109 protein-coding genes and 1 pseudogene (2 of these 110 only partly in view) are annotated in these 112,704 nt (G+C 61.0%); 48 read left to right on the top strand and 62 right to left on the bottom strand.

Annotation, left to right across the window (positions count from 1 at the left end):
• The 6 genes from GQX66_RS16180 to GQX66_RS16155 form a co-directional block, all read left to right on the top strand.
• A protein-coding gene (locus tag GQX66_RS16180; RefSeq protein WP_129972993.1) for an MBOAT family protein crosses the window boundary here: on the top strand, positions 1-1,460 show its 3' portion. Its footprint begins 106 nt before the window's first position; 1,460 of the gene's 1,566 nt are visible here — the last part of the coding sequence; the start codon falls outside the window, past its left edge; the stop codon is at positions 1,458-1,460.
• A 10-nt stretch (positions 1,461-1,470) separates the two neighbouring features.
• On the top strand, positions 1,471-2,643 hold the full coding sequence (locus GQX66_RS16175; protein ID WP_085746987.1) for an alginate O-acetyltransferase: 1,173 nt from the start codon (positions 1,471-1,473) through the stop codon (positions 2,641-2,643).
• A 15-nt stretch (positions 2,644-2,658) separates the two neighbouring features.
• Complete coding sequence (locus GQX66_RS16170) at positions 2,659-3,315, top strand: alginate O-acetyltransferase AlgF (protein WP_064593524.1); 657 nt, start codon at positions 2,659-2,661, stop codon at positions 3,313-3,315.
• A 102-nt stretch (positions 3,316-3,417) separates the two neighbouring features.
• The gene (locus GQX66_RS16165) at positions 3,418-4,869 is read left to right on the top strand and encodes a mannose-1-phosphate guanylyltransferase/mannose-6-phosphate isomerase (protein ID WP_011332549.1); all 1,452 of its coding nucleotides are present in this window, start codon (positions 3,418-3,420) and stop codon (positions 4,867-4,869) included.
• Between the two features lie 137 nt (positions 4,870-5,006).
• Positions 5,007-5,471 carry a hypothetical protein gene (locus GQX66_RS16160; RefSeq protein ID WP_007957299.1) on the top strand — a complete coding sequence of 155 codons (465 nt, stop codon included), beginning with the start codon at positions 5,007-5,009 and terminating at the stop codon, positions 5,469-5,471.
• A gap of 36 nt (positions 5,472-5,507) precedes the next feature.
• Positions 5,508-6,332 carry an SDR family oxidoreductase gene (locus GQX66_RS16155; protein WP_085746986.1) on the top strand — a complete coding sequence of 275 codons (825 nt, stop codon included), beginning with the start codon at positions 5,508-5,510 and terminating at the stop codon, positions 6,330-6,332.
• Between the two features lie 132 nt (positions 6,333-6,464).
• On the opposite strand, the gene GQX66_RS16150 is transcribed toward GQX66_RS16155, so the two are convergent.
• On the bottom strand, positions 6,465-7,346 hold the full coding sequence (locus GQX66_RS16150; protein ID WP_085746985.1) for a LysR family transcriptional regulator: 882 nt from the start codon (positions 7,344-7,346) through the stop codon (positions 6,465-6,467).
• A 109-nt stretch (positions 7,347-7,455) separates the two neighbouring features.
• On the opposite strand from GQX66_RS16150, the gene GQX66_RS16145 reads away from it, so the two are divergent.
• Together GQX66_RS16145 and GQX66_RS16140 are read left to right on the top strand one after the other, a co-directional pair.
• Positions 7,456-8,826: an MFS transporter gene (locus GQX66_RS16145; RefSeq protein ID WP_085746984.1), complete on the top strand. Its 1,371-nt coding sequence runs from the start codon at positions 7,456-7,458 to the stop codon at positions 8,824-8,826.
• Entirely contained in the window at positions 8,823-9,221 is a 399-nt protein-coding gene (locus GQX66_RS16140) for a DUF4440 domain-containing protein (protein ID WP_085746983.1), read from the top strand. Before GQX66_RS16145 ends, GQX66_RS16140 begins: the two co-directional genes overlap by 4 nt.
• 44 nt (positions 9,222-9,265) lie before the next feature.
• Here the strand turns inward: GQX66_RS16140 and GQX66_RS16135 are convergent, their stop codons facing one another.
• From GQX66_RS16135 to GQX66_RS16120, 4 genes are read right to left on the bottom strand one after another with little or no spacing between them, the layout of a single operon-like run.
• Complete coding sequence (locus GQX66_RS16135) at positions 9,266-10,129, bottom strand: HlyD family secretion protein (RefSeq protein ID WP_134825548.1); 864 nt, start codon at positions 10,127-10,129, stop codon at positions 9,266-9,268.
• Positions 10,130-10,146: 17 nt separating this feature from the next.
• Positions 10,147-10,347, bottom strand: coding sequence for a DUF1656 domain-containing protein (locus GQX66_RS16130; protein ID WP_003221811.1), 201 nt, complete (start codon positions 10,345-10,347; stop codon positions 10,147-10,149).
• Positions 10,337-12,529, bottom strand: coding sequence for an FUSC family protein (locus GQX66_RS16125; protein WP_102686902.1), 2,193 nt, complete (start codon positions 12,527-12,529; stop codon positions 10,337-10,339). Before GQX66_RS16125 ends, GQX66_RS16130 begins: the two co-directional genes overlap by 11 nt.
• A gap of 10 nt (positions 12,530-12,539) precedes the next feature.
• Complete coding sequence (locus GQX66_RS16120; protein ID WP_085746980.1) at positions 12,540-14,051, bottom strand: efflux transporter outer membrane subunit; 1,512 nt, start codon at positions 14,049-14,051, stop codon at positions 12,540-12,542.
• Positions 14,052-14,233: 182 nt separating this feature from the next.
• On the opposite strand from GQX66_RS16120, the gene GQX66_RS16115 reads away from it, so the two are divergent.
• Both GQX66_RS16115 and GQX66_RS16110 read left to right on the top strand, forming a co-directional pair.
• Positions 14,234-15,202, top strand: coding sequence for a LysR family transcriptional regulator (locus GQX66_RS16115; RefSeq protein WP_134023404.1), 969 nt, complete (start codon positions 14,234-14,236; stop codon positions 15,200-15,202).
• Between the two features lie 613 nt (positions 15,203-15,815).
• Entirely contained in the window at positions 15,816-16,790 is a 975-nt protein-coding gene (locus GQX66_RS16110; protein WP_129972985.1) for a D-glycerate dehydrogenase, read from the top strand.
• Between the two features lie 53 nt (positions 16,791-16,843).
• Here the strand turns inward: GQX66_RS16110 and GQX66_RS16105 are convergent, their stop codons facing one another.
• Complete coding sequence (locus GQX66_RS16105) at positions 16,844-17,746, bottom strand: DMT family transporter (RefSeq protein WP_240870021.1); 903 nt, start codon at positions 17,744-17,746, stop codon at positions 16,844-16,846.
• Positions 17,747-17,885: 139 nt separating this feature from the next.
• Between GQX66_RS16105 and GQX66_RS16100 the strand changes: the two genes are divergently transcribed.
• Complete coding sequence (locus tag GQX66_RS16100; RefSeq protein WP_102686897.1) at positions 17,886-18,761, top strand: AraC family transcriptional regulator; 876 nt, start codon at positions 17,886-17,888, stop codon at positions 18,759-18,761.
• Here the strand turns inward: GQX66_RS16100 and GQX66_RS16095 are convergent, their stop codons facing one another.
• The 6 genes from GQX66_RS16095 to GQX66_RS16070 form a co-directional block, all read right to left on the bottom strand.
• Positions 18,762-21,191, bottom strand: coding sequence for a TonB-dependent receptor (locus GQX66_RS16095; RefSeq protein ID WP_240870019.1), 2,430 nt, complete (start codon positions 21,189-21,191; stop codon positions 18,762-18,764).
• A 104-nt stretch (positions 21,192-21,295) separates the two neighbouring features.
• Positions 21,296-22,285, bottom strand: coding sequence for a FecR family protein (locus tag GQX66_RS16090; protein WP_240870017.1), 990 nt, complete (start codon positions 22,283-22,285; stop codon positions 21,296-21,298).
• A complete protein-coding gene (locus tag GQX66_RS16085; RefSeq protein ID WP_085746974.1) occupies positions 22,282-22,848 on the bottom strand; it encodes an RNA polymerase sigma factor in 567 nt (188 codons plus the stop codon). Before GQX66_RS16085 ends, GQX66_RS16090 begins: the two co-directional genes overlap by 4 nt.
• Position 22,849: 1 nt before the next feature.
• Positions 22,850-23,176, bottom strand: coding sequence for a DUF3325 domain-containing protein (locus GQX66_RS16080; RefSeq protein ID WP_085746973.1), 327 nt, complete (start codon positions 23,174-23,176; stop codon positions 22,850-22,852).
• Complete coding sequence (locus GQX66_RS16075) at positions 23,177-24,766, bottom strand: PepSY-associated TM helix domain-containing protein (RefSeq protein ID WP_240870015.1); 1,590 nt, start codon at positions 24,764-24,766, stop codon at positions 23,177-23,179.
• Positions 24,763-25,068 carry a DUF3649 domain-containing protein gene (locus GQX66_RS16070; protein ID WP_240870012.1) on the bottom strand — a complete coding sequence of 102 codons (306 nt, stop codon included), beginning with the start codon at positions 25,066-25,068 and terminating at the stop codon, positions 24,763-24,765. The genes GQX66_RS16075 and GQX66_RS16070 overlap by 4 nt, the downstream gene beginning before the upstream one ends.
• A gap of 176 nt (positions 25,069-25,244) precedes the next feature.
• Between GQX66_RS16070 and GQX66_RS16065 the strand changes: the two genes are divergently transcribed.
• The 3 genes from GQX66_RS16065 to fecA all read left to right on the top strand — a co-directional run bounded on the left by GQX66_RS16065 (position 25,245) and on the right by fecA (position 29,129).
• A complete protein-coding gene (locus GQX66_RS16065; RefSeq protein ID WP_240870084.1) occupies positions 25,245-25,733 on the top strand; it encodes a sigma-70 family RNA polymerase sigma factor in 489 nt (162 codons plus the stop codon).
• Positions 25,730-26,659, top strand: coding sequence for a DUF4880 domain-containing protein (locus GQX66_RS16060; RefSeq protein ID WP_240870010.1), 930 nt, complete (start codon positions 25,730-25,732; stop codon positions 26,657-26,659). The genes GQX66_RS16065 and GQX66_RS16060 overlap by 4 nt, the downstream gene beginning before the upstream one ends.
• A 136-nt stretch (positions 26,660-26,795) precedes the next feature.
• The gene (gene fecA / locus GQX66_RS16055; RefSeq protein ID WP_102717141.1) at positions 26,796-29,129 is read left to right on the top strand and encodes a TonB-dependent Fe(3+) dicitrate receptor FecA; all 2,334 of its coding nucleotides are present in this window, start codon (positions 26,796-26,798) and stop codon (positions 29,127-29,129) included.
• A 71-nt stretch (positions 29,130-29,200) separates the two neighbouring features.
• On the opposite strand, the gene GQX66_RS16050 is transcribed toward fecA, so the two are convergent.
• Both GQX66_RS16050 and GQX66_RS16045 read right to left on the bottom strand, forming a co-directional pair.
• Positions 29,201-29,608, bottom strand: a complete 408-nt coding sequence (locus GQX66_RS16050; RefSeq protein ID WP_007957262.1) for an HPF/RaiA family ribosome-associated protein — start codon at positions 29,606-29,608, stop codon at positions 29,201-29,203.
• 200 nt (positions 29,609-29,808) lie between these two features.
• Positions 29,809-30,756 carry a LysR substrate-binding domain-containing protein gene (locus GQX66_RS16045; RefSeq protein ID WP_011332523.1) on the bottom strand — a complete coding sequence of 316 codons (948 nt, stop codon included), beginning with the start codon at positions 30,754-30,756 and terminating at the stop codon, positions 29,809-29,811.
• A 135-nt stretch (positions 30,757-30,891) separates the two neighbouring features.
• Here GQX66_RS16045 and GQX66_RS16040 point away from each other — a divergent pair, with 135 nt between their 5' ends.
• From GQX66_RS16040 to GQX66_RS16030, 3 genes are all read left to right on the top strand, one after another.
• Positions 30,892-32,268: an L-serine ammonia-lyase gene (locus tag GQX66_RS16040; RefSeq protein WP_240870008.1), complete on the top strand. Its 1,377-nt coding sequence runs from the start codon at positions 30,892-30,894 to the stop codon at positions 32,266-32,268.
• 63 nt (positions 32,269-32,331) lie between these two features.
• Entirely contained in the window at positions 32,332-33,633 is a 1,302-nt protein-coding gene (locus GQX66_RS16035) for an HAAAP family serine/threonine permease (RefSeq protein WP_240869993.1), read from the top strand.
• Between the two features lie 199 nt (positions 33,634-33,832).
• On the top strand, positions 33,833-34,150 hold the full coding sequence (locus GQX66_RS16030) for a DUF3509 domain-containing protein (RefSeq protein ID WP_011332520.1): 318 nt from the start codon (positions 33,833-33,835) through the stop codon (positions 34,148-34,150).
• On the opposite strand, the gene GQX66_RS16025 is transcribed toward GQX66_RS16030, so the two are convergent.
• A complete protein-coding gene (locus GQX66_RS16025; protein ID WP_007957255.1) occupies positions 34,147-34,647 on the bottom strand; it encodes a phosphate-starvation-inducible PsiE family protein in 501 nt (166 codons plus the stop codon). The two genes, GQX66_RS16030 and GQX66_RS16025, sit on opposite strands and share 4 nt — an antisense overlap.
• 293 nt (positions 34,648-34,940) lie before the next feature.
• Here GQX66_RS16025 and GQX66_RS16020 point away from each other — a divergent pair.
• Positions 34,941-35,180: pseudogene (locus GQX66_RS16020) on the top strand (YebG family protein); the annotation flags it as partial.
• A gap of 185 nt (positions 35,181-35,365) precedes the next feature.
• Here the strand turns inward: GQX66_RS16020 and GQX66_RS16015 are convergent.
• A complete protein-coding gene (locus GQX66_RS16015; protein ID WP_085608113.1) occupies positions 35,366-36,385 on the bottom strand; it encodes a Glu/Leu/Phe/Val dehydrogenase dimerization domain-containing protein in 1,020 nt (339 codons plus the stop codon).
• A gap of 184 nt (positions 36,386-36,569) precedes the next feature.
• Here GQX66_RS16015 and GQX66_RS16010 point away from each other — a divergent pair, with 184 nt between their 5' ends.
• Positions 36,570-37,373, top strand: coding sequence for a transglutaminase family protein (locus GQX66_RS16010; RefSeq protein WP_085746965.1), 804 nt, complete (start codon positions 36,570-36,572; stop codon positions 37,371-37,373).
• 50 nt (positions 37,374-37,423) lie between these two features.
• On the opposite strand, the gene GQX66_RS16005 is transcribed toward GQX66_RS16010, so the two are convergent.
• From GQX66_RS16005 to hmgA, 4 genes are all read right to left on the bottom strand, one after another.
• Positions 37,424-38,794 (bottom strand): aromatic acid/H+ symport family MFS transporter, encoded by a 1,371-nt coding sequence (locus tag GQX66_RS16005; RefSeq protein ID WP_240869991.1) that lies wholly within the window; start codon positions 38,792-38,794, stop codon positions 37,424-37,426.
• 81 nt (positions 38,795-38,875) lie between these two features.
• Complete coding sequence (gene maiA, locus GQX66_RS16000) at positions 38,876-39,514, bottom strand: maleylacetoacetate isomerase (RefSeq protein ID WP_102686889.1); 639 nt, start codon at positions 39,512-39,514, stop codon at positions 38,876-38,878.
• A gap of 12 nt (positions 39,515-39,526) precedes the next feature.
• On the bottom strand, positions 39,527-40,831 hold the full coding sequence (gene fahA, locus GQX66_RS15995; RefSeq protein ID WP_240869989.1) for a fumarylacetoacetase: 1,305 nt from the start codon (positions 40,829-40,831) through the stop codon (positions 39,527-39,529).
• 3 nt (positions 40,832-40,834) lie between these two features.
• Positions 40,835-42,130 carry a homogentisate 1,2-dioxygenase gene (gene hmgA, locus GQX66_RS15990; RefSeq protein WP_085746961.1) on the bottom strand — a complete coding sequence of 432 codons (1,296 nt, stop codon included), beginning with the start codon at positions 42,128-42,130 and terminating at the stop codon, positions 40,835-40,837.
• Between the two features lie 163 nt (positions 42,131-42,293).
• Here hmgA and GQX66_RS15985 point away from each other — a divergent pair, with 163 nt between their 5' ends.
• Complete coding sequence (locus GQX66_RS15985; RefSeq protein ID WP_085746960.1) at positions 42,294-43,076, top strand: IclR family transcriptional regulator; 783 nt, start codon at positions 42,294-42,296, stop codon at positions 43,074-43,076.
• Between the two features lie 12 nt (positions 43,077-43,088).
• On the opposite strand, the gene GQX66_RS15980 is transcribed toward GQX66_RS15985, so the two are convergent.
• The 4 genes from GQX66_RS15980 to GQX66_RS15965 form a co-directional block, all read right to left on the bottom strand.
• Complete coding sequence (locus GQX66_RS15980; protein WP_240869988.1) at positions 43,089-46,538, bottom strand: DUF6543 domain-containing protein; 3,450 nt, start codon at positions 46,536-46,538, stop codon at positions 43,089-43,091.
• Between the two features lie 161 nt (positions 46,539-46,699).
• Positions 46,700-49,246: a LuxR C-terminal-related transcriptional regulator gene (locus tag GQX66_RS15975; protein ID WP_240869987.1), complete on the bottom strand. Its 2,547-nt coding sequence runs from the start codon at positions 49,244-49,246 to the stop codon at positions 46,700-46,702.
• Between the two features lie 139 nt (positions 49,247-49,385).
• Positions 49,386-50,753, bottom strand: a complete 1,368-nt coding sequence (locus GQX66_RS15970; protein WP_085746957.1) for a DUF1329 domain-containing protein — start codon at positions 50,751-50,753, stop codon at positions 49,386-49,388.
• 23 nt (positions 50,754-50,776) lie between these two features.
• Positions 50,777-52,570, bottom strand: coding sequence for a DUF1302 domain-containing protein (locus tag GQX66_RS15965; RefSeq protein WP_085746956.1), 1,794 nt, complete (start codon positions 52,568-52,570; stop codon positions 50,777-50,779).
• A gap of 709 nt (positions 52,571-53,279) precedes the next feature.
• Between GQX66_RS15965 and GQX66_RS15960 the strand changes: the two genes are divergently transcribed.
• Both GQX66_RS15960 and GQX66_RS15955 read left to right on the top strand, forming a co-directional pair.
• Positions 53,280-55,451 (top strand): S-type pyocin domain-containing protein, encoded by a 2,172-nt coding sequence (locus GQX66_RS15960; RefSeq protein WP_240869985.1) that lies wholly within the window; start codon positions 53,280-53,282, stop codon positions 55,449-55,451.
• Complete coding sequence (locus GQX66_RS15955) at positions 55,448-55,708, top strand: hypothetical protein (RefSeq protein ID WP_007957240.1); 261 nt, start codon at positions 55,448-55,450, stop codon at positions 55,706-55,708. Before GQX66_RS15960 ends, GQX66_RS15955 begins: the two co-directional genes overlap by 4 nt.
• 44 nt (positions 55,709-55,752) lie before the next feature.
• On the opposite strand, the gene GQX66_RS15950 is transcribed toward GQX66_RS15955, so the two are convergent.
• From GQX66_RS15950 to GQX66_RS15930, 5 genes are all read right to left on the bottom strand, one after another.
• Complete coding sequence (locus tag GQX66_RS15950) at positions 55,753-56,664, bottom strand: SDR family oxidoreductase (RefSeq protein WP_011332507.1); 912 nt, start codon at positions 56,662-56,664, stop codon at positions 55,753-55,755.
• Between the two features lie 152 nt (positions 56,665-56,816).
• Positions 56,817-57,719: an alpha/beta hydrolase gene (locus GQX66_RS15945; protein ID WP_102717153.1), complete on the bottom strand. Its 903-nt coding sequence runs from the start codon at positions 57,717-57,719 to the stop codon at positions 56,817-56,819.
• The gene (locus GQX66_RS15940; RefSeq protein WP_085746952.1) at positions 57,719-58,501 is read right to left on the bottom strand and encodes a class II aldolase/adducin family protein; all 783 of its coding nucleotides are present in this window, start codon (positions 58,499-58,501) and stop codon (positions 57,719-57,721) included. The genes GQX66_RS15945 and GQX66_RS15940 overlap by 1 nt, the downstream gene beginning before the upstream one ends.
• A gap of 132 nt (positions 58,502-58,633) precedes the next feature.
• The gene (locus tag GQX66_RS15935; protein ID WP_085746951.1) at positions 58,634-59,320 is read right to left on the bottom strand and encodes an LrgB family protein; all 687 of its coding nucleotides are present in this window, start codon (positions 59,318-59,320) and stop codon (positions 58,634-58,636) included.
• Entirely contained in the window at positions 59,310-59,696 is a 387-nt protein-coding gene (locus tag GQX66_RS15930) for a CidA/LrgA family protein (RefSeq protein ID WP_085746950.1), read from the bottom strand. The genes GQX66_RS15935 and GQX66_RS15930 overlap by 11 nt, the downstream gene beginning before the upstream one ends.
• A gap of 95 nt (positions 59,697-59,791) precedes the next feature.
• On the opposite strand from GQX66_RS15930, the gene GQX66_RS15925 reads away from it, so the two are divergent.
• Entirely contained in the window at positions 59,792-60,679 is an 888-nt protein-coding gene (locus GQX66_RS15925; protein ID WP_085746949.1) for a LysR family transcriptional regulator, read from the top strand.
• Here GQX66_RS15925 and GQX66_RS15920 read toward each other — a convergent pair.
• Positions 60,669-61,124 carry a flavodoxin gene (locus GQX66_RS15920; protein WP_102717155.1) on the bottom strand — a complete coding sequence of 152 codons (456 nt, stop codon included), beginning with the start codon at positions 61,122-61,124 and terminating at the stop codon, positions 60,669-60,671. The two genes, GQX66_RS15925 and GQX66_RS15920, sit on opposite strands and share 11 nt — an antisense overlap.
• Positions 61,125-61,277: 153 nt before the next feature.
• On the opposite strand from GQX66_RS15920, the gene GQX66_RS15915 reads away from it, so the two are divergent.
• A complete protein-coding gene (locus GQX66_RS15915; protein WP_085746947.1) occupies positions 61,278-61,754 on the top strand; it encodes a PAS domain-containing protein in 477 nt (158 codons plus the stop codon).
• Positions 61,755-61,808: 54 nt separating this feature from the next.
• Complete coding sequence (locus tag GQX66_RS15910) at positions 61,809-62,414, top strand: hypothetical protein (RefSeq protein WP_085608095.1); 606 nt, start codon at positions 61,809-61,811, stop codon at positions 62,412-62,414.
• Positions 62,415-62,417: 3 nt separating this feature from the next.
• Here the strand turns inward: GQX66_RS15910 and GQX66_RS15905 are convergent, their stop codons facing one another.
• Positions 62,418-63,377, bottom strand: coding sequence for a MerR family transcriptional regulator (locus GQX66_RS15905; protein WP_134023597.1), 960 nt, complete (start codon positions 63,375-63,377; stop codon positions 62,418-62,420).
• A gap of 213 nt (positions 63,378-63,590) precedes the next feature.
• On the opposite strand from GQX66_RS15905, the gene GQX66_RS15900 reads away from it, so the two are divergent.
• From GQX66_RS15900 to GQX66_RS15875, 6 genes are all read left to right on the top strand, one after another.
• Positions 63,591-64,160: an antibiotic biosynthesis monooxygenase gene (locus GQX66_RS15900; protein WP_085746946.1), complete on the top strand. Its 570-nt coding sequence runs from the start codon at positions 63,591-63,593 to the stop codon at positions 64,158-64,160.
• Between the two features lie 56 nt (positions 64,161-64,216).
• Complete coding sequence (folM, locus tag GQX66_RS15895; RefSeq protein WP_134023599.1) at positions 64,217-64,927, top strand: dihydromonapterin reductase; 711 nt, start codon at positions 64,217-64,219, stop codon at positions 64,925-64,927.
• Between the two features lie 22 nt (positions 64,928-64,949).
• Complete coding sequence (gene folE / locus GQX66_RS15890; protein ID WP_085746944.1) at positions 64,950-65,510, top strand: GTP cyclohydrolase I FolE; 561 nt, start codon at positions 64,950-64,952, stop codon at positions 65,508-65,510.
• Positions 65,511-65,882: a dihydroneopterin triphosphate 2'-epimerase gene (folX, locus tag GQX66_RS15885; protein ID WP_007957207.1), complete on the top strand. Its 372-nt coding sequence runs from the start codon at positions 65,511-65,513 to the stop codon at positions 65,880-65,882. It abuts the gene before it with no gap.
• Between the two features lie 68 nt (positions 65,883-65,950).
• The gene (locus GQX66_RS15880; RefSeq protein WP_007957206.1) at positions 65,951-66,247 is read left to right on the top strand and encodes a DUF1244 domain-containing protein; all 297 of its coding nucleotides are present in this window, start codon (positions 65,951-65,953) and stop codon (positions 66,245-66,247) included.
• Positions 66,240-66,578: a HopJ type III effector protein gene (locus GQX66_RS15875; protein ID WP_011332495.1), complete on the top strand. Its 339-nt coding sequence runs from the start codon at positions 66,240-66,242 to the stop codon at positions 66,576-66,578. Before GQX66_RS15880 ends, GQX66_RS15875 begins: the two co-directional genes overlap by 8 nt.
• A gap of 201 nt (positions 66,579-66,779) precedes the next feature.
• Here GQX66_RS15875 and trxB read toward each other — a convergent pair whose 3' ends face one another.
• Positions 66,780-67,742: a thioredoxin-disulfide reductase gene (gene trxB / locus GQX66_RS15870; RefSeq protein WP_007957204.1), complete on the bottom strand. Its 963-nt coding sequence runs from the start codon at positions 67,740-67,742 to the stop codon at positions 66,780-66,782.
• A 310-nt stretch (positions 67,743-68,052) separates the two neighbouring features.
• Here trxB and cysZ point away from each other — a divergent pair, with 310 nt between their 5' ends.
• Both cysZ and GQX66_RS15860 read left to right on the top strand, forming a co-directional pair.
• Positions 68,053-68,805, top strand: a complete 753-nt coding sequence (gene cysZ, locus GQX66_RS15865; protein ID WP_011332493.1) for a sulfate transporter CysZ — start codon at positions 68,053-68,055, stop codon at positions 68,803-68,805.
• Between the two features lie 42 nt (positions 68,806-68,847).
• Positions 68,848-70,068, top strand: a complete 1,221-nt coding sequence (locus GQX66_RS15860) for a glycosyltransferase family 1 protein (RefSeq protein WP_240869984.1) — start codon at positions 68,848-68,850, stop codon at positions 70,066-70,068.
• Here GQX66_RS15860 and GQX66_RS15855 read toward each other — a convergent pair.
• The 3 genes from GQX66_RS15855 to GQX66_RS15845 all read right to left on the bottom strand — a co-directional run bounded on the left by GQX66_RS15855 (position 70,037) and on the right by GQX66_RS15845 (position 72,388).
• On the bottom strand, positions 70,037-71,140 hold the full coding sequence (locus GQX66_RS15855; protein WP_064600676.1) for an NADH:flavin oxidoreductase: 1,104 nt from the start codon (positions 71,138-71,140) through the stop codon (positions 70,037-70,039). The genes GQX66_RS15860 and GQX66_RS15855 overlap by 32 nt on opposite strands.
• A 157-nt stretch (positions 71,141-71,297) precedes the next feature.
• On the bottom strand, positions 71,298-71,780 hold the full coding sequence (locus GQX66_RS15850; protein WP_007959082.1) for a glutathione peroxidase: 483 nt from the start codon (positions 71,778-71,780) through the stop codon (positions 71,298-71,300).
• A gap of 122 nt (positions 71,781-71,902) precedes the next feature.
• Positions 71,903-72,388, bottom strand: a complete 486-nt coding sequence (locus GQX66_RS15845; RefSeq protein ID WP_011332490.1) for a peptidylprolyl isomerase — start codon at positions 72,386-72,388, stop codon at positions 71,903-71,905.
• On the opposite strand from GQX66_RS15845, the gene GQX66_RS15840 reads away from it, so the two are divergent.
• The 3 genes from GQX66_RS15840 to GQX66_RS15830 are packed head-to-tail and all read left to right on the top strand — an operon-like array spanning position 72,357 to position 75,765.
• On the top strand, positions 72,357-72,695 hold the full coding sequence (locus tag GQX66_RS15840) for a DUF3565 domain-containing protein (RefSeq protein WP_085746941.1): 339 nt from the start codon (positions 72,357-72,359) through the stop codon (positions 72,693-72,695). The genes GQX66_RS15845 and GQX66_RS15840 overlap by 32 nt on opposite strands.
• A gap of 60 nt (positions 72,696-72,755) precedes the next feature.
• Positions 72,756-74,855 carry a phosphate acetyltransferase gene (gene pta, locus GQX66_RS15835; protein WP_011332488.1) on the top strand — a complete coding sequence of 700 codons (2,100 nt, stop codon included), beginning with the start codon at positions 72,756-72,758 and terminating at the stop codon, positions 74,853-74,855.
• A gap of 4 nt (positions 74,856-74,859) precedes the next feature.
• Positions 74,860-75,765, top strand: coding sequence for an acyltransferase (locus GQX66_RS15830; RefSeq protein WP_102686875.1), 906 nt, complete (start codon positions 74,860-74,862; stop codon positions 75,763-75,765).
• Between the two features lie 497 nt (positions 75,766-76,262).
• Here the strand turns inward: GQX66_RS15830 and cysN are convergent, their stop codons facing one another.
• The 4 genes from cysN to GQX66_RS15810 form a co-directional block, all read right to left on the bottom strand.
• Positions 76,263-78,161, bottom strand: a complete 1,899-nt coding sequence (gene cysN / locus GQX66_RS15825) for a sulfate adenylyltransferase subunit CysN (RefSeq protein ID WP_085666894.1) — start codon at positions 78,159-78,161, stop codon at positions 76,263-76,265.
• Positions 78,162-78,214: 53 nt separating this feature from the next.
• The gene (locus tag GQX66_RS15820; RefSeq protein WP_039769318.1) at positions 78,215-78,556 is read right to left on the bottom strand and encodes a four helix bundle protein; all 342 of its coding nucleotides are present in this window, start codon (positions 78,554-78,556) and stop codon (positions 78,215-78,217) included.
• 104 nt (positions 78,557-78,660) lie between these two features.
• Entirely contained in the window at positions 78,661-79,578 is a 918-nt protein-coding gene (gene cysD, locus GQX66_RS15815) for a sulfate adenylyltransferase subunit CysD (protein WP_007912374.1), read from the bottom strand.
• Positions 79,579-79,726: 148 nt separating this feature from the next.
• On the bottom strand, positions 79,727-80,485 hold the full coding sequence (locus GQX66_RS15810) for a Nif3-like dinuclear metal center hexameric protein (protein ID WP_085746939.1): 759 nt from the start codon (positions 80,483-80,485) through the stop codon (positions 79,727-79,729).
• Positions 80,486-80,588: 103 nt separating this feature from the next.
• Between GQX66_RS15810 and algW the strand changes: the two genes are divergently transcribed.
• Entirely contained in the window at positions 80,589-81,749 is a 1,161-nt protein-coding gene (gene algW / locus GQX66_RS15805) for a Do family serine endopeptidase AlgW (RefSeq protein WP_236189806.1), read from the top strand.
• 47 nt (positions 81,750-81,796) lie between these two features.
• Here algW and hisC read toward each other — a convergent pair whose 3' ends face one another.
• The 10 genes from hisC to GQX66_RS15755 form a co-directional block, all read right to left on the bottom strand.
• Positions 81,797-82,849 carry a histidinol-phosphate transaminase gene (hisC, locus tag GQX66_RS15800; protein WP_240869982.1) on the bottom strand — a complete coding sequence of 351 codons (1,053 nt, stop codon included), beginning with the start codon at positions 82,847-82,849 and terminating at the stop codon, positions 81,797-81,799.
• Positions 82,850-82,851: 2 nt separating this feature from the next.
• A complete protein-coding gene (hisD, locus tag GQX66_RS15795) occupies positions 82,852-84,177 on the bottom strand; it encodes a histidinol dehydrogenase (protein WP_007953552.1) in 1,326 nt (441 codons plus the stop codon).
• A gap of 125 nt (positions 84,178-84,302) precedes the next feature.
• Complete coding sequence (gene hisG / locus GQX66_RS15790) at positions 84,303-84,938, bottom strand: ATP phosphoribosyltransferase (RefSeq protein WP_085746934.1); 636 nt, start codon at positions 84,936-84,938, stop codon at positions 84,303-84,305.
• Between the two features lie 127 nt (positions 84,939-85,065).
• On the bottom strand, positions 85,066-86,331 hold the full coding sequence (murA, locus tag GQX66_RS15785) for a UDP-N-acetylglucosamine 1-carboxyvinyltransferase (protein WP_085746933.1): 1,266 nt from the start codon (positions 86,329-86,331) through the stop codon (positions 85,066-85,068).
• Between the two features lie 22 nt (positions 86,332-86,353).
• The gene (locus GQX66_RS15780; protein WP_039769303.1) at positions 86,354-86,593 is read right to left on the bottom strand and encodes a BolA family protein; all 240 of its coding nucleotides are present in this window, start codon (positions 86,591-86,593) and stop codon (positions 86,354-86,356) included.
• Positions 86,594-86,708: 115 nt separating this feature from the next.
• A complete protein-coding gene (locus tag GQX66_RS15775) occupies positions 86,709-87,014 on the bottom strand; it encodes an STAS domain-containing protein (RefSeq protein ID WP_085698468.1) in 306 nt (101 codons plus the stop codon).
• A complete protein-coding gene (locus GQX66_RS15770) occupies positions 87,011-87,661 on the bottom strand; it encodes an ABC transporter substrate-binding protein (RefSeq protein WP_085746932.1) in 651 nt (216 codons plus the stop codon). Before GQX66_RS15770 ends, GQX66_RS15775 begins: the two co-directional genes overlap by 4 nt.
• An 11-nt stretch (positions 87,662-87,672) precedes the next feature.
• Positions 87,673-88,140, bottom strand: coding sequence for an outer membrane lipid asymmetry maintenance protein MlaD (mlaD, locus tag GQX66_RS15765; RefSeq protein ID WP_085746931.1), 468 nt, complete (start codon positions 88,138-88,140; stop codon positions 87,673-87,675).
• Entirely contained in the window at positions 88,140-88,937 is a 798-nt protein-coding gene (gene mlaE, locus GQX66_RS15760; protein ID WP_007953561.1) for a lipid asymmetry maintenance ABC transporter permease subunit MlaE, read from the bottom strand. Before mlaE ends, mlaD begins: the two co-directional genes overlap by 1 nt.
• Positions 88,937-89,749, bottom strand: coding sequence for an ATP-binding cassette domain-containing protein (locus GQX66_RS15755; RefSeq protein ID WP_085746930.1), 813 nt, complete (start codon positions 89,747-89,749; stop codon positions 88,937-88,939). Before GQX66_RS15755 ends, mlaE begins: the two co-directional genes overlap by 1 nt.
• 276 nt (positions 89,750-90,025) lie before the next feature.
• Between GQX66_RS15755 and GQX66_RS15750 the strand changes: the two genes are divergently transcribed.
• The 10 genes from GQX66_RS15750 (at position 90,026) to GQX66_RS15705 (ending at position 97,052) form a co-directional block, all read left to right on the top strand.
• Positions 90,026-91,000 carry a KpsF/GutQ family sugar-phosphate isomerase gene (locus tag GQX66_RS15750; RefSeq protein ID WP_064593399.1) on the top strand — a complete coding sequence of 325 codons (975 nt, stop codon included), beginning with the start codon at positions 90,026-90,028 and terminating at the stop codon, positions 90,998-91,000.
• Entirely contained in the window at positions 91,001-91,525 is a 525-nt protein-coding gene (locus GQX66_RS15745; RefSeq protein ID WP_039769294.1) for an HAD family hydrolase, read from the top strand. It begins immediately after the preceding gene.
• An 8-nt stretch (positions 91,526-91,533) separates the two neighbouring features.
• Entirely contained in the window at positions 91,534-92,106 is a 573-nt protein-coding gene (gene lptC / locus GQX66_RS15740) for an LPS export ABC transporter periplasmic protein LptC (RefSeq protein WP_007953568.1), read from the top strand.
• The gene (lptA, locus tag GQX66_RS15735) at positions 92,093-92,638 is read left to right on the top strand and encodes a lipopolysaccharide transport periplasmic protein LptA (RefSeq protein WP_074691817.1); all 546 of its coding nucleotides are present in this window, start codon (positions 92,093-92,095) and stop codon (positions 92,636-92,638) included. The genes lptC and lptA overlap by 14 nt, the downstream gene beginning before the upstream one ends.
• Positions 92,638-93,363 (top strand): LPS export ABC transporter ATP-binding protein, encoded by a 726-nt coding sequence (gene lptB / locus GQX66_RS15730; RefSeq protein ID WP_007953572.1) that lies wholly within the window; start codon positions 92,638-92,640, stop codon positions 93,361-93,363. The genes lptA and lptB overlap by 1 nt, the downstream gene beginning before the upstream one ends.
• Before the next feature lie 186 nt (positions 93,364-93,549).
• A complete protein-coding gene (locus tag GQX66_RS15725; protein WP_085746929.1) occupies positions 93,550-95,043 on the top strand; it encodes an RNA polymerase factor sigma-54 in 1,494 nt (497 codons plus the stop codon).
• 73 nt (positions 95,044-95,116) lie between these two features.
• A complete protein-coding gene (raiA, locus tag GQX66_RS15720) occupies positions 95,117-95,425 on the top strand; it encodes a ribosome-associated translation inhibitor RaiA (protein ID WP_011332471.1) in 309 nt (102 codons plus the stop codon).
• A gap of 11 nt (positions 95,426-95,436) precedes the next feature.
• The gene (gene ptsN, locus GQX66_RS15715; protein WP_007953580.1) at positions 95,437-95,901 is read left to right on the top strand and encodes a PTS IIA-like nitrogen regulatory protein PtsN; all 465 of its coding nucleotides are present in this window, start codon (positions 95,437-95,439) and stop codon (positions 95,899-95,901) included.
• 2 nt (positions 95,902-95,903) lie between these two features.
• Positions 95,904-96,761 (top strand): RNase adapter RapZ, encoded by an 858-nt coding sequence (gene rapZ / locus GQX66_RS15710; RefSeq protein WP_085746928.1) that lies wholly within the window; start codon positions 95,904-95,906, stop codon positions 96,759-96,761.
• A gap of 15 nt (positions 96,762-96,776) precedes the next feature.
• Entirely contained in the window at positions 96,777-97,052 is a 276-nt protein-coding gene (locus GQX66_RS15705) for an HPr family phosphocarrier protein (RefSeq protein ID WP_085711786.1), read from the top strand.
• Positions 97,053-97,089: 37 nt separating this feature from the next.
• Here GQX66_RS15705 and GQX66_RS15700 read toward each other — a convergent pair whose 3' ends face one another.
• The 6 genes from GQX66_RS15700 to pmbA form a co-directional block, all read right to left on the bottom strand.
• On the bottom strand, positions 97,090-97,983 hold the full coding sequence (locus tag GQX66_RS15700; RefSeq protein ID WP_240869981.1) for a ZIP family metal transporter: 894 nt from the start codon (positions 97,981-97,983) through the stop codon (positions 97,090-97,092).
• Positions 97,984-98,013: 30 nt separating this feature from the next.
• Positions 98,014-98,625 (bottom strand): superoxide dismutase, encoded by a 612-nt coding sequence (locus tag GQX66_RS15695; protein ID WP_236188213.1) that lies wholly within the window; start codon positions 98,623-98,625, stop codon positions 98,014-98,016.
• A gap of 1 nt (position 98,626) precedes the next feature.
• The gene (locus GQX66_RS15690; RefSeq protein WP_085711789.1) at positions 98,627-99,067 is read right to left on the bottom strand and encodes a hypothetical protein; all 441 of its coding nucleotides are present in this window, start codon (positions 99,065-99,067) and stop codon (positions 98,627-98,629) included.
• Positions 99,068-99,094: 27 nt separating this feature from the next.
• A complete protein-coding gene (locus tag GQX66_RS15685) occupies positions 99,095-100,471 on the bottom strand; it encodes a class II fumarate hydratase (RefSeq protein WP_085746924.1) in 1,377 nt (458 codons plus the stop codon).
• Positions 100,452-100,859 (bottom strand): FagA protein, encoded by a 408-nt coding sequence (locus GQX66_RS15680; RefSeq protein ID WP_085711791.1) that lies wholly within the window; start codon positions 100,857-100,859, stop codon positions 100,452-100,454. The genes GQX66_RS15685 and GQX66_RS15680 overlap by 20 nt, the downstream gene beginning before the upstream one ends.
• 162 nt (positions 100,860-101,021) lie before the next feature.
• Positions 101,022-102,374, bottom strand: a complete 1,353-nt coding sequence (pmbA, locus tag GQX66_RS15675; protein WP_170844891.1) for a metalloprotease PmbA — start codon at positions 102,372-102,374, stop codon at positions 101,022-101,024.
• Positions 102,375-102,476: 102 nt separating this feature from the next.
• Between pmbA and yjgA the strand changes: the two genes are divergently transcribed.
• The gene (yjgA, locus tag GQX66_RS15670) at positions 102,477-103,001 is read left to right on the top strand and encodes a ribosome biogenesis factor YjgA (RefSeq protein ID WP_007953598.1); all 525 of its coding nucleotides are present in this window, start codon (positions 102,477-102,479) and stop codon (positions 102,999-103,001) included.
• A gap of 51 nt (positions 103,002-103,052) precedes the next feature.
• Here the strand turns inward: yjgA and tldD are convergent, their stop codons facing one another.
• The 7 genes from tldD to mreC form a co-directional block, all read right to left on the bottom strand.
• Positions 103,053-104,495, bottom strand: coding sequence for a metalloprotease TldD (gene tldD / locus GQX66_RS15665; RefSeq protein WP_007953601.1), 1,443 nt, complete (start codon positions 104,493-104,495; stop codon positions 103,053-103,055).
• 5 nt (positions 104,496-104,500) lie between these two features.
• The gene (locus GQX66_RS15660) at positions 104,501-105,361 is read right to left on the bottom strand and encodes a carbon-nitrogen hydrolase family protein (RefSeq protein ID WP_102686868.1); all 861 of its coding nucleotides are present in this window, start codon (positions 105,359-105,361) and stop codon (positions 104,501-104,503) included.
• Positions 105,362-105,419: 58 nt separating this feature from the next.
• Positions 105,420-109,223: a YhdP family protein gene (locus GQX66_RS15655; RefSeq protein WP_240869977.1), complete on the bottom strand. Its 3,804-nt coding sequence runs from the start codon at positions 109,221-109,223 to the stop codon at positions 105,420-105,422.
• 75 nt (positions 109,224-109,298) lie between these two features.
• Positions 109,299-110,756, bottom strand: a complete 1,458-nt coding sequence (rng, locus tag GQX66_RS15650) for a ribonuclease G (protein ID WP_007953605.1) — start codon at positions 110,754-110,756, stop codon at positions 109,299-109,301.
• Positions 110,757-110,813: 57 nt separating this feature from the next.
• Entirely contained in the window at positions 110,814-111,410 is a 597-nt protein-coding gene (locus tag GQX66_RS15645; RefSeq protein WP_240869969.1) for a nucleoside triphosphate pyrophosphatase, read from the bottom strand.
• A gap of 63 nt (positions 111,411-111,473) precedes the next feature.
• Complete coding sequence (mreD, locus tag GQX66_RS15640; RefSeq protein ID WP_064593386.1) at positions 111,474-111,965, bottom strand: rod shape-determining protein MreD; 492 nt, start codon at positions 111,963-111,965, stop codon at positions 111,474-111,476.
• Positions 111,965-112,704 carry the 3' portion of a rod shape-determining protein MreC gene (mreC, locus tag GQX66_RS15635; RefSeq protein ID WP_346769680.1) on the bottom strand. Its footprint extends 391 nt past the window's final position, so the window shows 740 of its 1,131 coding nt (coding positions 392-1,131); its start codon lies beyond the right edge, outside the window; its stop codon occupies positions 111,965-111,967. The genes mreD and mreC overlap by 1 nt, the downstream gene beginning before the upstream one ends.

Raw genomic sequence — 112,704 nt, 5'->3', positions numbered from 1 at the left:
GCTACGTGTTCTACGCGTGGTGGCGGGTGGACTTCCTGGCGCTGTTCGCCGGCGTCACCCTGTGGAACTACTGGATCGGCCTGAAAGTCGGCGCCGCCGGCGTGCGCACCAAACCGGCCCAGCGCTGGCTGTTGCTCGGTGTGGCGGTGGACCTGTGCATCCTCGGCTACTTCAAGTACGCCAACTTCGGCGTCGAGAGCATCAACGCGATCATGACCTCGATGGGGCTTGAGCCGTTCATCCTCACCCACGTACTGTTGCCGATCGGTATCTCGTTCTACATCTTCGAGTCGATCAGCTACATCATCGACGTCTACCGCGGCGACACTCCGGCCACCCGCAACCTGATCGACTTTGCAGCGTTCGTGGCGATCTTCCCGCACCTGATCGCCGGCCCCGTGCTGCGTTTCCGTGACCTGGCCGATCAGTTCAACAACCGCACCCACACCCTCGACAAGTTCTCCGAGGGCTGCACGCGGTTCATGCAGGGTTTCATCAAGAAGGTGTTCATCGCCGACACCCTCGCCGTGGTGGCCGACCATTGCTTCGCCCTGCAAAACCCGACCACGGGCGATGCCTGGCTCGGCGCGCTGGCCTACACCGCACAGCTGTATTTCGACTTCTCCGGTTACAGCGACATGGCCATCGGCCTGGGCCTGATGATGGGGTTCCGCTTCATGGAAAACTTCAAGCAGCCGTACATCAGCCAGTCGATCACCGAGTTCTGGCGCCGCTGGCACATCAGCCTGTCGACCTGGCTGCGCGACTACCTCTACATCACCCTCGGCGGCAACCGTAAAGGCACGCTGATGACCTATCGCAACCTGTTCCTGACCATGCTGCTCGGTGGTCTGTGGCACGGCGCGAACATCACCTACATCGTCTGGGGTGCGTGGCACGGCATGTGGCTGGCGATCGAAAAAATGCTCGGCCTCAACACCGCGCCGCGCAGCCTCAATCCGATCCGCTGGGCGCTGACCTTCCTGCTGGTGGTCATGGGCTGGGTGATCTTCCGTGCCGAAAACCTGCACGTTGCCGGCCGCATGTACGGCGCGATGTTCAGCTTCGGCGACTGGTCGCTGTCGGAACTCAATCAGGCCAGCCTCACCGGTCTGCAAGTCGCGACCCTGGTTGTGGCTTACGTGACTCTGGCGTTTTTCGGCCTGCGCGATCTGTACACCAATCAGCCGCCTGCCAAGAGCAAACCTGAGGTCAACGTCGAGGCCAATGGCCCGGCCACAGCGACTCCGGGAATGATCAAGGCAGCCCCGGGCGAAAACCCGGCGAGCATCCACGAGCCTGGCTACACCGTCGGCGTCGAAGCCCAGGTGCAACCGGCCTACTGGACCGCGGACTGGTCGCGCTACGTAATGCGCGGGCTGATCCTGCTGCTGTTCATCGCCTCGATTCTCAAACTCTCGGCGCAAAGCTTCTCGCCGTTCCTTTACTTCCAGTTCTGAGGGATCTGACATGACCCGCTCATTACGCATTTTCTACATCGCGCTGTTTCTGGTGACCCTGCTGGTGCTCGGTCTGTGGTCGGTGCGCAGCTTCTTCGGCTTCAGCACCAACGCCGATGCGACGGTGCTCAACGGTCGCTGGACCAAAGCCGTGGAAACCCACTACGACGACGAATTCCCGATCAAGCGTCTGGGCACCAACCTCTGGGCCGCGCTGGATTTCAAACTGTTCAACGAAGGTCGTCCGGGCGTGGTGCTCGGCCGCGATCAGTGGTTGTACAGCGATGAGGAATTCAACCCGATCGTCAACGAAGAGCTGAACCTGCAAGGCAACTATGCGCTGGTCGAAGGTGTGCGCCAGACCCTGAAAGAGAAAGGCGTAAAACTGGTGATGGCGATCGTGCCGGCCAAGGCTCGCCTGTACCCGGAACACCTGGGTGAAGTGAAACCGGCAAGCATCCACGCCAACCTTTATCAGGACTTCCACGCCCGTGTCGCGGCGGACAAGATCCTCGCCCCCGACCTGCTCGGCCCGCTGCAAGCGGCCAAGCAGAACGGTCAGCAAGTGTTCCTGCGCACTGACACCCACTGGACCCCGGAAGGCGCGGAAATCGCCGCCAACACCCTGGCCAGGACCATCGCCGACAAGTTCCCGCTCAGCGGCGAGCCGCAGCGTTTCGTCACCACCCCGGCGGAGAAGGTCACACACAAGGGCGACCTGCGTCTGTTCCTGCCGCTGGATCCGCTGTTCGAAAACCTGATGCCGGCCAAGGAACCGCTGCAAAAGCGCAACACCGTGGCCGTCGAGCAACCTGCCGGGGACGACGCCCTGTTCGCCAACAGCGAAGTGCCGGTGGCCCTGATCGGCACCAGCTACAGCGCAAACCCGAACTGGAACTTCGTCGGTGCGCTCAAGCAAGCGCTGCACAGCGACGTGGTCAATTACGCCGAAGATGGCCACGGCCCGATCCTGCCGATGCTCAGCTACCTGAAAAGCGATGACTTCAAGAACAGCCCGCCACAGGTGCTGATCTGGGAGTTTCCTGAACGATATCTGCCTGTGAACAACGAAATCGGCGACGCCGACCCGCAGTGGGTCGCAGAGCTCAAACAAGCCGGCGCGCGCCAACAAAACGTAGCCATCAACACTAAATCCGAGACGCCCGATCGGGCGCAAAACTGAAAGAGAGGTAACACCATGACTTTCACTACAACTCCTCGTCGTCTCGCCAAACGCTTCGCTCTGGTTGCCGGTCTGAGCGTGCTGTCGGTCCAGGCCTTCGCCGGTGGCGACGCTGCGCTGTACGGCCCGACTGCACCGAAAGGCTCGACCTTCGTGCGCGTCTACAACGCCAGCAACGCTGAAGTCAGCGCCACCGTCGGCAGCACCAATCTGAGCGACGTCGCGCCGCTGGCCAGCAGCGACTTCAGCTTCATGCCGGGCGGCGACTACAGCGCCAAGGTCGGCAGCCAGACCCTGCCGGTGAAACTCGCCGGTGACCATTACTACACCTTGGTCAACAACGCCTCCGGCGCGCCGCAACTGATCGAAGAACCACCGTTCAAGAACAAGCAGAAATCCCTGGTGCGCGTGCAGAACCTCAGCGACAAGTCGCTGACCCTGAAGACCGCCGACGGCAAGACCGACGTGGTGCCGAACGTCGCCGCCAAGGGCCGTGGCGAGCGTGAAATCAACCCGGTGAAAGTCAGCCTGGCGCTGTACGAAGGTGACAAGAAAGTCGGCGACGTGAAACCGGTCGCCCTGGAGCGCGGTGAAGCAGCCGTGCTGTACGTCACCGGCAACGGCAGCAACCTGTCGCCAGTCTGGGTGAAACGCCCGGTGTCGACTCGCTAATCGCTCGAGCTATCAGCTACAAGCCTCAAGCTGCAAGTGAAGTGCTTCTAACTCGCCGCTTGCAGCTTGCAGCTCCCAACTGCATTTTTAGGAGTAAACAATATGATTCCGGTGATCTTGTCAGGTGGTAGCGGCTCACGTCTTTGGCCGCTTTCGCGCAAGCAGTTTCCCAAGCAGTTCCTCGCCCTGACCGGCGAACACACACTGTTCCAGCAAACCCTCGAGCGTCTGGTGTTCGAAGGCATGGACACCCCGATCGTGGTCTGCAACAAGGATCACCGCTTCATCGTCAACGAGCAGTTGGCCAGCCGCAATCTGGAATGCCAGCGGATCCTGATGGAACCGTTCGGTCGCAACACCGCGCCGGCCGTGGCGCTGACCGCGATGATGCTGGTCAATGAAGGTCGCGACGAACTGATGCTGGTACTGCCGGCCGACCACGTTCTGGAAGACCAGAAAGCCCTGCAACGCGCCCTGGCCCTGGCCACCGTCGCCGCCGAAAACGGCGAGATGGTGCTGTTCGGCGTACCGGCCACCAAACCGGAAACCGGTTACGGCTACATCAAGTCCACCGGCGATTCGCTGCTGCCGGAAGGCGTCAGCCGCGTCTCGCACTTCGTGGAAAAACCCGACGTCAAACGCGCCACCGAGTACGTCGAATCCGGCGGTTACTACTGGAACAGCGGCATGTTCCTGTTCCGCGCCAGCCGCTTTCTCGAAGAGCTGAAAAAGCACGATCCGGACATCTACGACACCTGCCTGCTGACCCTCGAACGCAGCCAGCAGGATGCCGACACCGTCACCCTGGACGAAGCCACCTTCGCCTGCTGCCCGGACAACTCCATCGACTATTCCGTGATGGAAAAAACCCAGCGCGCCTGCGTGGTGCCGCTGACTGCCGGCTGGAGCGATGTTGGCTGCTGGTCGTCGCTGTGGGAGGTCAACGAAAAGGACGCCAACGGCAACGTCAGCAAGGGCGACGTGGTGATCCAGGACAGCAAGAACTGCATGATCCACGGCAACGGCAAACTGGTGTCGGTGATCGGTCTGGAAAACATCGTCGTCGTCGAAACAAAGGACGCCATGATGATCGCCCACAAGGACAAGGTTCAGGGCGTCAAGCAGATGGTCAACACCCTCAACGCCCAAGGCCGCAGCGAAACCCAGAACCACTGCGAGGTGTACCGTCCGTGGGGCTCGTACGACTCGGTGGACATGGGTGGCCGCTTCCAGGTCAAGCACATCTCGGTCAAGCCGGGCGCGTGCCTGTCGCTGCAGATGCACCACCACCGCGCCGAACACTGGATCGTGGTCAGCGGCACCGCCGAAGTGACCTGCGACGAGAACGTGTTTCTGCTCACTGAAAACCAGTCGACCTACATCCCGATCGCCTCGGTGCATCGCCTGCGCAACCCGGGCAAGATCCCGCTGGAAATCATCGAAGTGCAGTCGGGCTCGTACCTGGGCGAAGACGATATCGAGCGCTTCGAAGATATCTACGGTCGCTCTACCCCGATCGAACGCGGCGTGTCGGTGAAAACCATCGCGCAGTAAGCGTTCCGTAAAACAAGAAGTCCCCGTCCAGCCCGCTGCGTCCCCTATCCGCAGCGGGTTCGGCGGGGGCTTTTTTTTCGCCAACCGCCTCCAGGCTTAGGTAGGATGAACCTTCCCTGCCCACGAGGTTTCGCGACATGTTCATCGGCGTCTTGCTGGTCATCACCTGGCTGATCCTGCTGTTGCGCTACCCGGCCAAGGCCTTGCCGGTGTCCATGGCCGCCGCCGTTGGCCTCGGGTTGGTGGCGATGTGGGTGGTGTGGCTGGACAACCGCGAGGTCAAGCAACTGGCGCGCCTGGAACTGCGCATCGTCTATGCCCCCGAACACTGCCCCGCCGACCGCCCGCTGCTGCTCAAGATGAACAACGGCAACGACGTGCCGCTGACCGAACTGCGCTGGCGCATCGCGGCGTACGCGCCGGGCGACACCGTGAACCTGGCCGACAATCAATACGCCGCCCCGCGCTATCGCGGCCCCGGCGAATTGCAGCCCGGCGGCAACTGGGAAGACTGTCTGCCGATGCCGCCGTTGCGTCCCGGTTATCGCCCGCAGACCCTGGAGTTTCGCGCCGAGCGATTGCAGGGTAGTTTCTCCGACTGATCCCCTCTCCCACTCTTTTTGCACAAGGAAAGCGCCATGCCCGTTGCGTTGATTACCGGTTGTTCCAGCGGCATCGGCCGCGCCCTCGCCGATGCCTTCAAAAGCGCCGGTTACGAGGTCTGGGCCAGTGCGCGCAAGGCTGAAGATGTCGCGACACTCGGTGCGGCCGGGTTCACGGCGGTGCAGCTCGACGTCAATGACAGCGCAGCGCTGGAACAACTCGCCGAACGGATCAACCAGCAACATGGCGGCCTCGATGTGCTGATCAACAACGCCGGTTACGGCGCCATGGGGCCGCTGCTCGACGGCGGCGTTCCGGCCATGCAGCGCCAGTTCGAAACCAACGTGTTTTCGATTGTCGGCGTGACCCGTGCGCTGTTCCCGGTACTGCGCCGGGCCAAGGGCCTGGTGGTGAATATCGGCAGTGTTTCCGGGGTGCTGGTAACGCCATTTGCCGGCGCCTATTGCGCGTCGAAAGCGGCGGTGCACGCGTTGAGCGATGCGTTGCGCATGGAGCTGGCGCCGTTCGGGATTCGCGTGATGGAAGTGCAGCCGGGGGCAATTCAATCGAGCTTCGCCAAGAATGCCGGGCATGAAGCCGAACAACTGATCAACGAACAATCGCCGTGGTTTCCGTTGCGTGAAGGCATTCGGGCGCGGGCCAAGGCCTCGCAGGACAAACCGACCCCGGCCAGCGAATTTGCTGCCGAGCTGCTCAAGGCTGTGCAGCAGAGCAAGCCGCCACGCCTGATCCGCATCGGCAATGGCAGCCGGGCGTTGCCGTTGCTGGCGACGTTGCTGCCGAAAGGGTTGCTGGAATTAACGTTGATGAAGCGCTTCGGCTTGCGCGGGCAACTCTGAAACCGCGTCAGCCCCATCGCGGGCAAGCCCGCTCCCACAGGTTTTTGTGTCGTACTGGATATCTGAATGCCACGCTAAACCTGTGGGAGCGTGGCTTGCCCGCGATGGCGCCAGTGCAGACACCGCAGAGCTTCACCCCCAGCCTTTCATGAAATCAATGAACGCCCGCACCTTCAACGGCAGGTGCCGGGTGTCCGGGTACAACGCGTATACCCCTTGCTGGGCGAAGCGGTAATCCGGCAGCAAACGCTGTAACCGACCGGCGTCGAGGTCTTCCTGAATCAGCCACTGCGGCAGAATCGCGACGCCTTGCCCGGTCAATGCAAAGGCACGCAGGGTCGCAGAGTTGTCGGCAACAATGGCAGTGGTTCCCGGTTTTGGCTGGTAGACATGCTCGGTGCCGGCCGGGTCGCTGACCGTCATTTCCGGCACTCGCCCATGCCCGAGCGTCGGCATCGACTCCAGCACCGCCAGCGTATCGACCGGCACAAATCGCTCGATCAAACCCGGCGCCGCCACTGCAAACACCTCGAACGTCGACAACTGCACCGCCCGCAGATTGGAGTCGTGCATGCGGCCCAGACGAATTGCCATGTCAAAGCGTTCGGAGATCAGATCGGCATGGGTCGAGGACGTGGACAGGTGAATGTTCAGTTGCGGTTGCTGCTGTCGAAACACCTCCAGCGCCGGCACCACCTGAGCCAGCGCGAACTCCACGGTCGTGGTGATGCGCAGGGTGCCCTTGAGTTGCGAGTGCTCCGAACGCGCTTCCTCGATGGCCAACCGTGCTTCGTCCAGCGTGCGCAGACAGCGTCGGTAAAAACGTTCGCCGGCATCGGTCAGGGCCAGTTGCCGGGTGTTGCGGGTGAGCAAGGTGACGCCCAACTCTTCTTCCAGCCGTTTGAGGTTGAAGCTCACCACCGCCCGCGTTTGTCCCAGCGTATCGGCGGCTGCGGTCAGCGAGCCGGCCTCGACCACGGCTTTGAAGGTATCGAATCGATCCAGGCTGACCATGTTCGCAGCGCTCCCCGTCAAAATAATTTTGACAAACTAGCAGCCAAACCAGCGTATTTCTATTGCCGCCAGCGCCCTACCCTGCACGCCTCATCACAGGGAAGCTGCAATGGCCTATCGCTCGAAAGTCGCGCTGGTGTATCTGTTGGGGTTCGCCCTCGACCTGCTGAACATGTTCGCCGCGAGCATCGCCTACCCGGACATCGCGGCGCAGTTGCACGCCTCGGTGACGCAACTGGCCTGGATCACCAACGCCTACATGCTCGGGCTGACGCTGATCATTCCGATGAGCGTGTGGCTGGCTGCACGGGTGGGCGAGCGGCGGCTGATCCTTGGTTCGTTGCTGGTGTTCGGGATTGCCTCCGGGCTTATCGCTCAGGCGGGGTCGATTGAAAGCCTGATCGGCTGGCGACTGCTGCAAGGGCTGGGTGGCGGGTTACTGCTGCCGGTCGGTCAGGCCTTGGCCTATCGGGAGTTTCCGGCGACACAACGCGCGCACTTCACCGGTGTGGTTTTGCTGGTGGCGCTGATGGTGCCGGCCCTGTCGCCGGCGGCTGGAGGCTTGATCGTTGAGGCATTGTCGTGGCGCTGGATTTTCCTTCTGAACATGCCGGTGGCGCTTTTCGCTTTCGGCCTGGGCCTGCTCTGGTTGAAAGCGGATCAGGCAGCGAGTGAGCGCCCGACACTGGACGCCCGCGGCCTGCTGCTGGCGGTGGCAGCGCTGAGTCTGTTGCTGATGGCCGTCAGTCTGGCGAGTGCCCCCGCAACCCGACATCTCGCGGGCGGTGTCCTGCTGCTCAGCGTCATCACCTTGTGGATCTACCAGCGCGATGGCTGGAACAAACCGGGTGCAGTCCTTGATCTTCAACTGATCAAGAACCCGTCATTGCGCCTGGCGATGCTGATCTATCTGTTCGTGCCCGGCATCTTTACCGGCACCAACATGATTGCCGTGTTGTACCTGCACGATCTCGGTTTCGGCGCAGCACAGACCGGGGCGCTGATGCTGGCCTGGGCGGCGGCCTCGGGCGTGGCGATCATGCTGGGTAAACGCAGCTTCAACCGGATCGGTCCCAAGCCGTTGCTGATTGTCGGCATGCTGCTGCAATGCCTCGGCATCGTCGTGCTGATGCAGATCGATCAACCCGCCAGCGGCCCGTTGATCCTCGCCTATGCCCTGATGGGACTGGGCGGCAGTCTGTGCAGTGTCACCGCGCAGACTCTGGCATTTGTCGGCATCACGCCGGAGAAAATGGGCCACTCCAGCGCTCTGTGGAATATCAACCGCCAGCTCGGCTTCTGCCTCGGCGCGGCACTGCTCAGTTCATTGCTTGGCGCCTTGGGAGCCAGCGGATTCAAATACTGCTTTCTCGCCGCTGCACTGCTCACGCTGTTGCCGATAGCCGCCGTGCTGCGTTTCGACTCGACAAAATTACTCGCCCTTCTGCGCTCACCTCACCTTCAGGAAAAATCCACATGACTGACTACGCCGACTATTTTGACGAAGTGATCCAGGCCCATGAGGCCATCGAACGATGGTTTGCCGTGGAGGAAGAAGAGGCCGCACTGGAGCGATTGCTGACGCGGTTTTCGCCCCGGTTTTCCATGATGACGCCACTGGGGCGAGTGCTGGATTTCGAGGCCTTGCGTGCGCTGTTTCAAATGGCGGGCGGCAAGAAGAGCGGGTTCAGGATCGAGCTCGACGAGCTTCGCGGGATTGCCTTGCATGAAGGCGGCGCGACGGTGAGTTATCGCGAACAGCAGACCGATGCGAGCGGGTTGCACACGGATCGACGTTCAACCGTGGTGTTTGAAAAAACCGAATCCGGGCGGGTGATCTGGCGGCATCTGCACGAGACGTTTTGCCAGGGCTGACACCGTCCGGTTATGGCGAGGGAGCCTGCTCCCTCGCCAACGAATCATTCGACAGTGTCCTGCTTCACAACAACGGTGCAGGTAATCCCCGCCGCCAGCAACACACCTTCCGGCACTTCATCGATGTGTATCCGCACCGGCACCCGTTGGGCCAGACGCACCCAGTTGAAGGTCGGGTTCACATCGGCGATCAGTTCACGGCTTTCCGGGTTGTCGCGGTCGTAGATGCCGCGGGAAATGCTCTCCACGTGGCCCTTGAGGACTTCGCCGCTCATCAGTTGCATGTCGGCCTTATCGCCGACCCGCACGTGGGGCAACTTGGTTTCTTCGAAGAAGCCATAGACCCAGAACGAGTTCATGTCGACCACGGCCATTTTCGCTTCGCCGATGCGCGCGTAGTCGCCGCGATGGACGTTGAGGTTGGTCACGTAGCCGTCCACCGCCGCCCGCACTTCGGTACGTTTGAGGTTGAGTTCGGCGGCTTCCAGTTGCGCCTGGGCCTGTTGGTAATCGGCGAGTGCGGAATCGGCGATGTTGCTGGCGTCGTCGCGGTTTTCCTTGGAGATCACCAGCGCGTCCATGTCGGCGCGGCGATGGGCGTTGACCCTGCGCATCTCCCAGGTGGCCTTGCGCGAAGCGACCAGCGACTGCGCCTGTTTCACCGCGAGGCGGTAGTGCTCGGGGTCGATCTGCATCAGCAGATCACCCTTCTTCACCAACTGGTTGTCACGGACCGGCACGTCGACCACTTCACCGGTGACGTCGGCCGCGACGTTGATGATGTCGGCGCGCACCCGGCCGTCGCGGGTCCACGGGGTGTTCATGTAGTGCTCCCACAACGTGCGGCCGATCCACAACGCCAGGGCCAGCACCAGCAGGGTCGCGAGCAGGCTGAAAAACTTTTTCATCGGGACAATTCTCAGACTCAACGGTAGACAGTCAGCGCCATGGCGCCGAACAGACAGGTAAACAGGCTCAGGCGCAGCAGCGCCGGGTGCCAGAAGAAGCGGTACAGATCGAACCCCGAAAGGAACCGGTCCAGCGCCCAGGCCAATGCCGCAGCGACGAAAAACATCAGGGTCATGGTCGGCATGTACACACCGTGGAAGGCGATTTCACGAGGCATGGGCAAGTCCTTCGGGCTTGGCGATGGCGTAGGCAGCGAGTGGCGATTGCGGGTCGAGCAGCGAGGTGCGGATGAAGTGCAAATAACTCTTCACCCGCCGCAGGGCCGAGGTATCGAAGTGCGGTGCGAACGGCTCGTCAGTGGCGGCGACACGGCTGATCGCGTGATCGACGGCGACCAGTGCGCGTTCCAGATTGCTCGAATTCGGTTGCAGGAACAGTCGCACCAGCGAACGCCCCATGACCCGGATCGCCTGACGCCATGGCTGCGATTCGGCATACGCCGGGTGCACTGGCAGGATCGCCTGTTCCTTGCGCAGCTCGATGATCGCGTGGCCGACTTCCAGCACCACGAACATCCAGCGCAGCAGGTTTTTCTGCACCAGCGGCTGACCGGCCGCCAGGCCATAAGCCTGATGCATCAGGTCTCGGGTACGGCTTTCGAAGCTAGACGCCAGGCCCTTGAGTTTGCCGCTGATCGCGTACACCACTTGCCCGCGCAGGTCCTGCTCGAGACGCTGCCACAACCAGCGGCTGTTCGGCGGCAGAATGATCGCCCCCGCTGCCGCGCAGACCAGCATGCCCATGACCATGGCGATGTAGTCGTTGATGAAGGTGTAGGGGTTGTAGATCGTCAGGTTGTCCGGCACCGAACCGGTGCTGAAAAAGATCAACAGGCCAAGACCGACACCAGCGTATTGCGGCCGCGAAGCGAGGAACGAGCCGAGCACGATCACCGGTGCGAGCATCACGCACAACAGTGGGAAACCGTCGATCCACGGGAAGATGAAAAACATCTCGACGAAGCCGATCAGCGCCCCGAGGAACGTGCCGCACGCCATCTGGAACGCCATGCGTTTCGGGTTCGGCGTGGCGGCCGACAGGCCCACGGTGGCGGCGGCGATCAGAGTCATGGTCGCGCCGCTCGGCCACGCGGTGGCGACCCAGTAACTGCCGAGCACGACCAGAATGAACGCGGCACGAATCCCCGAAGCCGCCGCCGCCCACCAACTGGTTTGCGGGGTGAACGGCTCGTCCCAGCGCTCGCGTTCGTGGCTGTGATCGGCCAGCGAGGCGTGGGTCTGTGCATAACTGTGCAGGTCATCGACGAAGCGATAAAGCAGCTCGTATGCGGTGTGGAAATCCAGTTGTTCGGCGTCGCTTGGCTCGCTCTCCTGGAAGATCGCCCGCAGGCTGCGCACCCGCGCCGGCAAGCCTTCCTTGTAGGCCGCGAGCGCCAGCACCAGACGCGCCGCATCCGGACTGGTCAGGGCGCGGCCGCTGAAGCCGTCGAGCACTTCGGCCAAATCCTGCAGGCCCGGTTTGATCGCTGCTTCCACATGGTCGGCGCCGTTGCGGCGCAGGCGTTCGAGCAACTGGTGCAAGGCGTTGAACCGGGTGGTAATGCCCATGAACTCGCTGTTCAGGCGACTGAGCCGACCGTTGCGCCGACGCATGTGCGGGTCTTCGAACACGGTCACACTGCGCAGCCCTTCCAGCCCCACTGCTTCGGCGATGAAGCGCACGTTGCTGGCCTCGAACGACTCCGGCTTGCTGCGCCCGCGCAAGCCATCGGTGACGAACAGGGCGAACACACCGAAGCGCTGATACAAGGCGTTGCGCATCGCCGCGCTGGCGGTCTGCGGCAGGATCGCGGCGCTGACCAGGGTCGAGCAGAGAATCCCCAGCGAGATTTCCAGCACTCGCCACACCGCCGCCATGAACGCGCCGTCAGGATGGGCCAGCGCCGGCAGGCCGACCATCGCAGCGGTGTAACCGGCCAGCACAAAACCGTAGGCGCGGAAGTTGCGGCAGCGGGCGGCGCCGGCCGAGCAGATGCCGACCCAGATCGCCAGCGAACCGAGGAACAGTTCGGTGTTCTGGGCGAACAGCGAAATCAGCGTGACCATCATCGCCGACCCGGCCAGAGTGCCGAGGAAGCGATAGAAACTCTTGGCGAACACCTGACCGCTTTGCGGCTGCATGACGATGAACACGGTGATCATCGCCGTGCGCGGTTGCGGCAATTCCAGGCGCATCGCCAGCCACAGGGTCAGGAACGCGGCAATCAACACCTTGAAGATGTAGACCCAGGTCACGCCATCGCTGCGCGCCCAGTCGAAGAAACCCCGGCGCCATTCCAGGGAGTAGAGCCAGCGCAAAGGTGCGGGCAAGGGAGTCATTAAGTCTTGCTCAGTGGTCGAGGGCTTGAAGAAGGGCCGGGGTTTTCGGTGCAGCGGTCTGTTCGGCTGTCGGCACGTCTTTACCCGCACCAAGGCCACCGCCCAATGCCGTCACCAGTTCCGCATGGGCGCTCAAGCGCGCCGCCTGCACCTGCTGCTCGACCTGCTGCTGTTTGAACAGCAGGGTCTGGGCGTTAAGCACGTTGAGGTAATCGGTGAGGCCGCGCTGGTAAGCGATCATCGCGATGTCGTAAGTCTTCTGCGCGGTGGCCACCGATTCGGCGGCGAACGTCTGCTGCTTGTCCATCGACTCGCGGCGGATCAACTGGTCCGAGATGTTCTTCAGCGCATTGACCAGGGTCTGGTTGTAATGCGCGACGGCGATGTCATAACCCGCCGAGGCTTCGCCCAGTTCGGCACGCAGTCGCCCGCCGTCGAAGATCGGCAGCGAGATCGCCGGCCCGACGTTGTAGTTGAGCTTCTTGCCGGTCAGGAACTCCAGCGCCCCGCCGCCGGTGGCCATGTAGCCGAGACTGCCGACCAGATCGACGTTGGGGTAGAACCCGGCATGCGCGACCTCGATCCCGCGCGCCTGCGCCGCCACTTGCCAGCGACTGGCGACCACGTCGGGACGCTGGCCGAGCAGTTCAGCAGGCAATGCCGACGGCAGTTTCAACGCCGCGCCGAGGGACAGGGTCGGACGCTGCAACTGCGCACCGGCGCCCGGGCCTTTGCCGGCCAATGCCGCGATCTGGTTGCGGCTCAGGGCGATCTCTTCGTCCAGTGCATCCAGTTGCCGATGGGTTTCCGGCAGCGGGGTTTCGGCCTGGCTGACTTCAAAGTGCGTACCAATTCCGCCGTTCAGGCGTTTCTGCGCCAGCTCGAGAATCTGCTGTTGCTGCTTGAGCGTCGCCGCCACGATGTCGCGCTGGGCGTAATGCAGCGACAGCTCGATGTAGGCGCGCACGATGTTGTTCTGCAATTCGAGCTGCGCCTGACGCGCCTCGGCCGCGCTCATGTGCGCCAGATCGACGGCCCGCTCGGTGCTGTTGCTTTCACGCCCCCAGAGGTCGAGGGCATAACTGAAACCCAGCGCCGCGTTGTTGTCCCAGGTGGTGCTGTTGGCCAGCTCACCGGGACCGTAGAACTGGTCGGTCGGCCAGTTGTGGCGCTTGAGGGTCGACTCGCCATTGATCTGCAACGACTCGGCGGCTTCGGCGACACCGGCCAGTGACCGGGCCTGACGCACGCGCGCGGCGGCCATGGCCAGGGTCGGGCTGCCTTGCACGGCAAGGTCGATCCAGCGATTGAGTTGCGGGTCACCGTAGACTTGCCACCATTGGGCGGTGGGCCAGTTTGCGTCACGGGCGGCGTGGGCGATGGCCTCGTCGGTGGCCAGTTCATTGGCCTCCAGAGCCTTGCCCTGCGGGGCAATTCCTCCGGTTCCAATGCAGCCGCCGAGACCTAACGAAAGAGCCAGAACACTGAGCGGCAAAAGCGCTCTGTTGATGCGACGCGGCACTGCTGCGAATTCCTGAGGTGGGAGATGTTTCGAGGTGGGCGCAATTCTAGGGGGGTGCCATGACGGCGATAAGCTGGGAATCCTGTGAATCTTTGTTACCGTTAACGAGATAATCCCTTGGTCGGGGGTCTCAGCCCCTGAAACTTCGTGTCACAATTTGCCATCTCCCTTGAGAGCACCCCATGGACACTTTGCAAAACATGCGCGCCTTCAGTTGTGTAGCCGAAGCCGGCAGCTTCACCGCCGCCGCCGTGCAACTCGACACCACCACCGCCAACGTCTCGCGCGCGGTCTCCAACCTTGAGGCCCACCTGCAAACCCGCTTGCTCAACCGCACGACCCGCCGGATCGCCCTCACCGAAGCCGGCAAGCGCTACCTGCTGCGCTGCGAGCAGATCCTCGCCTACGTCGAAGAGGCCGAAGCCGAAGCCAGCGAAGCCCACGCCCGCCCGGCCGGACAGTTGAAAGTGCACACCATGACCGGTATCGGCCAGCACTTCGTGATCGACGCCATTGCCCGCTACCGCAAGACCCACCCCGACGTGACCTTCGACCTGACCATGGCCAACCGCGTGCCGGACCTGCTCGACGAAGGCTACGACGTGTCCATCGTCCTCGCTCGCGAGTTGCCGGACTCGGGCTTCGTCTCGCAACGCCTGGGCATCACCTACAGCATCGTCTGCGCCTCCCCGGCCTACGTAAAAGCCAACGGCTGTGCACAAAAACCCAGCGACCTGCTGAACCACGCCTGCCTGCGCCTGGTGAGCCCGGTGATCCCCCTGGAAAAATGGGCCTTCGACGGCCCTGACGGCCAGGAAATGGTCACCATCAACAGCTCCCCCTTCCTGGTGAACTCCGCCGACGCGATGAAAAGCGCGATCACCAGTGGCATGGGTGTCGGTGTTTTGCCGGTGTACGCCGCGATTGAAGGCTTGCGCAATGGCTCGCTGGTGCGGGTCATGCCCAACTACCGCTCGCAGGAACTGAACCTGTACGCGATCTACCCGTCGCGGCAGTATCTGGATGCGAAGATCAAGACCTGGGTTGAATACCTGCGTGGATCGTTGCCAGAGATATTGGCGGGGCATCAGGCGGAGTTGGCGGCTTATGAGATGAGTGGGAGTCTGGCGGGGGGGCGGATGGCGAATTGATTTGGCCGGCCTGAAAAATGGGGGAATACGGAGGGCGCCAACCCCTCACCCTAGCCCTCTCCCAAGGGAGAGGGGACCGACCGAGTTGTTTGGGAGAAGTACGCCGATATGACACACCGAGGTGAATTCGGGTTTTAAAAAAGCACACATTCCGTCTCTGCTTTGGCTTCCCACCACTCAACACGATGAGCGTTAGCTCGAGTACCGCTTTTGACGTGCCGGCCCCTTCGGCAGGCTGAGTGGAGGGATTTATCCGGGGGTGGGAGCGCAGCGACCGTGCGGCGCAGCCGCATGCATCGAGAGGAGGTGCAGCGAAGCAAACCGTAGGCGATGCCCCCGGATGAATCCCGGAACGAAGGAACACCGAGCCAAAGCGAGGTGCCGAACGCCGGGGCCCAGCGTTTTTGGTTACTTTTTTCTGGGCCGGCATTCCGGGCGTTTGAAAAAAGTGACTCGCCGTAAGGGCGAAACCCTAAGAAGCCGTTACCGCAGCAACGGATATTCACCCAAAACCCCAAGAACCTGGTCGGCCCAAAGGCCGCCAAGACAACCCAAAACAGAAATGTTAGCTTGCTTGGCATCACACCAGCCGCCAAGCCCGAGCCCAATGCCAATGAAAAAAACAGTCCTGGCCTTCAGCCGCATCACCCCCCCCATGATCGAACGCCTGCAACAGGACTTCGACGTCATCGTCCCCAACCCGAAAAACGGCGACATCAACGCCCAGTTCAACGAAGCCCTGCCCCACGCCCACGGCCTGATCGGCGTCGGTCGCAAACTCGGCAAGGCCCAACTGGAAAACGCCGCCAAACTCGAGGTGGTCTCCAGCGTCTCCGTCGGCTACGACAACTACGACCTCGCCTACTTCAACGAACGCGGGATCATGCTCACCAACACCCCGGACGTCCTCACCGAAAGCACCGCTGACCTCGCCTTCGCCCTCATCATGAGCAGCGCCCGCCGCGTTGCCGAACTGGACGCCTGGACCAAGGCCGGCCAATGGCAGGCCAGCGTCGGCGCACCACTGTTCGGTTGCGACGTACACGGCAAGACCCTGGGCATTGTCGGCATGGGCAACATCGGCGCCGCCGTCGCCCGTCGCGGACGCTTCGGCTTCAACATGCCGATCCTCTACAGCGGCAACAGCCGCAAGACCGAACTGGAACAGGAACTCGGCGCGCAATTTCGCAGCCTTGACCAACTGCTGGCCGAAGCCGATTTCGTCTGCCTGGTGGTGCCGCTCAGCGACAAGACCCGCCACCTGATCAGCCATCGTGAACTGGCACTGATGAAGCCGGACGCGATTCTGGTGAACATCTCCCGTGGCCCGGTGGTCGACGAGCCGGCACTGATCGAAGCCCTGCAAAACAACCGCATTCGCGGCGCCGGCCTCGACGTCTACGAGAAAGAACCGCTGGCCGAATCGCCGCTGTTCCAGCTGAAAAATGCCGTGACCTTGCCGCACATCGGCTCGGCCACGAATGAAACCCGCGAAGCCATGGCCAACCGCGCACTGGCCAACCTGCGCAGCGCACTGCTCGGTGAACGACCGCAGGATCTGGTCAATCCGCAGGTCTGGAAAGGCTGACAAAAAAAGGGGCAGACGTCGCCAAACGTCTGCCCCTTTTACTGCCAGAACACTCAGGCCAGTTTGCCGTGACTCGGCATTACCGGCGCCTTGGGTTTGCGGAACACCAGCACATTGCCCAGCATCACCAGCACCAGTCCGGCCAGTGCCGGCGCCGTCCATTGGTAGCCTTCGGCAAACGCCGAAACATTCAAAGCCACTACCGGGAACAGTACCGTGCAATAGGCTGCGCGTTCAGGCCCCATGCGACCGACCAACGTCAGGTACGCCGTGAAACCGATCACCGAACCCGGTATCACCAGGTACAGCAGCGCGCCGATGTAACGCGACGTCCATTCCATCTCGAACGGAATGCCTTTAATCAGACACCACACCGACAGCATCGCCGCGCCGTAGGCCATGCCCCAGGCATTGGTCGTCAGCGGCTTGAGACCGGCCTTCTGTTGCAGGCTCGAGAGCATGTTGCCCGCCGAGAAACACAAGGTGCCGCAGAGTGCCAGGCCAAGGCCGAGCAGAGTTTGCGGACTGGCGTGATGCCCGGCCAGCTCCGGCCAGAACAACAGCCCCAGACCAAACAACCCCAGCGCTCCGCCCATCAACACATTGCGCGCAATGCGCTGGCCTAAGAACACCCGCGCATTCAGCGCGTTCCACAAGGTCGCGGTGGAAAACACCACCGCCACCAGACCGCTGGGAATCCATTGGCTGGCGGTCAGGAAACACATGAAGTTGACGCAGAACAGGCACAAGCCCTGCGCTACGCAGATCAGATGCCCGCGCCGGTTCATCGGTTGCAGACGACGGCTGAGCAATAACAACGCAAACAACACCAGCGCGGCGAGACCGAAGCGGTAGACGATCGATACCGGAATCGCCACCACGCCCAGTTGCCATTTAAGGGCGATCCAGGTGGTGCCCCAGATCAGTACGGTCAACAAATACAACGACAGGTTCATGGCAGACACTCCTCGATTGGGTTTCAGTGTCCGCCTGCGCCCTCGACACTCGCTTGCATAAACTTGCGCTTTTGTCGGCGCGCAGGCTGGCAGCGCGAAATCTACGGAGTAGGATGCAAAGCGTTGAAGAGAACCGACCATGGCCGCCATCGATACCCTGCAAGTCTTTCAAGCCCTCAACAATTCGCCAAATGCACGCCTTGTGCACAGCGCCGAGTTGGGTGACGGCTTGTCTGCAGCTTTGTGGACCAATCACCACGACGCCCAGGAATACGAAGCGCCGAGCCATCACACCCTCTCCTGCTACATCGCCGGCGGCACCGGTACCTTCCGCCGTGGCGAACCCGGTAACAAGGGTGGCCCGGACAAGCTGTGCATCCTGCCGGCCGATCACGAATCAGGTTGGGTCATCAACGGTGATATTCGCCTCGCTCACCTGTACTTCAGTGCCGAACAATTTGCCTTGGGTTGCGTGACGCTGCTGGATCGCGAGCCTCGGGAAATGCAGCTGCGCGAACAGACTTTTCTCGAAGATCCACAACAGGCCCAACGGTTTCGCCAGTTACTGACCCTGAACTGGGACGAACCCGGCGAGCGCTTGCTGACCAGCAGCCTGGCCCACGAACTGATCAGCCATACCTTGCTGAGCCAGGTCGGCGTACGCCAAGGCTTGCGCCTCAAGGGTGGACTGGCGCCGCATCAGCGCCGGCAACTGGTGGAATTCATCGACAGCCAACTGACCGAGCCGATCAGCCTCGGGCAACTGGCAGGCTTGTGTGCGTTGTCGGAATACCACTTTGCGCGGATGTTCCGGGTGAGCTTCGGCCTGCCGCCGCATCAATATGTGCTGGCGCGGCGTTTGAGCCGGGCGCGTGAGTTGTTGCGGGGCACGGCATTGCCATTGGGGGAGATTGCCCTGGCGTGCGGATTTGCCAGTGCCAGTCACTTCACCAACCGCTTTCGCCAGGTGCTGGGTGGAACGCCCGGCGAGTATCGCCAGGCGTTTTTGCGCTGATCAGAACTCCAGCGTGCTCGACAACGAAATCTGCCGCGAGTCGCCCATCGACACGAAGAACCGGCTCGCCGCCGAGGTGTAGTAAGTGCGATCAAACAGGTTCTTCACGTTGAGCTGGAACTTGACCTTCTGCCCTTCAACCTTGGTGTCGTAAGTGGCGAACGCATCGGCCACGGTGTAGCTCGGCAGGTCGAAATCATTCACCGCGTTACCCGCTCGTTCACCGACATACCGCGCGCCGGCGCCGACCCGAAGCTGATCGCCGCCGATCACGCTGCCGAAGTCATAGACCGCCGATAGCGAGCCAGTATTTTTCGCCACGTTTTGCAGCTTGTTGCCTTTGTAGTCCGGATCTTCCGTGACCTCGGCGTCGGTGTAGGCGTAGCTGCCGATCATGCTCCAGCGGTCGCTGAGCTGGCCGGTCAGATCCACTTCCAGACCACGGGAACGCACTTCGCCGGCAGCGCTGTAAATCGTGGTCGGGCCTTCGGAATTGGCCACCAGCACGTTGCGTTTCTTGATGTCGAACAGCGCGATGTTGCCGGTGACACGCCCCGGAATGTCGAGGCGTGCGCCCAGCTCCCAGGACTTGGCTTCTTCCGGCGCAATGCTGCCGTCGAGCACGGTACTGCTGCCGCTCAGCGGAGCGATGGTCGAGTTCGGTTTGAACGATTCGGTGTAGCTGCCGTAGAACGACAACGCGTCGGTGTAGCGATACACCAGGCCTGCGCGCGGCACCCACTTCTGGCCGTTGCTGTCGGTGTTGGCCTTGAACGGCACGCCTTTGCCGGCGTACTGGTCGTACTCCTGGAAGCGCCCGCCGGCCACCAGAATCCACTGGTCGTTGAGGTGGATCGAGTCCTGCAGGAACACCGAATCGCTGCGCAGTTCGTCGGTCTGCGCACTGTCCGCCGGGCTGACGGTGGTGCCTTCGACTTCGCGGCCGTAGACCGGGTTGACGTAGCTGAAGGTGCTCAGGCTTTTCTGGCGGATCAGGTCGGCGCGGTAGATCTTGCGATACTCGTCGTCGACACCGAACACCAGATCATGCTGCATGCCCAGCACGTTGACCTTGCCTTCGAGACTGGCGGTGGTGAAACGGTCGGTGCTGATCGCGCCCTGGGTGCCGTCCATGCTGCGGGTCAGGGTGCCTTTTTTGGTGTCGATCGCCGTTACGCGGACTTGGCTGGCGTCGTAGGTTTCGCGGTTCCAGCTGTAGCCGAAATGGGCTTTCCAGTCGTCGTTGAGTTCGTGGTCGGCCTCGAAGTGATAGAGGTCCGATCGCCCTTCCATGTCGTTGAATTTCTCGTCGAGACGCTCGTTGCGCGAGATGTCCAGCGGATGGTTGGTGCGTGGATCGATCAGGGTTCCACGATCGAACGGGGTCAGGAATTCGCGGTGCTCATAAGCAAACAGCAACTTGGTGCGCTCGCCGTACCAGGCCAGCGACGGCGCGATCAGGGTTTCGCGATGAGTGCCGAAATTGCGCCAGTAATCTTCGTCTTCGTGGTCCAGCACCATGCGATACGCGAGGCCGGAATCCCCCAGCGCACCGGTGCTGTCGAAGGAGCCGCCGCTGCCATTCTTGCCGTCGCCGTAGGTCGAGCCGCGCAGGGTCAGCGCGTTGTACTGAGTCAGTTCAGGCTTCTTGCTGACCATGTTGACCACACCGCCCGGGTCCTGAATCCCGTACAGCAGCGACGCCGGTCCCTTGAGCACTTCGACGCGATCCACGGTCGCGTTCATGCCACGGCCCTGCACCACCGGCATGCCGTCGCGCATGATCGAGCCGTTGCGGTTGTCGCCGAAGCCGCGGGTCATCACCGAATCCTGGGTGCTGCCCAAGGTGTTGCCCTGGGTGATGCCGCTGACGTTGGCCAAGGCGTCATCAAGATTGCGCGGTGCCTGATCGCGAACGACCTGAGCCGGAATCACGTTGACGGTCTGCGGGATTTCCTGAAGCGAAGCGGAAGAGCGCATCACCGAACTGGTTTCCGGTGGCTGGTAGCTCATCGGCTGGTTGACCACCGAAGTGATGGTGGTCGCGCCCAGATTCAACGCACCTGCGGTCGGTTGCGGTTCGAGCGCCAGGGTATGGCTGTCGGTGCGGCGGAAGGTCAGGCCGGAGCCTGTGAGCAGACGTTGCAGCGCCTGTTCGGCACTCATCTGGCCGTTGATCGCTGGAGCGGTCAGGCCATACGGCGCCTCATCGGTGTAAACCACGCTCTGGCCGGTGACGCGGCTGAAATCGCTCAGGGCCTGAGGCAAGGGCTTGGCGGCCAGGGAAAAACTGAACTGCTTTTGTGGCTGACTGCTGACGGATTCAGCGGCCAGCGCCACGCTCACCGGCAACAGGGCCAATGCCGAAAAACTCAAGGCCGAAACGCCTAACCACTGTTTGACCGAACCCGATTTTGCCCTGGACTTCATTGCTCATGACCTGTGTAGAACCGCAGCGGATGCGAATGACTCGCACTTTCTGTCACTACACGAATGGCGTCCGGGTTTACCTCACCACAAAGTTGAAAATATTTTCAGCGCAGGATGATCAGCTTGCCCAAGACCTGATGCTGCTCGAATCCCAACACCCCTTGCAGCGAGTTCAACACTGCCTGCGGGTCCTTGCTCGGAAAGCTGCCGCTGACCTTGCGCGCCGCCAGTTCGTCGTTGAGCAACACGATCCGTCCGGGGTAATAACGCCGCAGATCCTGCACCACATCGGCCAGTGTCGACTTGTAGTAAGTCAGCCAACCCTGGCGCCACGCCAGTTGCGCTTCGCTGTCCACGGCGTGCAGTTTTTCCGCAGTGCCTGCGCCGTACGCCACTTGCTGGCCGGCGGTGAGAATCTGCTGTTGATCATCACGGGACGCTGTCACGCCAACGCGTCCGGACAGCACAGTGACTTGTGCGCCATGGGGTTGCAGGCGCACTTCGAACTGAGTGCCGAGCACCCGCGCCTGGCCCTTCTCGGCCTCGACCACAAAGGGATTGCCCGTGTGAGTCACGCTGAAAAATCCGGCGCCGCGGCGCAATTGCACATGCCGCTCGCGATGACTGAAATCCACGGCGATGGCGCTGTCGGCGTCCAGCGTCACCTGCGATTGATCGGCCAGCGTCACGGTGCGAATCTCGCCCGGTGCCGACACGTAATCGGCGCCCAGATCATCGACCCAGCGCTGCGGCTGCCAACCTGTGCCGAGGCTGATCATCAACAACAGGCAGGCCGCCATGGCCAAAGCGCCGGCCCAACGCCGGATCTGTGGACGACGCGGCCGGTTCATCGCATTCAGATAGCCCTGCAGGGCGAACGCCTCTTCATCGGCCAGAGTGCGCGCCGGCCCTTCGCTCAATTCCCACACCACTTGCGCCTGGGCGTAGGCCTCGGCGTGGGCCGGGTCAGCGTGCAGCCATTGGCTGAAGGTCAGTTGATCACCGGTGCTCGGGCGGTCGTGCAGCAGGCTCAGCCAGGCGAACGCGGCCTGTTCCTGAGCGGGCGTCGGGATGACGCGGTCGGTGTGATTCACGGTGCTTTCCATGGCGTGCGTGGCGCGGGTTCGCGCAGGCTGGCCTTGCAGGCCTCGAGGGCGCGCATCATATGTTTTTCCACGGCGCTTTGGGACAGGCCCATGGCTTTGGCGATCTCGGCGTACTTGCGCCCGTGGATGCGATTGAGCAAAAAAATCTGCCGCGTGCGCTCGGGCAGCGCGCGCAACGCCGCTTCGACATGGCGCAAATCGTTGCCTGCTTCAAGTGCGGCTTGCGGTTCGCTGGCGCTGCTGTCCGGCTCCTCCGGTTGCCAGCCTTCGTTGACCCGCACCCGCGCGCCTTCGCTGCGCAAATGATCGATGGCGATGTTGCCGGCGCAACGCAACAGATAGGTGCTGAGTTCTTCGACCTGCACCAGCGGCCGACGCCAAAAACGCAGGAACAGATCCTGCACCAGATCCGCCGCCGTCGCCCGGCAGCCAACGCGCCGGCTCACCAGCGCTTCCATCTGCGAACGCTGGGACAGGAACACCTGAAGAAAATGCGCACGGGCGCCATGGGGTTCGCCGTCGCGATGCTCGGGAGGATGGCCGATCAACATGTCAGTTCAAGGCCCACGCAGCGACCGGGCTGGCGAGCAGGCTCAGTCCGGCCATGGTCAATGCCAAACGTGGTCGATAGGGCAACAACAGCACCAGAGTCAGCGCGCTGAGCATCAACACCGCGCACCAGTCGACCAGACCAAAACTCCAGCCCTTCATGAAAACCGCCGCCCAGAGCGACAGCCCCAGCAACATCCAGCCTGCGAGCTTCAGACCTTGCCGACGGCGGGCCGAAGGTTTGTGGCCCAGTAGTTCTTCGTGATGCCGGGGCATCGCCAGGCACAGCGCGGTGAAAGCGGAATAACAGAGCAACAGCGCCAATAGCATTCAGTTCGCCCCTTGCTCGAGGGTGATCGGCCGGGCCTTTTCGCGGGCTGGTTTTTTCACGCTGACGGCGTGTCCGGCGCGCTGCATCTTCCGGGCGGCCCAGGCGAGGAAGAGGCCGCTGCCCAGACACGTCAGGTCGAAACCGGCCAGGGTCCAGTCGCCTTCGGGCACTGTCACGCCGAGGTGATACGGGGAGGTCAAACCGTTAAGAAGCGGCATTGCGACAAGCAGTGCGGCTCCCAGCGACAGCTGTTCGACCCAGGCCTTGCGGCCCGGTCGCAACAGGGCGTGCACCACGCTCAAGCCCCAGGTGATGAAGAACGCGTTCACTTCCCAGTCGTCACGCCCGGCCAGACTCACCGGCAGCAGACGATTGGCCCAGAAGAACACGGCGACCGCTGCCACCAATCCGGCCATGCTGGCGATGTTCAGCACTTCCACCAGCCGCAGTTCGAAAGGCATCACTCCCGTCTTGGCGTGTTTGAGCTGACGCTTGCCGAGCCAGATCACCAGCCCGGTGCCGATCATCGCCGTGCCCGCCAGACCGCAGATGAAATACAGCCAACGCAGCACCGGCCCGGCAAAGTGCCCCATGTGCAAACCGTAGAAACTGCCGGCCACTGCCATCGCCATCGGCTGTTGAGATGGGGTGCCGATGATTTGCCCGCTGACGCCATTGAAAGTCACCGCGCTGCCGGCATCGTTCACCACCCGGTCGGAACCCGCACGGGACATCACCACCGAGGCGTTGGCATCGCCCGGATTGTTCACGCTGATACGCCCGACATGTCCACCCGACCATTGCTCGCTGGCCGACCGCAACAGTGGCGCCAGCGGTGCCAGTGTCGCCGGTTGACCGGCAGGCTCGGGAACGTTGGCGGCGGGAAACACCTCGTCGTAAAACGCCCGGACATTGTTGCCGTACGAAGCCAGAATGCTCGCCGGCATTACCATCGACATGAAGATCACCAGACTGCTGTAGGTGATCATCAGATGAAACGGCAGCACCAGCACGCCCACCGCGTTGTGCCCGTCGAGCCACGAACGCTGGCCCTTGCGGGGGCGGAAGGTGAAGAAGTCCTTGAAGATTTTCTTGTGGGTAATGATCCCGGTGATCAGCGCAACGAACATCACCATGGCGGCAATCGTGGAGAGCCAGCGCCCCCACGGATAAGGCATTTGCAGCTGGAAATGGAAGCGGTAGAAGAACTCGCCGCCCATGCTTTCCCGGGCCTGCACTTCGGCGCCGGTTTGCGCGTCGAGAGTCTTGCTGATGAACTGGCCGCGCTCGCCGGGCCTGGCCGGGGCCGGTTGCCAACGCACACCCAGGCCAGGATCGCGGGCATCAGGCAGGTCGATCAACCAGCGTGAAGCACCGGCCGCGTGCTGTTGCAGGTAGGTTTGCGCCAGGGTCAGGCTGGCCTCGGCATTCAACGGGCGGGCGTGGATTTCCGGCTGCATCCAGTGACTGGTTTCGTCCTTGAAATAGGCCAGGGTTCCGGTCAGAAAAATCGCGAACAACAGCCAGCCGAAAACCAGCCCGGTCCACGTATGCAGCCAGGCCATCGCCTGCCGAAAACCCTCTTTCATGCCAGCCCCAGACCGCGTGCAGCCCCGGAAACGGTGGCCAGAATCACGCTCGGCACCAGCAAACCGACCCACGCCGACCATGCGCTGCGACAGGCGAAACACCAGAGCACCGCCACCAGATAGACCAGAAACGAAACGGTCATGCCGGTCACGACCGCTTCGGCGCGGTTCAGCGGCAGCCACAGCGTCAGCGTGACACTGGCCAGCGCCGCGACCATATAGCCGCCGAACACCGCCGCGAGCACCCGCGAAGTGACGGCCAGACGATAGGACATGGGAAGAGCGGCGAGTTTGGCTTTCATGTTTCGACCCTGAAACGGTTAACGCCCGATCAACAGACCGAGACGACAGGCATGCGATATTAATGATAAATATTCTCATACGCAAAAGAGTCTGATTGCCGGGCATCACTGACAGCCCTACAATGCGAACCATTCTTGTTCTCTAACGCATCCCGCATGCGCCCGGAGTAATGCCGTTGTCGTCCGCCCATCCTGTCGAATCGCTGTATCAGGCCCACCACAGCTGGCTCACCGGCTGGCTGCGGCGCAAACTCGGCTGCCCGGACAGCGCCGCCGATCTGGCTCAGGACACCTTCATCCGGGTGCTGACCGCCCGCGAGCCGCCGGTGATCGTCGAGCCGCGCGCATTCCTCACCACCCTGGCCAAGCGCGTGCTGTTCAATCATTACCGCCGCCAGGATCTGGAGCGCGCCTACCTCGACACCCTCGCGCAGATGCCGGAAATGGTCGCGCCTTCGGAAGAAGAGAAAGCGATCATCCTGCAAACCCTGATGGAGCTGGATCAGTTGCTCGACGGTCTGCCGCGCGCGGTCAAACGTGCATTTCTGCTGGCGCAGGTCGATGGCCTGACCTATCCGCAGATCGCCGCCGAACTGGGCATTTCCGTGGCGACGGTCAAACGCCATCTGAATAAAGCGGCGATGCGCTGCTACTTCGCCCTGTGAATCCGCCGATGGATTTTTCCGCGCAAGTCGCCGAACAGGCGGTGCACTGGTTGCTGGAAATGCAGCAAGGCCAACTGAGCCCGCGCCAGCAACAAGCCTGGCAACATTGGATCGACGCGCACAGCGAACATCGCCGTGCGTGGGATCACATTCAGCGGGTCAATTCGCGGTTGCGCGGGTTGTCGTCGCCACTGGCCCACGCCGCGCTGAATGCGCCGAAGTCAGGCAGCCGTCGTCAGGCGCTGAAGTTGTTGCTGATTCTCGGCGCTGGTTCGGCGGTCACCTGGGGGATGCGCGAGCACAATCCGTTGCCATCGCTGCTGGCCGATTACCGCAGCCCGGTTGGTCAACGCCGCAAGATCTCGCTCGGCGCCGGCGGCCAATTGCAGCTCAACACCGCCAGCGCGGCGGATGTCCGGGGCGATGGCCTGATCCGCCTGCTCGAAGGCGAAGTGCTGCTGACCGCCACTCAATCCTTCGAAGTGCAAACCGCCCAAGGCCTGTTGAAAACCCAGGGTGCGCGGATCAACGTGCGGCAGTTTGCCGACCGTACACAGATCGCACTGTTTGAAGGTCGGGTCGAATTGAACGCGCAAGGTCGCGCGCCGATGCTGCTGCCGGTCGCCCGACAACTGAGTTTCAGCGCCACCTCCATCAGTGACGCCAAACCGCTGGACGCCAACAGCGGCGCCTGGGCCGACGGCATGCTGGTGGCCGCGCACATGCGCCTGGGCGACTTCCTCGATGAACTGGGTCGCTACCGCCGCGGGCAGCTCAATTGCGATGCGAAAGTTGCTGAATTGCTGATCTCAGGGACTTATCCACTGGACGACAGCGAGCGGATTCTCGATCTGCTGGAAATCAGCCTGCCGGTGAGAGTGAAGCGTTTTACTCGCTATTGGGTGACGGTCGAAGCCAGAGCCTGATCGCTCCCACGCTCTGCGTGGGAACTCAACCCGGTCGCTCCGCGCCCCTGTAAAAAATAAATGAGCCGTTTTTCAGATCTGGCGTGACAGAGAAGGAAAGCCCCCCCTTGATTCAACCTTCTCAGGACCGTCCTCCATGCACCCCACCCGCCTCACGCCGCTGGCCCGAACCCTGCGCAACCTTGTCCTCGGCGCCAGCCTGAGCTTCAGCGCCCTTCCCCATGCGCTGGCTGCCGACACCAAGGCTTACCACATCGCCCCGTCGTCGCTGGAGAATGCCCTCAACCAGTTCGGCCGCGAAGCCGGTGTGCTGATTTCGTTCGGCTCGCAGGTTACCAGTGGTGTGCAAAGCCGTGGCCTCGAAGGTAGCTACACAACCGAGCAAGGTCTGAATGCACTGCTTGAAGGCACCGGTCTGCAAGCCCGCGCCGAGGGCGGCAATGCCTTCAGCCTGCAACCGTCGAACGACAGCGCACTGGAGCTGGACACCTCGAAAGTGGTCGGTGACTGGCTGGGTGAGGCCGCACAGGTCAACGTCTTCGAACATCCCGGCGCCCGCGACGTGATCCGCCGCGAAGAGTTCGAACGCCAGGGCGCGACCCAGGCCCGTGATGTGCTCAACCGCATTCCCGGCGTCAACGCCCCGGAAAACAACGGCACCGGCAGCCACGACATGGCGCTGAACTTCGGCATTCGCGGCCTCAACCCGCGTCTAGCCGCACGTTCGACGGTGTTGATGGACGGCATTCCGGTGCCGTTCGCGCCTTACGGTCAGCCGCAGTTGTCGTTCGCGCCGATCAGCATGGGCAACATGGACGCCGTGGACGTGGTGCGCGGTGGCGGCGCCGTGCGTTACGGCCCGCAGAACGTCGGCGGCGTGGTCAACTTCGTGACCCGGGCGATTCCGGACGAGCCGACCGTGAAAGGCGGTTTCCAGACCGAAACCAGTCCTTCTTCCAGCCATGACGGCTTCAAGACCAGCGCCAACCTGCTGGCCGGCGGCACCAATGCCAACGGTCTGGGCGGCGCGTTGCTGTACTCCGGCACTCGCGGTGGTGACTGGCGCGAACACAGCGATACGGAAATCGACGACCTGATCCTCAAGGGCAAATACCAGCTCGACGAGGCCAACAGTTTCAACGCCATGGCCCAGTATTACGAAGGCAAGGCCGACATGCCCGGCGGCCTCAATGTCGCCGATTACGATGCCGACCCGTATCAGTCGACCCGGCCGAAGGACCAGTTCTGGGGCCGTCGCACGATGTTCAATTTCGGCTATCGCTATCAGGAAGATCGCCGCGAGTTCACCGCCAATACCTTCTTCACCAAGACCCTGCGCAGCGGCTATCTGGATCAGGGCACGTTCCTGTCGCTGTCGCCGCGCGAATACTGGGTTCGCGGTCTGGAAACCCGCTTCGCCCAGGGCTTCGATCTCGGCGCCACCAGCCATGAAGTCGGCGTCGGCTATCGCTACATCAACGAAGCCGGTCACGAACTGCGCTACCGCACGCCGATCGCCAGCAACGAATACCCGACCACCAACAGCCGCAACGACCGCGACACGCGCGGCGGCACCGAGGCCAATGCGTTCTTCGTCGATGACCGGATCGACATCGGCAAGTGGACCATTACGCCGGGCGTGCGCTACGAGATGATCGAGTCGCAGCAGACCAACAACCTGACCAACGTCAAATACAAAGGTGACTACAACACCGCGCTGCCGGCGCTGAACGTGCTGTATCACCTGACCGACAGCTGGAACCTGTACGCCAATACCGAAGGCTCCTTCGGCAGCGTGCAATACAGCCAGATGCCCAACCGCGTGAGCAGCGGCGAAGTGAAACCGGAGAAGGCCCGCACCTGGGAAGTCGGCACCCGTTACGACAACGGCGCGCTGCGAGCCGAGATCGGCGCGTTCCTGATCAACTTCGACAACCAGTACGAAAGCAACCAGACCAATGATTCGGTGATCGCACGTGGCGAAACCCGCCATCAGGGCATCGAGACCAGCGTCAATTACGCTCTCGACGACTTGAGCCCGGCGCTGGCCGGCTTCGATGTCTACGCCACTTACGCCTATGTCGACGCAACCATCCGCGAAGACGGGCCGAACAAGGGCAATCGTGTGCCGTTCTCGTCCAAGCACAAAGGCACAATCGGCGTCGGTTACACCGAAGGGCCGTGGAAACTCAACCTGGACAGCAGCTTCCAGAGCGACCAGTTCGCCGACAACGCCAACACCTCGAAAGAAAGCGCCGACGGCAGCACCGGCAAGATCCCGGGCTACATGCTGTTCAGCAGCCGCGCCGGTTATGACTTCGGCCCGCAGCTGTCGGACCTGAACGTGGCGGTGGGGGTGAAGAACATCTTCAACACCCAGTACTTCACCCGTTCGTTCGATGACAACAACAAGGGCAAATATGTCGGTGAGCCGCGCACGGTGTACGTGCAGACCTCCGTCGCTTTCTGACCCCCGCTGAAAACAGAAAGGGCCTGCAATTGCAGGCCCTTTCTCATTGGGTGGCTTGGAAAATCAGCGCATCAACTGTTGATCGCTGCCTGTTCGTTCTCGTCAAACTCCTCCGCCAACAGCTTGTCATTGGCTTTGCTTGTGAATGGCACCACGGCGGCTCGCGGTTTGCCGCGCAGTTTGCCAAACAGGTGCTCCAGCGCGTGCTCCAGTTTTTCGGCTGCACCATCGATCGCCTGTTCCAGCGAATCGGCTTTGTGGGTGACGGAAATCGGTTGATGGCCTTTCGGCCGCGCTTCCAGTTGGCAGCGCAAGTCATGGGGACCCGGCTTTTCACCGTTCTCGTCGCTCAGATGGACTTCGACACGGGTCAGGTCTTCCTCATAACGGTCGAGCGTGCTCTCAATTGTGGTGCGTACCCACTCCTCCAGTCGTTTGCTGCTTTGAATATGATTGTCGCTGTTGACTTGGATTTGCATAGTTCATCCCTTATTTCAGCTAGCTCGCAAGAGGCCTGGAACAGGATTTCGTGACCTCTTGATTACAACAATCGGCCCGCCGGACGAACATTTCAACCCCTTAAAAAAGATAAATATTCATTCGCAAAAAAAGCCGGACAACCGAGTAAAGCGCTGGTAAGGTCGGGAGTTGGGTCGCCCCGCCCCTCCGAAAAATCTGCTCACAATTGGCCATCACCCAACGGGTGCAGGCTGCGGAAAATCCCCGCCTCTTCCACCAGCCAGTCATGCACCGCACGCACGCCCGGATGGCTCAACGCCCCCGGCGCGTAGAGCAATACATAGCGTTTGTGATTGGGCACCGAAATCCCGAATGGCACGATCAACGTCCCCCGCTCCAGCTCATCGTTGAGCAACGTGCGTCGGGCAATCGCCACGCCCATGCCGGCAATCGCCGCTTCGATGGTCAGGTGGTTGCGATTGAACGTGTGCCCGCGCCGCACATCGGCACCCTCGAAACCGATGGCATTCAGATAAAACTCCCACTCCGCGTATTCATAGCTGCCGCGCCAGGCGGTGATGTCATGCAACAGCGGGAAGTGCACCAGATCCGCCGGCCCGTGCAGCGGCGGCCGCCCGCGCAACAGACCCGGCGCGCACACCGGGAAAATCTGCTCATCGAGCAAGGCTGTGGATAACAACCCCGGATAGCTGCCGTCGTTCAGGTCGATGGCCAGGTCGAAATCCCCCTCATGCAACGGCACGCTGCTGTCCTCCGCCACCAGCCGCAACTGGATGTCCGGGTAACGCTGTTGCAGACGCGGCAGGCGCGGGGTCAGCCATTTGCTGAGGAACGACGGAATCGAGCGCACCCGCAGAATCCCGCTGATCATCCCCGCATCCAGGCGACGCAATTCCGCATCGATGCTGCCGTAAGCCTCGTTGACCGTGATCGCCAGTCGCTGCCCTTCCGCGCTCAGCTCCACACCGCGCGCGCGGCGATGAAACAGGCGAAAGCCCAGACGTTCTTCCAGCTGTCGGATTTGCTGACTCACAGCCCCCGGCGTGATGTGCAGTTCCTCGGCACAACGGGTGAATGACAGGTGCCGCGCGGCACAGGAAAACACCTGCAGCCAGACGTAAGTCTGGGCGTGCAATTGACGACTCATGATTTAGTCCTGCTAAAGGCTTACTTAGGAAGTTTCGTTAGTCACGTTGAAGCGAGGTAGGCAGTATCGCCGACATTGCGCTTGTCCTACAAAAAATGGCAGCGATTCCTACTCCATTGCTTGTAAGGGTTTAGCATGGCTATCAGTGTTTTCGATCTATTCAAAGTCGGCATCGGCCCGTCCAGTTCCCACACCGTCGGCCCGATGCGCGCCGCCGCGACCTTCGCCCAGGCGCTGATCGATCAGCATTTGCTGAACGATGTGCAGCGGGTGGAAATCCGTTTGTACGGCTCGCTTTCGGCCACCGGCGTCGGCCATGCCACTGACCGTGCAACGGTCATGGGCCTGATGGGCGAATGGCCGGACAGCATCGATCCGTCGACCATCGAGCCACGCATCCAGCAACTGCGCGAGACCGGCCAACTGTCTCTGGCCGGTGAACGTTCGATTGCCTTCAACTGGCAGCACGATCTCCTGCTGCTGGACGAGAGCCTGCCCTACCACCCGAACGCCATGTCGCTGACAGCCTTCGGTGCATCCGGCCAACTGTTAGAGCAAACGTACTACTCGGTCGGCGGCGGTTTCATCATCGAAGCGGCCGAAGCCGAATCGGGTGTGGCGCCGGCCGGCGACGTCGAGTTGCCTTACGAATTCTCCAGCGCCGTCGAACTGCTGGCGCTGTGCAAGCAGCACAACCTGCGGGTTTCCGAACTGATGATGGCCAACGAACGGGCCTGGCGCAGCGACGCCGAGATCCGCAAGGGCCTGCTGCACATCTGGTCGGTGATGCGCGAGTGCGTCGAGCAAGGCCTGCGTCACGAAGGCGTCCTGCCAGGCGGTCTGAATGTTCCCCGTCGTGCGGCGAAATTGCACCGCAGCCTGCTGGAAATCGGCAAGCCGAACGTCATCAGTTCGACCCTGTCGGCGATGGAGTGGGTCAACCTGTTCGCCCTCGCCGTCAACGAAGAGAACGCCGCCGGCGGGCGCATGGTGACCGCGCCGACCAACGGTGCCGCCGGGATCATCCCGGCCGTTCTGCACTACTACATGAAATTCAATCCGGACGCGTCCGACGATGACGTGGTCGCCTTCTTTCTGGGCGCGGCAGCGGTCGGCATCCTGTGCAAGAAAAACGCCTCGATTTCCGGCGCCGAAGTCGGCTGCCAGGGTGAAGTTGGCTCTGCCTGCGCGATGGCCGCTGCGGGTCTGGCCGATGTGCTCGGCGCCACCCCGGAGCAACTGGAGAACGCCGCCGAAATCGGCCTGGAACACAACCTCGGTCTGACCTGCGACCCGGTCGGCGGGCTGGTGCAGGTGCCGTGCATCGAGCGCAACGCCATCGCTGCGGTGAAGGCGATCAACGCCACGCAAATGGCCCTGCGCGGCGACGGCAAACACTTCATTTCCCTCGACCGGGTGATCCGCACCATGCGCGATACCGGCGCCGACATGCATGACAAATACAAAGAGACTTCACGGGGCGGCCTGGCCGTGAGCTGGGTGGAGTGCTGAGGAGCACTCCCTGACCGCCCGTAACACGTGAGCCCGAGCAAGAATAATAACGAGGCAAAAACGATGACCGATGTACGCACACCTGCTGCCGAAAATCCCGCTGTAGACCGCACACGCAACAACGAAACCGCCCACAAGGGCTGGAGCAAATTCGACACCACCTGGATGCTCGGCCTGTACGGCACGGCCATCGGTGCCGGCACCTTGTTCTTGCCGATCAACGCCGGTGTCGGCGGCTTCTGGCCGTTGCTGATCCTGGCGTTGCTGGCTTTCCCGATGACCTTCTTCGCGCACCGGGGCCTGACCCGCTTCGTGCTGTCGGGCCGCTCCGGTGACATCACCGAAGTGGTGGAGGAACACTTCGGCATCGGCGCCGGCAAACTGATCACGCTGCTGTATTTCTTCGCGATCTTCCCGATCCTGCTGGTGTACAGCGTGGCGCTGACCAACACCCTCAGCAGCTTCCTCGAACACCAGTTGCACATCGCCCCGCCGCCACGTGCGGTGCTGTCGCTGGCGCTGATCCTCGGCTTGATGGCCATCGTCCGCTGTGGTCAGAGCGTGATCGTCAAAGCCATGAGCGTGCTGGTGTATCCGTTCGTCGCCGCGCTGCTGTTGCTCGGCATCAGCCTGATTCCGAACTGGAACGGCGCATTCTTCGCCAGTGCTCAAGAACCGATGGAAATGTCGGTGTTCCTCAAGACCCTGTGGCTGGCGATCCCGGTGATGGTGTTCTCGTTCAACCATTCGCCGATCATTTCCGCCTTCGCCGTCGAGCAGAAACAACGCTACGGCGACCAGGCCGAACGCAAGAGCAGCGGCATTCTCGCCATGGCTCACGGCATGATGGTGGTGACGGTGATGTTCTTCTGCTTCAGCTGGGTGCTGGCACTGTCGCCGGCGGATCTGGCAGCGGCCAAGGCGCAGAACATTTCGATCCTGTCGTACCTGGCCAACCACTTCCAGACTCCGGTCATCGCTTACGCCGCGCCGCTGATTGCGCTGGTGGCGATCACCAAATCCTTCCTCGGCCACTACATCGGCGCCAGCGAAGGCTTCCAGGGCATGATCGTCAAAAGCCTGCGCAGCCGTGGCCGGGTGATGTCGGCGAGCTGGCTGAACCGTGCGACCGCGCTGTTCATGATCCTCAGCTGCTGGGCCGTGGCGACCTTCAACCCGAGCATCCTCGGCATGATCGAAACCCTTGGCGGGCCGGTGATTGCCTGCCTGTTGTTCCTGATGCCGATGTACGCGATCCGCCGCGTGCCGGCCTTGCGCCAGTATTCGGGCCAGATGTCCAACGTGTTCGTGGTGCTGATCGGCCTGATTGCACTGTCAGCGATCATCTACTCGGTTCTGCCCTGAAACGGGCCGCAAACGAAGAAGGCGAGCCATGGGCTCGCCTTCTTTTTGGCCGGATTCATTGTTCGACAATATTCCCGGCATGTCCCTTGCTACATCGCTGAAGGAGACAGGACCACGGAAAGGCCGATGGTCAGGTTTGGCGAACCAACCCGATCAAGGCCGGTCAACAACTGCACGTTCAATCAGGCGGTGACGCATCATGGACAATCCTTTTCAGATCATTACCGATGCCTTCGCGCCGGACTATCAGATCAACCTGAGCATTCAGGGGCTCGACGGCAGCATCATGCTGACCCTCTCCAATGGCGGCCGGATCGTCGCCAAACGGATGATCAGCGCCGAACAGCGCAACGACCCCAAACGCCTCAAACGGCTGGTGCAAAGCATTCAGTTCGGCATCGCCATCGAACAGGGCCACAGCGCCATGGCGATCCTTGATGCCATGACTCGCGGCGACGGAATCACTCCGCCACCGCGTCGGGCCAAACATCAGCCCCGGCCAGCCGCCGGCCTTTAAAGTTCGCCCTTCTCCACTTCCGGATGTTCACTGGAACCCGTGCCGATCTTGCGGTGCGGGTTCTCGATTTTCACCGAAGGGAATTGCGACGAAGCGTAACGCACCACCAGGATCGAGAACGCCAGCAGCAGAATCCCGCCGCACAGGTAGATGATGCCCATGTCCGGCGGATTGTGGTGTGAGACGTTGGAGATCAGCAGGCGCGTCAGTGCCGTAATCGCCACGTAGATCAGGAAGCGCACCGGCATGTGGTTGGTCTTGAAGTAAATCCCGACCATCGCCCCCAGTTCCAGATAGATGAACAGCAACAGAATGTCATCGATCTTGATATGCCCTTCCTCGAGCATCCCGAGAAACTCCATCACCGCCGCCCAGGCGGTTACCGCACCAATGGCGAACAGCGCCAGGTAGTGGAAGGTCTCGACGAACAGGTTGCCCAGGGACTCGGCCAGTTGATGCACGTTTTGCCGCAGTTTCTCGGCCCAGTTGATTTTCACGTTGAAGATTCCTTAGCCCGGTTCGAGCGGATGTTGCTTGCTGGACGTGACGGTTATTGCACACGTACGCAGATGCATGAAGAAAAGAGGCCACGCCATCATGGCGAGGCGGCGCGAAACCCGCGCCGTGGCGTTTGGTCGCACCAGTGCGCAGGTATCGGGCTGACAAAATCCGAATCCGGTCTACATTGAAAAGCCACTACCCAAAGCGCAGGGATTCGCTTATCCTTTTCGCTGTATATAGATACAGTAGTCGCAAAGACAACTTAATGTGAAGGCATGTGAGGTGGTGAATGGCCGTCGAAGTGGTATACCGCAGCAGCCGAGATCTGGAGCGCTTGTTCATGGATAAAGCCGAAGCTGACCGTCATGACAAAATGCTCGAACTGGCCGAACTGTTGGCCGAAGTGCTGGAAAAAGCCGTTCCTTCGTTGAGCGAGCAGCAAGTGGAAGAAGTCGGGATCTTCATGGCGAAGAACCGCGATGTGTTCGCCCGGGCGTTCAAGAGCCAGCCTGATGCACTGTCGGAGCTGATCAACGCACCGGCGGCACCGGTTGTGGCAACCGAGCCGGCAGACGTGGCCGAACCGGCAGAAGCGCCAGCCAAACCTGCCAAAGCGGCGAAGGCTGCGAAGTAAGCGACACTTGGATTGAAGCCTCTGAATTGAATAGCCCCTGAGTTGAAAGACTCGGGGGCTTTTTCATGCCCGGACAAACCTCAGCGGTACAACACCTTCTCCGCCAGCTCGTCCGCCACCCGCGCGGGTGAACGTTTTTCCGCCTGGGCGTGGGCGAAGACTTCAGTCAGGCGCGAACTGATCTTCGACAGGTGCGCGGTGATGGTCGTCAGTTCTTCGCCCCGATGCTTGAGGGAAACGTAGATCAGACCGCCGGCATTGATCACATAATCCGGCGCATACAGGATTCCGCGCCGTTCGAGTTGATCGGCGACATCCAGGTGCGTCAGTTGATTGTTGGCCGAGCCTGCCACCGCCGAGCAGCGCAACTGGGTGACCGTGTGGCTGTTGAGCACACCGCCCAAACCGCACGGCGCGAGGATGTCGCACGGCGTGCTGAGCAACGCGTCGTTGGCAATCGGATGGGCGTTGAGCTGTTCCATCGCCAGTTGCACCTTGCCGTGGTCGATGTCGCTGACCAACAGTTCGGCACCGGCTGCGTGCAGCTGTTCAGCGAGGGCATAACCGACGTTGCCCAGCCCCTGAATCGCCACGCGCAAGCCTTCGAGGTTATCGCTGCCCAGCCGCGCCATGGCTGTGGCACGAATTCCGGTGAACACGCCCATCGCCGCATGCGGCGCGGGGTCGCCAGCCGAAGTGGTGCTGGTGACATGCTGGGTCTGCTGGGCGATGCAATCCATATCCGCCACTGACGTGCCGCTGTCGATGGCAGTGATGTAGCGCCCGTCGAGCTGATCGATGCAACGGCCGAAGGCTTCGAACAAGGCGCCGCGGTTTTCGACATGGGCCGGCCGCACGATCACGGCCACCCCACCGCCCTGGGCGAGACCAGCCAATGCGGCCTTGTAGCTCATGCCCTGGGCCAGGCGTATGGCGTCCTCGACCGCGGACTCGTCGTTCGGATAGGCGAGATAACGACACCCGCCCAGGGCTGGCCCGAGGCGACTGTTATGAATGGCAATGACCGCCTTCAATCCGGACACCGGATCAACGCTAAGGTGCAGCGATTCCAGGCGAGTGCTTTGCATGAGAGCGAACATCGGCAGGCTCCCGAATCACTTCTGGTAGACGCCAGTATAGGCTTGCGCCTGAAAATTGCTGAAGCGCACGGGAATAAGGCCCGACAGCGACCAATGCGTTGCGGCATAACCCGAAGGCAGAGCGGCCCGGCACTGGACGAATGGCAAAGACGGGGCTAAAACGAGGCATGCCCCGGAGATTTAGATGAGTCCGCGCCAACGTTTCTTCGAGTGTCTGCACCGTTCACCGCCCGCGCTGTTCGAAGCCGCGTTGTGGATGGCCGCCGAACACGACAAACAAGCCGATCCCGAAGCGCTGTTGCAGGAATTCAAGGAACTGCAGCAGCGGGTCAGCTATGGCTTGCCGTTGCTGCCGGTCAGCGAGCTGGCGCAACCGCTGCTGCGGCGCATGACCGATCTGGGATTTGCCCAGGATGATTTCGTACCGCTGCGTCCGCAGGCCGCAATGGTGCACAAAGTCATGCAGACCAAACGCGGCCAGCCGCTGGCGCTGGCATTGATCGCCCTGGAACTGGCTCGTGGCCTGGAGATTCCGCTGGTGGGCGTGAACTTCCCCGGGCATTTCCTGCTGAAGGTTCCCGGGGCCGATCACCTGCTCGATCCGTGCGGCGGACGGCGCCTGTATCCGAACGACTGCCGCGAACTGCTGCACCGCCAGTACGGCCATCAGATGAAACTCAACGCCGACCACCTGCTGACTGCCGAACCGATGCAGATGCTTCAGCGTCTGTCACGCAACCTGCGCCAGCTGCACCTGACCCACGACGACTTCATCGCGGCGCTGATCGATGCCGAGCGCGTGCTCGAACTGGGCAACGCCAGCGCCGCCGACTATCTGGCCCGGGCCAGTCTGTACCAGCGCCTCGATTGCCCGAACGCCGAGCGTTTCGATCTGGAGCACGCGCTATTGCTCAGTGACGACCCGATTCAGCGACTTCGCCTGACGGAACGGCTGGGGCATCTGCCACCGAACTCAGTCGTCCACTGATCCCTTGTGGGAGCGAGCTTGCTCGCGAATCAGGCGACACGGTCGATCAGTCAAACCGCGTTATCGTTCTTCGCGAGCAAGCTCGCTCCCACAGGAATTTGCGCAAGCTGCGAAGGCGAACGCACCTGAATGATCAGCAACGCCGCAATCACCGCCGGAATCGCGCAGAAGAAGAAAATCTGCTCCACCGGAATGTGCATCGCCAACAACAGGCTGCCGAACAGCGGCCCGAGAATCGAGCCGAACCGCCCTACTCCCAATGCCCAGCCGGTGCCGGTGGCGCGCACGTGCGCCGGATAGAAATTGCTGGCGAACGCGTTGAGCGTCAGTTGCCCGCCGATGATGCAAAACCCCGCCGCAAACACACAGGCCACCAGATAACGCGGATTGTCGTGATTCAGCCCCAGCAGGATCGTGCACACCGCCGCGCCAGCCAATACGCCGGACAACAGTCGTACTTTGCTTTTCAAACGGTCGGCGAACCACGCCATGCAAATTGCGCCGAGCGTGCCGGCGAACAGGAACATCGACGTCACCAGGTTCGCTTCATTGAGTTTCAAGCCACTTTCCAGCAGCAGTGACGGCAGCCAGCTGATCATGAAATACAGCAGGATCAGGCTGACGAAAAACGTCGCCCAGATCAGCAAGGTCGGGCGTGCGTAACCGTTGCGGAACAACTCCACCACGGTCAGTTTGCTGCCCTGCTCGCGTTCGTTCTGCTCGACCGATGCGGCCGGTGGCTGCCAGTCCGGCAGCATCCGCGCGGTGACCTTGCGCAGGCGTGCGTAGGGCGGCGCGTCACGCAGCAGTCGTGGCAAGGATTCCGGCAGCATCCACCAGAGAAACGGAAACAGCAGCAACGGCGTGACACCGCCGGCGAGGAACACTGCCTGCCAACCGAAACGGTCGATGAAACCGGCCGCGACAAAACCACCCGCCGCACCGCCGAATGAAAAGCCGCACGCCGCCAGCGTGACCATCAACGTGCGCAGGCGAGGCGGTGAATATTCCGACATCAACGCCATGGCGCTGGGCATCGCGCCGCCCATGCCGATGCCGCAGATGAAGCGCGCGATCATCAGGGTATTCAGGGAATCGGCGAACACCATCAGGACGGTGAGACTGGCGTAGATCAGCACGCAGGCGAGCAGAATCCGTCGAACGCCGAAGCGGTCGGCCAGCGGCGTCACGGCGAGAGAGCCGAGGGTCAGACCCAGCAAGTTGGCGCTGAACACCGGGCCGAACGCGGATTTTTCCAGACCCCAGTCCTGCGCCAGCGCCGGCACCACGTAACCGAGCACCTGGGCGTCATAGCCGTCGGTGACCAGCAGCAAGGCAAGAAGAATCAGGAGTAACCACTGAAAGCGGGACACAGGACGGGCGTCGAGTGCCGCCCGGAAGCTGGCAATCTGGTTGTGCATCGCAAGGTACCTGTTTTGTTTTTATGATTTTTTGCGGGTAACCGGAATGGCTCCCGTGCGCTGCACGGGAGCCATCAAACGCTACTTCGGGGTGTCCGGCTGATTCGCCGGATGCGCCGCAATGAACGCCGGATGCTCAGCGGCCAACGCGGCCACCCGACGAATCCGTGGAAACGCCTCCAGCGAAACGTTGAACCGCTCGGCCGCGTACAGCTGTGGAATCAGGTACACGTCCGCCACGCACGGCCACTCGCCGAAACAGAAGCCGCTGTCGCCGATCAACTGCTCCACCGTCGCCAGCCCCTGACTGATCCAGTGGCCGATCCACTCGTTCACCTGCGGCTCGTCATGCCCCAGACCGCGCAGGCGATTGAGCACGCTGACGTTGTGCAACGGATGCACATCGCAGCCGATCACCGCCGCGACGCCGCGCACCTGGGCGCGGGCAACAAGGTCTTCGGGCAGCAACGGCACCTGTGGATAACGTTCTTCCAGATACTCGATGATCGCCGGTGACTGAATCAGCAACTTGCCTTCGTCAGTACGCAGCGCCGGCACCCGGCCCTGGGGATTGATCGCCAGGTACACCGGTTGCCGATGCTCGCCACCGGGCGGTGCGATCAGGTTGACCGGCAACGCCTGGTAGTCGAGGCCCTTGAGTGCCAACGCGATCCGCACCCGGTACGACGAGGTGGAACGGTAATAGGTGTAGAGGTCCATGAGCCGCTCCTGTCAGCGCGCCGCCAGCACGGTGCCACGGCATTCGCCGAAGCCGATCGAGGCAAAACCTTCGCGGGCGCAGCGGGCGCGCAGGATGATTTCGTCGCCGTCTTCAAGGAACTTGCGCACTTCACCGGACGCCAGTTCGATCGGCTTTTTACCGCCCTCGGTGATTTCCAGCAGGCTGCCGAACTGACCGCTTTCCGGCCCGGACAAGGTGCCCGAACCGAACAAGTCACCGGCCTGCAGCTGGCAGCCGTTGACGCTGTGGTGCGCAACCATTTGCGCGACAGTCCAGTACATGTAGCGGGTGTTGCTCAGGGTCAGGCGATGGGCCGGCAGGTTCTGTTCGCGCATTTTCTCGGTGAGCAGCAGCACTTCCAGCTCGATGTCGAAACCACCACCCTCCTGATCACCTTTGTCGAGCAGGTACGGCAGCGGCTGCGGATCACCTTGCGGACGCGCCGGTTGCGCAGTGCGGAATGGCGCCAGCGCTTCGGCAGTCACCACCCATGGCGAAACACTGGTGATGAAGCTCTTGGACAGAAACGGACCGAGCGGCTGGTATTCCCAGGCCTGGATGTCACGGGCCGACCAGTCGTTGAGCAGGCAGAAACCGGCGATGTGTTCAGCGGCGTCACCGATGGCGATCGGCTCGCCCATCTCGTTGCCCTGACCGATCCAGATCCCCAGTTCCAGCTCATAGTCCAGCCGTGCGCACGGGCCGAAGGTCGGCTCGGTCGCGCCGGCCGGCAGGGTCTGGCCTTTCGGGCGGCGCACGTCGGCACCGGAGGCGCGCACGGTAGACGCACGACCGTGGTAGCCGATCGGCACGTGTTTGTAGTTCGGCAGCAGCGGGTTGTCCGGACGGAACAGTTTGCCGACGTTCTGCGCGTGTTCGATGCCGACGTAGAAGTCGGTGTAGTCGCTGATGCGCGCCGGCAGGTGCAGCTGGCAATCGGCAGCCAGCGGCAGCAGTTTCACGCCCTGGGCTTCAATGTTGCCGCGATGAGTGCTGCCCTCGCTGAGCAGTTCCAGCAGACGTTCGCGCAAGGCAACGCGGGCGTCGCGGCCGAGTTCGAAGAACGCGTTCAACTGACCGCCGTGCATGGCTTCGACGGCACTGCGCGCGACGCCGTCGAACAGACCGGCCTCCAGCGCCACTTGCAGATCGAAGATGTGTTCGCCAATCGCCACGCCCGCGCGCGGTGCCGAGCCGTCGATGCTGAACACGCCCAGCGGCAGGTTCTGCAGCGGGAATTCGGTGTGATCGTTGGCCGAAGCGACCCAACTGCGGGTGATGGAATTCTGAGTCATGGGTTATCTCCGGGTCGGGTCGAACGTGGCGGGCAGCGTGGCCCAGCAGGCGTCGTAAGTGGATTGCAGTTGCGGGCAGTCGAGGGCGAAGCGGCTTGGGCGCAGCACCTGGCTGGTCTCGAACATGAAGGCCATGGTGTTGTCGATCTTGGCCGGCTTGAGGTCCGCGTTGATGGCTTTGGTGCAGGTCTCGCCGTCCGGGCCGTGGGCGCTCATGCAGCTGTGCAGGGACGCGCCGCCGGGCAGGAAGCCTTCGGCTTTGGCGTCGTACTCGCCCTGGATCAGGCCCATGAATTCGTTCATCAGGTTGCGGTGGAACCACGGCGGACGGAAGGTGTTCTCGGCCACCATCCAGCGCGGCGGGAAGATCACGAAGTCGAGGTTGGCCAGGCCGTGGACGCTGGTCGGCGAGGTCAGCACGGTGAAGATCGACGGATCCGGGTGATCGAAACTGACGGTGCCGATGGTGTTGAAGCGGCGCAGGTCATATTTGTACGGCACGTTGTTGCCGTGCCAGGCGACCACGTTCAGCGGCGAGTGATTGAGTTCGGTGCCCCACAACTGGCCGAGGAACTTCTGCACCAGGGTGGTCGGTTGTTGCAGGTTTTCGTAGGCGGCCACCGGGGTCAGGAAGTCCCGCGGATTAGCCAGGCCGTTACTGCCGATCGGCCCCAGATCCGGCAGACGCAATGGCGCGCCATGGTTCTCGGCGACGTAGCCGCGCGCTTGCGGATCTAGCAGTTCGACGCGGAATTTCAGGCCCCGTGGCAACACGGCGATTTCCAGCGGCGCCACTTCCAGTACACCCAGTTCGGTGGCGATGCGCAGGCGCCCGAGTTGCGGCACCAGCAGCAGCTCGCCGTCGGCGTTGAAGAAAACGCGCTCCATCGAACGGTTGGCGCAGTAGTGATAGATGCTGATGCCGGCCGGTTTTTCGGCGGCGGAGTTGGCCGCCATGCTCACCAGACCGTCGATGAAATCTGTCGGTTCGGCCGGGATCTCCAGCGGGTTCCAGCGCAGGCGATTGGGGGTCACTTCACCCAATGGTCCGCCCGCCAGTTGCCGCTCCAGTTTGACGAATGCCGGGTGATTGGCCGACGGCTGGATCCGGTACATCCAGGTGCGCCGCGCTTCACTACGGGTCATGGTGAACGCGGTGCCGGAGAACAGTTCGGTGTACAGACCGTAAGGGGCTTTCTGCGGGGAGTTCTGGCCGACGGGCAGTGCGCCGGGCAACGCTTCGGAGCTGAATTCATTGCCGAAACCGGACTGGTAAGCCAGGGCTGAATCGAGGTTCATGGAGCCTCCTGAACAGGGAGTCGGCATGGCCGGACGCTCTGGATCGGAGGTCTTGGCACGCCGGGGTTATTTTTATCGCAATTCAATTACGCATAACGTAATTTGCTCGCTATCCAGCGTCAAGCTATAAAGACGCCCATTCGTTCCGGGACACGGCAGCACCATGGAAAAAACCAGCGACAGCAACGGCAAACAGAAAGTCCGCTCCGCCGAAGTCGGCACCGACATCCTCAAGGCCCTGGCCGAGTTGTCGCCGTCCACTTCGCTGTCGCGTCTGGCCGAACATGTGCAGATGCCCGCGAGCAAGGTTCACCGTTATCTGCAGGCCTTGATTGCCAGCGGTTTCGCAGAACAGAACACTGCCACCAACCACTACGGTCTCGGCCGTGAAGCGCTGCGCGTGGGCCTCGCTGCTCTGAACAGTATGGACGTGCTGAAAGTCGCCGCTCTGCCGCTGGCCGAGTTGCGCGACGAACTCAACGAAACCTGTTTCCTGGCGGTGTGGGGCAATCAGGGCGCGACCGTGGTGCACATCGAACCGGCGGTGCGCGCGGTGACGGTGGTGACGCAATTGGGCTCGGTATTACCGCTGCTCAGTTCCTCCACCGGTCTGGTGTTCGGCGCTTATCTGCCGCACCGGGAAACCGACGAATTGCGCGAACAGGAAATCGCCAGCGGCGGCCATCCGCTGGCAGACGAAAAAGCCTATGCGGCGTTGTGCGAGCAGATCCGCGAACGCGGTCTGCATCATGTCCACGGCTTGCTGATGCCCGGCGTCGATGCCCTGTCGGCACCGGTGTTCAACGCCCTCGGGCAGGTCGCGGCGGTGTTGACCATCGTCGGCCCGACCTCGCTTTTCCACGCCGACGAAAACGGCCCGGCGGCGCAGCGGTTATTGGCTGCGACGCGGGCCGTGAGCTGGCGGATGGGTTATCAGCCAGATTGATGAGGCAAGGGGTCAGCCGATGATTCGGGTTTTACTGTCCGCGATCACATAGGGAGAAGCCACGGCGGTGACATAACCAATGCCCACTGGCACCCCGGTCGCGGTCGATACGATCTCGGAAATATCCTTGACTCGCGACAGCAGCCCCACCGCCGAAACAGATCCGCCAACGCCAGCCACAATCCCCACATACAGGAGAATGGAGCTTCTCCAGGCCGAGGCGAGATGGTTCTTGCCGGCTTCGTCATCCCCCAGGCTGTAGGCAACGATGCCCTGGACGATCGACCGTGTGATGCGCACGATGCTGTTCACCAATCCCACCGGCGGGACAAACAGCGAGACGATATCCACCGCAAGCTCGGTGATCACCATGACCGTGTTCCAGAAACGCTCGGCAGGTGTGGTGGTTTGATAGTCAACGTCGCTGAGCACACGGGAAATCATGCTGTCGAATTCGAACTTGAAATGGGTCACGACAGAACTGTTGTTCAACGCCGGGGTTGGGAGAGCGCCTGACGCGTTCTGGCAGCGAATGACAAAGTTCTGTACGACACTCCTGTGTTCGAGCCTGGTCAGTGCAATAACGTGATTTCCCAGGTCGGCGTCCTTGAGCCCCAGTGTCAAGGACTCCAGCGGACGGAAACTCATGCCATCCGGAGCCTTCGGAATATAGACCAGCAGCTGCAGTTTCCCTGCCACCCGGCGTCCAAACGTATAAGCGCCCTCGATGCGTCGCCCTTCAAGAACCAGCGTGTAGATACCGTCCTGCGGGGTAGTACCCGGCTTGAACGGATCCAGTTCATGAGGACGGTCATGATCGAGCCCGTCGACCAGTCCCGCCAGCCAGTTGAACTGTTCGGCGGACAAAGAGCCCTGCATCTTCTGGGTCAATGCCGCCCTGAGCATTTCGTTCTGCTTGAGCTTGCAGAACAGTTTCGCCTTGAGATCCAGCGACGCGCCGTTGGCGAAACGGTCGACCAGATGCCACTCATACATCATGCCCGGCCGCAAACCGATCAACGATTTGACGACCGTCGCATTCAGACCGCCCAGTGAAGAACCCTCCCTGGAGACGAATGCCACCTGATCATCGTCTGGCCAAAGCTGCCATTGAATGAAGAGATGGGTGAGCGTCATCCAGTCCTGCCCTTTCACCTTGACATCAACGCGATCAGGATCGATCAACGGATGGTTCGGGTCAGAACGACGCAGATGGCTGTTCAACCGTTCCATCACCTGGTCTCGTGAAAAAGAAACCAACGTGGGGATATTAAGCTCCTCTTTCGAGAGTTCGTAGAGCGCCCTGAAATCCGTGTTCAATCGGGTAAGCATCTCGCGATCGCGCGCCGCCGCACTCCTGTACCAGGCAGGAGTAGCCACCTGTTCCTCGGCAATTTCCCAATCGATGATTTCATGAATGGCCCCCATCAGCGGCCCGTCTTCGTGCCCCCGGTTCCACTCCACCAGGGTGACACCGCCCCACCACCATGGCTGAAACACAGGGCCCGGTTCGTCATAAGAGAGCTCGTCTTTCACGAAAGCTGCGCGGTCCTTGCTGAAAGCCTGACCGGTCAGGAATTCACGATCACGTGGCTCGAATCCCCAAGAGATGAACTGGCGCTTCAACCCCGTCAGATCGGAGAATTCGTACCACTGCTGCCCGGTCGGGGCACCCGGCGCATACAGCACATGTAATTGACGGTCTGGCGCAGCTCCCCTTGCACGAAACGCAATCATGTCCCTGAACGGCCTGTAGCGCTGACGAAACGCGACGCCAAACGCTTCGACTCCCGGGTCGCCATACAGATACCGCTGCACCATGTTCTGTGCTTGCGGGCCGATGTGTTTTTGCAGGACGGCGGCGAAGTGGCTGAGCGCAATTTCCTGCCCCAGGACTTCGCGCATGGCTTCGCGGATCCGCGCCTGTGCGAATCGCTGATTGCGCTCACTGGCATATTGCACACGCAGATCAAACTGGCGGATGGCGAGTTCGATACTGGAAGCCGTCAGTCGCGGATTGTTGTGAAAGGCTTCGAGCTTGATCGTGTAGGGAGCCGCCGTGTCATGCACGCCGTACATGAACAACTGCGTCAGGGTTTTACGCTCGACATGTTCGATACGCCGAGTGCCCATGCGCAACGAATGTTGCACTGTCACCCAGACAGTATCAGGGTCCACTCGCCGGGTATCGCCCGCGCTGATGTGGGTTTCGACAGCACCGCGCACGTAGTCCTGAAAAGAAGATACCCCTTCCATGGCCTCATGCAGGCACACCTGCCCCCTGAGCAGTTCCTTTTCCAGAGAGGCGAACATTTCCTGATGGTTGGCGGTGGCATCCTTCAACCATTGCGGCCGGGCGTTTCGGTTCATCAGGGCCAGTAGTCTGGCGACCCGCCCCCGGGCAGCGTCGATGACCGCCTGCTGCTGAAGGGCGCTCTCGACCGAACGCACGAGAGCAGGCCGATCCCCGCCCGGCGCCTGTAACCGGCGAAGATGGTAAGCAACGTCGCGTTGTTGTTTTTCAAGAAGCTGGGCGGTGAGGGTCTGGAAGATTTCGCCTTGAATGTTCAGGTAACGGATATCCGGAACGCTGCCGACCTGCTCGGCATCTTCCTGTGAAATGCTCCTGAGCAGTTGTGCCCGGGTTTCTGCATTGCCCAGGCGTTGCTGCAACGCTTGATGCATCAAGGCGGCGGTGCGGAACGTTTCCAGGCCGTTCACGGAGGTGTAGAGCACTACCCATTCGTCATCGTCCAGAACCAGTTCGGGGATAGAGCGCCCCGTGAGGTAGGTGACAAAGCAGCCGGCCAGCGTTGCGAATCGACCATTTTCCAGTTGCAGTGAAAGACTGTAGGCCGGAGTCAAAGATGTGCCCTTGATAAAAACGGCATAGCTTTCCTCTACCTCCGGCCGAACGCCTTGCATCTGCACCGTCGCACCCAATTCCTGCCAGAACAGCGCTGCATGGACATCCTGCAGCTGACGCCGGCGCGAAGCCAGCTCGCGCCCCTTGTCGTCCTTCCCCGAAGAAGCAGCCCAGTATTGCGCCAGCAAAGGTGTGTATTTCTGCGCCAGCGCCCCCAGCACATTACCGATCAACGAACCGACGGCGACCACATCCAGCCCGTGAATCCGGTCCTCTTCATCCGTGGAGTCAGGCCAATCGAAGACGCCGTACAGACTGGCGTCATAGACGGGCGCATTACCGGACATCAGGCACTGCATGAACACGTCCATCAACAACCCGGTCGGTTGCGGATTCACAATCCCTGGACGCTGGGCGGTAATGTACGTTTTGCTGATATAGATATCCGGCGATAACTGTTGAAGTTCCTTTAACACCAGATCCTGTAAAAGCGATTTGAACGACGGTAGTGCACCCAGTAAACCTTCCAGGTCGTCCCTGTGCTGATTGATTTTATTCAGATGCTTTTCCGCCGAGAAACTTTCCACTGCGCTCATGATAAAACTCCGTTATTACACGTATTAACAGGACGACAAAACATCGCCCAAGCTGTACAAACAACTTAACCGGAGTAAAACCAACAAAAACACCCACTATCCTTTGCAAGACATTTAAAGGATCAAACTTAAAAAAAACCAACACACTGATTAAATGACGATTAACAACATAAACCCAGCATTCTAGCGCGCGCCACGGCATGCGTACGGCGTTCGACGCCCAACTTTGCATGAATCCGCCGGACATGAGTTTTAACGGTATGCAACGAGATGAACAACTTGTCCGCTATTTGTTTATTGGAACTTCCCGCCGCAATCAACCCCAACACTTGCGACTCTCTCAAACTTAATGAATTTTCACTCTCGCCACTTTCAGAAAACTGATGTCCGGATAATGATTCAGATCGAATAACCGTCGCGGCATCATCGAACTTCATGACCAGGCACTGCAAGTTGAACTGGCAGGCCAGCATGCGGCCCTTGTCGAAATACTGCCGGGCAGATTCCCGATCATTGAGAATTGATGCCACCTCGCTCATTGCCAGCAGCAACTCGGTTTCCAGAACAATCATCCGGCAAGACCGAGCCTGCTCGAGCAGAGACTGCAATCGCAGCACGGGCTGCTGCGTCTGCCCCAAACGGGTCTCGGCCAGAATCAGCAAACACTCGATACGCGGAATCAGTTCCAGCGTTGCCGGCGGCGCCTGCCGTGCCCGCGGGCCACGATAATGCCTGAGCACTCGACTCAACGCTTCGCGAGCCAGTTCTGGCCGCCCTTGTTGCAGCCAGAATTCACTGCTGAGCTGCAGCAGAACGCCGCGATAGACCGTGTCCGGAATCTGCCGCTGCTGCATGAGCCGCTCGGCATCACGCAGACGCATGAACGCCTGCGGGTAATCGCCCTGATCGGCGGCCAGTTGCGCCTGCCCCAAAAAGCCATAAAGCACCCGCTTGTCAAAGCTGCACAGGCAATCGTCGAGCCCTTGTTGAAAGAATCCGGCGGCCCGATCCTGCTGTCCCATGCTCAGCGCCAACCGCCCGCGACGCAGGGCAATACGGCCCAGCAACGGCGTCGGCCGCTCGACAGACAAGCCGAGCATGTCGCAAAGATTGGCCAGCAATTCTTCGGCACGAGCCGACGCGCCCCGTTGCTCCAGCAGTTGGGCGTGATCCAGTTCCAGCAACGCTTCGAACAGCAATGAACCCTCAGCCCGGGCCAGGCACAGCGCTTCACGATTGATCGAATGAGCCAGCTCCAGATCACCGCACAGCAACGCCTGCTGAGTGCGGCCCGACAGGCACAAAAGACGCGCCGCCCAGGCCTGCGGCGAAAGATCGTTCAAGGCCTGCTCGAAATGCTCGCGCGCCTCGTCCATGTGCCCCTGCAAATGCAACAGCCAGCCTTGCTGAGCCTGCCAGCGGGCGATCAATTGCCGTTGCTGACCCGCCGACGGCGGCGGTAGAAAACGCGACAGTTGCCCGATGCAATCCGCCGCCTGGGCAAAACGTCCGGCGAACAGCAGCGCTGCCGTGATCAGCCCGACCAGTTGCGCCGAACCCAGCAGCAACTCCTCGCCGCGCTGCTCGTAGAGACGCAGTAGCAACACAACAGTCTGCTCCTCGAACAGGTGCTCGAAGCTGAAGTGTTGGAGCAGGCTCACCGCGACCTCGTACTCTTCGGCCAGCAACGCCTGTTCGAAGGCGCATTTCCAATGCTGCCCGGCAGCAAACCATTGGCAGGCCCTGCGATGCCAGGAACGTCCGGCCGACCAGGGTTCGTCGCGCATCAGACGCGACAGCGGAGCGCACACCTGCAACCAGTCCGGCGATCCTTGCCAGGGTTCGATAAAACACCCGAGCGTTTGCAGCGTGCGCATCCACTGCGCCCCTTCGCCGGCACCGAACAGGTGATCGCACAGACTGGCGTTGAACCGCGGCAAATGCGCCAACACCCGCCAGGCCTCTGCCAGTTCCGGGCTCAAACCACTGAACAGTTCGTGTTGCAGATAGTCCAGCAAGGTGTCCATGCGTTGCTGCGGCAAGGTCTTTTGCGACCAGTCGCATTTTTGCATCAACAGGATCCGCACCCCGGCGCACCACCCACCGCTGCGCTGGAGGATTCGCCCGGCTACGTCGTCGGCCTGGGCTGGCGGAAGGTGCCGCAACAGTTGCGCGATCTCGCCACGACTCAACGCCAGCGCCGCGCGTTCGCATTCGTACAAGGCATCATCGAGCAGCAGGCGAGGCCAGTTGCATTGCGGGCGCCGACGGGTGCCGATCCACCAGGTGACGGCAGGGCTGGCAAGCGCCAGCAGGCGGTCGAGGAGCGCATCCAGCGCCGGATTTTCAACACGGCAGTAATCGTCGAGAAACACCCAGACCGGCGAGGACCGGCGCGCCAGTTCATTTAGCAACGACGACTCATCCGCCGCTGCCAGCCCCAATGCCTGCGCCAGTCGCTCGCAAAATGCCGCGACACTTATCGACATGCCCGCCAGCGGCAGCCAGCACACCGTGCATTCAACGGGCGCCTGCAACAGGCATTCGGTGAACAGCGTGCTCTTGCCACTGCCGGCCGGTGCGCAGATCAGCCGGACCCGTGCCGAAGACTCCAGCAATGATGCAGTCAGACGTGGACGTGGAAGATGATGAGCAGAGAGTCTGGGCAAGAATCCCGGACGATCCGGAGCGTAAGTCATGGCGGTCATCGGGTACGCCTTTTTATCGTTGTACGCTCACCCTAGCCCTCTCCCCGGCGCTTGTTGACGAGTATTCAGTACGCTGATTGGCGCCCATAAAAAAGGCGACCGTATGGTCGCCTTTTGCCTTGCCAATGTATCGAAACCCTTACCTCACGCCCTCGGCGCGCAGGGCCGATGGGGTGTAGTCGGCGGCCTTGGCTTCGAAGCCGAATTCGAAGCTGTGCTTCTCTTCGTTCTTCATCCCCAGGGCAATGTAGCGGCCGGCGATGATGTCGTAGAGCGCTTCGAGGGTGTAGGCCTGGGCCTGGTGATCGTAGTAGTACTGCGCGTGTCCCTCGGCCACTCGCCACAGCTGCCCGCGACCGTCGTAGTGATCGGCCAGCGCCACCTGCCAGCTGTCCTCGTCGATGTACATGTGGCGCTTGGCGTAGATGTGCCGTTCGTTCGGTTTCACCGTGCCGACCACTTCCCAGACCCGGTGCAGTTCATAGCGGGTCAGGTCCTGATTGATGTGCCCCGCCTTGACGATGTCGTCGTATTTGAGACTCGGCGAGTCGAGCTTGTAGCTGTTGTACGGAATGTACATTTCTTTCTTGCCGATCAGTTTCCAGTCGTAGCGGTCCGGCGCGCCGGAAAACATGTCGAAGTTGTCCGAGGTGCGCAGGCCGTCGGCAGCGGTGCCCGGCCCGTCATAGGCGACCTGCGGCGCACGCCGCACCCGGCGCTGCCCGGCGTTGTAGATCCATGCCAGGCGAGGTTCCTTCACCTGATCGAGGGTCTCGTGCACCAGCAGCACGTTACCGGCCAGACGCGCCGGCGCTGTCACCGACTGTTTGAAGAAAGTCAGAACGTTGGCGGCTTTTTCCGGATCGAGATCCTTCATCAGTTGCGGCACGGCGATCTCTTCTTCAAAGCGGATCGGCGTGTAGCTGCCATTGGTTTGCGGGGTCACCTGCGTGATGATCCGCCGCAGGTTGCCGCCGTGATAACGGGTGATGTGGTTCCACAACACCTCGACGCCATTTTTGGGAATGGGGAACGCGTAGTAGCGGTTACCGGTGAAATTGGCCAGTCCGTTGCCGTCGTTGATGCTGGTGACGTTCAGCGCGCTGCGTTTGGCCGATTCGTAGATTTCCGGCGGCACGGCCACGGTGCGATGGGTCGGGTAGACCGGGATCTTGTACGTCTCGGGGTAGCGCTTGAACATCGCCACCTGGCCGTCGGACAGTTTGTCCTTGTACTTGTCGACGTTGGCGGCGGTGATGGTGAACAGCGGTTTTTCACTGGCGAACGGGTCAGCCAGAAAGCCCTTGCCGTCGACCGCACCGGCGTTTTTCGGGATACCGCCGGTCCAGGCCGGAATCGAGCCGTCGGCGTTGCCGGCCTTCTCGGCGCCCAGCGGCGTCAGGCTGGTGCCAAGCTTGTTGGCTTCGTCCGGCGACACCGCCGCGATCACGTTGGCGGCCAGCAGGCTCAGGGCCAGGACACCGCATTGCAGAATCATCTTGCGCATTGCATTCATCCTTCTCGGGCAGATCAGAAGTTCACACCGAAGCTCAGGGCCACGAAGTCACGGTCTTCGAGGGTGTTGTAGTCACCGCCGAAAAAATCGGTGTAACTCAGGCTCGCGGTATAGGTGTTGCGGTAGTCGGCATCGACCCCGACGCTGACGGCCTTGGCGCCTTCGTTGAACAGACCGTTGGGGCCATAACCGGCGACGTCGTGGGACCAGGACAGGTTGGGCTTGAGGTTGATCCCGCCGATCACGTTGGCGTAATCGAGGATCGCCCGGGCGCGATACCCCCAGGAGGTGGAGGTGACGAAACCGTCGGTGTCACCGCCGAAACCGTACTGGCCGTAGACCGAGTCACGGCCGTAACGCAGTTTGCTGCGCGACTCCAGGCCACCGACCCGCACCACCGCCGCTTCGCCGACCAGGGTCAGACGCTGAGCGCCCCAGACCTGATCGAAAAAGTGCGTCAGCGTGCTCTGGATCTGGGTCACTTCCTTGCGTCGGTAGCCCTTGTTGTCAGCACCCGGCGAGGTAACCAGCGGCGACGCGGCACCGCCGGCAATCGGATTGAGCAGCGCAAGGGTCAGGTCATTGGTGTTGACCTGCACCGGCGCGTTGGGGCGGTAGCTGATCTCGCCGGTCCAGGCGGTGCCGGTCGGCAGCGTGGTAGAGAAACTCGCGCCATACAAGCGGATGTCTTCCGGGTATTCGAGGTAGTACTGACCACGCCCGAGCATCACGCTTTGCGCCAGTCCCGATCCACTGCCGGGCGCCAGCCGGTTGGCGATCCCGACCATGCCCGGCAAGGCCGCGAGGGTCGACAGGCCGGCGGTGCTGGTGCCAACCGTCGGCGTGCGGCTGTGATAGTTCATGAAGTAGAGGCCGTACTCGGTGTCATCGCCGAGCCAGCGCAACGCCGTGCCCCATTGCCCGGAATCCCGCGCATCGCGGTCGCCGCCACGGGGCACGATCACGCCTTCGCGGGTCACCTGGATCGGCTGGCCAAAGGCTGCCGCCAGCGGCGCCAACGGGGCGATCGCCGGGCTGCCGACGGTGTAACCGTTGTTGCAACCGTCCGCCGCCACGTCGACACCGAAGAAGGTGCCGCAGTTGTCGAGGACGGTCTGATCCCATTCCAGTTGATAGAAGCCTTCGACCGTCAGTTGGTCGGTGAGCCCCTGAGAGGCGAACAGCATGTTCACCGGAATCAGCCCTTCCTTGATCTCCGCACCTGGCCGGCGAAACGCCGAGACGTCGATCGGGTTGATGCTGTTGATCGAGTTGCCGATGAAGGTACTTTCGCCCCAGCTCACTACTTGCTTACCGGCACGCACGGTGCCCGGCAGGTCGGCGATGGAGTAGTTGTGATAGACGAACGCATCGAGAATCTGCGCGCCGGAAGACTTCGCGCCTTCTTTGCGACCCTTGTCACTGATCTGTTTGAACTCGCGGTCTTCGTCCTTGAGTTCGAAGTCGTACCAGTACTTGCCGCGCACGAACACACCGGTGTCGCCGTACTTCAGTTCGAGGTCGTGGATGCCTTTGAAGATCTTGGAAAAGGTCTCGCCCTTCTTGAAGTTCAAACGCCCGTCATCACCGGTGGAAGACTGGCCGGTCCCGCCGTTGACAGTCCCCACCAGCGACTTGTCGGCATCGCGCATGCCCCAGCTCGCACCGACCGACAGCGACGAATCGAAGGTGCCTTCGATTTCCCCGATATTGAAAGCGACCGCGTGCGCCTGGGCACAGCAACCCAAGGCCACCGCAGCGGCAAGCGCGTGCGGTGTGAAGATGGCGCGCATTGTTGTTTTTGTCATGCGTCTTCCCCGGTGAGTGACAGAAGGCCCCACCCTACTGCCGCCACGCGGGGACGATAAGCGCACCAAGGAGGTATTCACACTGTCGCTCAAAAGGATGAATCCCCGCCTGCGACAAGGGTTTGCGCCCGCCATGAACAGGCTGGATGGATCACTATCAACGCAACGGATAATGACGACCCTGGTGCGCGCCACTGTTACATGCCCCGTAACAGTGCATGTCCGGAATCGCTATTTTTCCCTGAGGCGCCAGCCCTTATTCTGAGCCGGCTTTCACGGCAGACCGCCAGTAAGCACGAAGTCCACGACCGAGTCGTTGGCAATGATTTCTGATCGATCGAAGCGTTTTTCGATCCATCGCCCCGGTGTTCACTGACGTTGATTTGTAGCTCCTTGATCCAACGTCTTACCTTGGCCGCTGCGTTTGCAGCGGCCTTTTTTATGCCTGCTGAAAAGCCGAACGCCCTATCTTTCGAACAACTTCGAAAACAATGTCGGACATTTCCTCTTGCACCAAAGAAATATGACCTGAACGTTGAAAACCCAGGAACCCTCTTTCAAAACGAAACACCATTACTTACGGAGCTCTCGGATTTTGTAACCAGAGTTTTGTTGTAACTTGAAGCACCTCAAACATTCGCTGGCGACACAGGCGCCGCTTTCAACGGCACCATTTTGCCAGTGAGCCAACACGCACATTCAAAAGGATATGAATATGCAGAAACCTCCACCCTTTGTATTAACAGAGGCTGTCCATACGACAGCAATTGCACCGCCAAACATTCCCATCATTCGCGGGACATCCCCTGTTCTGCCCCATAGCGGCACGTTTGGCATCCCACATAACGTTGTAGCCAGTTCGCGGGAGTTCACTGCTGCCAAACTAAAGATTGAACAGGACTTTCAATCTCAGAACCAACAACTGGTGCAATCGATTGAGCAGGAACTCGCCGCAACACGTCTGGAAGGCAATACCCATCCGCTTCCTCCCGCGCAAGCAATCACTCGAGAGCTAGGAGTACGCCACACACTTATTGCTAGAAAGACCGCTCAACTTCATCAAAAAAATATTCTTGTTAACCACTTTTTTGGGGAGACGCCACTCAATAAGGACTTCCATGTTTTTTATCGACAAGCGCAGAACATGGATAGCAACGTCAGGCCTCGTGGTCTTGCCATGCAGGCTTGGGCGACCTCGTACAGAGCCGCCCACGAAGCGATGTTGCTGACGCAATCCATCGCCATACTTAACCAGCAACAGGTCGGAGTACAAAAATGGCTGGCCGCCGTGCAGGCCAATGATCAAGAGCGAATAGCGGCTGAACAGCAAGCGCAAAGAGCGGCGGCCGAACTGGCGCGCATCAATGAACAGGCACGACTCGCAGCACTGGCAGAAACTGCGCGTCGGCAAAAAGAACAGCAGGAAATTCAGGCGCGTGAACAGGCGCGCGTTGCAGCGCTGCTCGAGGCGCAAAGGCTGGCGGATGAGCTGGCACAAATCGCCGCCGCAGCCGCTGCGCGACAAGTCGCCGCCGAGCAGGCACGCCTGCAAGCGCAAGCCGAAGTTCAGCGCCGCGAAGAGGAACGCCGGCAACTGGCTGAAAAAACACGTCGGGAAAAGCAGCAGAAAGCGCTGAGAAAAGCACAAAAGAAACAGCGAAAAAAAGCACGCAAGATCGCCAGGGAGCAGGCGCAACGGCAAGCCGAAAACGCCAAAACCGGACAACCTCCGCTCTTTGCCAATGCGGGTTCGATGGCCGCTTTGGGTCCCACCTTTACCGGCCCGCTCGGCGTTTTTGGCAACAACCTGGCCACGACTCTGGCGCTCAGAACTTCGCTGCAAACGGCGGTTTCTTTGGCGCTGGCTGCCATCTCCACTGCTGCCGCACCGGTGATCGTCGGGTTCGCGGCGTTGCTCGCCCCTTCAAAACTAGGGAACAGCGACCTGTATTCGGCCAGCGTTCCCTTGTCAGACCTCGCACCGGATCTGAATGAAGATCTTCATCACGTGGCGGCCGTCGGGGGAACAGTCGATCTGCCGGTCAGGCTGGGCTCGTCGACGATCGGCGACAAAGTCGAATTCGTCGTAGTCACGACGGACGGAGTGACAGTCCCCGCCCCTGTTCCCGTGAGAGCCGCTCGCTTCGACGCCAGTAAAAACGTCTACGTTTCCACCGCCAGCGACACCAACGGCCCCACGCTGACCTGGACGCCGTTGGTACAGCCACAAGATACCTCGACCCACCTGCCGCTGGCCGATAACGATCCTCCGGTCTACGACGGTGCTGAAGTTGTTCCAGACGAGGGACGGATCGATCCGTTTCCCGAGCTGGATCGGTATGGGTTTGGCGGGTTTATCACGGTCTTTCCAACTGAGTCCGGATTGTCGCCGTTGTATGTGGTTTTCAGCAGTCCCTATGAGGGAGGCGTTGAAGGTGGCGAGCACAGTGGCCGCGCGTTTAACCCCGAGGAAACAGGTGGACCAATTCTTGACTTGGAATGGTCCCCTGTAACTGCAACATCAGAAGGAGCAAGCACTGTGCGACTACACATCTCAAGATTTCCTGAATCGGCCGCCAATAAGGTAATGATTGATCGCCTGGAAAAAATCATCAGCGGAGAGCTTGAGATAACGGATACAGACAAGCGCTTCTACACTCATGAGTTGAGAGAGCTAGAAAGATTCAGAGCCTTGGGATATGGGGATAACGAACGACCTGATCCGAACTCTCCTGTGTGGAACAATGTTCACACAGCAACGCTGGAAGACTTCAAACTCAAAGACGATGCTTCGCTGCTGTACACACCTGAAGCGCTGGCCGCCGACGCAGAACAAGTGGAACTCGAATACCAAAGGTTGTTGAAGGAGATGTGGAAATGAATACTGTCGAACAAATCGTAAAAAACGAGTCCCTTGATGACATCGTTGCAGTGTTCGCGTTGATCAAAGCAAATCCACATCTGGACAGGATGATCAGACTCTATAACCGTGACATCCTCAAAGAGTATGGCGCACTCGAAAACGCCTACTCCCGCCTCTTCGCCGCCGGGGTACTTGCTCTCGGAGAGCACGGCCTGGCGATCAAAGGCCCGAACTGGTCCCCACCAAAATTCATGATCGAAAACAGATACACCTGATCGGCAAATCGGCCACCAGGCTCTCACCTAGTGGCCACTTCAGGTTACAACGAATACTTCTGCAGATTCCCCATCATTTCCTTCAGCGCTTCGATGTTGTCCTTCGGATGCGCCGCGCCTTCGAAATCACAGATCTGCTGCCAGTGCGCCGCGACGTCTTCCGGGGAAAACCCGACGCGAGGATCGAACCCGGCACCCAGGCTGCGCTCCCAGCGCACCTTGCCCATCCAGCCGCCGCCGACTTCGAACAGGCCGGAAGTTTCCTGGCATTGTTCGCTGGCCAGGTACACCACCAGCGGGCTGACCAGCTCCGGTTTGAGTTGTTCGAACACTTGCGGCGGGATCAGGCCTTCGGTCATGCGCGTGCCGCCGGTGGGGGCGATGGCGTTGACCAGGATGTTGTTCTTGCGACCTTCGATGGCCAGGGTACGGGTCAGGCCGTAGAGACCGAGTTTGGCCATGCCGTAATTGGACTGGCCGAAGTTTCCGTAGATGCCCGAGGTCGATGCGGTGAAGATCACTCGCCCATAATTTTGCTCACGCAGGTGCGGCCATGCGGCACGTGTCACTTTGTAGGCGCCTTCGACGTGGACGCGGTAGACCAGATCCCAGTCGGCGTCTTCCATTTTGTGGAAGGTCTTGTCACGCAGGATCCCGGCGTTGTTGACCACCACATCGACACGGCCGAACACATCGAGCGCGTTCTGCACCAGTTTGTCGCCGTCGGTGACCGAGTCATGGTTGGCTTCGGCGATGCCGCCGGCCTCGCGGATTTCCGCTACCACGCGATCAGCGGCCGAAGCGTTGGCACCTTCGCCCTGGGTTGAACCGCCGAGGTCGTTGACCAGCACTTTGGCGCCCTGTTTGGCGAACAGCAAAGCGTGAGCGCGTCCCAGGCCACCACCGGCTCCGGTGACGATCACGACTTTATCTTCGAAACGCACAGACTCATTCATCGGGGCAACTCCAGCAGACCTGAGGGACAGTGTCCCCGAGTGTCAGGCACGACGCGTTCGGTCACAACGAACACGGCTGGGGCTGAATGGTGCGCGATAAGGCTGGGGGATGATGAAAACGTGCCGAGGCGCCCGGCGCCTGCGGCACGAACTCAGGAACACGCCACCTTGCGCGGCGGCAACACGAAGTGATCGCGAAATTCGAGGTAGTGCTTGAGCACCTGCACCGGCGCTTCGGTTTGCGGGTAGTGGCCGATGCCCGGCAACAGCACGGTGTCCGCGTCGGGAATCAGCTCGCGATAACGCTCGACCATGTGCGCGCCGGAAATCGGATCGACCTCGCCATCGATCACCCGCAACGGCACCTCGCCGCGCTGCATCGCTGCGACCCAGCGATCACGCTGGACCCTGCGCTCGGGAATGTAGTGGATCAGCTTGTGCATGACTCGCGGCCCGCGATTGCATTCGATCAGGCTCCAGAAATCATCCATCTCGCTTTCGCTGGGCCGGGTGTCCGGGCCGAAGATCTGCCGGAAACTTTTTACCAGCGCATCGCGGGTAAACGCCCGGCCGATCATCCAGCCCAACGGGCTAAGCAACAGTTTTTGCGTCAGCAGCGGCCGATGGGTTTCCGGGAACAGACCGCCGTTGAGGAACACGCAACTGGCGACCTCGATCAGGTCTTCGTAATGCCGGGCCAGCAGTTCCTGGGCAACGCTGTCGCCGTAGTCGTGGGCCAGAATGTGCACCGATTGTTCGACCTGCAGATGCGCCAGCAAAGCCTGTTGCAGATCGGCCTGCTCCAGCAGGCTGTAAGTGTGATTCAGGGGTTTGGCCGAGTCGCCGAAGCCGAGCATGTCGCAGGCAATCACCCGGTAGCGCTGGGACAGCGGTTGCCACAGGTAATGCCAATCCCAACTGGCCGTCGGAAAGCCATGGATCAGCAGCAGCGGTTCGCCCTGCCCGGCCGTCCAGTAGCGGATCGGCTGACCATGGAAGACAAAAGTCTGGCTGCGTTTGCGCCAGGCACTCAGAGGGATCTCGGCGAGAGGCATTAGAGTTTATACCCCGGGTCTTGTTTATCGAGTTTGCGCAGCAGCGCCGGCCAGGCCAGCGCGCCACCCATGCCTTGAGCACTTTTGGTGACGCCGGCGATCATCGCCTTGGCGCCTGCCAGAATCTGCGGTTCGATGGCGATCAGTTCGGCACCGCCGGTCTGCGCCATGACCTGAATGTCGCAGGCGCGCTGGAAGGTGAACATCATCAGGAACGTGTCGGCGATGGTGCCGCCACAGGTCAGCAGACCATGGTTGTGCAGCATCAGGAAATTGCAGTCACCGAGATCCGCCTGCAACCGCGCTTTCTCTTCATGGTTCAGGGCCACACCTTCATAGGCATGAAAGGCCAGGCTCGACAGCACGAACAGCGATTGCTGACTGATCGGCAACACGCCCTGCTTCTGCGCCGACACCGCGACACCGGAAGCGGTGTGGGTGTGCAGCACGCAGGCCACGTCGTGCCGCACTTCGTGCACGGCGCTGTGGATCGTGTAACCGGCGGGATTGATCTCGTAAGGGCTGTCCATGAGTTTGTTGCCGGCCTGGTCGACCTTCACCAGACTCGAGGCGGTGATCTCATGGAACATCAGGCCGAACGGGTTGATCAGGAAATCTTCGGTGCCGGGCACCTTGGCGGAAATGTGGGTGAAGATCAGATCGTCCCAGCCATGCAGCGCAACCAGACGATAACAGGCGGCCAGATCGACCCGGGTCTGCCATTCCGCGGCACTGACCTGGTCTTTGACGTTCACGGACGAAGGGACGGGGGCTACGCTCACTGTATGCACCTCTGCGTTCTTATTGTTTTTGCGTGTGTCAGCAGTCTAGTCAGCCATGGACGGCCGCGTAGTTGCATTGGCAGCCAGCTTGATGACTGAACGAGTCAGCCACGCAAACAGCTTGGATCCATGTCAAAGCAACGACGCCAACAAAGGCGCGGCGAACAGATTGAGCAACCCCGTCAGCACCATCACCAACCCCGCCACCGAACCTTCCTCGCCGCCCACTTCATGGGCCCGGCTGACCCCGGCACCGTGCGCACCGACGCCGAACAATGCCCCGCGCGCCAGGGCGCTGCGCAGCGGCAGCCACTTGAGCAGCACACCGCCGAGCATGGCACCGAACACTCCGGTGAACATCACGAACACCGCTGTCAGCTCCGGCACGCCACCCAGGTCCTGCGCCAGCGGCATGGCGAACGGTGTGGTGATCGAACGCGGCACCAGCGACAGCGTCACCGAACTGTCCAGCGCCAGCGCTTTCGCGAGGCCGAACGAAGTGCCGATCGACGCGGCGCTGCCGGCCAGCATGCCCAACAGCAACGCCGACCAATGCCGCACCAGCAGGCGTCGCTGTTGCCAGATCGGCACCGCAAACGCCACGGTGACCGGCCCGAGCACCAGCATCAGCCAATGGGTGTTACTCGAATATTCGGCGTAAGCGGTGTGCAGCGGCACGGCAAGCGCCAGCAGCAACGCAGGGACCAAAATCAGGGGCGACAGCAAGTAGCGCCCGGTCCGGCGATACAGCCAGCGACTGAACAGATAAGCCAGCAACGTGAATGCCAGCCAGAACATCGGCATCAGCTCAAGCTTCATGGGACCGCCTCAGGCGCACGGCCAGCTCCACGGTGAACGCGGTCACCAGCATCACCATCAGCGTACTGGCGGCGATCACCAGCAGAATCCGCCAGCCGTCATCGCGCAGCAATGCGCCGTAATCCAGCAGGCTCATCAGCGCCGGAATGAAGAACAGCAGCATCTCCGCCATCAACAAGCCTGCGCCCATTTGCAGCGCCGCCGGTTTGACCCAGCCAAGCGCAAAGCCCAGCAGCAACAGGGCCATGCCGATCACGCCGCCGGGAATCGGCCAGGCCAGCCACGCTGCGATCTGGCAGCCGAGCAGGTAGAGAGCGAGCAGCACGGCCAGTTCGGACAGCAGGCGGGAGAAGTATTTAACGGTCGAGGCTTTCATCGGTGGGCTCCTTTCAGGTGCCTATTTTACGAACCCGACTGCCATCTCCGAAGCGAATTGTTAGACTCAAAGCCATTCCAATATGGAATCAGGCCATGGAATTCAAACAGCTCAAAAGCTTCGTCGAAGTGATGCACCAAGGCGGCTTCACCCAAGCCGCGAAGACCCTGCACATCAGTCAGTCCGCCGTGAGCAAGCAGATCGCCCAGCTCGAACAGAGTCTCGGCACCCCATTGCTCGAACGGCTGGGTTCGCAAATACGCCTGACCGCCGCCGGCAGCGTGGTGCTGCAACGGGCAGAAGGCATGCTGCGGTTGCGCAATGAATTGCTCAGCGAACTGGATGATCTCAGCCATCTGGCACGCGGCGAGCTACGTCTCGGGCTGCCATTGCTCGGTAGCGATGCATTGTTTGCCGGGCTGTTCGCCGAATACCGACGGCGTTACCCGAACATCAGCGTGCAGTTGCTTGAAGGCGGCAGTCGCAATATCGAACAGGCGGTGCTCAGCGGGGAGCTGGAGTTGGGCGGCAGCCTGCTGCCGAAAGATCCGCAGTTCGACTTTCAGCCGTTCTGCGATGAACCGCTCGATGCGCTGCTACCGGTGGATCACCCACTGGCTACAAAAGGTGAAATCGGTCTGGAGGAACTGGCCGATACGCCGTTCCTGCTGTATCAGCGCAGTTTCGTGCTCAACGATCGTTTGCTTCAGGCGTGCCAGCAGATGGGCTTCACGCCGAAGGAAGGCGGGCGCAGCGGGCAGGCAGATTTTCTCGCGGCGCTGGTCGCCGCCGGGCAAGGCGTGGTGTTGCTGCCCAGCGTGGTGGCGCGCGGACTGGTGCGGCCAGGCGTGGTTCGCCTGACCTTGAACGCGCCGGATTACTTGCGCTGGGACATCGCTTTCATCTGGCGCCGGGGCGCCTATCTGTCGAAGGCTGCACAGGCCTGGCTGGCGCTGTTGCGTGAACGCGGGATCAGCCCTTGAGCGTGGCGATCAACTGTTCCAGCCAAGGCTCGGCGTCGGTTTCCGGGGTAACGCTTTCGCTGGCGTCGATGCGCAGCATGTCCTGTACTTCGCGCACACCCAGTTCGCCGAACAACTCGCGCAATTGCTCGCCGCCGCCGCAGAACGTGTCGCCGTAACTGGCGTCACCCAAGGCGATCACCGCGCCAGGCAAACCACGCCAGGCCGCCGGCAATTGGTCGCGAATCGCCGAATACAACGGTTGCAGGTTGTCCGGCAGCTCACCCATGCCGGTGGTCGAAGTCACGCCGAGCAAGGCTTCAGGGCCAAACGCCTGGAGATCGGCGAGGCTGGCGCGGGCGTTGTAGAAGGTTTCAAAACCGGCGGCGTTCAACAGGTTCTGAGCGTGGCGAGCGACTTCTTCGGCCGTGCCGTACACGGAGCCGGAGAGGATGGCGACTTTCATCAATCTGATCCTGAAACTGAAAAAAAGAGCGGCGATAGTAACAGCCAGCGGCGCTCTGTTGCGATTGGCTCTCGATAAGCGCTGATGGCCAGTAGACAGCGCCGGTCGATCTTCTAGAATGCCTGCCACCGAAATCCTTGTAAGGCTTCATAGATGATCAATGCCAGTCTGCTGCAAATGGTGATCAACGCGTCGAACGAAGGGATCGTGGTGGCAGAAAAGGAAGGCGATCAGGACAACATCCTGATCTACGTGAACCCGGCTTTCGAAAAAATGACCGGCTACACCCGCGAGGAAATTCTCTATCAGGACTGTCGCTTCCTGCAGGCTGGGGATCGCGACCAGGCCAGTCTCGGGGTAATTCGCGAGGTTTTGAGAGAAGGCGGCTCATGCCGGGAAATCCTGCGTAATTATCGCAAGGATGGCACGCCGTTCTGGAACGAGCTGTCCCTGTCCACGATTAAAAATGCCGATGACGGAATGACCTATTTCGTGGGCGTGCAAAAAGACGTCACCGTTCAGGTCAAGGCCCAGCAGCGGGTTGTGCAACTGGAAGCCCGGGTTGCGGCGCTGGAAGCCGAACTCGCAGAACTGAAAGCGACGAACGGCGCAAACAAAACAGCGAACTAATTGTCATTAACTACAATCACCAATGACTTTGTAATTATTCATTTCGAGTTAGCCATGCAGCGTGACGCCCTCCTGACCCAGGATGAGCTGGATTTCATCCAGACCATGCAACACAACCCGCAACTCAATGTGCGGGATGCGACGTCGAGCCTGCTGGTCAATGGTGGTTCGCAGATCCGTGATCTGCTCACGCGTCTGGCGGCCCATGAGCAAGTCACCATCCAGGCCAACTTCGAAAATCAGCAGATGACTTTCCCGCTGCATCTGGTGGAAGACGAGTTCCACGCCCTGCACCTGCGCCTGGGTGTACCGAGCATTTATGAAGACGGGCCGATGGTGCGTCCATGGCGCCTGACCCTGGAAGAGCCGGTGGCACTGGAAAATGCCAAGGGCCAGCCGGGAACGTTGTGGGTTCACGAGGTTTCGCACAAGGGTGTGTTGCTGGAAGTGCGCAACAAAACCAAACCGCCGAAGCACTTTGCGTTGTGGTTCAGCCCGTCAGGCTACGAGCGGATTTCCCTGCGCGGGACGTTCGAGCGGGAAACCGAAAACGGCTTTTATGCTTACGAGCTAAGCCAGAGCGATGCCGACGAAACCGAGCGTCTGCGCCAGTTCATCCTGCAACAGCATCGCCTGACCCACCCTGCCCTGCACACCTGATTCTCAGGTATCCAGCGTCCCTGCCAGGAACTGATTCATGCGCTGGCGCATGGTCGCCCCTTCGTTGCCCAGACAGCCAACCGATGATCCGGCCAGGCTGTCCTGCGCCAGATCGGCAGCATCGCCTGCCAGCATCAACTGACAATCCAGACTCAAGGCCAGACGATTCAGACGTCGCGGCAACTCTGCGGTCGGCGCGTGATTGGAAAACAGCACCAGCGCCTGGGGCCTGGTCTTTTCGCACACCAGCGTCAGCTCATCGAACGGCTGACCGGTGGTGAGCACACGAACGCCCGCGTCATTGCCGCTGAGAAACAGCGCCGCCACCAGCAACTCAAGCTCACGACATTGACCGGCCAGCGCGCTGACGATCACCTTGCGCGGTTGCGAGCCGCGCAGCACGACGATGCGCTGCAGCACCTTCGCTCGCAGAAAACCATCGAAGAACAGCCACTCGCTGGTCTGCCCGAACGCGTCCTGACGCTGGAGCATTTGCAGCCACAGCGGCATCAGGATGTCCTGAAACGCTACGGGCAAGGCATAGGAGGAGAAAATCTGTCCGTAGACCCGGTCGAGCAACTGATCGTCGAACGAGCTGACTGCCTGCCGGACCTGTTCCTGCCACTGGAGGTAGTCAGCCTGCACCAGGTCATCGGGAATTAAGTGGGCCAGCACCTTCATCGGCTCGGTCTTGGCGAGGATCTTGCCGATCTTGCTCACGGCGACACCCCGATCGATCCAGTCGACGATGCTGCGAACGCGCTCGATATCGGTCATGGAATACAAACGATGCCCACTTTCGGTGCGTGTCGGCTCGATCAAACCATACCGACGCTCCCAGGCGCGCAACGTGACCGGGTTCACGCCGGTCACGCGCGACACTTCGCGAATCGGGAAAAGCTCCTCGCGCTCCAGCGCAACAGATGCCTGCGAAGCAGGGCGAACGTCTGTAATGACAGGCATTTGGGCGGACACGTCCTTGTTGGCGAAGTTGGATCCCATTCTACTCCGGATGCCCCTCCCCGGTTCAACCGACGAAATGAGACGAAAGTCTCTGGTTTTGTCACGATAATCAGGAATAATCCTTGCTTGTCGAAAAACGCAGCCCTCTACCCCGGCGCTGCGTCAGGCGAAGCTCCTACCCGGAGCGACGCAAATGCAATACGGAGATACACAATGTCTACTTCCCCCGTCACGCTGATGGTCGCGCGTCGTGTCGCCAATGGTCGTTATCAGGATCTGATTGCCTGGTTGCGAGAAGGCGAACAACTGGCCACCGACTTCCCCGGTTACCTCGGCTCCGGCGTACTGGCCCCGCCTCCCGGCGACGATGAATTCCAGATCATCTTCCGCTTCGTCGACGAACAGACCCTGCACGCCTGGGAACACTCGGCATCGCGCACCGCCTGGCTGGCTCGTGGCAGCGATCTGTTTGCTCACCCGACGGAACATCGGGTCAGCGGAATCGAAGGCTGGTTCGGTGCAGCTGGCGCACGTCCTCCTCGCTGGAAGCAAGCGGTGGCGATCTGGCTGGCGTTCTTCCCGGTGTCGCTGCTGTTCAATTTCGTGCTGGGCCCGCTGCTCGCGGAAATGAGCCTGTTGACGAGGGTCTTCATCAGCACGCTCTGCCTGACCCCGTTGATGGTCTACTTCTTCATTCCGCTGTCGACCCGCCTGCTGGCCGGCTGGCTCAACCCGGCGCCTGCACGCCCGCTGCCTGCCGCACCCTCCACGCAAAATCGCTGAAGCCGTCGCTCGCGTCGCTGTTATAGTTTTTGCTCTGACTTCGACGCGAGCCGTACATGACTTCTCACACAGCTCCCATCCTCATCACCGGCGCCGGCCAGCGGGTCGGCCTGCATTGCGCGCAGCGTCTGCTGGAAGACGGTCATCGGGTGATCTTCACCTACCGCAGCGAACGGCCGGGTGTGAAGGCATTGCGGGATCTGGGCGCCCTCGGGCTGCACGCGGACTTTTCCAGTGAAGCCTCGATCCTCGCGTTCATCACCGAACTGAAGACCCACACCGACAGCCTGCGCGCCATCGTGCACAACGCCTCGGAATGGCTGGCGGAAACCGGTGACGGCGAAGCCGAAGCCTTTAGCCGGATGTTCAACATCCACATGCTGGCGCCGTACCTGATCAACCTGCATTGCGCCGAACTGCTGCAACGTTCGAGTCCTGCCGACATCATCCACATCAGCGATGACGTCACCCGCAAGGGCAGCAGCAAACACATCGGCTATTGCGCCAGCAAGGCCGGGCTCGACAGTCTCACGCTGTCCTTCGCCGCGCGCTACGCGCCGTCAATCAAGGTCAACGGCATCGCGCCAGCCCTGCTATTGTTCAATCCCGACGACGACGCGGCGTACCGCGCCAAGGCGCTGGCCAAGTCCGCGTTGGGCATCGAACCCGGCAGCGAAGTGATTTATCAGAGCCTGCGCTATCTGCTCGACAACCCGTATGTCACCGGCACGACCCTGACCGTCAACGGCGGGCGGCACGTCAAGTAATACGCCCCCGCGAGGATGCTCCATGACCCGTTCCCTGCCCGAGAATTACCGCGAGATCCTGATCGGTCTCGGTGAAAACCCTGACCGCGAAGGACTGCTCGACACGCCGGTGCGGGCGGCCAAAGCCATGCAGTATCTGTGTCACGGCTATGAACAGAGCGTCGACGAGATCGTCAATGGCGCGCTGTTTGCCTCCGACACCGACGAGATGATCATCGTCGCCGACATCGAGCTTTACTCGTTGTGCGAACATCACCTGCTGCCCTTCATCGGCAAGGCCCATGTGGCTTATATTCCGACGGGCAAGGTGCTGGGGTTGTCGAAGATCGCGCGACTGGTGGACATGTTCGCCCGCCGCCTGCAGATCCAGGAAAACCTCACCCGCCAGATCGCCGAGGCGGTCCGGCAAGTCACCGATGCCGCCGGTGTCGCGGTAGTCATCGAAGCCCGGCACATGTGCATGATGATGCGCGGTGTCGAGAAACAGAATTCGACCATGAACACCTCGGTCATGCTCGGCGCCTTCCGCGAGTCGAGCAACACCCGCCAGGAGTTCCTGCAATTGATTGGACGGAGCAAGTAAATGCCACAACTTCAACCGGGAATGGCGCGCATCCGGGTCAAGGATCTGCGCCTGCGCACCTTCATCGGGATCAACGAGGACGAAATCCTCAACAAGCAGGATGTGCTGATCAACCTGACCATCCTGTACGCCGCGCAGGAAGCGGTGCGAGACAACGACATCGACCACGCGCTGAACTACCGCACCATCACCAAGGCGATCATCGCGCATGTGGAAGGCAACCGTTTCGCGCTGCTCGAACGCCTGACCCAGGAGCTGCTGGATCTGGTGATGGCCAACGAATCGGTGCTGTACGCCGAAGTCGAAGTCGACAAGCCGCATGCCTTGCGTTTTGCCGAGTCGGTGTCGATCACCCTTGCCGCCAGCCGCTGAACGTGTCTGGCGCTACGGGCGTCAGACTTTTATCATCCGCGCCACGATTTGACTGCACAGAGCCCATCATGACCGAGCAACAACGCCTCGAACTCGAAGCCGCCGCCTTCCGCCGGCTGGTCGCCCACCTGGACAGCCGCAAGGACGTGCAGAACATCGACCTGATGAACCTCGCCGGGTTCTGCCGCAACTGCCTGTCCAAGTGGTACAAGGCCGAGGCCGACGAGCGCCGGATCGAGGTCAGCCTCGACGATGCCCGTGAAGTGGTTTACGGCATGCCGTACGCCGACTGGAAAGCCCAATATCAGCAAGAAGCCAGCGCCGAACAGCAAGCGGCGTTCGCCAAAGGAAAACCCAATGAGTGATCTGAACACCCTGCGCGCCAGCCTCAAGAGCGGCGAACACGTTTTTGCCGACACCCTGTCGTTCATCGCCGCTGGTTACGACTACCAGCCTCAGGCGTTCAACAACGGCGGCGTGGAAAACGCGGCCGGGCAGAACGAAGGTTCGTGCAAGACTTTGGGTCTGGCGCTACTGGAAGGCTTGAGCGACGAAGAAGCGCTGCTGGCGTTCGGCGAACACTACCGCTCGGTCGTGGCAACGCCTGAAGGCAGCGATCACGGCAATATCCGTGCGCTGATCCAGCACGGTCTGGCGGGCGTGAAGTTCGAAGCGCAACCGCTGACCCGCCGCTGAATCCCGACACAACACTATCCCTGTCAGATCGTTCCCACGCTCCGCGTGGGAATGCAGCCGGGGACGCTCCGCGTCCCAAGGACGCAGAGCGTCCAGATGAGGCATTCCGACACAGAGCGTGGGAACGATCATTGTCGTGGTGCCTGTGAATAATGGGCATGAAAAAACCGGCCAATTGGCCGGTTTTTTGTGTCTGCGTTCTTAGAACGAAACGTTCTGCAGATCGTCCAGGTAACGCTCCGTGTCCAGTGCCGCCATGCAACCGGCGCCGGCCGAGGTGATGGCCTGACGGTAAACGTGGTCGGCCACGTCGCCGGCAGCGAAGATGCCTTCGACGCTGGTCGCGGTGGCGTTGCCTTCACGGCCGCCCTGAACCACGAGGTAGCCGTCCTTCAGCTCCAGCTGACCTTCGAACAGCGAGGTGTTCGGGGTGTGGCCGATCGCGATGAACACGCCGTCGACCTTGATTTCGTCGAAGCTGCCGTCGTTGTTCTTCAGACGCGCGCCGGTCACGCCCATGTTGTCGCCCAGCACTTCGTCCAGGGTCGCGTTCAGTTTCAGCTCGATCTTGCCTTCGGCCACACGGGCGTTGAGCTTGTCGATCAGGATCTTCTCGGCGCGAAAGGTTTCGCGACGGTGGATCAGGGTGACCTTGCTGGCGATGTTGGCCAGGTACAGGGCTTCTTCGACAGCGGTGTTGCCGCCACCGACCACGGCCACCGGCTTGTTGCGATAGAAGAAACCGTCGCAGGTCGCGCAAGCCGAAACGCCTTTGCCCATGAACGCTTCTTCCGACGGCAGGCCCAGGTAACGAGCGCTGGCGCCGGTGGCGATGATCAGCGCGTCGCAGGTGTAGGTGCCGCTGTCGCCGGTCAGGCTGTATGGCTTGGAAGCGAAGTCCACGGCGTTGATGTGATCGAAGACGATCTCGGTTTCAAAACGCTCGGCGTGCTCGCGCATGCGCTCCATCAGCACCGGGCCGGTCAGACCGTGGACGTCGCCCGGCCAGTTGTCGACTTCGGTGGTGGTGGTCAGTTGACCGCCGGCCTGCATGCCGGTGATCAGCAGCGGCTTGAGGTTGGCACGGGCAGCGTAGACGGCAGCGCTGTAACCGGCAGGGCCGGAACCGAGGATGATCACTCGCGAATGACGGACTTCAGACATGAACCTGCTCCTGTTGACCGGCCAAGATACCTGGCCGGACGCCGGACTGCCGGCGGGAATAAAAAAGGACTGTGGATAACCTTGGGGAAGGCATGAGCTCGACAGTCCTGTAAAAAGTTGGGTGCAGCGTATCGAGGGGGGCAAGATTAAGGAAATACGGTTTAACAATCCAGCTCATAGGTGGTCTCTATGCCCACGTACTGACGAGATGGACGTCTTTGTTACAGTGAATGTCCATCCCGCCACCGCGCTTTCACAGGTTCTGCAAAGTCGGTAAGGTCGGCGCGTTTTCCCTTGTTCGGAGCACCTTATGCCCGCCCCTGTTCTGTCCGGCCCGCAATACCTGCGCGAAGGCCTCAAACTGGTCTTGAGCCCTGGCCTGCGCTTGTTCGTACTGCTGCCGCTGGCCATCAACCTGGTGCTGTTCGTCGGATTGATCTATCTGGCCGGCCACCAGTTCAGCCTGTGGGTCGACACGCTGATGCCGTCGCTGCCCGAGTGGCTGAGTTTCCTCAGCTACATCCTGTGGCCGCTGTTTGTGGTGCTGGTGGCGTTGATGGTGTTTTTCACCTTCACCATGCTGGCCAACGTGATCGCCGCACCGTTCAACGGTTTCCTCGCGGAAAAAGTCGAAGTGGTAGTGCGCGGCACCGACGACTTCCCGGCCTTCAGCTGGGGCGAACTGATCGCCATGATCCCGCGCACCCTGGCCCGGGAAATGCGCAAGCTCGGTTACTTCCTGCCCCGGGCGATCGGCCTGTTCATCCTCTCGTTCATCCCGGTGGTGAACATCGTCGCCGCACCGCTGTGGCTGTTGTTCGGGGTGTGGATGATGGCGATCCAGTACATCGACTACCCGGCGGACAACCACAAGCTGGGCTGGAACGAAATGCTCGCCTGGCTGCGCCAGAAGCGCTGGCAGAGCATGAGCTTTGGCGGGATCGTTTATCTGGTGTTGCTGATTCCGGTGGTCAACATCCTGATGATGCCGGCCGCCGTGGCTGGCGCGACACTGTTCTGGGTCCGCGAACGGGGTGCCGAGAATCTTGTGACGCAACGCTGAGGCCGCGTCACAAATCCATCATCCGAACGTCACAACCACGACATGGCCTCAGCCGACACTGAGGTCATGACGACAGCTCTACATATCACCCTCATCAGCGAAACTTTCCCACCGGAAATCAACGGCGTGGCCAATACCCTTGGCCGCTTGTGCGACGGTTTGCGCGCACGCGGGCATCGGGTGGAACTGGTGCGACCGCGTCAGGCGGACGATCCGCAGCGCAGTGAAGATGAATCGCTGCTGCTCTGCCGGGGCTGGCCGTTGCCGGGTTATCCGGGGTTGCAATGGGGCCAGTCGTCGATGCACAAGTTGCTGCGGCGCTGGACGCGCCAGCGCCCGGACGTGCTCTACATCGCCACCGAAGGTCCGCTCGGGCTGTCGGCCTTGCGCGCGGCGCGCCGTCTGGGGATTGCCGTGGTCAGCGGCTTTCATACCAACTTTCAGCAATACACCCAACAGTACGGGCTCGGTTTGCTGACGCGCTTGCTCACCCACTATCTGCGCTGGTTTCACAATCGTTCGGCCATGACCCTGGTGCCTAGCGTAAGCCAGCGTCTGGAGCTGGAGCGTCGGCACTTCGAACGCCTGGCGCTGCTGTCGCGGGGTGTCGACAGTCAGTTGTTTCACCCGGCCAAACGCCTGAATGCCTTGCGTGAGCAATGGGGTCTTGGCGAGCAGGACATTGCTGTCATTCACGTAGGACGCCTGGCACCGGAGAAAAACCTCGGCCTGCTCAAGCGCAGTTTCGAAAAGCTCGCCGGCACGTATCCACAACGCAACCTGAAGCTGATCGTGGTCGGCGACGGACCGCAACGAATGGCACTGGAGAAGGAACTGCCCGAGGCGATTTTCTGCGGCTCGCAACGGGGCGAAGCACTGGCAGCGCACTATGCGTCGGGGGATGTGTTTCTGTTTCCGAGCCTGACCGAAACCTTCGGCAACGTCGTGCTGGAAGCGCTGGCCTCAGGCCTTGGGGTGGTGGCTTACGATCAGGCCGCGGCGGCCCAGCATATTCGCCATGGCTACAACGGCGTGCTGGCGATGCCCGGGGATGAAGAGGCGTTCTGCGAGGCAGCGGCGTGGCTGCTGGAAGAAGACGAAAGGTTGCGCTGCGTACGCCTGAACGCACGCCAACACGCCAGCCGCCAGGGTTGGGCGGCTATCGTCGAACAGTTTGAAAACCATTTGCTGGGGGCTTGCCGCGACCTGCGCGACAAGCCGCCCACGGCGATCAAACCAGCGTCATCAACGCCTCACGGCTGAACGGCAGAATGTCCTGCTCGCGGCCTTCGCGCACTTTCTGCGCCCAGTCCGGATCGACCAGCAGCGCACGCCCCACCGCCACCAGATCGAACTCGTCGTTGTTCAGACGCTCCAGCAGTTTTTCCAGACTGGCCGGTTGCGCGACCTTGTCAGTGTTGACCATGAACTGCAGGAACTCGCCATCGAGGCCGACGCTGCCGACGGTGATGGTCGGTTTGCCGGTCAGCTTGCGTGTCCAGCCGGCCAGGTTCAGGTCGGAACCGTCGAATTCCGGCTCCCAGAAACGGCGCGTCGAGCAATGGAAAATGTCCACGCCAGCGTCGGACAACGGCTTGAGGAATTCACCCAGCGCTTCGGCGGTTTGCACCAGACGCGCGGTGTAGTCCTGCTGTTTCCACTGCGAGAAGCGGAAGATGATCGGGAAACCTTCGCCCACCGCCGCACGCACAGCCTGAATCAGCTCGATGGCGAAACGCGAACGGTTGGCCAGGCTGCCACCGTATTCGTCGGTGCGCTGGTTGCTGCCTTCCCAGAAGAACTGGTCGATCAGGTAACCGTGGGCGCCGTGGATTTCCACGCCGTCCATGCCGATGCTTTGGGCATCTTTGGCGGCTTGAGCGAACGCGGCGATTACATCCTGGATGTCCTGTTTGGTCATGCCGTGCACCACGACCTGACCGTCCTTGAGTTTTTCCGACGGGCCGTAACCCGGCACGCTCGCATCCGGCTCGGTGCCCAGACGGCGCACATTGCCGACGTGCCACAGTTGCGGAACAATCTTGCCGCCTTCGGCGTGCACCGCATCCACGACTTTCTTCCAGCCGGCCAGCGCGGCTTCACCGTAGAAGTGCGGCACGTTCGGGTAACCGTTGGAAGCCTGGTGGCCGACGGTGGTGCCTTCGGTGATGATCAGGCCGACACCGGCCGCCGCGCGACGACGGTAGTACTCGATCACTTTGGAATTGGGCACACCGCCTGGAGAAAACGAACGGGTCATCGGCGCCATGACCACGCGGGTCGGCAGTTCGAGGGCACCGAGCTGGAACGGTTTGAACAGGGCTTGCACGGGCATGGGAGGCTCCACGAAAAATTGATCGACGGGCATGCGATTCATATGACGGCGATAATATGCGGAGTTCCAACCGTGCGATAGCACTATTGATCTGAATGATTAAGGGTCAAAAGGCAGGCGAAAAAAATCGCAGCGCGAGGGCTGCGATTTTTGTGTTTCAGCTCAGGGCTTTTTCAATCGCCGTAATCACCGAAGGATCATCCGGCGCCGTGCGCGGCGAGAATCGGGCCAGTACCCGACCGTCCTTGCCGAGCAGGAATTTCTCGAAATTCCAGGTGATGTCACCGGGAAACTCCGCGCCCTCGCCCGCCAGCAGGCGGTAGAGCTGATGACGATCGTGACCGTTGACTTCGAGCTTTTTCGACAACGGAAAACTCACGCCATAGTTGAGGCTGCAGAATTCCTGGATCTCCTGCTCACTGCCCGGTTCCTGACCGGCAAACTGGTTGCACGGCAGGCCCAGCACACTGAAGCCTTTGCCTTTGTATTGCTGATAAAGGTTTTCCAGCGCCGCGTACTGTGGGGTCAAGCCGCATTTGGAGGCGACGTTGACCACCAGCACGACTTGGCCCTTGAAGGGTGCCAGCGGTAGCTCCTGACCATCCAGGGCTGTCAACTTAAGGTCGTGAAAAGCACTCATGACGAACTCCAGATTCCCGTTTTCTACTCGAAACAGCCACTTGGCGAGGCCACCAAGGACAGCCGCGGACTAAAAAGGCGCCCTCGGGCGCCTCTCCAGTACTCGAAGCTTAGCGCAGAAAATCAGTGGTGATGGCCACCTTCGCCATGGACGTGACCATGAGCGATTTCTTCCTGGCTGGCGTCACGGATGGCAACGACCTTCACTTTGAAGTTCAGGCGCTGACCGGCCAGCGGATGGTTGCCGTCGACAGTGACGTCGTCGCCGTCCAGGTCACGGATGGTGACGATCTGCATCTGGCCGTCCGGCGCCGAAGCGTGGAACTGCATGCCGACTTCCAGCTCGTCAACGCCTTCGAACATGCTGCGGCTCAGGGTGCTGACCAGTTCAGCGGCGTATTCGCCGTAGGCATCTTCCGGCTCGACGGACACTTCCAGATCGTTACCGACTTCTTTACCTTCCAGGGCTTTTTCCAGGCCCGGGATGATGTTGCCTGCGCCATGCAGGTAGACCAGCGGAGCGCCGCCGGCGGAGCTGTCGATGACCTCACCAGCGTCGTTGGTCAGGGTATAGTCGATGGAGACAGCCTTATTGGCGGCGATCAGCATGGGGCGAGACCTTTTGCATAAGAATGAAGAACGGACAAGTCTAAACAAGGATTTGCCCGAAAGCGAACAGAACCCGGACAGACGGGATCGATTGGCGCCCGTGACCGTCACCGGATTCCATCAGGACGAGGACGGCCACTGGGTCGCCGAACTGTCCTGCGGCCACACCCAGCACCTGCGCCACCAGCCGCCGTGGCAGTCGAGAGCATGGGTGCTGGACGCAATGCAACGTATTGAAAAAATAGGCCAACCCTTTGCTTGCGGTTGGTGCGCTCAAGGCTCGGTTAGCGATAACCTTGGCGACTGAAATTCGGCAGATCGGCACACAGAGGCGATCGCCATTGCCATGCACCCTTAGAGAATCCGCATGCAAACTTTTTTTATCGCGCCCACCGATTTTGGTGTGGGTCTGACCTCCATCAGCCTCGGGCTGGTGCGCACGCTGGAGCGGGCCGGGCTGAAAGTCGGCTTCTTCAAACCGATCGCCCAGCCGCATCCGGGCGACACCGGCCCTGAGCGCTCCACCGAACTGGTGGCCCGCACCCACGGCCTGAAACCGCCGCAGCCACTGGGCCTGGCCCACGTCGAGCGGATGCTCGGCGACGGCCAGCTCGACGAGTTGCTCGAAGAAATCATCACCCTCTACCAGCAGGCCGCCATCGGCAAAGACGTGCTGGTCGTCGAAGGCATGGTGCCGACCCGCAGCGCCAGCTACGCCGCGCGGGTCAACCTGCACCTGGCCAAGAGCCTGGATGCCGAGGTGATTCTGGTCTCGGCCCCGGAAAACGAAGTGCTGACCGAACTGTCCGGCCGCGTCGAGTTGCAGGCGCAACTGTTCGGTGGACCGAAAGACCCGAAAGTCCTCGGCGTGATCCTCAACAAGGTCAAGACCGACGAAAGCATGGACGCCTTCGCCGCGCGTCTGAAAGAGCATTCTCCGTTGCTGCGCACCGGTGATTTCCGTCTGCTCGGCTGCATTCCGTTCCAGCCCGAACTCAACGCCCCGCGCACCCGCGACGTCGCCGACCTGATGGGCGCCCAGGTGCTCAACGCCGGCGACTACGAAACCCGGCGCATGACCAAGACCATCATTTGCGCACGCACGATGCGCAACACCGTGGACCTGCTCAAGCCCGGCGTGCTGGTGGTGACCCCCGGCGATCGCGACGACATCATCCTCGCCGTCAGTCTCGCCGCTATCAACGGCGTGCCGCTGGCCGGCCTGTTGCTGACCAGCGACACCCTGCCCGACCCACGCATCATGGACTTGTGCCGTGGTGCTTTGCAGGCCGGTTTGCCAGTGCTGTCGGTGAGCACCGGCTCCTACGACACGGCCAACCTGCTCAACGGCCTGAACAAGGAAATCCCCGTCGATGACCGCGAACGTGCGGAGATCATCACCGATTTCGTCGCCAGCCATCTGGACGCCAACTGGCTGCACCAGCGCTGCGGTACGCCACGGGAAATGCGCCTGTCGCCGGCGGTGTTCCGTTATCAATTGATTCAACGCGCCCAGGCCGCCAACAAACGCATCGTCCTGCCCGAAGGCAGCGAGCCGTTCACCGTGCAAGCGGCGGCGATCTGTCAGGAACGCGGGATTGCCCGTTGCGTGCTGCTGGCCAAACCGGCAGACGTTGAAGCCGTGGCCAGAGCCCAGGGCATCACGCTGCCGCCGGGGCTGGAAATCCTCGACCCGGACCTGATCCGCGAACGCTACGTCGAACCGATGGTCGCCCTGCGCAAGAGCAAAAGCCTCAACGCGCCGATGGCCGAGCAGCAACTGGAAGACACCGTGGTGATCGGCACCATGATGCTCGCGCTGGATGAAGTCGACGGCTTGGTCTCCGGCATCATCAACACCACCGCCAACACCATCCGCCCGGCGCTTCAACTGATCAAGACCGCGCCGGGCTGCACGCTGGTGTCGTCGGTGTTCTTCATGCTGTTCCCCGAGGAAGTGCTGGTCTACGGCGACTGCGTGATGAACCCGCACCCGAGCGCCAGCGAACTGGCCGAAATCGCCCTGCAAAGCGCCGACTCGGCTGCCGCCTTTGGCATCACCCCGCGCGTGGCGATGATCAGCTACTCCAGCGGCGAATCCGCCACTGGCGAGGAAGTCGAGAAGGTCCGTGAAGCCACCCTGCTCGCCCACGAACAACAGCACTCGCTGCTGATTGACGGGCCGTTGCAGTACGACGCCGCCGCCAACGAAACCGTGGCCCGGCAACTGGCGCCGAACAGCCAGGTGGCCGGTCGCGCCACGGTGTTCGTGTTCCCCGACCTCAACACCGGCAACACCACCCACAAAGCCGTGCAGCGCAGTGCCGATTGCGTCAGCCTCGGCCCGATGCTGCAAGGCCTGCGCAAACCGGTGAACGATCTGCCGCGCGGCGCGCAGGTCGACGACATCGTCTACACCATCGCCCTGACCGCGATTCAGGCTGCCAACCGACCTCTGGATATCTGACCCGATGCTGGCTTTCCTCCCTGCCACCCTGCGCGGCGTGATCGCCGCGCTGCTGCTGGCGCTGAACACGATCCTGCTGTGCTCGTTCCTGTTTCTCGTGGCGCTGATCAAAGTGCTGCCGTTCGACCTCGCACGCCGCGCCTCGCGCTGGCTGATGAGCCACACCCACGAAGCCTGGATCAGCAACAACAAAGGCTGGATGAACCTGGTGCGCCGCACCCGCTGGCACCTCAGCGGCCTGCAAGGCCTGGACTACCAGCACTCGTACCTGATCACCAGCAACCACCAGAGCTGGGTCGACATCCTGGTGCTGCAATACGTGCTCAACCGACGCATCCAGCCGCTGAAGTTCTTCCTCAAACAGGAACTGATCTGGGTCCCGGTCATCGGCCTGGCGTGGTGGACACTGGGCTTCCCGTTCATGAAGCGCTATTCGAAGGCGTACCTGGAAAAACACCCGGAAAAGAAAGGCAAAGACCTGGAAACCACTCGCAAGACCTGCGCGAAATTCCGCGACAACCCGGTAGGCATCTTCAACTTCGTTGAAGGCACACGCTTCACCGAGGGCAAACACGCGCAGCAGCAATCACCGTTCAAATACTTGCTCAAACCAAAGGCCGGCGGCATTGCCTTCGTACTGGATGCGATGGGCGAACAACTGGAATCGATCGTCAACGTCACCATCCACTACCCCGGCGGACGCCCTGGCTTCTGGGACCTGCTGTGCGGCAACGTCCGAGACGTAGTAGTGCACTTCGAAGAACTGAAAATCCCACCGCAGTACATCGGCAAAAACTACGACCAGGACGGCGAATACCGCCTGCAATTCCAGGGCTGGATCAACCAATTGTGGCAAGACAAGGATGCGCTGCTCGAGCAGATGCACCGCGAATATCCCAACCGACGCTGATCCCCCCTGTGGGAACACCTGACAGAAATTGGTCGTCTGTCAGGCCGCCATCGCCAGCAGGCTGGCTCCCACAGGAAAACAGTTCGCTTTCAGTTTTTGGCTTTTCGCCTCCCACCACTCAACACAATGAGCGTTAGCTCGAGTACCGCTCTTGACGTGCCGGCCCCTTCGGCCGGCTGAGTGGAGGGATTCATCCGGGGGTGGGAGCGCAGCGACCGTGCGGCGCAGCCGCATGCATCGAGAGGAGGTGCAGCGAAGCAAACCGTAGGCGATGCCCCCGGATGAATCCCGGAACGAAGGAACACCGAGCCACAGCGAGGTGCCGAACGCCGGGGCCCAGCCTTTTGGTTACTTTTTGGCGTTTGAAAAAGTGACCCGCTGTAAGAGCGGAACCGCCAGCCGCAGCACCAGAAAAAACGGATATTCACCCCAAACAACCCAAAAAAAAGCCCGCCAATGATCACTCATCGGCGGGCTTTTTCATTCGCAGCTAACGCTTAAATCGCACCACGCTTACGCAACAGATCCAACACCTGCTTCACGCTTTCATCCAGCGACAACGACTGGGTATCAATCACCAGATCAGCATCCAGCGGCACATCATACGGGAACGACTCACCCGGAATGTTATCGCCACCCGCAGCATACAACCCTTGCGGATCACGCTCGGCGCACACAGTCGGCGAAGCCTGAACATAAACCGTCAGCAAACGCTCCTTGCCAATCAGATCCTTCGCCTGCTCACGACCTTCAGCACTCGGCGCCACAAACGCCGCAAGCGTCAGCAGACCCGCCTCGTTGAACTGACGCGCCACATGCGCGGCACGACGCCAGTTCTCGGTGCGACCCGCGCGATCCTGCGGCAGCCCCTTATTGAGGTCATGACGCAGATTCTGACCATCCAGCACAAACACCGCACGACCGAGGTCGAACAGCTTGCGCTCGACCGCATACGCCAAGGTGCTCTTGCCCGCACCGGACAGGCCGCTGAACAGCACGGTGGCCGGTTGCTGACCGAAACGCTGAGCGCGCTCTTCGGTCGCTACATGGGCCAGTTTGCCGTGGTGCGTAGCCGTGCCATGGGTCACCGGCTGAGCGACGATCATGCCGGCGCCGACGGTGCCGTTGGTCAAACGGTCGATCACGATGAACGCGCCGGTGGTGCGGTTGCTGTCGTAACCGTCGAGGGCGATCGGCGCGTCGAGCGCGATCTTCACCTTGCCGATTTCGTTGAGCTGCAACGCGCTCGCCGGGCCTTCTTCGAGGGTGTTGACGTCGACCTTGTTGACGATGCTGGCGATGGAGCCCGGCACGTAACTGGTAGCACGCTTGATGTCGTATTTCTTGCCCGGCAGCATCGGCTCTTCAGCCATCCACACCAGCATCGCTTCAAAGCTGTCGGTCACTGGCGGAACATTGTCGGCGTGGACCAGCAGGTCGCCACGGGAGATGTCGATCTCATCTTCCATGGTCAGCGTTACCGCCTGGCCAGGACCTGCGTGTTCCAGTTCACCCTCGAAGGTGACGATGGATTTCACGCGGCTGCTCTTGCCCGACGGCAGGACCACGACTTCGTCGCCCTTCTTGACGATGCCGCTGGCCAGGGTGCCGGCGAAACCGCGGAAGTTCAGGTTCGGACGGTTGACGTACTGCACCGGGAAACGCAGATCGGTGAAGTTGCGGTCGCCCGCCACTTCTACGGTCTCGAGGATTTCCATCAGCGACTGGCCGGTGTACCACGGCGAACGCTCGGACTTGTTCACCACGTTGTCGCCCTTGAGAGCGGACATCGGCACGAAGTGCATGCTCGTCGGCTTCATCTTCAAGCCTTCGGCGAACTTCAGGTAGTCGGCCTTGATCGACTCGAACACGCCCTGATCGAAGCCCTTGAGGTCCATCTTGTTGATGGCGACGACGATGTGCTTGATGCCCAGCAACGAGGCAATGAAGCTGTGGCGACGGGTCTGGGTCTGCACGCCGTAACGGGCGTCGACCAGGATGATCGCCAGGTCACAGGTGGACGCACCGGTGGCCATGTTGCGGGTGTACTGCTCATGGCCGGGGGTGTCGGCGATGATGAATTTGCGCTTGGCGGTGGAGAAATAGCGGTAGGCGACATCGATGGTGATGCCCTGCTCACGCTCGGCCTGCAGGCCGTCGACCAGCAATGCCAGGTCGATGTCGTCACCGGTGGTGCCGACTTTCTTCGAATCGCGGGTGATGGCTTCGAGGTGATCTTCGTAGATCATCTTCGAGTCGTGCAGCAGGCGCCCGATCAGGGTGCTCTTGCCGTCATCGACGTTACCGCAGGTCAAAAAGCGCAGCAGCTCTTTACGTTCGTGCTGGCCCAGGTAGGCGAGGATGTCCTCGCTGATCAAATCAGATGCGTGGCTCATTGCATTCAAGCTCCGAGCTGTAAGCTTCAAGCGGCAAGCTTGTCGGCGTACAGCTAGTCAGAAATTTTGTTAATCAACCCGCCCAGCATTCGAGAAAGCTCGCGAGTTTCCATAATCCAGTTTTCAGCCAGCGGATCTGCGATGTATGCAATGTCTCGAGCAATAAGGACCTGGGTTCGCAACTCCCCACAAGAGCCTTTCGCAACCCAAAGAAAATGAATTTTTTCTCTGGTACTACGACGCTCCATGCCTTCGGCGATATTGGAAGGCACTGAAAGTGCTGAGCGGGTGATTTGGTCCTTGAATCCAAAATCCCCACATCGTGCGAACTCTCTGTAGATCCCCACTGCCAGACACTTGCTTCGCTGCCAAACAACCAGCTTCTCGAAATCCATTACGAGCCATCCGATTCCGGCTCACAGCAACCGTCTGCAAGCACCAAACTGCAAAGTTACGCATACCGCCTTTAACTTGCAGCTTGCGGCTTGTAACTCGAAGCTTAAAAGTACCCCTGACGTTTCTTGTCTTCCATCGAGCCTGCGCCATCGTGGTCGATGACCCGGCCCTGGCGCTCGGAAGTTCGCGTCAGGAGCATTTCCTGAATGATGTCCGTCAGGCTTTCGGCCTCGGACTCCACCGCGCCCGTCAACGGGTAGCAGCCAAGGGTACGGAAACGCACTTTCTTTTTGACGATGCGCGCCTTGTCCTCGTCGGACAGGTGCTCGAGGATGCGCTCGTCGTCGATCATGATCAGCGTGCCGTTCTTCTCGATCACTTCGCGTTCGGCCGCAAAGTACAGCGGTACGATCGGGATGCCTTCGAGGTAGATGTACTGCCAGATGTCCAGTTCGGTCCAGTTCGACAGCGGGAACACACGAATGGATTCGCCCTTGTTGACCTTGCCGTTGTAGACGTTCCACAGCTCGGGACGCTGGTTCTTCGGGTCCCAGCGGTGTTTGCTGTCACGGAACGAGTAGACGCGCTCCTTGGCGCGGGACTTCTCTTCATCGCGACGGGCACCGCCGAAAGCGGCGTCGAAACCATGCTTGTCGAGTGCCTGCTTCAGGCCCTCGGTTTTCATGATGTCGGTGTGCTTGGCGCTGCCGTGGGTGAACGGGTTGATGTTCTGCGCCACGCCATCGGGGTTGATGTGAGTGATGAGGTCCAGGCCAAGCTCTTCGACCATCTTGTCGCGGAACTTGTACATTTCCTGGAATTTCCAGCGGGTGTCGACGTGCATCACCGGAAACGGCAGTTTGCCCGGGAAGAACGCCTTGCGTGCCAGATGCAGCATCACGGCGGAGTCTTTACCGATGGAGTACAGCATCACCGGGTTGTCGAACTCGGCGGCCACCTCGCGGATGATGTGGATGCTTTCCGCCTCCAGCTGTTTCAGATGCGTCAGTTTGTCGACCATGGCTACTCACGAAAGCTTTCTTATGAACGGCCAGCGGGCCGTGTTCGAGCGAGGAATCCTAGCACAGCGACCTCTTCTAATCAGGACGCCAACTAGATCGAAAGGGTATATGAATATGCCCGCCCGTTCGGGTGCTTTCAGGCAAAAGTCAGATCGGATTCGGGCAGTCGATGAAGATGTGCTCGAGGGCGAAACGCTTCGCCAGATAGTCGCCCAGCGCCTGCACGCCGTAGCGTTCGGTGGCGTGGTGGCCGGCGGCGATGAAGCTGATGTCGTTTTCCCGGGCGCTGTGGAATGTCTGCTCGGAGGCTTCACCGCTGATGAACAGATCGACGCCGGCGGCGATGGCGTTGTCGATGTAACCCTGGCCGCCGCCAGTGCACCAGCCGACCCGACGGATCATCGCGCTGCCTTCGACCAGCAGCGGCTCGCGGCCCATGACTTCCTGCACTTTGCGGGCGAAGTCACGCGGGGTCATCGGCTCGCTCAGCGAACCGACCAGACCGACGATCTTCAGGTTGTCCGGATCCAGTGGCCCCTCGACGGTGATGTCCAGCTGACGGGCCAATTGCACGTTGTTGCCGACGTCCGGGTGCAGATCCAGCGGCAGGTGATAACCGAGCAGACTGATGTCGTGCTTGAGCAGCGTCTTCAGTCGGCGCTGCTTCATGCCGGTGATGCACGGGTTCTCGCCCTTCCAGAAATAACCGTGATGCACCAGCACCAGATCGGCTTCGGCCTCGACGGCGGCATCGAGCAGCGCCTGACTGGCAGTGACGCCGCTGACGATGCGCATCACCTGCGGACGGCCCTCGACCTGCAGGCCGTTGGGGCAATAATCGGCAATTTTCGCACTGCCGAGGTAACGGTCGGCTTCTTCGACCAGGGTGCTCAGGGCGACGGCCATGAAAGACTCCTAAATATCCCGTTCAGAGGCACGCGCGGCCTCGTATAATGCGCGACATTATGGGCGGTCTGACCCCGCCTGCAACTTTTCCAGGACGTGCTTAATGCTCAAGGCGCTGCGTTTTTTCGGCTGGCCGCTGTTGGCCGGCGTGCTTATCGCTCTGTTGATTATTCAGCGTTACCCGCAGTGGGTCGGGCTTCCGAGCCTCGACGTCAACCTGCAACAGGCCCCGCAGACCACCAGCGTGCAGCAGGGGCCGGTGTCCTATGCCGACGCGGTGACCATCGCCGCGCCGTCGGTGGTGAACCTCTACACCACCAAAGTCATCAACAAGCCAAGCCATCCGCTGTTCGAAGACCCGCAGTTCCGCCGTTTCTTCGGTGACAATTCGCCGAAGCAGAAGCGCATGGAATCGAGCCTCGGCTCCGGCGTGATCATGAGCCCGGAAGGCTACATCCTGACCAACAACCACGTCACCAGCGGCGCCGACCAGATCGTCGTGGCGCTCAAGGACGGTCGCGAAACCCTGGCCCGAGTGATCGGCAGCGACCCGGAAACCGACCTCGCGGTCCTGAAGATCGACCTGAAAACCCTGCCATCGATCACCGTCGGCCGTTCCGACAACATCCGCATCGGCGACGTCGCACTGGCCATCGGCAACCCGTTCGGCGTCGGCCAGACCGTGACCATGGGCATCATCAGCGCCACCGGCCGCAACCAGTTGGGCCTGAACAACTACGAAGACTTCATCCAGACCGACGCGGCGATCAACCCGGGCAACTCCGGCGGTGCGCTGGTCGACGCCAACGGCAACCTCACCGGCATCAACACCGCGATCTTCTCCAAGTCCGGCGGCTCGCAAGGCATCGGCTTCGCGATCCCGGTGAAACTGGCGATGGAAGTGATGAAGTCGATCATCGAGCACGGTCAGGTCATTCGCGGCTGGCTGGGCATTGAAGTGCAACCGCTGACTCAGGAACTGGCCGAATCGTTTGGCCTGTCCGGACGTCCGGGAATCGTGGTGGCGGGGATTTTCCGCGACGGTCCGGCCCAGAAGGCCGGTCTGCAACTGGGTGACGTGATCCTGAGCATTGACGGCGAACCGGCCGGTGATGGCCGCAAATCGATGAACCAGGTGGCGCGGATCAAGCCGACCGACAAGGTCACGATTCAGGTGATGCGCAATGGCAAGGAGTTGAAGCTGACCGCCGAGATCGGTCTGCGTCCGCCGCCTGCTCCGGTCAAGGAAAAGGAAGAAAACTGAAGCACAAAAAAAGGGAGCGAATTCGCTCCCTTTTTTACGGCGGCTGATCAGAGTTCGCCAAGACCGTCGATCAACGCCTGATTCTGCTCCGGCGTGCCGATCGAGATCCGCAGGAACTGGGCAATCCGCTCCTGCTTGAAGTGGCGCACGATCACGCCCTGCTCACGCAGTTTGGCCGCCAGCCCCGCCGCATCGTGTTGCGGATGCCGGGCGAAGATGAAGTTCGCCGCTGACGGCAGCACTTCAAAGCCCTTGGCCTGCAACTGCGCAACCACCCACTCGCGACTCTCGATGACCAATGCGCAGGTCTTGTCGAAGTAATCGCGGTCTTCGAACGCCGCCGCCGCGCCGACATTCGCCATGCGATCGATCGGGTAGGAGTTGAAGCTGTTCTTGATCCGCTCCAGCGCCTCGATCAGGTCCGGATGGCCGACCGCCAGACCGACCCGCAGGCCCGCGAGCGAACGGGACTTGGACAGGGTCTGGGTCACCAGCAGGTTCGGATAGCGATCGACCAGGCTGATCGCGGTTTCGCCGCCGAAGTCGATGTAGGCCTCGTCGACCACCACCACCGAATCCGGGCTGGCCTTGAGGATCTGCTCGACCGCTTCCAGCGCCAGCAGGCAACCGGTAGGCGCGTTCGGGTTGGGGAAGATGATCCCGCCGTTCGGCTTGGCGTAGTTCGCCGGGTTGATCTGGAACTGCGCATCCAGCGGCACCGCGTCGAACTTGACGCCGTAAAGGCCGCAATAGACCGGATAGAAGCTGTAGCTGATGTCCGGGAACAGGATCGGCTGATCGTGTTGCAGCAGACCGTGGAAGATGTGCGCCAGCACTTCGTCCGAACCGTTGCCGAGGAACACTTGATTGCTTTGTACGCCGTAGTACTTGGCGACGGCGTTTTTCAGCAGATCGCTGTTCGGGTCCGGGTACAGACGCAGGTTGTCGTTGAGTTCAGTCTGCATCGCCGCCAGGGCTTTTGGCGACGGGCCGTACGGGTTTTCGTTGGTGTTGAGTTTGACCAGACGGGTCAGCTTCGGCTGCTCGCCCGGCACATACGGCACCAGATCCTTGACGAACGGGCTCCAGAATTTACTCATGTTCAGTTCCCCTTCACTTCGTCTTTGATGCGGTATTCGGCGCTGCGCGCGTGGGCGCTCAGCGATTCGCCACGGGCCAGGATCGATGCGGTCTTGCCGAGTTCCGAAGCACCGGCCTCGGAGCAGAAGATGATCGACGAACGCTTCTGGAAGTCATACACGCCCAGCGGCGAGGAGAAACGCGCGGTGCCGGAGGTCGGCAGCACGTGGTTCGGACCTGCGCAGTAGTCGCCCAGCGCTTCGGAGGTGTGGCGGCCCATGAAGATCGCACCGGCGTGGCGGATCTGCGGCAGCCAGGCCTGCGGGTCGGCGACAGACAGTTCAAGGTGTTCCGGCGCGATGCGGTTGGCGACTTCGATGGCCTGGGCCATGTCGCGCACGTGAATCAGGGCACCACGGCCGTTGATCGAGGTTTCGATGATGGTCGCGCGATCCATGGTCGGCAGCAGTTTGTCGATGCTGGCAGCGACCTTGTCGAGGAACTCTGCGTCCGGGCTGACCAGAATCGCCTGGGCGTCTTCGTCGTGCTCGGCCTGGGAGAACAGGTCCATGGCGATCCAGTCCGGATCTGTCTGGCCGTCGCACACCACGAGGATTTCCGACGGGCCGGCGATCATGTCGATGCCGACCTGACCGAATACGTGACGCTTGGCCGTGGCGACGTAGATATTGCCCGGGCCGACGACCTTGTCCACCTGCGGCACGCTTTCGGTGCCATAGGCCAATGCGGCAACGGCTTGCGCGCCACCGATGGTGAACACCCGGTCGACGCCGGCGATGCACGCCGCCGCCAGCACCAGCTCGTTGACCTCACCGCGCGGGGTCGGCACCACCATGACCACTTCGGTCACGCCGGCGACCTTGGCCGGAATCGCGTTCATCAACACCGACGACGGGTACGACGCCTTGCCGCCCGGCACGTACAGACCGGCGCGATCCAGTGGCGTGACTTTCTGGCCCAGCACCGTGCCGTCGGCTTCGGTGTAGCTCCAGGAGTCCTGCTTCTGTTTTTCGTGATAGCTGCGCACGCGGGCGGCGGCTTTTTCCAGCGCTTCGCGTTGCGGGACAGTGATGCGGGTCAGGGCCAGTTCCAGACGCTCGCGCGGCAGGATCAGGTCCGCCATCGAAGCGACTTCGAGGCCGTCGAATTTCTGGGTGAACTCGACCAGTGCCGCGTCACCGCGCTCGCGTACAGCCTTGATGATGTCCAGCACCCGCTGATTGACCGAGTCGTCAGACACACTTTCCCAGCTCAGCAGATGATCCAGATGATGCGCGAAATCCGGGTCAGCAGCGTTGAGTCGGCGAATTGCAGTCGGTGCGGTCATAGCGAGAGCCTCATAGGAATGGCAAAAACTCAGGCGCCCTAACTTAGCAGTCGTTTCCGCTTGGGCACCTGAGATTCTGGCTATGAGGCGGATAGACGGGCGCGACTTAACGTCGCGCAGGTACATCAGCCGCGGTGTCGAGACTCCACTGCCTTGCGCAGGGTGTCGATCAACGCCTGGATTCGGGCGTGTTGCATTTTCATCGAAGCTTTATTGACCACCAGACGCGAGCTGATCGTGGCGATCAGTTCCTGAGGTTCCAGGCCATTGGCACGCAGGGTGTTGCCGGTGTCGACCACGTCGATGATCTTGTCGGCCAGACCGATCAGCGGTGCCAGTTCCATCGAGCCGTACAGCTTGATGATGTCGACCTGACGACCCTGCTCGGCGTAGTAACGCTTGGCGACGTTGACGAATTTGGTGGCGACGCGCAGGCGGCCCTTGGGCTCGACCGCGCCGACCTTGCCGGCGGTCATCAGCTTGCACTGGGCAATTTGCAGATCCAGCGGCTCGTACAGGCCTTGGCCGCTGTATTCCATCAGCACGTCTTTACCGGCAACGCCGAGGTCGGCCGCGCCATGCTCGACATAGGTCGGCACGTCGGTGGCACGCACGATCAACAGGCGAACGTCTTCCTGGGTCGTGGGGATGATCAGCTTGCGGCTCTTGTCCGGATTCTCGGTCGGCACGATGCCCGCTTCGGCGAGAAGCGGCAGGGTGTCGTCAAGGATGCGGCCCTTGGACAGTGCGATGGTCAACATGGGAAACGTCAGTCCTTATCAAGGTACTCATGTCCGGTCGCAATCGGCGCCGGACATACATCGAGGGCGTTACCACCCCCGATCAAAACGAATTCAACGGACACTTCCCTGTGTCCAGATGCAGCGACTAGCCCGGAACGCGACGGATCTTGGCGCCCAGCATCTGCAGTTTTTCCTCGATGCACTCGTAACCACGGTCGATGTGGTAGATGCGGTCGATCAGGGTATCGCCTTCAGCCATCAGGGCCGAAATCACCAGGCTGGCCGAAGCACGCAGGTCGGTAGCCATGACCGGCGCGCCCTTGAGAATTTCAGTGCCGGTGACGATGGCCGTGTTGCCTTCGACCTGGATCTTGGCGCCCATGCGATGCAGTTCGTAGACGTGCATGAAACGGTTTTCGAAGATCGTCTCGATGACCGCACCGGTGCCTTCGGCAATGGCGTTGAGCGAGATGAACTGCGCCTGCATGTCGGTCGGGAACGCCGGGTACGGCGCGGTGCGCACGTTGACCGCTTTCGGACGCTTGCCGTGCATGTTCAGCTCGATCCAGTCTTCGCCGCTGGTGATTTCGGCGCCGGCTTCACGCAGCTTTTCCAGAACCGCTTCGAGAATGGTTGGATCGGTGTCCTTGACCTTCACGCGACCACCGGTGACTGCAGCGGCTACCAGATAGGTGCCGGTCTCGATACGGTCAGGCATGACTTTGTAGAAAGTCGAACCCAGACGCTCGACGCCGTCGATGGTGATGGTGTCGGTGCCGGCACCGGATACCTTGGCGCCCATGGCGTTCAGGAAGTTCGCCAGGTCGACCACTTCAGGTTCGCGAGCGGCGTTCTGCAGTACGCTGCGGCCCTTGGCCAGAGCAGCAGCCATCATGATGTTTTCGGTACCGGTCACGCTGACGGTATCGAAGAAGAAGTGCGCGCCGCGCAGGCCGCCTTCAGGGGCCTTGGCCTTGATGTAGCCGCCTTCGACGTCGATGACCGCGCCCATGGCTTCCAGACCACGGATGTGCAGGTCGACCGGACGTGAGCCGATGGCGCAGCCACCAGGCAGTGCGACTTCGGCTTCACCGAAACGTGCGACCATCGGGCCCAGCACCAGGATCGAGGCACGCATGGTTTTCACCAGTTCGTACGGAGCGATCAGGGTCTTGATGGTGCGCGGGTCGATTTCGACGCTGAGCTTTTCGTCGATCACAGGCTCGATGCCCATGCGACCGAACAGCTCGATCATGGTGGTGATGTCGTGCAGGTGCGGCAGGTTGCCAACGGTAACCGGGCCATCGCACAGCAGGGTGGCGGCCAGGATTGGCAGGGCGGAGTTCTTCGCCCCGGAGATGCGGATCTCGCCATCAAGACGAGCGCCACCGGTAATAATCAATTTATCCATAAGAATCTCGACGCCCTAGGGCTCAGGTGCGCTCGGCCCAGGCCGCGCTGCTGAAAAATTTCATAGTGACCGCGTGGATGCTGCCATCGGCGATCCAAGGGTTCAAATGGGCATAGATGCTTTGCTGACGCTTGACCGGGCTCAACGCCGCCAGTTCATCACTAATCACGTTCAGCTGGAAGTTGCAGCCTTCGCCTTCAACTTCCACCAGCGTTCCTGGCAGCTTTCCTTCAAGGAAGCTCTTCACTTCTACGGCCTGCATGCTCAACCTCAATCGGCGCCCTGTGCGCACGGGTCGGACATCATACAAAAAAGCCCCGCGCCTGCGAACCCCGCTGCGCAGGACTCTGACGGGGGGCTTCTCTATAGATGCGGGTTCAGGGTTGCGCCAACAGCTCGGTCAGTTCGCTGACCTGAGCAATTTCACGCATGTCTTCGGGCATCCCGCGGATGCTGACCGCCTTGCCGGCGGCCTTGGCATCGCGAATGAAGCACAGCAGCAGCGACAGACCGACGCTGCTGGACTTCTCCACCGCCGAGCAATCGATCACCAATGCCGGGGCATTGCACGACTTGATCAGCGCCCTGCCCTGCTCGCGCAGGTCAGGGGCGGTGCGATAATCCAGCACGCCGCTGAGCTGCAGCTCACTGGCTTCGTCCAGACGAATGGCCGACTCGGTCATTGGGCTGGCTTCTCGTTCTGCTCGGCCGACTGCTTGGCTTTGGCGACTTCACCGGCCCAGCCGTTGATGGTCTTGTCCAGGTCGTTGCCATTGCGCTGCATCGCGTCGGCGAACTGGTCACGGAACAGTTTGCCGATGTTGATGCCGTTGATGATCACGTTACGCAGTTTCCACTCGCCGTTGATCTTCTCGAGGGTGTACGACACCGGATAAATCGCGCCGTTGTTGCCCTTGACGGTCATGCCGACGCTGGTGCGGTCGCCCGACTCATCCTTGGGTGCATCGACGGTGATGCCCTGGTTGTTGTACTCGAGCAAGGCGTTGCCGTAGAACTGGAACAGGCCGCGCTTGAAGTTTTCCTCGAAGGTCTTCATCTGCGCCGGGGTTGCCTTGCGCGAATACTTGACCGTCATGATGCTCTTGGAAATGCCCTCGGCATCCACGACCGGCCCGACGATGGTGTTCAACGCGGTGTAGAAGTCCTGCGGATCCCGCTTGTACTTCTCTTTATTGGCCGACAGATCGGCGAGCATCCGGTTCGTGGTGTCCTGAACCAGATCGTGCGCCGATTGTGCCGCCACGGCGTTAGCCACCAGCGGCAGTGCCGCAAGCAACACCAACAGGCCACGTCGCAAGGTAGAGATCATTCAAAAGCTCCTCATTTGGCGTCTTTGCTAACGGTATTGAGCAGGAATTTACCGATCAGGTCTTCCAGTACCAGAGACGACTGTGTGTCGTGGATGGTTCCACCATCCTTGAGCGGAGTGTCTTCCCCGCCCACGCTGATACCGATGTACTTCTCGCCCAGCAGACCCGCAGTCAGGATAGATGCTGTGGAGTCGGTCGGCAGATTGTCGACGCTTTTATCCACTTGCAGGGTCACCCGACCGGTGAAGCTGTCGCGGTCCAGATCGATCGCGGTGACCTTGCCGATGGTCACACCCGCCATGGTCACTTTGGCTCTGACCGTCAGACCGGCGATATTGTCGAAATACGCGTAAAGCTTGTAGGTATCGGTGGTCGAAGTCGGAGACAGGCCACTGACCCGCAGGGCCAGCAGCAACAAGGCCAGGATCCCTGCCAGCAGGAACAGGCCGACACCGATTTCCAGGGTGCGGTTTTGCATCAGAAATCTCCAAACATCAAAGCGGTCAGAATAAAGTCCAGGCCGAGTACTGCCAGCGAGGCGTAAACCACGGTCTTGGTGGTGGCACGACTGATCCCCTCGGAAGTGGGTTCGCAGTCATAGCCTTGAAATACGGCGATCCAGGTGACGACAAAAGCGAATACTGCACTTTTGATGATGCCGTTGAGCACATCGTCACCGAAGCTCACGCTGTTCTGCATGTTCGACCAGTAGGAACCTTCGTAGACGCCCAGCCAGTCGACGGCGACCCACGAACCGCCCCAGATGCCGACCACGCTGAAGATCATCGCCAGCACCGGCAGGGAAATGAAGCCGGCCCACAGACGCGGAGCGATGATGTACTTGAGCGGGTCGACCCCGATCATTTCCAGGCTGGACAACTGCTCGGTGGATTTCATGTTGCCGATTTCCGCCGTCAGCGCCGAACCGGCACGACCGGCGAACAACAGCGCGGTCACCACCGGCCCCAGTTCACGCAGCAGGGTCAGCGCCACCATCTGCCCGACAGCCTGCTCCGAGCCGTAGCTCGACAGGATGTTGAAGCCCTGCAGCGCCAGCACCATGCCGATGAAAATCCCGGACACCACGATGATCACCAGCGACATCACACCGACGGAGTGCAGCTGCTTGACCAGCAGGCCAAAACCGCCACCGATGCCACCACGACCCAGCAAGGCATGAAACAGGAACAGGGTCGAACGCCCGAACACTGCGACGCTGTCGATTCCGGCGAGGCCGAAGCGACGTACACGCTCCATTAATGTAATTCTGCGCATCAGCGGCGCTTCCCCAGAAGATCTGCGCGGTAATCCGGCGCTGGAAAGTGATACGGCACCGGGCCGTCGGGTTCACCGGTCATGAACTGGCGGATACGCGGATCGTCCGAGTTCATCAGTTCGTCCGGCGTGCCCTGCCCCAATACCTGCCCATCACCGACCACATAGATGTAGTCGGCGATGCTCGCGGTTTCGGCGAGATCGTGGGACACCACGATGCTGGTGATCCCCAGGGCATCGTTGAGCAGACGGATCAGGCGAACCAGAACGCCCATGGCGATCGGATCCTGGCCGACGAACGGTTCGTCGTACATGAGAATCTGCGGATCGAGGGCAATGGCACGGGCCAGTGCGACACGGCGCTTCATGCCGCCGGACAGCTCGTCGGGCATCAGTTCGATCGCCCCGCGCAGTCCCACCGCCTGCAATTTGAGCAGCACGATGTCGCGGATCATCTCGTCCGGCAGGTCGGTATGAACACGAAGCGGGAAGGCGACGTTCTCGAACACATCGAGATCGGTGAACAGCGCACCGCTCTGAAACAGCACACCCATGTGCTTGCGCGCATCGAACAGATCGCTGCGCGACAGCTTCGGCAGGTTCTGGCCGTTGACCCAGACCTCGCCTTTGGATGGCCGCAACTGCGCGCCCATCAGGCGCAGCAGCGTGGTCTTGCCACACCCGGAAGGCCCCATGATGCCGGTGACCTTGCCGCGCGGGATGCGGATATCGACGTTATTGAAAATGCTCCGCGCACCGCGCTTGAAGGAGACTCCCTTCAGCTCGACCGCGTAGGCGTTATCGGCACTCATCTAAACTCCTTGCGATGCAGCCTCTCACTCGGACGCCTGGCTTCCTGGAAGAAAGCCCCTACATCCCGGGCAGGCCGAACTGGCGGCGAACTATATCACTGCAAAGGGCAAGCGCCCAAGGCCTGCACCGGCCCGCATTCGGCGAGTTGAAGGGCTTCAGGCCTTATTTACAGAGTTTTGGTAACGAGGAATGACAAAGCACGACGAACTTGCGTGAGGCTTTTCAACATAACCGCTATAATCGCCGCCTTTTCATCGGGCTATACGATTTCTGACATGAGCCAAACCAGCGACCTGATTCAATCGGCACAACGCACCATCCGCCTCGAAGTGGAAGCCGTACAAGGCTTGTTGCCCCATATCGACGCCGATTTCGTACGCGCTTGCGAGATGATTCTGGCCAGCAAGGGCCGTGTTGTCGTGGTCGGTATGGGCAAGTCCGGGCACATCGGCAACAAGATTGCCGCGACCCTGGCCAGCACCGGCACCCCGGCGTTTTTCGTGCACCCGGCCGAGGCCAGCCACGGCGACATGGGCATGATCACTCGCGATGACGTGATTCTGGCCCTGTCGAACTCCGGCTCCACTAACGAAATCGTCACCCTGCTGCCACTGATCAAGCGCCTGGGCATCCAGCTGATCAGCGTCACCGGCAACCCGCAATCGCCGCTTGCCAAGGCTGCCGAGGTCAATCTCAACGTTCACGTCGAACACGAAGCCTGCCCGCTGAACCTCGCACCGACCTCCTCGACCACCGCTGCGCTGGTCATGGGCGACGCCCTGGCCGTGGCGCTGCTGGAAGCGCGCGGCTTCACTGCCGAAGATTTCGCCTTTTCCCACCCGGGCGGCGCACTGGGCCGACGCCTGCTGCTGAAAGTGGAAAATGTCATGCACGCCGGTCAGGAACTGCCGCAGGTACAGCGCGGCACCCTGCTCAAGGACGCGCTGATGGAAATGACCCGCAAGGGTCTGGGCATGACCGTCATTCTTGAAACGGACGGCAAACTGGCCGGGATCTTCACTGACGGCGACCTGCGCCGCACCCTGGATCGCAGCATTGATATCCATAGCGCCACCATCGACCAGGTAATGACCGTGCACGGCAAGACCGCCCGCGCCGAGATGCTCGCGGCCGAAGCCCTGAAAATCATGGAAGACCACCGAATCAACGCGCTGGTTGTCGTAGATGAAGAGGATCGCCCGATCGGCGCCTTCAACCTCTCCGATCTGCTGCGCGCAGGAGTGATGTAAATGAGCACCGATCTGCTGCAACGCGGCAAAGCCATCAAACTGGCGGTTTTCGACGTCGACGGTGTCCTCACCGACGGTCGCCTGTACTTCCTTGAAGACGGCAGCGAGTTCAAGACTTTCAATACACTCGATGGCCAGGGCATCAAGATGCTGATGAATGCTGGTGTACAGACCGCCATCATCAGTGGTCGCAAGACCCCGGTGGTCGAACGCCGGGCAAAAAACCTGGGGATCCCGCACCTGTTTCAGGGCCGCGAAGACAAACTGGTCGTGCTCGACGGTCTTCTTGAGCAACTGGGCCTAAGCTATGAGCAAGTGGCTTACCTCGGTGACGACCTGCCGGACCTGCCGGTGATCCGCCGTGTAGGGCTGGGCATGGCCGTGGCCAACGCCGCCCCCTTTGTGCGCGAGCACGCCCATGGCGTCACCCAGGCCCGTGGCGGCGAAGGTGCCGCCCGCGAATTCTGCGAACTGATCCTGCGCGCACAAGGCAGCCTCGACGCCGCCAACAACGCGTACCTGTGAGTCCAACCATGTTTAGCAAAAAGTTTCGCAACATCCTGCTGTTCGGTTGCATCGCAGCGATATTCGGTGCGGTCGGCTACTGGAACATCAGCCCGGAACGCTTCCTCGACAAACCGCCGGTTTCGGCAGAGGAAAGCCCGATCGACTGGTATGCGACCAATACCCACACGATCCAGTACCTCGAAGACGGCAAAGTGCAGTACGAAATGACGTCCGACAAGGCTGAGCACGTCAAGGCGACCGACATTACACTGGTCACCAAGCCTGATCTGAACATGTTCCGTGGCACCGATTTCCCATGGCACGTGACCAGTGAACGCGGTGAAGTGAACTCCGGTGGCACCGAGGTCGAGCTGATCGACTCGGTACGCGTCAAGCGCACCGACGAAAAGAACCGCGACACCCTGATCACCTCCACTCGCATGACGGTGTTCCCGCAGCAGCAATATGCGCAGACCCAGCAACCCGTTAGAATCGACGGCGCTGGCGGTGTATCGACTGGCGTAGGAATGAAAGCGTATTTGAAGGAAAGCAGGATACACCTGCTATCGAACGTAAGAGGACAGTATGAGGCTCGTTAAAACCCTCCCTATTTTGCTCAGTCTGGGCGCAGCACTGGGAAGCGTGAGCGCCTGGGCTCTGCCGAACGATCAAGAGCAGCCAATCCGTATTCAGGCCGACGATGCCCAGCTGGACGACAAGAACGGCGTTGCTACCTATAAAGGTGACGTGATCATCACTCAGGGTTCGATGATCGTCAAAGGCAATACCGTGACCATCACCCGCACCCAGACCGGCGATATCGACGTCGTGACCTCGGTGGGCAACCTTGCCTACTTCGAGCAGTTGCAGACGGCGGGCGACACCAAGCCTGTACAGGGCTGGGGCGTGACCATTCAGTACCACGCCGCGCAAAACCGCGTTGTGCTGATCGACAAGGCGAAAGTCGTCGACAAGGACAACAACACCACTCAGGGCGAGAAAATCGTCTATGACACGGTGAAAAAGCTGGCCAGCGCTGGTCGTGCCACCGGCAACAAGGTCACCGAAGCGCGTCCGCGCATTGACATGGTGATCCAGCCGAAGAAGAAAACCGACGAGAAAACCCAGTAATGGCAACTCTGAAAGCTCAGCACCTGGCCAAGGCCTATAAAAGCCGCCAGGTCGTGCGCGACGTCAGCCTGTCGATCGACAGCGGTCAGATCGTCGGCCTGCTCGGCCCGAATGGCGCCGGCAAGACCACCTGCTTCTACATGATCGTCGGTCTGGTCCAGGCCGATCAGGGTCGCGTACTGATCGACGATCTGGACGTCAGCCACCAGCCGATGCACGGTCGCGCCAAGGCCGGTATCGGCTATCTGCCGCAAGAAGCGTCGATCTTCCGCAAACTGTCGGTAGCCGACAACATCATGGCCATCCTTGAGACCCGTCAGGAGCTCGACAAGGCCGGTCGTCGCAAGGAGTTGGAAAGCCTGCTGCAGGAATTCCACATCAGCCACATCCGCGACAACCTCGGCATGAGCCTGTCCGGTGGTGAGCGCCGCCGGGTGGAAATCGCCCGTGCACTGGCCACGGCACCGAAATTCATCCTGCTCGACGAACCGTTCGCCGGTGTCGACCCGATCTCTGTCGGCGACATCAAGCAGATCATCCACCACCTCAAGGCCAAGGGCATCGGTGTACTGATCACCGACCACAACGTCCGTGAGACGCTGGATATCTGCGAAACCGCCTACATCGTCAACGATGGCCAGTTGATCGCCGAAGGCGACTCCGCGACCATCCTCGCCAACGATCTGGTGAAGGAAGTCTACCTGGGCCACGAGTTCCGCCTGTAAGCTCGACGGTATTCGACCAGCCGTCCGGGTGCTGTAACGTTGAAGCGCTTTTTTATACGCTTTTATTGTTACAGCGCTCTAGGCAAACACGACAGTTTCAGGCATATAATTTGCTTAAGTTTGGCGCTCCGGCGCCCTGTAGTGGATGGCGCATAGCGCCGGCGAATAAGGTGTTAAGCCCCTGCCATGAAACCATCGCTAGTCTTGAGAATGGGCCAGCAGCTGACGATGACACCGCAGCTGCAACAGGCCATCCGCCTGCTCCAATTGTCTACCCTGGATCTGCAACAGGAAATCCAGGAGGCTCTGGAATCCAATCCGATGCTCGAACGCCAGGAAGACGGCGACGACTTCGACAACTCCGATCCCATGGCCGACAACGCCGAACAGAAGCCCAACACCGAGATCCAGGAACCTTCTTATCAGGAGACCGCGCCGACAGTCGACAACCTCGAAGACGGCGAATGGAACGAGCGAATCCCCAACGAACTGCCCGTTGACACCGCCTGGGAAGACGTCTACCAGACCAGCGCCAGCAGCCTGCCGAGCAGCGACGATGACGAGTGGGACTTCACCACCCGCACCTCCGCCGGCGAGAGCCTGCAAAGCCACCTGCTGTGGCAGTTGAACCTCGCACCGATGTCCGACACCGATCGCCTGATCGCCGTCACCCTGATCGATTGCATCAACAATCAGGGCTACCTGGACGAAACCCTCGAAGAAATTCTCGAAGCCTTCGATCCCGAGCTCGACATCGAGCTGGACGAGATCGAAGCCGTCCTGCACCGCATCCAGCAATTCGAGCCGGCAGGCATCGGCGCACGCAACCTGGGCGAATGCCTGCTGCTGCAATTGCGCCAGCTGTCGGCCAAGACCCCTTGGCTGGCCGAGGCCAAACGTCTGGTCACCGATTACATTGACCTGCTCGGCAGCCGCGACTACAGCCAGCTGATGCGGCGCATGAAGCTCAAGGAAGATGAACTGCGCCAGGTCATCGAACTGGTGCAGAGCCTCAATCCGCGCCCAGGCTCGCAGATCGAATCCACCGAAGCCGAGTACGTGGTGCCTGACGTCATCGTGCGCAAGGACAACGAGCGCTGGCTGGTCGAGCTGAACCAGGAATCGGTACCGCGCCTGCGGGTCAACGCCCAATACGCCGGTTTCGTGCGCCGTGCCGACACCAGCGCCGACAATACCTTCATGCGCAATCAGTTGCAGGAAGCTCGCTGGTTCATCAAGAGCCTGCAGAGCCGCAACGAAACCCTGATGAAAGTAGCCACCCAGATCGTCGAGCATCAGCGCGGCTTTCTGGAGTACGGCGACGAAGCCATGAAGCCGCTGGTCCTGCACGACATTGCAGAGGCGGTTGGCATGCACGAGTCGACGATTTCGCGGGTGACCACGCAGAAATTCATGCATACCCCACGGGGCATATATGAACTGAAATACTTTTTCTCCAGCCATGTGAGCACCTCAGAAGGCGGTGAATGCTCGTCCACGGCGATCCGCGCGATCATCAAGAAACTGGTTGCCGCGGAAAATCAGAAAAAGCCGTTGAGTGACAGCAAGATCGCTGGTTTACTGGAGGCACAAGGCATTCAGGTGGCTCGCCGCACCGTCGCCAAGTACCGCGAATCCCTCGGGATCGCGCCTTCGAGCGAACGCAAGCGGTTGATGTAAGCCACGTTACAGCGTTCCAGTGGCAGGCTTTTCGGCCTGCCGCTTTATGCACTGGCAACGAAGGAGAAGCTGTATGCAAGTCAACATCAGTGGACACCAACTGGAAGTTACCCAGCCTCTGCGCGAGTACATCGAGCTCAAGCTCAAGAAGCTCGAAGGGCATTTCGACAAGATCACCAACGTACAGGTCACGATGTGCGTCGAAAAGCTGAAGCAGAAAATCGAAGCCACGCTGCATATTCCCGGCAACGAGGTCGTCGCAAACGCGGAACATACCGATATGTACGCTGCGATCGACGCGTTGACCGACAAGCTTGATAAACAACTCAAAAAGCATAAGGAAAAGACCCAGAGCCTGCTTCAGGGCGCTACCGGTCGATAACCCCCACCCCCATGATCCGACTTGAAAGTATCCTGACCCCCGGCCGTTCCCTGGTGAACGTGCCGGGCGGCAGTAAAAAGAAAGCCCTCGAACAAATTGCCAACCTGATCGCCCGGGAAGTCCCGGATCTGGAGATGCAAGATGTCTTCGAGGCATTGATTGCCCGTGAAAAACTGGGTTCCACCGGTTTTGGCAACGGCATCGCCATTCCTCACTGCCGCCTCAAGGGCTGCGAAGCGCCGATCAGTGCGCTGATGCACCTTGATGCCCCTATCGATTTCGACGCTATCGACGGCGCGCCTGTGGACCTGCTGTTCGTCCTGCTGGTGCCGGAAGCCGCCACCGATGCGCACCTGGAGCTGTTACGCCAGATCGCCAGCATGCTCGACCGCAAGGACGTGCGCGACAGACTGCGCAGCGCGCCAAGCAACGAAGCCTTGTACCAGGTTGTACTGGAAGAACAGAACAGGCCGTAACCATGCGCTTGATCATTGTCAGTGGCCGTTCCGGCTCGGGTAAAAGTACCGCCCTGGATGTCCTTGAGGACAACGGCTACTACTGCATTGACAACCTGCCAGCCGGCTTGTTGCCAGACCTCGCCGAGCGCGCGCTGGTTCATACCGAAATGCTCCAGCCACAGGTGGCGGTCTCGATCGACGCCCGCAACCTGCCGAGCCATCTGTCACGCTTTCCAGAGTTGCTAGAGGAAGTGCGCAGCCGGCACATCCAGTGTGATGTCCTGTACCTGGACGCCGATGACGAAACGTTGCTCAAACGTTTTTCGGAAACCCGTCGTCGCCACCCGCTCAGCAATGCCAATCGCTCGCTGGCCGAAGCCATCAACGACGAAACCGCGCTACTGGGCCCGATCGCCGATCTGGCCGACCTGAAGGTCAATACCACCAATCTGAACCTCTACCAGCTGCGCGATACCATCAAGCTGCGACTGTTGAACCAACCGGAGCCGGGGACTGCATTTCTGGTGGAGTCGTTCGGTTTCAAACGCGGCATGCCGGTGGATGCGGATCTGGTGTTCGATGTACGCTGCCTGCCCAATCCGTACTGGAAACCGGAATTACGCGCACAATCCGGGCTCGATGAGCCTGTGGCGGAATACCTGGCGGCGCAGCCGGAAGTCGAAGAGATGTTCCAGGACATCTATGCGTACCTGTTCAAATGGCTGCCGCGCTTCGCTGCGAGCAATCGCGCTTATGTGACCATTGCCATTGGCTGCACCGGCGGACACCACCGTTCCGTTTACCTGACCGAACGCCTGGGTCAGGCCCTGCAGAAAACCCTGAAGAACGTCCAGGTTCGCCACCGCGACCTCAGCTAAAGGATTCACACCGCGATGCCTGCTCTGGAAATCGAAATCATCAACAAGCTGGGCCTGCATGCCCGGGCGTCGGCAAAGTTCGTTGGCGTGGCGGGTCAATATCCCGACTGCACGATCAGAGTGGGCCGCACCCCGGAAACCACGGTTGATGGCAAAAGCATCATGGCGATGATGATGCTCGCCGCCGGCAAGGGCACCAAAATCCACCTGAGTACTGAGGGTCATCAAGAACAGGAAGCCATGGATGCGCTGGTCGCGCTGATCAACAACTACTTCGACGAAGGCGGTTGAAAGCCTTTAGTGTCGAGGGAGGGAGCAAGCCTCCCTCTCATCCCAACGCCGTATCCATCACCATCATCAGGCAGAACCCGATCAACAATCCCAGGCTCGCCAGCTTGTCGTGACCATTGCGCCGCGACTCCGGGATCACTTCGTGAGTCACCACCAACAGCATTGCCCCGGCCGCCAGCGCCAGTCCCAGGGGTAATAACAGTTCCGCCAGGCTGACCAGCCACGCACACAGCAGTGCAAACACCGGCTCGACCAAGCCCGATGCCGCCCCGATCAGAAACGCCTTGACCCGCGACATCCCGGCTCCGGCCAACACCAGCGCAATGACCAGTCCTTCCGGCACATCCTGCAAGGCGATGCCCATCGCCAGGCTGTCAGCATCCTGCATGCCACCGCCAGCGGAAACACCGACGGCCATGCCTTCCGGGATGTTATGGGCAATGATGGCAAACACGAACAACCAGATACGTGGCGGAATCACCGGATGCTCGACAGTGCCGATGAGCATTTCCGGCGAAGCGCCGGACACCTTGCGATCAACCAGATACAGGCCGAATGCTCCGAGCATGATGCCGAAGCAGATCAGACCGCTGGCACCCCACGGGCTCAGACCCAGACTTTCGGCGGCAGCGATTCCCGGGACGATCAACGAAAACGCGGTCGCTGCCAGCATCACGCCGGCGCCAAAACCCAGCAGCGTATCGCCCAGGGCCTGGGGCATGTTGCGGATCACCAGCACCGGAACCGCGCCGAGTGCAGTGCCGAGAGCGCAGATCGCGCCGCCCTGCAATGCCCGCGACAACTTCGGTTCCAGATTCAGCCACTCCAGTCCGTGGGCGACCAGCAAGGTCATGCCCGCCAACAGCAACAGCGAACCGATTGCGTAACGAAACATACGCCCACTTCCGATCGCCAGTGTTTCAGTGCCCATAGTCAGCCTTGGATTGTTTTTATAGGAGACTTAAACCAGCGCGGCCTGATAGCGCGCAGCGACTTCTGGCCAGTTGATCACGTTGTAGAAAGCGCTGATGTATTCCGGCCGACGGTTCTGATAACGCAGATAGTAGGCGTGCTCCCACACGTCGAGGCCGAGTATCGGCGTGTTGCCGTTCATCAGCGGGCTGTCCTGGTTACCGCTGCTTTCCACCACCAGTTTCTTTTCCGGGTTGACGCTGAGCCACGCCCAGCCACTGCCGAAGCGGGTCAGCGCGGCTTTGGTGAAGGCTTCCTTGAAGCTGTCGAGGCCGCCCAGTTGCTCATCGATCGCCTTGGCCAGCGCACCGTCAGGTTTGCCACCGCCGTTGGGCACCATCACTTCCCAGAACAGCGAATGGTTGGCATGACCGCCGCCCTGGTTGATCACCGCCGCACGAAGCTTTTCCGGCAGTTGCTGGACGCTGGCGACCAGCTTCTCCACCGGCCAGTCCGCGAATTCGGTGCCCTCGACCGCAGCGTTCAGATTGTTGATATAAGTCTGATGATGCTTGGTGTAGTGGATCTCCATGGTTTGCGCATCGATGTGCGGCTCCAGTGCGTCGTAGGCGTAAGGCAAGGCTGGCAGGGTAAAAGCCATTTCAGTGGACTCCATGGTGATGTTGGGCAGGCACGCGGCGCGCATTGCCGGTATCCGGGTGCAGCAAGCGTTGGGTGCGCGGGTATTCGCCGTGTTCGCTGATGAAATTGAGCAGCTCGACGTAGGTCTTGCTGCTCTGGCGAAGGGCCGCTTCACGCAGCGCCGGGCGCAGACGCTCGTCCTGCATGGTCTGCAACAGTCGTTGATGGATCGCGCACAGGTACTCGGCGCTCTCCTCCGGCTGGTTCAGGCGCAGATGCAGGTCGGCCAGGTTGTGATGAGAAATGACGCAGGCCGCCACCGCTTCGTCGGCATCGGCCCAGCGCTCGAACAACACCTGTGCCAAAGCCAGGGCTTGCAGGTAAGCCTCGCGGGCATCGATCAACTCGCCCAGCATGAAGCAGCGATTGGCCCGTTCGATCGTGCGTTTCCAGTGCTCCATGGTGAACCTCCAAAGCGATTGCGGTGCTTACACGCCGCCGGCGGTGAGTTTCTCGGGATTGAGCAACTCTTCCAGCTGGCTGCGCGACAGGTCGGTGTGCTCCAGCGCGACATCAATCACCGGACGACCTTGTTTGTAGGCCTGCTTGGCGATCTCGGCAGCCTTCTGGTAACCGATGATCGGGTTGAGTGCGGTCACCAGAATCGGGTTGCGCGACAGCGCTTCCTTGAGGCGCGACTCATTGACCTTGAAGCTGGCAATCGCCTTGTCACCCAGCAGACGGCTGGAGTTGGCCAGCAACTCGATGCTGCTCAGCAGGTTCTGGGCGATGATCGGCAGCATCACGTTCAATTCGAAATTGCCCGACTGACCGGCGATGGTGATCACCGAATCGTTGCCGATCACTTGCGCGGCCACCATGGCGGTGGCTTCCGGAATCACCGGATTGACCTTGCCCGGCATGATCGAGGAACCCGGCTGCAGCCCTTCCAGTTCGATTTCACCGAGACCGGCGAGCGGGCCGGAGTTCATCCAGCGCAGGTCGTTGGCGATTTTCATCAGCGACACGGCGGTGGCCTTGAGCTGGCCCGACACGGCCACGGCAGTGTCTTGCGAGCCGATCAGAGCGAACAGATCCTTGCCCGGCGTGAACTGGACGTTGGTCAACTGGCTCAATTGGCGGCTGAAACGCGCAGCAAATTCCGGATGCGCGTTGATCCCGGTACCGACCGCCGTGCCGCCCTGGGCCAGGGATTGCAGGCTTGGCAGCAAATCCTGCAGGTGACCGATATTGGCCTTGAGTTGCTGCGCCCAACCGTTGAGCACCTGACTCATGCGCACCGGCATGGCGTCCATCAAGTGGGTGCGGCCGGTCTTGACGTGGTGATGCACCTGCTCGGCCTTGCGCTCGATCACTTGCACCAGATGCAACAGCGCCGGCAACAGTTGTTCGTGCAGGGCCAACGCCGCGCTGACGTGGATGGTGGTCGGAATGATGTCGTTGCTGCTCTGCCCGCAGTTGACGTGGTCGTTGGCGTTCACCGGCTCTTCGAGCAGGCGGCTGGCCAGGGTGGCGATCACTTCGTTGGCGTTCATGTTGGAACTGGTGCCGGAGCCGGTCTGGAAGATATCCACCGGGAAATGCTGCATGAAGTCGCCTTCCAGCAGACCTTGGGCGGCATCGCTGATGGCTTTGCCTTGCGCGGCGCTGAGCTGGTTAAGTTCGACGTTGGCGCGTGCGGCAGCCGCTTTCGCCAGAATCAGGGCGCGGATGAACTGGGTCGGCATCGGCTTGCCGCTGATCGGGAAGTTATCCACTGCGCGCTGGGTCTGCGCGCCGTAGAGAGCGTCCACCGGCACCTGCAGTTCGCCCATGCTGTCGCGCTCAATACGTGTCTTGGTCATCTGAAAATCCTTGCACCAGTTCAATAAGAGGAATCGAGGGTTGCAACTCGCAGGTGGCGAGCTGCCAGGTGTAGCTTTGCCAGCGTTTGAGCCGGCATTTGCACAGTGACAGGCGCTCCATTTCACGCAGCGGGCGCCAGGCTTGATCGAGGCAGAGGCTGCGCCAGTGCCACGGCAACGCGATGTCGGTGGCCGTGTCGAGCAGCAGACGAAAAGAGGTTTCGGCGACCGTCCAGGGCGAGGTCGCCGTGCAGCAGGCCAGATACCGGCCTTCGGCCAGGTAGTGTTCGATCAGGCGCGGTTCGTCGGGATCCATCGCGCAACGGATCTGGCGACTCATCCAGCGCCAGCTTTCGAGGTACGGCTGCTCGTGCAAGGCAGAACTCATGATTCTGGGCTCATCCGATAATGAGATTTATTATTAGATGATAATGAGAACCAAAACAAGAGTGGCTTTTTTGCTGCCCTGATCAACCCGAAAAGTTTGCGGACACAAAAAAGGCGCGCCACCCAATCGGATGACACGCCTTTTTTTGTACCTGCCTGGGGCTTAGCTGCCCGCGACAGTCATCTTCTCGATCAACACCGAACCAGTGCGAATGTTGCTGCGCAGTTCCAGATCGTTACCCACCGCGACGATCTGCTTGAACATGTCACGCATGTTGCCGGCGATGGTCACTTCCTGCACCGCGAACTGGATTTCACCGTTCTCGACCCAGAAACCTGCCGCACCGCGCGAGTAATCACCAGTCACCATGTTCAGGCCATGGCCCATCAGTTCGGTGACCAGCAGTCCACGCCCCATGCGCCGCAGCAAGGCAGCCTGGTCTTCATCGCCATGGGTGACGAACAGGTTGTGCACGCCGCCCGCGTTGGCGGTGCTCGGCATGCCCAGTTTGCGACCGGAATAGGTGCCAAGGATGTACGAGACCAGTTCGCCTTTCTCGACGAACGGTTTAGCATAAGTCGCCAGGCCGTCACCATCGTAGGAAGCACTGCCCATGGCACGCATCAGGTGCGGACGCTCGTCGATGGTCAGCCATTCCGGGAACAGCTTCTGCCCCAGGGTGCCTTCGAGGAAAGACGATTTGCGGTACAGACTGCCGCCGGAAATCGCCGACAGGAAGCTGCCGAACAACCCACCCGCCAGTTCCGCCGAAAACAAAACCGGCACTTCGCAGGTCGGCACCGGACGCGCACCCAGACGGCTCGCTGCGCGCTGTGCCGCGCGCTGGCCAATGCTCACCGGATCCGCCAGCAAGCTGCCCTGACGGTTCACGTCATACCAGTAATCGCGCTGCATCTGGCCATCGGCTTCGGCAATCATCACGCAGCTCAGGCTGTGTCGGGTCGAAGCGTAACCACCGATGAAACCGTGGCTGTTGCCGTACACACGGCAGCCCTGATGGGTGCTCAACGTGGTGCCATCGGCATTCTTGATGCGTGCATCGGCGTCGAACGCGGCGGCTTCGCAGAGCAGTGCCTTCTCGATGGCCTGCTCCGGGGTGATGTCCCATTGGTGGAACAGGTCGAAATCCTGGATATCCCGGGCCATCAGCGCGGCATCGGCCAACCCCGAGGCTTCGTCTTCGGAAGTGTGCTTGGCAATCGCCAGCGCCGCAGCGACGGTTTCGCGAATCGCATCCGGCCCGGTGGCGGATGTACTGGCCGAGCCCTTGCGCTGGCCGACGTACAGCGTGATGCCAAAACCCTGATCGCGGTTGAACTCGACCGTTTCGACTTCACGTTGACGAACCGACGTCGACAGGCCCTGCTCCAGCGATACCGCTACTTCACAGGCACTGGCACCCTGACGCTTGGCTTCGGCGATGATCTGCTCGACCTGTTCCTGCAGTGCCGGCAATGCCTGTGGGCCGACGCTTTCAACTGCACTCATGCTCATCTCCACTCAAATTCTGCTTTCGGCTGGGGCCTTCGAGCGACCGGGCCGGACAAGCGGCCCCCGACTGGTTATCATGGCGGCGTTTCTTTGCGGACTGCCACCATGGTTGATTCTTACGACGACTCCCTCGATACGGGAGAAAAAAGCAAATCCCAGGTCAAACGCGAGCTGCATGCTCTGGTTGACCTTGGCGAGCGCCTTACAACGCTCAAGCCCGACTTGCAGGCAAAACTGCCATTGACCGACGCTTTGCGCCGGGCCCTGGCCGATGCGCCCAAGCACACCGCGAACATCGCGCGTAAACGGCACTTGCAGTTCATCGGCAAACTGATGCGCGATCAGGACACTGACGCGATTCTCACCCTGCTCGATCAACTCGATGCCTCGACCCGTCAGTACAACGAGCGCTTCCACAACCTCGAACGCTGGCGTGACCGCCTGATCGCCGGTGACGATGCCGTGCTGGAGAAATTCGTCGTCGATTACCCGGACGCCGATCGCCAGCAACTGCGTTCCCTGATCCGTCAGGCCCAGCACGAGGTTGCGCAAAACAAACCTCCTGCCTCGAGCCGCAAGATCTTCAAGTACATCCGTGAGCTGGACGAGACTCAACGCGGTCTGCGTTGATATTCGCCACCGGGTGGCCGCACCGCGCGCCACCCGAAGCTCCATCCCTTCTTATGCGCCCGTGCCACCCACGGTGATCGCATCGATTTTCAGGGTCGGCTGGCCCACACCCACCGGCACCGACTGCCCGTCCTTGCCGCAAGTCCCCACACCGCTGTCCAGCGCCAGATCGTTACCGACCATCGACACCCGGCTCATCGCTTCCGGACCGTTGCCGATCAACGTTGCGCCTTTGACCGGCGCGGTGATCTTGCCGTCTTCGATCAGATAAGCCTCGCTGGTGGAGAACACGAACTTGCCGCTGGTGATGTCGACCTGACCGCCACCAAGGTTGGCGCAGTAGATGCCCTTCTTCACCGACGCGATGATTTCCGCCGGATCGCTCTGGCCGCCGAGCATGTAAGTGTTGGTCATCCGAGGCATCGGCAAGTGTGCGTAGGATTCGCGACGACCGTTGCCTGTGCGGGCCACGCCCATCAGCCGCGCATTGAGCTTGTCCTGCATGTAGCCTTTGAGCACGCCGTTTTCGATCAGCGTGGTGCACTCGGTCGGGGTGCCTTCGTCGTCGACGCTCAGGGAACCGCGACGACCGCTCAGGGTGCCGTCATCGACGATGGTGCAGAGTTTCGAAGCAACCATTTCGCCCATGCGACCGCTGTAGGCCGAACTGCCCTTGCGGTTGAAATCGCCTTCCAGACCGTGGCCGACCGCTTCGTGCAGCAGCACGCCGGACCAGCCCGAACCCAGAACCACCGGCAAGGTGCCGGCCGGTGCCGGAATCGCTTCCAGATTCACCAGCGCCTGACGCAGCGCTTCACGGGCATAACCCATGGCGCGGTCTTCAGCGAGGAAATAACGGTAGTCGGTACGCCCGCCGCCGCCATGGCCACCACGCTCGCGACGGCCGTTCTGCTCGACGATTACGCTGACGTTGAAGCGCACCAGCGGACGCACATCGGCAGCCAGGCCACCGTCGGTCGAGGCCACCAGAATCCGCTCCCAGACCCCGGCCATGCTTACGCTGACCTGCTGGATACGCGGATCGAGGGCGCGGGTCGCTACGTCGATGCGCTTGAGCAGTTCGACTTTTTCAGCGCGGCTCAGGACTTCCAGCGGATTATCCGGCGCGTACAACTGGGCGACGTCCTGGGTGCTGAACGCCTGTACCGTGCCGTTCTGCCCGGCGCGGGAAATCGAACGGGCCGCACGGGCCGCTGCGCCGAGGGCTTCGAGGGTGATCGCGTTGCTGTAGGCGAAACCGGTTTTCTCACCGGACTGCGCACGCACGCCGACACCCTGGTCGAGGTTGAAACTGCCTTCCTTGACGATGCCGTCTTCCAGCGACCAGGACTCGGATATCTGCCCCTGGAAATACAGGTCGGCCGCATCGATGCCTGGACCCGCCAGATCACCGAGCACGCCTTGCAGGCTCTCGATCGTCACGCCGCCGGGCGCCAACAGGTGATCACTGACTGAGGACAACAACTCGCTCATAGGTTTTACGCCTTAAATTCGTGTTCTGAAGCAGGTCGCTGTGCGCCCTGCGAAAAAAACCGCCGATGACCCGTCACCGGCATTCGCGCCCGGATGGACGCTTGTTCATTGCTGTCGCGTTCGGCCAGCAACACGGCTTCGCCTTGCTCTTGCTGTGCCAGCACGCGGCCCCACGGATCGACAATCGCCCCGTGGCCAAAGGTTTCCCGCGGCCCCGGATGCGTCCCGCCCTGGGCTGCCGCCAGCACGTAACACTGGGTTTCAATGGCTCGCGCGCGGATCAGTACATCCCAGTGGGCCGCCCCCGTCACCGCGGTGAAGGCCGACGGTGCGGTAATCAGTTCGGCCCCGGCTGCGCGCAATTCGCTGTACAGCTCCGGGAAGCGCAGGTCGTAGCACACCGTCAGGCCGATTCGGCCGACCGGCGTGTCCGCAACCACTACGCCACTGCCATAAGCATAGTCATCGGATTCGCGGTAACGGCCGCGATTGTCCGCCACATCGACATCAAACAGATGCAACTTGTCATAGCGAGCAACGATTTCGCCCTGATCGTTCACCAGCAACGAGCAGGCATGGGACTTCGCCTCGGGCTGTCCCACAGGCGGCAACGGCAAGGTGCCGGCCACTATCCATAACTTGAGGTCGCGGGCGGTCTGTTTCAACCACGGCAGGATCGGGCCTTCGCCGAGCGCTTCGGCGCGGCCGATGTCGGCGATGTCGCGACGGCCCATGGCGGCGAAGTTTTCCGGCAGCACGGCCAGCTTCGCACCGGCGTTGGCCGCCTGTTCGAGCAAACGTCGGGCATCGCGCAGATTGGCCAGCACATCGCTCTGGCTGACCATTTGAATCACCGCTAAAGACATGGCGCACTCCGCAAGAGGTATGCGGCCATGCTACTCCATCGGTTCAGGGGCTGGCTGTTCAAAAAGGCTTGTCGAAGGTGATTTTCGGCTCTTTCCATGGGCCTTTGACGGTGTATTTGACGCTGGCGAACCGCGCCACGCGATCGCCGATCAGCTTGTCGATCAGAAACAATGCGCCGCCGACCGCTGGCGCGCCGACAATCAGCGCGGCAATCGGCAGGTTGTTGGTCACCGGCAAAGTCACCAGCAATTTGGCATCCACCTTGTCGCCCACCAGATCCAGCGTGCCGTCCAGTTCCAGGTTGCTCGAAGGACCGGTCAACTTGATCGGTTCTTTCGTCACATAAACGCCATTGGTCGCCTCCAGCAATCCCTTGACCCGGTCATAGCTGAGGCCCTTGCCGAAGAGGTCGGAGAAGTCGAGGCGCAAACGCCGGCCAATCGAGTTGAAGTTGAGCAGTCCGAACACGCGCAAGGCCTGAGCGCCGCCCTCCACTTCAACAAACTGGCCTTTGTTGAGGGACGCATCGAGGGTACCGGAGAAGCGCTTGGTCGCCAGCCACGCCGGCGAGCCCGGCCAGCGGCCATCGACATCCATGTGGAATTCTTCGCTGGTCACACTCGGCGCAAAACCCCATCCCTTGAGCACATCGGCGAGGTTCTTGCCGCCGATCCGCCCCTTGTACCAACTGGTCGTGGCACCGGGCGTGCCTTCCCAGCCGCCGCTGCCCTGCAAAAGAATGCCCTTGAGGCCCAGATCGAGGTTGTTCAGGGCGATGCCCTTGGCGGTCGGCCGAACCTTGAGCGACCAGCCGCCGACCAGATCCTGGCCCTGGAACAATTGATTGATGGTGATATCCAGCGCCGGAATCTTGCTCGGATCGACCGAGGCCAGCGGGTCCGGCGCATTCTCGTCGGCCTGCACCGTAGGGTCCGGTGCCGGCAACCGCACGTATTGCAGGTTCACCGCAATCGGCGCGCCCTTGGCGTCGGGAATGCCGGCCGTGCCTTTGGCCTGCTGACTGTCGAGGGCCAAAGCCCAGGCGCCGGGCTTGCGATTAACCTGCACTGCCGCCTGATCCAGCGTGGTGCCGAAAGCCGTAAGCTTGCCGATCTTGAAGTCCGCGCTGCTGAGCAACTGCTTGGCGTTGCCGCCTGGATCCTGGCCGGCGTACTTGTCCAGCAGATCCTGCCAGGGTTTGACATCCAGCTCGGACAACACGCCGCGTATCCGCAAGCCTTTGTTACCCGGCAACACCGCTTCGCCGGCGCCAAGGAACAACTCGCCACGGCCATCGGCGAAATTGCCTGGTGGCGCGGCGAAGGTGAAGTTGGCCAGTTGATCGTAATTGACCCAGTAACGCCGCTCCTGCCCCTGTAACGTCATGCGGAACACAGTGTCACGCCCGACATCGGCCGCCATGCCGAACGGCGCCGGCAGATCCACTGCCACGCCCTTCAGGCTTGAACTGACCATCAACTGGCTGTCGGCACCGTCCAGATTCAATTGCAGTTGATAAGGGATAGTCCCGGACACCGGCAACGGTTGAGTCACGCCCAGCCAGTCGGTGAGTTTCTTGACCTCGACCTGCCCCGACGCCGCCACCCGGGTCTTGAGTTTGCCGGGGCCGCCGTCGGCGAAGATCTGCGCAGTGACCGGTTTGTCGAAGGCCCGGGCACTGATGTTCTGCCCGCTCAGGCCCTTGGCGCTGTCGAAGCGGAAATCACCCTTGAGCTGGCTCAGTTCGAGCTTCGGCTCCGCCAGGTTCAATCGCGCATTGGCGGTTTTGAAGTCGACGAGGATTTTCGGCTGATCGCCCTTGGCCAACGGCACATCGAGTTTGAGCTTGCCCTGCAGATCACCCGCGCCTTCCCAGCCGGCGAAGGTATCGGCGGTGCCGATCGGTGCTTCCTGAAGAATCTTCAGGCCATCGCCCAACCCACCCGCGAAGGTGCCGTCGAGGAACATATGGCTGTGCTCGCCGCTCGGCACATGGGGAATATTGACGAAGACATCGCTGACCTGGGTGTCGAGCAATTGGCCCTTGCTGGCGAGAATCCGCACACCGCTGTCTTCGATGAACACGTCACCGCTGACCTTGCTCACGTGCGGCCAGCCCGGCTGGAACGCCAGCTCGGCGTCGTGCACCTTGAAGAACAGGCTGATGCTGCGATCCGCTTCCCCGGCGTTCTTGTTCAGCGAACCCTGATACTGGAAGAAGCCCTGATCTACCGCGCCCTTGAGAATCGCCGTGCGCAGCCACTCGTCGAGGGCCGGGCTCAGGACTTCCGGCAGGTACTTGGCGGTGTAGCGACCGTCGCCATCCACCAGGCCGACCCGCAGGTCCATGTAGTCTTCCTGGCTGTGATCGAAATGCAGGCGGATCAGGAAGTCGCCGGCAATCTTGCCTTCCTCGCCGAGCACCTTCAGGTACGGTGCGATCAGAGTGAAACCTTCTTTATCGAGCTTCCAGGTCAACCGGGCGTTGGCCTGAATGTATTGCCACGGCTTGGCGAAAATCGGATCGAGATGCAGGACGAAATCCTTGCTGTCCATGCGCAACTCGCCGCCGCCTAGATTGCCGGTAAGACTGCCGCTGACATTCCGTGCCGCGGGCGCGCCGTGGTAGGCGTCGAAGCCGACTTGATCAAGGTTGGCGGCGAAGCCGAATTTGCTGTCGTCGGTGGCGTTCGGCCGGAAATCCAGCAGCACGTTACGCAGACCGCCGGTCACTTTCAGGCGCTCGACCACAGTGGCGAAGCCTTGGGGCAACGGGCCGAGGGCATTGAGCAAAGGTGTGATCGGCGTCAGGTCGAGCCGGTCAGCCTGCAGATGCCAGAGTTCTTCGGTGTTGTCGGTGGCGACAGTCTGTTTGATCTGGACATGGGATTCCCAACGGGTTTCGCCGAAATTCATCGCCAGCGAATCAAGTGTGACAATGGCTCCCTCGGAACCGCGCTGGAAATAGCCATTGAGCGCCAGATTGTTGATCTGGATCGGCTTGCGTTCAGCGTAGGCGCCGGTCAGTTGCGGCGCGTTGAGACGGATCGCGGCACTCTGCAACGCCCCCTCGCGCCAGTTGACCCACAGCTCGCCGCCGGCCTTGATCTCGGAGAAATTCCATTGCTGGGTCAGGCGCTCGGGCAGCCATTTCGACCAGTCACTCTGCGGCAGGCTGACATAACCTTCCACTTCGCTGCTCTGCCACTGACTCGGACGAATCCGCGTGCGCAGGCTAAGCGCCACGGGCTGGCCGTCAGGCAAGGTCAATCGTGCATCGAGGCGCTGGCGGCTGGTGCCGGTCTTGAGATTGAGGCCGACATACGTGAAGGTCAGCGGTGCCTGCTCCCGCGGCTGCAAGGTCACTTGGCTGTCGAGCACCGACAGTTGCTGAATCATTTGCATGCGGTTGAACAGTTGCTCGGGATCCATGGGCTGATCCTGCTGCACCGGCAAGCCTTCCAGCGCCCACTTTCCGTCCTCGCCTTCCTTGAGGCTGATCTTCAAACCGTTGAGTTCAAGATGGGCGATGCGCACTTCGCGGGCCATCAGGCTGGCCCACAGATCAGGCACTGCACGCACCCGATCCAGGCGCAGGGCATTGGCGCCGCTGCCGACCATCACATCGTGGGCCAGCAGGATCGGTGCAAATCCGCTCCAGTTGCCTTCCAGCTCGCCGATCTGCAGCGGCAGACCCAGGGCGGCGCTGGCCTTGTCTTCGATATCGGTGCGGTATTCGGCCACCAGTGGCGTGAGTTCCCGGCCAAGACTGACGTACAACGCCATCAATACCAGAACCAACGCGCACAGGCCCAGACCCCAGCGGGTCAGTGCGGCCAAAATGCGTGTCAGACGTTCCATGTCAGTTGGCTCCCATGGCAAAAATACTGCAAAAAGCTGAGGCCAGCCGTTTCAGGAAAAGGGTGACGCAGGGGTTCAGAGCAGCACCACGTCATATTGTTCCTGGGAATACATGGTTTCTACCTGGAAGCGTATGGTGCGTCCGATGAAACCTTCAAGTTCGGCCACGTTACCGGACTCTTCATCGAGCAGGCGATCCACGACTTTCTGGTTCGCCAGCACCCGATAACCCTCGGCCTGATAGGCCCGGGCTTCACGCAGGATCTCGCGGAAAATCTCGTAGCAAATGGTTTCCGGGGTTTTCAGCTTGCCCCGGCCCTGACAGCTGCTGCACGGTTCGCACAGCACTTGCTCGAGGCTTTCGCGGGTGCGCTTGCGCGTCATCTGCACCAGGCCCAACTCGGTAATGCCGATGATGTTGGTCTTGGCGTGATCGCGCTCCAGTTGTTTCTCCAGGGTGCGCAGCACCTGACGCTGGTGCTCTTCGTCTTCCATGTCGATGAAGTCGATGATGATGATCCCGCCCAGGTTGCGCAGGCGCATCTGCCGGGCAATCGCGGTCGCGGCTTCGAGGTTTGTCTTGAAGATGGTTTCTTCAAGGTTGCGATGACCGACGAACGCCCCGGTGTTCACATCGATGGTGGTCATGGCTTCCGCCGGATCGATCACCAGGTAGCCGCCAGACTTCAGCGGAACCTTGCGTTCCAGGGCTTTCTGGATTTCGTCTTCGACGCCATACAGATCGAAAATCGGTCGTTCACCTGGGTAGTGTTCCAGACGATCGGCGATTTCCGGCATCAGTTCGGCGACGAACTGCGTAGTCTTCTGGAAGGTTTCCCGGGAGTCGATGCGGATCTTCTCGATCTTCGGGCTGACCAGATCGCGCAGGGTGCGCAGCGCCAGGCCTAAGTCCTCGTAAATCACGCTCGGTGCGCCGATGGTCTTGATCTGTTCGTTGATCTGATCCCACAGGCGGCGCAGGTAGCGGATGTCCATGAGGATCTCATCGGCCCCGGCACCTTCGGCGGCGGTACGCAAAATGAAGCCGCCGGCCTCCTTGATGCCTTCTTTGGCCACGCAATCGCTGACCACCTGCTTGAGGCGTTCGCGCTCGGCTTCGTCTTCGATCTTCAGAGAAATGCCGACGTGGGCGGTGCGCGGCATGTACACCAGATAGCGCGACGGGATCGACAGTTGCGTGGTCAGGCGCGCACCTTTGGAACCGATCGGGTCTTTGGTGACCTGCACCACCAGGCTCTGGCCTTCGTGCACCAGAGCGCTGATGCTTTCCACCGCAGGACCTTCGCGCAGGGAAATTTCCGAAGCATGAATGAAGGCTGCACGATCCAGACCGATGTCGACGAATGCCGCCTGCATGCCCGGCAGGACCCGCACCACCTTGCCTTTATAGATATTGCCGACGATCCCGCGTTTTTGCGTACGCTCGACGTGCACTTCTTGCAGCACACCGTTTTCGACCACCGCCACGCGCGATTCCATCGGCGTGATGTTGATCAGAATCTCTTCACTCATGGCAGGGTCTCGTTCAGGCATGTTCACGATAAAGGCCGCATCTTGTCCGTTCGACGCTCATTGCGCGTTCAGGGTTTGCCAACAGGGTATGCCGAAATGGCCGAGCAGTTCTGCGCTTTCGCACACCGGCAAGCCGACGACCGCCGAGTAACTGCCATTGAGGCTGGCAACGAACACCGCGCCAAGCCCCTGAATGCCGTAGCCACCCGCCTTGTCCCGGGGTTCGCCGCTGGCCCAGTAGGCGACAGCTTCTTCGCGGCTGATCGACCGGAACCGCACCAGACTGCGCACCACCCGCGACTCGCAGCGCTCGCCGTCGAGCACGGCAATCGCCGTCAGCACCTCATGCTCCTTGCCGGACAACATCATCAGCATGGCGCATGCGTCGGCTTCGTCCACCGGTTTGCCAAGAATTTTGCCGTCCAGCACCACGGCGGTGTCGGCACCCAGTACGCAAAACGCTACGTCGGAAGCGACGGTGCGCCGCCCGGCCTCGGCCTTGCCGCGCGCCAGGCGCTCGACGTAGGCCGATGGGGATTCATTGGCGAGAGGGGTTTCATCGATATCCGCGCTGATGGCGGTAAACGGGATGCCGATCTGCGTGAGCAACTCACGCCGACGCGGCGATCCTGAGGCGAGGTAAAGCGGCTTCATCCAAACATCTCCCTGTTGAGTGCCCTGCCTCATGGCACCGGTGGGGGCCCATGCCTGACCGAATCAGTTGATTTTGTAGCGCCGGCGCAATCCACGCAAAGCGAAGCTGACCCAAGGCCAGAGCAAGGCACTGACCAGTGCCGGCAGGACCAGCGCGAGGGTCGGCTGACGGTTGCCGGTCAAGGCACTGAGCCAGAGTTGTACGAGCTGGGCGAGGCCGAAGATCACCAGGATCACCAGGCTCTGCTGCCACATCGGGAACATTCGCAAGCGCTGCTGCAATGACAGCACCAGGAACGTGATCAAAGTCAGGATCAAGGCATTCTGACCGAGCAGATCGCCCTGCAGCACGTCTTCGGCCAATCCCAGGCAGAAAGCTGTGACCATGCCGACGGTGTGCGGCAAATACAAAGCCCAGAAAGTCAGGAGCAAGGCCAGCCAAAGCGGGCGCAGGATTTCCATGAAAATGGGCAGTGGCGATACGCTGAGCAGAATGCCGACAATAAATGTCAGCCAGACAATCCAGCCGTTACGCGATGCGGTAGCCCCGACCATTATTCTTGCCTCCCGGTGGTCGCCGGCGCAGTGACAGGCGGTTTGGCCGCTGGTCGAGCCGCCGGCTGATTCGCCGGTGGTTTGCTGGCCGCTGGTGTGGCTGCAGGCGGTTTGCTTGCAGCGGGTTTGGCCGGTGTAGTGCTGGCAGCAGGCGCGGCCGGCGCTGTCGTCGTGGCAGGAGTTGCGGCTGCGCCTGCGGCAGGCGGGGTGACGATTTTCGGCACCGTGGACGGAATCACCGGACCACCACCAAAGGCATCGAGGTTTTCCTGAGCCTGCGCGGCATCGTTGGCACGCTCTTCCGCGGTGCGGTTGTCACTGAATACCAGCAACAGGTAACGGCTGCGGTTCAGTGCGGCGGTCGGCACGGCGCGAACAATGGCGAATGGCTGGCCGGAATCGTGGATCACTTCCTTGACCGTCGCCACCGGATAACCGGCCGGGAAACGCTGACCCAGGCCGGAGCTGACCAGCAGATCGCCTTCCTTGACGTCAGCAGTGTCCGCCACGTGGCGCAGTTCCAGACGCTCGGGGTTACCGGTGCCGCTGGCAATCGCCCGCAGACCGTTTCGGTTTACCTGCACAGGAATGCTGTGGGTCGAGTCGGTCAGCAGCAGCACACGGGAGGTGTACGGCATCAGTTCGACCACCTGCCCCATCAGACCGCGAGCATCGAGCACCGGCTGACCGAGCACCACGCCATCACGCTCACCTTTGTTGATGATGATGCGATGGGTGA

Source organism: Pseudomonas sp. B707, from assembly GCF_022496685.1.
GTDB lineage: Bacteria > Pseudomonadota > Gammaproteobacteria > Pseudomonadales > Pseudomonadaceae > Aquipseudomonas > Aquipseudomonas paraglycinae.
The sequence above is the reverse complement of the archived record's forward strand: the minus strand, read 5'-3'. Positions and strand labels throughout refer to the sequence as shown.

What these genes read in the sequence shown, in the direction of transcription:
- GQX66_RS16175 (WP_085746987.1), top strand. Translation starts at nt 1,471, where the DNA reads ATGACCCGCTCATTACGCATTTTCTACATCGCGCTGTTTCTGGTGACC.
- GQX66_RS16170 (WP_064593524.1), top strand. Translation starts at nt 2,659, where the DNA reads ATGACTTTCACTACAACTCCTCGTCGTCTCGCCAAACGCTTCGCTCTG.
- GQX66_RS16165 (WP_011332549.1), top strand. Translation starts at nt 3,418, where the DNA reads ATGATTCCGGTGATCTTGTCAGGTGGTAGCGGCTCACGTCTTTGGCCG.
- GQX66_RS16160 (WP_007957299.1), top strand. Translation starts at nt 5,007, where the DNA reads ATGTTCATCGGCGTCTTGCTGGTCATCACCTGGCTGATCCTGCTGTTG.
- GQX66_RS16155 (WP_085746986.1), top strand. Translation starts at nt 5,508, where the DNA reads ATGCCCGTTGCGTTGATTACCGGTTGTTCCAGCGGCATCGGCCGCGCC.
- GQX66_RS16150 (WP_085746985.1), bottom strand. Translation starts at nt 7,346, where the DNA reads ATGGTCAGCCTGGATCGATTCGATACCTTCAAAGCCGTGGTCGAGGCC.
- GQX66_RS16145 (WP_085746984.1), top strand. Translation starts at nt 7,456, where the DNA reads ATGGCCTATCGCTCGAAAGTCGCGCTGGTGTATCTGTTGGGGTTCGCC.
- GQX66_RS16140 (WP_085746983.1), top strand. Translation starts at nt 8,823, where the DNA reads ATGACTGACTACGCCGACTATTTTGACGAAGTGATCCAGGCCCATGAG.
- GQX66_RS16135 (WP_134825548.1), bottom strand. Translation starts at nt 10,129, where the DNA reads ATGAAAAAGTTTTTCAGCCTGCTCGCGACCCTGCTGGTGCTGGCCCTG.
- GQX66_RS16130 (WP_003221811.1), bottom strand. Translation starts at nt 10,347, where the DNA reads ATGCCTCGTGAAATCGCCTTCCACGGTGTGTACATGCCGACCATGACC.
- GQX66_RS16125 (WP_102686902.1), bottom strand. Translation starts at nt 12,529, where the DNA reads ATGACTCCCTTGCCCGCACCTTTGCGCTGGCTCTACTCCCTGGAATGG.
- GQX66_RS16115 (WP_134023404.1), top strand. Translation starts at nt 14,234, where the DNA reads ATGGACACTTTGCAAAACATGCGCGCCTTCAGTTGTGTAGCCGAAGCC.
- GQX66_RS16110 (WP_129972985.1), top strand. Translation starts at nt 15,816, where the DNA reads ATGAAAAAAACAGTCCTGGCCTTCAGCCGCATCACCCCCCCCATGATC.
- GQX66_RS16105 (WP_240870021.1), bottom strand. Translation starts at nt 17,746, where the DNA reads ATGAACCTGTCGTTGTATTTGTTGACCGTACTGATCTGGGGCACCACC.
- GQX66_RS16100 (WP_102686897.1), top strand. Translation starts at nt 17,886, where the DNA reads ATGGCCGCCATCGATACCCTGCAAGTCTTTCAAGCCCTCAACAATTCG.
- GQX66_RS16095 (WP_240870019.1), bottom strand. Translation starts at nt 21,191, where the DNA reads ATGAAGTCCAGGGCAAAATCGGGTTCGGTCAAACAGTGGTTAGGCGTT.
- GQX66_RS16085 (WP_085746974.1), bottom strand. Translation starts at nt 22,848, where the DNA reads ATGTTGATCGGCCATCCTCCCGAGCATCGCGACGGCGAACCCCATGGC.
- GQX66_RS16080 (WP_085746973.1), bottom strand. Translation starts at nt 23,176, where the DNA reads ATGCTATTGGCGCTGTTGCTCTGTTATTCCGCTTTCACCGCGCTGTGC.
- GQX66_RS16075 (WP_240870015.1), bottom strand. Translation starts at nt 24,766, where the DNA reads ATGAAAGAGGGTTTTCGGCAGGCGATGGCCTGGCTGCATACGTGGACC.
- GQX66_RS16070 (WP_240870012.1), bottom strand. Translation starts at nt 25,068, where the DNA reads ATGAAAGCCAAACTCGCCGCTCTTCCCATGTCCTATCGTCTGGCCGTC.
- fecA (WP_102717141.1), top strand. Translation starts at nt 26,796, where the DNA reads ATGCACCCCACCCGCCTCACGCCGCTGGCCCGAACCCTGCGCAACCTT.
- GQX66_RS16050 (WP_007957262.1), bottom strand. Translation starts at nt 29,608, where the DNA reads ATGCAAATCCAAGTCAACAGCGACAATCATATTCAAAGCAGCAAACGA.
- GQX66_RS16045 (WP_011332523.1), bottom strand. Translation starts at nt 30,756, where the DNA reads ATGAGTCGTCAATTGCACGCCCAGACTTACGTCTGGCTGCAGGTGTTT.
- GQX66_RS16040 (WP_240870008.1), top strand. Translation starts at nt 30,892, where the DNA reads ATGGCTATCAGTGTTTTCGATCTATTCAAAGTCGGCATCGGCCCGTCC.
- GQX66_RS16035 (WP_240869993.1), top strand. Translation starts at nt 32,332, where the DNA reads ATGACCGATGTACGCACACCTGCTGCCGAAAATCCCGCTGTAGACCGC.
- GQX66_RS16030 (WP_011332520.1), top strand. Translation starts at nt 33,833, where the DNA reads ATGGACAATCCTTTTCAGATCATTACCGATGCCTTCGCGCCGGACTAT.
- GQX66_RS16015 (WP_085608113.1), bottom strand. Translation starts at nt 36,385, where the DNA reads ATGTTCGCTCTCATGCAAAGCACTCGCCTGGAATCGCTGCACCTTAGC.
- GQX66_RS16010 (WP_085746965.1), top strand. Translation starts at nt 36,570, where the DNA reads ATGAGTCCGCGCCAACGTTTCTTCGAGTGTCTGCACCGTTCACCGCCC.
- GQX66_RS16005 (WP_240869991.1), bottom strand. Translation starts at nt 38,794, where the DNA reads ATGCACAACCAGATTGCCAGCTTCCGGGCGGCACTCGACGCCCGTCCT.
- maiA (WP_102686889.1), bottom strand. Translation starts at nt 39,514, where the DNA reads ATGGACCTCTACACCTATTACCGTTCCACCTCGTCGTACCGGGTGCGG.
- fahA (WP_240869989.1), bottom strand. Translation starts at nt 40,831, where the DNA reads ATGACTCAGAATTCCATCACCCGCAGTTGGGTCGCTTCGGCCAACGAT.
- hmgA (WP_085746961.1), bottom strand. Translation starts at nt 42,130, where the DNA reads ATGAACCTCGATTCAGCCCTGGCTTACCAGTCCGGTTTCGGCAATGAA.
- GQX66_RS15985 (WP_085746960.1), top strand. Translation starts at nt 42,294, where the DNA reads ATGGAAAAAACCAGCGACAGCAACGGCAAACAGAAAGTCCGCTCCGCC.
- GQX66_RS15980 (WP_240869988.1), bottom strand. Translation starts at nt 46,538, where the DNA reads ATGAGCGCAGTGGAAAGTTTCTCGGCGGAAAAGCATCTGAATAAAATC.
- GQX66_RS15975 (WP_240869987.1), bottom strand. Translation starts at nt 49,246, where the DNA reads ATGACCGCCATGACTTACGCTCCGGATCGTCCGGGATTCTTGCCCAGA.
- GQX66_RS15970 (WP_085746957.1), bottom strand. Translation starts at nt 50,753, where the DNA reads ATGCGCAAGATGATTCTGCAATGCGGTGTCCTGGCCCTGAGCCTGCTG.
- GQX66_RS15965 (WP_085746956.1), bottom strand. Translation starts at nt 52,570, where the DNA reads ATGACAAAAACAACAATGCGCGCCATCTTCACACCGCACGCGCTTGCC.
- GQX66_RS15960 (WP_240869985.1), top strand. Translation starts at nt 53,280, where the DNA reads ATGAATATGCAGAAACCTCCACCCTTTGTATTAACAGAGGCTGTCCAT.
- GQX66_RS15955 (WP_007957240.1), top strand. Translation starts at nt 55,448, where the DNA reads ATGAATACTGTCGAACAAATCGTAAAAAACGAGTCCCTTGATGACATC.
- GQX66_RS15950 (WP_011332507.1), bottom strand. Translation starts at nt 56,664, where the DNA reads ATGAATGAGTCTGTGCGTTTCGAAGATAAAGTCGTGATCGTCACCGGA.
- GQX66_RS15945 (WP_102717153.1), bottom strand. Translation starts at nt 57,719, where the DNA reads ATGCCTCTCGCCGAGATCCCTCTGAGTGCCTGGCGCAAACGCAGCCAG.
- GQX66_RS15935 (WP_085746951.1), bottom strand. Translation starts at nt 59,320, where the DNA reads ATGAAGCTTGAGCTGATGCCGATGTTCTGGCTGGCATTCACGTTGCTG.
- GQX66_RS15930 (WP_085746950.1), bottom strand. Translation starts at nt 59,696, where the DNA reads ATGAAAGCCTCGACCGTTAAATACTTCTCCCGCCTGCTGTCCGAACTG.
- GQX66_RS15925 (WP_085746949.1), top strand. Translation starts at nt 59,792, where the DNA reads ATGGAATTCAAACAGCTCAAAAGCTTCGTCGAAGTGATGCACCAAGGC.
- GQX66_RS15920 (WP_102717155.1), bottom strand. Translation starts at nt 61,124, where the DNA reads ATGAAAGTCGCCATCCTCTCCGGCTCCGTGTACGGCACGGCCGAAGAA.
- GQX66_RS15915 (WP_085746947.1), top strand. Translation starts at nt 61,278, where the DNA reads ATGATCAATGCCAGTCTGCTGCAAATGGTGATCAACGCGTCGAACGAA.
- GQX66_RS15910 (WP_085608095.1), top strand. Translation starts at nt 61,809, where the DNA reads ATGCAGCGTGACGCCCTCCTGACCCAGGATGAGCTGGATTTCATCCAG.
- GQX66_RS15905 (WP_134023597.1), bottom strand. Translation starts at nt 63,377, where the DNA reads ATGCCTGTCATTACAGACGTTCGCCCTGCTTCGCAGGCATCTGTTGCG.
- GQX66_RS15900 (WP_085746946.1), top strand. Translation starts at nt 63,591, where the DNA reads ATGTCTACTTCCCCCGTCACGCTGATGGTCGCGCGTCGTGTCGCCAAT.
- folM (WP_134023599.1), top strand. Translation starts at nt 64,217, where the DNA reads ATGACTTCTCACACAGCTCCCATCCTCATCACCGGCGCCGGCCAGCGG.
- folE (WP_085746944.1), top strand. Translation starts at nt 64,950, where the DNA reads ATGACCCGTTCCCTGCCCGAGAATTACCGCGAGATCCTGATCGGTCTC.
- folX (WP_007957207.1), top strand. Translation starts at nt 65,511, where the DNA reads ATGCCACAACTTCAACCGGGAATGGCGCGCATCCGGGTCAAGGATCTG.
- GQX66_RS15880 (WP_007957206.1), top strand. Translation starts at nt 65,951, where the DNA reads ATGACCGAGCAACAACGCCTCGAACTCGAAGCCGCCGCCTTCCGCCGG.
- GQX66_RS15875 (WP_011332495.1), top strand. Translation starts at nt 66,240, where the DNA reads ATGAGTGATCTGAACACCCTGCGCGCCAGCCTCAAGAGCGGCGAACAC.
- trxB (WP_007957204.1), bottom strand. Translation starts at nt 67,742, where the DNA reads ATGTCTGAAGTCCGTCATTCGCGAGTGATCATCCTCGGTTCCGGCCCT.
- cysZ (WP_011332493.1), top strand. Translation starts at nt 68,053, where the DNA reads ATGCCCGCCCCTGTTCTGTCCGGCCCGCAATACCTGCGCGAAGGCCTC.
- GQX66_RS15860 (WP_240869984.1), top strand. Translation starts at nt 68,848, where the DNA reads ATGGCCTCAGCCGACACTGAGGTCATGACGACAGCTCTACATATCACC.
- GQX66_RS15855 (WP_064600676.1), bottom strand. Translation starts at nt 71,140, where the DNA reads ATGCCCGTGCAAGCCCTGTTCAAACCGTTCCAGCTCGGTGCCCTCGAA.
- GQX66_RS15850 (WP_007959082.1), bottom strand. Translation starts at nt 71,780, where the DNA reads ATGAGTGCTTTTCACGACCTTAAGTTGACAGCCCTGGATGGTCAGGAG.
- GQX66_RS15840 (WP_085746941.1), top strand. Translation starts at nt 72,357, where the DNA reads ATGGAGACAGCCTTATTGGCGGCGATCAGCATGGGGCGAGACCTTTTG.
- GQX66_RS15845 (WP_011332490.1), bottom strand. Translation starts at nt 72,388, where the DNA reads ATGCTGATCGCCGCCAATAAGGCTGTCTCCATCGACTATACCCTGACC.
- pta (WP_011332488.1), top strand. Translation starts at nt 72,756, where the DNA reads ATGCAAACTTTTTTTATCGCGCCCACCGATTTTGGTGTGGGTCTGACC.
- GQX66_RS15830 (WP_102686875.1), top strand. Translation starts at nt 74,860, where the DNA reads ATGCTGGCTTTCCTCCCTGCCACCCTGCGCGGCGTGATCGCCGCGCTG.
- cysN (WP_085666894.1), bottom strand. Translation starts at nt 78,161, where the DNA reads ATGAGCCACGCATCTGATTTGATCAGCGAGGACATCCTCGCCTACCTG.
- GQX66_RS15820 (WP_039769318.1), bottom strand. Translation starts at nt 78,556, where the DNA reads ATGGATTTCGAGAAGCTGGTTGTTTGGCAGCGAAGCAAGTGTCTGGCA.
- cysD (WP_007912374.1), bottom strand. Translation starts at nt 79,578, where the DNA reads ATGGTCGACAAACTGACGCATCTGAAACAGCTGGAGGCGGAAAGCATC.
- GQX66_RS15810 (WP_085746939.1), bottom strand. Translation starts at nt 80,485, where the DNA reads ATGGCCGTCGCCCTGAGCACCCTGGTCGAAGAAGCCGACCGTTACCTC.
- algW (WP_236189806.1), top strand. Translation starts at nt 80,589, where the DNA reads ATGCTCAAGGCGCTGCGTTTTTTCGGCTGGCCGCTGTTGGCCGGCGTG.
- hisC (WP_240869982.1), bottom strand. Translation starts at nt 82,849, where the DNA reads ATGAGTAAATTCTGGAGCCCGTTCGTCAAGGATCTGGTGCCGTATGTG.
- hisD (WP_007953552.1), bottom strand. Translation starts at nt 84,177, where the DNA reads ATGACCGCACCGACTGCAATTCGCCGACTCAACGCTGCTGACCCGGAT.
- hisG (WP_085746934.1), bottom strand. Translation starts at nt 84,938, where the DNA reads ATGTTGACCATCGCACTGTCCAAGGGCCGCATCCTTGACGACACCCTG.
- murA (WP_085746933.1), bottom strand. Translation starts at nt 86,331, where the DNA reads ATGGATAAATTGATTATTACCGGTGGCGCTCGTCTTGATGGCGAGATC.
- GQX66_RS15780 (WP_039769303.1), bottom strand. Translation starts at nt 86,593, where the DNA reads ATGCAGGCCGTAGAAGTGAAGAGCTTCCTTGAAGGAAAGCTGCCAGGA.
- GQX66_RS15775 (WP_085698468.1), bottom strand. Translation starts at nt 87,014, where the DNA reads ATGACCGAGTCGGCCATTCGTCTGGACGAAGCCAGTGAGCTGCAGCTC.
- GQX66_RS15770 (WP_085746932.1), bottom strand. Translation starts at nt 87,661, where the DNA reads ATGATCTCTACCTTGCGACGTGGCCTGTTGGTGTTGCTTGCGGCACTG.
- mlaD (WP_085746931.1), bottom strand. Translation starts at nt 88,140, where the DNA reads ATGCAAAACCGCACCCTGGAAATCGGTGTCGGCCTGTTCCTGCTGGCA.
- mlaE (WP_007953561.1), bottom strand. Translation starts at nt 88,937, where the DNA reads ATGCGCAGAATTACATTAATGGAGCGTGTACGTCGCTTCGGCCTCGCC.
- GQX66_RS15755 (WP_085746930.1), bottom strand. Translation starts at nt 89,749, where the DNA reads ATGAGTGCCGATAACGCCTACGCGGTCGAGCTGAAGGGAGTCTCCTTC.
- GQX66_RS15750 (WP_064593399.1), top strand. Translation starts at nt 90,026, where the DNA reads ATGAGCCAAACCAGCGACCTGATTCAATCGGCACAACGCACCATCCGC.
- GQX66_RS15745 (WP_039769294.1), top strand. Translation starts at nt 91,001, where the DNA reads ATGAGCACCGATCTGCTGCAACGCGGCAAAGCCATCAAACTGGCGGTT.
- lptC (WP_007953568.1), top strand. Translation starts at nt 91,534, where the DNA reads ATGTTTAGCAAAAAGTTTCGCAACATCCTGCTGTTCGGTTGCATCGCA.
- lptA (WP_074691817.1), top strand. Translation starts at nt 92,093, where the DNA reads ATGAGGCTCGTTAAAACCCTCCCTATTTTGCTCAGTCTGGGCGCAGCA.
- lptB (WP_007953572.1), top strand. Translation starts at nt 92,638, where the DNA reads ATGGCAACTCTGAAAGCTCAGCACCTGGCCAAGGCCTATAAAAGCCGC.
- GQX66_RS15725 (WP_085746929.1), top strand. Translation starts at nt 93,550, where the DNA reads ATGAAACCATCGCTAGTCTTGAGAATGGGCCAGCAGCTGACGATGACA.
- raiA (WP_011332471.1), top strand. Translation starts at nt 95,117, where the DNA reads ATGCAAGTCAACATCAGTGGACACCAACTGGAAGTTACCCAGCCTCTG.
- ptsN (WP_007953580.1), top strand. Translation starts at nt 95,437, where the DNA reads ATGATCCGACTTGAAAGTATCCTGACCCCCGGCCGTTCCCTGGTGAAC.
- rapZ (WP_085746928.1), top strand. Translation starts at nt 95,904, where the DNA reads ATGCGCTTGATCATTGTCAGTGGCCGTTCCGGCTCGGGTAAAAGTACC.
- GQX66_RS15705 (WP_085711786.1), top strand. Translation starts at nt 96,777, where the DNA reads ATGCCTGCTCTGGAAATCGAAATCATCAACAAGCTGGGCCTGCATGCC.
- GQX66_RS15700 (WP_240869981.1), bottom strand. Translation starts at nt 97,983, where the DNA reads ATGGGCACTGAAACACTGGCGATCGGAAGTGGGCGTATGTTTCGTTAC.
- GQX66_RS15695 (WP_236188213.1), bottom strand. Translation starts at nt 98,625, where the DNA reads ATGGCTTTTACCCTGCCAGCCTTGCCTTACGCCTACGACGCACTGGAG.
- GQX66_RS15690 (WP_085711789.1), bottom strand. Translation starts at nt 99,067, where the DNA reads ATGGAGCACTGGAAACGCACGATCGAACGGGCCAATCGCTGCTTCATG.
- GQX66_RS15685 (WP_085746924.1), bottom strand. Translation starts at nt 100,471, where the DNA reads ATGACCAAGACACGTATTGAGCGCGACAGCATGGGCGAACTGCAGGTG.
- GQX66_RS15680 (WP_085711791.1), bottom strand. Translation starts at nt 100,859, where the DNA reads ATGAGTTCTGCCTTGCACGAGCAGCCGTACCTCGAAAGCTGGCGCTGG.
- pmbA (WP_170844891.1), bottom strand. Translation starts at nt 102,374, where the DNA reads ATGAGCATGAGTGCAGTTGAAAGCGTCGGCCCACAGGCATTGCCGGCA.
- yjgA (WP_007953598.1), top strand. Translation starts at nt 102,477, where the DNA reads ATGGTTGATTCTTACGACGACTCCCTCGATACGGGAGAAAAAAGCAAA.
- tldD (WP_007953601.1), bottom strand. Translation starts at nt 104,495, where the DNA reads ATGAGCGAGTTGTTGTCCTCAGTCAGTGATCACCTGTTGGCGCCCGGC.
- GQX66_RS15660 (WP_102686868.1), bottom strand. Translation starts at nt 105,361, where the DNA reads ATGTCTTTAGCGGTGATTCAAATGGTCAGCCAGAGCGATGTGCTGGCC.
- GQX66_RS15655 (WP_240869977.1), bottom strand. Translation starts at nt 109,223, where the DNA reads ATGGAACGTCTGACACGCATTTTGGCCGCACTGACCCGCTGGGGTCTG.
- rng (WP_007953605.1), bottom strand. Translation starts at nt 110,756, where the DNA reads ATGAGTGAAGAGATTCTGATCAACATCACGCCGATGGAATCGCGCGTG.
- GQX66_RS15645 (WP_240869969.1), bottom strand. Translation starts at nt 111,410, where the DNA reads ATGAAGCCGCTTTACCTCGCCTCAGGATCGCCGCGTCGGCGTGAGTTG.
- mreD (WP_064593386.1), bottom strand. Translation starts at nt 111,965, where the DNA reads ATGGTCGGGGCTACCGCATCGCGTAACGGCTGGATTGTCTGGCTGACA.